The 115343-nt window shown below is 57.8% G+C and carries 98 protein-coding genes, 1 other RNA gene and 1 pseudogene (1 of these 100 running past the window's edge); 36 read left to right on the plus strand and 64 right to left on the minus strand.

Annotation, left to right across the window (positions count from 1 at the left end; genetic code table 11):
• Positions 1 to 20 precede the first annotated feature (20 nt).
• Positions 21 to 149, plus strand: a non-coding RNA gene (locus tag IM294_RS17180) — RtT sRNA.
• A gap of 125 nt (positions 150 to 274) precedes the next feature.
• Positions 275 to 613, plus strand: coding sequence for a FlxA-like family protein (locus tag IM294_RS17185; protein ID WP_041908812.1), 339 nt, complete (start codon positions 275 to 277; stop codon positions 611 to 613).
• On the opposite strand, the gene IM294_RS17190 is transcribed toward IM294_RS17185, so the two are convergent.
• Positions 610 to 1545, minus strand: coding sequence for a LysR family transcriptional regulator (locus tag IM294_RS17190; protein WP_126818725.1), 936 nt, complete (start codon positions 1543 to 1545; stop codon positions 610 to 612). The genes IM294_RS17185 and IM294_RS17190 overlap by 4 nt on opposite strands.
• Before the next feature lie 89 nt (positions 1546 to 1634).
• Here IM294_RS17190 and IM294_RS17195 point away from each other — a divergent pair, with 89 nt between their 5' ends.
• Positions 1635 to 2630, plus strand: a complete 996-nt coding sequence (locus IM294_RS17195) for a bile acid:sodium symporter family protein (RefSeq protein ID WP_041908807.1) — start codon at positions 1635 to 1637, stop codon at positions 2628 to 2630.
• Here the strand turns inward: IM294_RS17195 and IM294_RS17200 are convergent.
• From IM294_RS17200 to zipA, 3 genes are all read right to left on the minus strand, one after another.
• Entirely contained in the window at positions 2627 to 2842 is a 216-nt protein-coding gene (locus IM294_RS17200; protein ID WP_048959525.1) for a DUF3820 family protein, read from the minus strand. The genes IM294_RS17195 and IM294_RS17200 overlap by 4 nt on opposite strands.
• A gap of 1 nt (position 2843) precedes the next feature.
• A complete protein-coding gene (gene ligA, locus IM294_RS17205) occupies positions 2844 to 4859 on the minus strand; it encodes an NAD-dependent DNA ligase LigA (protein WP_193360369.1) in 2016 nt (671 codons plus the stop codon).
• A gap of 69 nt (positions 4860 to 4928) precedes the next feature.
• Positions 4929 to 5891 carry a cell division protein ZipA gene (gene zipA, locus IM294_RS17210; RefSeq protein ID WP_126818723.1) on the minus strand — a complete coding sequence of 321 codons (963 nt, stop codon included), beginning with the start codon at positions 5889 to 5891 and terminating at the stop codon, positions 4929 to 4931.
• A 230-nt stretch (positions 5892 to 6121) separates the two neighbouring features.
• Between zipA and cysZ the strand changes: the two genes are divergently transcribed.
• The 5 genes from cysZ (at position 6122) to crr (ending at position 10915) form a co-directional block, all read left to right on the plus strand.
• Positions 6122 to 6883: a sulfate transporter CysZ gene (gene cysZ, locus IM294_RS17215; protein ID WP_028013995.1), complete on the plus strand. Its 762-nt coding sequence runs from the start codon at positions 6122 to 6124 to the stop codon at positions 6881 to 6883.
• A 163-nt stretch (positions 6884 to 7046) separates the two neighbouring features.
• Complete coding sequence (gene cysK / locus IM294_RS17220) at positions 7047 to 8018, plus strand: cysteine synthase A (RefSeq protein WP_028013996.1); 972 nt, start codon at positions 7047 to 7049, stop codon at positions 8016 to 8018.
• A 317-nt stretch (positions 8019 to 8335) separates the two neighbouring features.
• Entirely contained in the window at positions 8336 to 8593 is a 258-nt protein-coding gene (gene ptsH / locus IM294_RS17225; protein WP_000487600.1) for a phosphocarrier protein Hpr, read from the plus strand.
• Positions 8594 to 8637: 44 nt separating this feature from the next.
• A complete protein-coding gene (gene ptsI / locus IM294_RS17230; RefSeq protein WP_008501604.1) occupies positions 8638 to 10365 on the plus strand; it encodes a phosphoenolpyruvate-protein phosphotransferase PtsI in 1728 nt (575 codons plus the stop codon).
• A 40-nt stretch (positions 10366 to 10405) separates the two neighbouring features.
• Positions 10406 to 10915, plus strand: a complete 510-nt coding sequence (gene crr, locus IM294_RS17235) for a PTS glucose transporter subunit IIA (protein ID WP_003861316.1) — start codon at positions 10406 to 10408, stop codon at positions 10913 to 10915.
• Positions 10916 to 10959: 44 nt separating this feature from the next.
• On the opposite strand, the gene pdxK is transcribed toward crr, so the two are convergent.
• The 10 genes from pdxK to IM294_RS17285 form a co-directional block, all read right to left on the minus strand.
• On the minus strand, positions 10960 to 11796 hold the full coding sequence (gene pdxK, locus IM294_RS17240) for a pyridoxine/pyridoxal/pyridoxamine kinase (protein ID WP_028013997.1): 837 nt from the start codon (positions 11794 to 11796) through the stop codon (positions 10960 to 10962).
• A gap of 5 nt (positions 11797 to 11801) precedes the next feature.
• Positions 11802 to 12713, minus strand: coding sequence for a cysteine synthase CysM (cysM, locus tag IM294_RS17245; protein WP_028013998.1), 912 nt, complete (start codon positions 12711 to 12713; stop codon positions 11802 to 11804).
• Between the two features lie 67 nt (positions 12714 to 12780).
• A complete protein-coding gene (gene cysA, locus IM294_RS17250) occupies positions 12781 to 13875 on the minus strand; it encodes a sulfate/thiosulfate ABC transporter ATP-binding protein CysA (protein WP_008501607.1) in 1095 nt (364 codons plus the stop codon).
• Positions 13865 to 14740: a sulfate/thiosulfate ABC transporter permease CysW gene (gene cysW, locus IM294_RS17255; RefSeq protein ID WP_063155457.1), complete on the minus strand. Its 876-nt coding sequence runs from the start codon at positions 14738 to 14740 to the stop codon at positions 13865 to 13867. Before cysW ends, cysA begins: the two co-directional genes overlap by 11 nt.
• Positions 14740 to 15573 (minus strand): sulfate/thiosulfate ABC transporter permease CysT, encoded by an 834-nt coding sequence (gene cysT / locus IM294_RS17260; RefSeq protein ID WP_028014001.1) that lies wholly within the window; start codon positions 15571 to 15573, stop codon positions 14740 to 14742. Before cysT ends, cysW begins: the two co-directional genes overlap by 1 nt.
• Entirely contained in the window at positions 15573 to 16586 is a 1014-nt protein-coding gene (locus IM294_RS17265) for a sulfate ABC transporter substrate-binding protein (protein WP_047368059.1), read from the minus strand. The genes cysT and IM294_RS17265 overlap by 1 nt, the downstream gene beginning before the upstream one ends.
• 175 nt (positions 16587 to 16761) lie before the next feature.
• Positions 16762 to 17661: a Dyp-type peroxidase gene (locus IM294_RS17270; RefSeq protein WP_126818722.1), complete on the minus strand. Its 900-nt coding sequence runs from the start codon at positions 17659 to 17661 to the stop codon at positions 16762 to 16764.
• Positions 17662 to 17753: 92 nt separating this feature from the next.
• Positions 17754 to 18329 carry an RpoE-regulated lipoprotein gene (locus tag IM294_RS17275; RefSeq protein WP_048957147.1) on the minus strand — a complete coding sequence of 192 codons (576 nt, stop codon included), beginning with the start codon at positions 18327 to 18329 and terminating at the stop codon, positions 17754 to 17756.
• Between the two features lie 63 nt (positions 18330 to 18392).
• Positions 18393 to 18842: a DUF2919 domain-containing protein gene (locus tag IM294_RS17280; protein ID WP_041908792.1), complete on the minus strand. Its 450-nt coding sequence runs from the start codon at positions 18840 to 18842 to the stop codon at positions 18393 to 18395.
• Positions 18829 to 19254, minus strand: coding sequence for a GNAT family acetyltransferase (locus IM294_RS17285; protein ID WP_003861292.1), 426 nt, complete (start codon positions 19252 to 19254; stop codon positions 18829 to 18831). The genes IM294_RS17280 and IM294_RS17285 overlap by 14 nt, the downstream gene beginning before the upstream one ends.
• 212 nt (positions 19255 to 19466) lie before the next feature.
• Here IM294_RS17285 and amiA point away from each other — a divergent pair, with 212 nt between their 5' ends.
• The gene (gene amiA, locus IM294_RS17290) at positions 19467 to 20342 is read left to right on the plus strand and encodes an N-acetylmuramoyl-L-alanine amidase AmiA (RefSeq protein ID WP_028014006.1); all 876 of its coding nucleotides are present in this window, start codon (positions 19467 to 19469) and stop codon (positions 20340 to 20342) included.
• On the plus strand, positions 20342 to 21241 hold the full coding sequence (gene hemF, locus IM294_RS17295) for an oxygen-dependent coproporphyrinogen oxidase (protein ID WP_063155455.1): 900 nt from the start codon (positions 20342 to 20344) through the stop codon (positions 21239 to 21241). The genes amiA and hemF overlap by 1 nt, the downstream gene beginning before the upstream one ends.
• Before the next feature lie 64 nt (positions 21242 to 21305).
• On the opposite strand, the gene maeB is transcribed toward hemF, so the two are convergent.
• A complete protein-coding gene (gene maeB, locus IM294_RS17300; RefSeq protein ID WP_028014008.1) occupies positions 21306 to 23585 on the minus strand; it encodes an NADP-dependent oxaloacetate-decarboxylating malate dehydrogenase in 2280 nt (759 codons plus the stop codon).
• A gap of 246 nt (positions 23586 to 23831) precedes the next feature.
• Here maeB and tal point away from each other — a divergent pair, with 246 nt between their 5' ends.
• Positions 23832 to 24782, plus strand: coding sequence for a transaldolase (gene tal / locus IM294_RS17305; protein ID WP_028014009.1), 951 nt, complete (start codon positions 23832 to 23834; stop codon positions 24780 to 24782).
• 19 nt (positions 24783 to 24801) lie between these two features.
• Complete coding sequence (tkt, locus tag IM294_RS17310) at positions 24802 to 26790, plus strand: transketolase (RefSeq protein WP_028014010.1); 1989 nt, start codon at positions 24802 to 24804, stop codon at positions 26788 to 26790.
• A 23-nt stretch (positions 26791 to 26813) separates the two neighbouring features.
• Here the strand turns inward: tkt and IM294_RS17315 are convergent, their stop codons facing one another.
• Positions 26814 to 27857 carry a DUF1176 domain-containing protein gene (locus IM294_RS17315; protein ID WP_045631021.1) on the minus strand — a complete coding sequence of 348 codons (1044 nt, stop codon included), beginning with the start codon at positions 27855 to 27857 and terminating at the stop codon, positions 26814 to 26816.
• Positions 27858 to 27966: 109 nt separating this feature from the next.
• Positions 27967 to 28557, minus strand: coding sequence for a GDP-mannose pyrophosphatase NudK (gene nudK, locus IM294_RS17320; protein ID WP_126818720.1), 591 nt, complete (start codon positions 28555 to 28557; stop codon positions 27967 to 27969).
• Between the two features lie 236 nt (positions 28558 to 28793).
• On the opposite strand from nudK, the gene narQ reads away from it, so the two are divergent.
• Both narQ and acrD read left to right on the plus strand, forming a co-directional pair.
• Positions 28794 to 30488 carry a nitrate/nitrite two-component system sensor histidine kinase NarQ gene (gene narQ / locus IM294_RS17325; protein WP_126818719.1) on the plus strand — a complete coding sequence of 565 codons (1695 nt, stop codon included), beginning with the start codon at positions 28794 to 28796 and terminating at the stop codon, positions 30486 to 30488.
• A gap of 142 nt (positions 30489 to 30630) precedes the next feature.
• The gene (acrD, locus tag IM294_RS17330; protein ID WP_126818718.1) at positions 30631 to 33744 is read left to right on the plus strand and encodes a multidrug efflux RND transporter permease AcrD; all 3114 of its coding nucleotides are present in this window, start codon (positions 30631 to 30633) and stop codon (positions 33742 to 33744) included.
• Between the two features lie 108 nt (positions 33745 to 33852).
• On the opposite strand, the gene ypfM is transcribed toward acrD, so the two are convergent.
• Complete coding sequence (gene ypfM, locus IM294_RS17335) at positions 33853 to 33912, minus strand: protein YpfM (RefSeq protein WP_015572204.1); 60 nt, start codon at positions 33910 to 33912, stop codon at positions 33853 to 33855.
• Positions 33913 to 34299: 387 nt separating this feature from the next.
• Between ypfM and IM294_RS17340 the strand changes: the two genes are divergently transcribed.
• From IM294_RS17340 to IM294_RS17350, 3 genes are read left to right on the plus strand one after another with little or no spacing between them, the layout of a single operon-like run.
• Complete coding sequence (locus tag IM294_RS17340) at positions 34300 to 34656, plus strand: ArsC family reductase (RefSeq protein WP_045261161.1); 357 nt, start codon at positions 34300 to 34302, stop codon at positions 34654 to 34656.
• Between the two features lie 3 nt (positions 34657 to 34659).
• Positions 34660 to 35787 carry a succinyl-diaminopimelate desuccinylase gene (gene dapE / locus IM294_RS17345; RefSeq protein WP_028014016.1) on the plus strand — a complete coding sequence of 376 codons (1128 nt, stop codon included), beginning with the start codon at positions 34660 to 34662 and terminating at the stop codon, positions 35785 to 35787.
• A gap of 24 nt (positions 35788 to 35811) precedes the next feature.
• Positions 35812 to 36009, plus strand: a complete 198-nt coding sequence (locus tag IM294_RS17350) for a YpfN family protein (RefSeq protein ID WP_013098222.1) — start codon at positions 35812 to 35814, stop codon at positions 36007 to 36009.
• Positions 36010 to 36047: 38 nt separating this feature from the next.
• Here the strand turns inward: IM294_RS17350 and ypfH are convergent, their stop codons facing one another.
• The 6 genes from ypfH to dapA form a co-directional block, all read right to left on the minus strand.
• Positions 36048 to 36743, minus strand: coding sequence for an esterase (gene ypfH, locus IM294_RS17355; RefSeq protein ID WP_028014017.1), 696 nt, complete (start codon positions 36741 to 36743; stop codon positions 36048 to 36050).
• 73 nt (positions 36744 to 36816) lie between these two features.
• A complete protein-coding gene (locus IM294_RS17360; RefSeq protein ID WP_126818727.1) occupies positions 36817 to 38763 on the minus strand; it encodes a tRNA(Met) cytidine acetyltransferase TmcA in 1947 nt (648 codons plus the stop codon).
• Positions 38763 to 39629, minus strand: coding sequence for a neutral zinc metallopeptidase (locus tag IM294_RS17365; RefSeq protein WP_028014019.1), 867 nt, complete (start codon positions 39627 to 39629; stop codon positions 38763 to 38765). Before IM294_RS17365 ends, IM294_RS17360 begins: the two co-directional genes overlap by 1 nt.
• A 120-nt stretch (positions 39630 to 39749) precedes the next feature.
• Complete coding sequence (gene purC / locus IM294_RS17370; RefSeq protein WP_023332985.1) at positions 39750 to 40463, minus strand: phosphoribosylaminoimidazolesuccinocarboxamide synthase; 714 nt, start codon at positions 40461 to 40463, stop codon at positions 39750 to 39752.
• Positions 40464 to 40572: 109 nt separating this feature from the next.
• Positions 40573 to 41607 carry an outer membrane protein assembly factor BamC gene (gene bamC, locus IM294_RS17375; protein ID WP_028014020.1) on the minus strand — a complete coding sequence of 345 codons (1035 nt, stop codon included), beginning with the start codon at positions 41605 to 41607 and terminating at the stop codon, positions 40573 to 40575.
• 16 nt (positions 41608 to 41623) lie between these two features.
• Positions 41624 to 42502, minus strand: coding sequence for a 4-hydroxy-tetrahydrodipicolinate synthase (gene dapA, locus IM294_RS17380; RefSeq protein WP_028014021.1), 879 nt, complete (start codon positions 42500 to 42502; stop codon positions 41624 to 41626).
• Positions 42503 to 42647: 145 nt separating this feature from the next.
• Here dapA and IM294_RS17385 point away from each other — a divergent pair, with 145 nt between their 5' ends.
• Together IM294_RS17385 and bcp are read left to right on the plus strand one after the other, a co-directional pair.
• A complete protein-coding gene (locus IM294_RS17385; RefSeq protein WP_126818717.1) occupies positions 42648 to 43217 on the plus strand; it encodes a glycine cleavage system transcriptional repressor in 570 nt (189 codons plus the stop codon).
• A complete protein-coding gene (bcp, locus tag IM294_RS17390; protein WP_014171119.1) occupies positions 43217 to 43687 on the plus strand; it encodes a thioredoxin-dependent thiol peroxidase in 471 nt (156 codons plus the stop codon). Before IM294_RS17385 ends, bcp begins: the two co-directional genes overlap by 1 nt.
• Before the next feature lie 96 nt (positions 43688 to 43783).
• Here bcp and IM294_RS17395 read toward each other — a convergent pair whose 3' ends face one another.
• On the minus strand, positions 43784 to 44848 hold the full coding sequence (locus IM294_RS17395; RefSeq protein ID WP_028014023.1) for an AI-2E family transporter: 1065 nt from the start codon (positions 44846 to 44848) through the stop codon (positions 43784 to 43786).
• A 221-nt stretch (positions 44849 to 45069) separates the two neighbouring features.
• Here IM294_RS17395 and bepA point away from each other — a divergent pair, with 221 nt between their 5' ends.
• Together bepA and arsC are read left to right on the plus strand one after the other, a co-directional pair.
• Positions 45070 to 46533: a beta-barrel assembly-enhancing protease gene (gene bepA / locus IM294_RS17400; RefSeq protein WP_193360370.1), complete on the plus strand. Its 1464-nt coding sequence runs from the start codon at positions 45070 to 45072 to the stop codon at positions 46531 to 46533.
• A 13-nt stretch (positions 46534 to 46546) separates the two neighbouring features.
• Entirely contained in the window at positions 46547 to 46903 is a 357-nt protein-coding gene (arsC, locus tag IM294_RS17405) for an arsenate reductase (glutaredoxin) (RefSeq protein ID WP_126818715.1), read from the plus strand.
• Here arsC and IM294_RS17410 read toward each other — a convergent pair.
• Positions 46900 to 47724 carry an XRE family transcriptional regulator gene (locus IM294_RS17410; RefSeq protein ID WP_126818714.1) on the minus strand — a complete coding sequence of 275 codons (825 nt, stop codon included), beginning with the start codon at positions 47722 to 47724 and terminating at the stop codon, positions 46900 to 46902. The genes arsC and IM294_RS17410 overlap by 4 nt on opposite strands.
• Positions 47725 to 47871: 147 nt before the next feature.
• On the opposite strand from IM294_RS17410, the gene celB reads away from it, so the two are divergent.
• The 3 genes from celB to IM294_RS17425 are packed head-to-tail and all read left to right on the plus strand — an operon-like array spanning position 47872 to position 51569.
• Positions 47872 to 49191, plus strand: a complete 1320-nt coding sequence (gene celB / locus IM294_RS17415; protein ID WP_047368073.1) for a PTS cellobiose transporter subunit IIC — start codon at positions 47872 to 47874, stop codon at positions 49189 to 49191.
• Between the two features lie 3 nt (positions 49192 to 49194).
• Complete coding sequence (locus tag IM294_RS17420) at positions 49195 to 50151, plus strand: N(4)-(beta-N-acetylglucosaminyl)-L-asparaginase (protein WP_126818712.1); 957 nt, start codon at positions 49195 to 49197, stop codon at positions 50149 to 50151.
• A complete protein-coding gene (locus IM294_RS17425; RefSeq protein ID WP_126818726.1) occupies positions 50151 to 51569 on the plus strand; it encodes a M17 family metallopeptidase in 1419 nt (472 codons plus the stop codon). The genes IM294_RS17420 and IM294_RS17425 overlap by 1 nt, the downstream gene beginning before the upstream one ends.
• A gap of 86 nt (positions 51570 to 51655) precedes the next feature.
• On the opposite strand, the gene IM294_RS17430 is transcribed toward IM294_RS17425, so the two are convergent.
• The 4 genes from IM294_RS17430 to IM294_RS17445 form a co-directional block, all read right to left on the minus strand.
• Complete coding sequence (locus IM294_RS17430) at positions 51656 to 52357, minus strand: DnaA inactivator Hda (RefSeq protein ID WP_211438414.1); 702 nt, start codon at positions 52355 to 52357, stop codon at positions 51656 to 51658.
• 96 nt (positions 52358 to 52453) lie between these two features.
• Entirely contained in the window at positions 52454 to 53743 is a 1290-nt protein-coding gene (gene uraA / locus IM294_RS17435) for a uracil permease (protein ID WP_126818710.1), read from the minus strand.
• Positions 53744 to 53825: 82 nt separating this feature from the next.
• Positions 53826 to 54452: a uracil phosphoribosyltransferase gene (upp, locus tag IM294_RS17440; protein ID WP_008501641.1), complete on the minus strand. Its 627-nt coding sequence runs from the start codon at positions 54450 to 54452 to the stop codon at positions 53826 to 53828.
• 217 nt (positions 54453 to 54669) lie between these two features.
• Positions 54670 to 56100: a 6-phospho-beta-glucosidase gene (locus tag IM294_RS17445; protein WP_041908761.1), complete on the minus strand. Its 1431-nt coding sequence runs from the start codon at positions 56098 to 56100 to the stop codon at positions 54670 to 54672.
• Positions 56101 to 56366: 266 nt separating this feature from the next.
• Between IM294_RS17445 and purM the strand changes: the two genes are divergently transcribed.
• The 4 genes from purM (at position 56367) to ppx (ending at position 61828) form a co-directional block, all read left to right on the plus strand.
• The gene (gene purM, locus IM294_RS17450) at positions 56367 to 57404 is read left to right on the plus strand and encodes a phosphoribosylformylglycinamidine cyclo-ligase (protein ID WP_008501643.1); all 1038 of its coding nucleotides are present in this window, start codon (positions 56367 to 56369) and stop codon (positions 57402 to 57404) included.
• Positions 57401 to 58042, plus strand: coding sequence for a phosphoribosylglycinamide formyltransferase (gene purN / locus IM294_RS17455; RefSeq protein ID WP_028014032.1), 642 nt, complete (start codon positions 57401 to 57403; stop codon positions 58040 to 58042). The genes purM and purN overlap by 4 nt, the downstream gene beginning before the upstream one ends.
• A gap of 183 nt (positions 58043 to 58225) precedes the next feature.
• Positions 58226 to 60286, plus strand: coding sequence for a polyphosphate kinase 1 (gene ppk1 / locus IM294_RS17460; protein ID WP_028014033.1), 2061 nt, complete (start codon positions 58226 to 58228; stop codon positions 60284 to 60286).
• A gap of 3 nt (positions 60287 to 60289) precedes the next feature.
• Positions 60290 to 61828, plus strand: coding sequence for an exopolyphosphatase (gene ppx / locus IM294_RS17465; protein ID WP_126818709.1), 1539 nt, complete (start codon positions 60290 to 60292; stop codon positions 61826 to 61828).
• A gap of 4 nt (positions 61829 to 61832) precedes the next feature.
• On the opposite strand, the pseudogene IM294_RS17470 reads toward ppx, so the two are convergent.
• Positions 61833 to 64073 (minus strand): annotated as a pseudogene (locus IM294_RS17470) (EAL domain-containing protein).
• A 371-nt stretch (positions 64074 to 64444) separates the two neighbouring features.
• Between IM294_RS17470 and IM294_RS17475 the strand changes: the two are divergent.
• Positions 64445 to 64615, plus strand: coding sequence for a YfgG family protein (locus IM294_RS17475; protein WP_023337595.1), 171 nt, complete (start codon positions 64445 to 64447; stop codon positions 64613 to 64615).
• Here the strand turns inward: IM294_RS17475 and IM294_RS17480 are convergent.
• Entirely contained in the window at positions 64612 to 65502 is an 891-nt protein-coding gene (locus tag IM294_RS17480) for a LysR family transcriptional regulator (protein ID WP_126818707.1), read from the minus strand. The two genes, IM294_RS17475 and IM294_RS17480, sit on opposite strands and share 4 nt — an antisense overlap.
• 97 nt (positions 65503 to 65599) lie before the next feature.
• Here IM294_RS17480 and IM294_RS17485 point away from each other — a divergent pair, with 97 nt between their 5' ends.
• Genes IM294_RS17485 through IM294_RS17495 form a run of 3 tightly spaced genes read left to right on the plus strand, consistent with a single transcriptional unit; the run spans position 65600 to position 68101 of the window.
• On the plus strand, positions 65600 to 66829 hold the full coding sequence (locus IM294_RS17485; protein WP_126818706.1) for an MFS transporter: 1230 nt from the start codon (positions 65600 to 65602) through the stop codon (positions 66827 to 66829).
• A 49-nt stretch (positions 66830 to 66878) separates the two neighbouring features.
• A complete protein-coding gene (locus tag IM294_RS17490; RefSeq protein ID WP_048999681.1) occupies positions 66879 to 67346 on the plus strand; it encodes a DUF6130 family protein in 468 nt (155 codons plus the stop codon).
• Positions 67347 to 67357: 11 nt separating this feature from the next.
• Positions 67358 to 68101, plus strand: coding sequence for an alpha/beta fold hydrolase (locus tag IM294_RS17495; protein WP_126818704.1), 744 nt, complete (start codon positions 67358 to 67360; stop codon positions 68099 to 68101).
• An 89-nt stretch (positions 68102 to 68190) separates the two neighbouring features.
• On the opposite strand, the gene iolB is transcribed toward IM294_RS17495, so the two are convergent.
• The 10 genes from iolB to IM294_RS17545 form a co-directional block, all read right to left on the minus strand.
• A complete protein-coding gene (iolB, locus tag IM294_RS17500) occupies positions 68191 to 69015 on the minus strand; it encodes a 5-deoxy-glucuronate isomerase (protein WP_126818702.1) in 825 nt (274 codons plus the stop codon).
• Between the two features lie 9 nt (positions 69016 to 69024).
• The gene (gene iolE / locus IM294_RS17505; RefSeq protein ID WP_028014042.1) at positions 69025 to 69915 is read right to left on the minus strand and encodes a myo-inosose-2 dehydratase; all 891 of its coding nucleotides are present in this window, start codon (positions 69913 to 69915) and stop codon (positions 69025 to 69027) included.
• 11 nt (positions 69916 to 69926) lie between these two features.
• Complete coding sequence (gene iolC, locus IM294_RS17510; RefSeq protein WP_126818700.1) at positions 69927 to 71831, minus strand: 5-dehydro-2-deoxygluconokinase; 1905 nt, start codon at positions 71829 to 71831, stop codon at positions 69927 to 69929.
• A gap of 12 nt (positions 71832 to 71843) precedes the next feature.
• Positions 71844 to 72977 (minus strand): Gfo/Idh/MocA family protein, encoded by a 1134-nt coding sequence (locus IM294_RS17515; protein ID WP_126818699.1) that lies wholly within the window; start codon positions 72975 to 72977, stop codon positions 71844 to 71846.
• A gap of 8 nt (positions 72978 to 72985) precedes the next feature.
• On the minus strand, positions 72986 to 74014 hold the full coding sequence (locus IM294_RS17520) for an ABC transporter permease (RefSeq protein WP_028014045.1): 1029 nt from the start codon (positions 74012 to 74014) through the stop codon (positions 72986 to 72988).
• Between the two features lie 11 nt (positions 74015 to 74025).
• Positions 74026 to 75573, minus strand: coding sequence for a sugar ABC transporter ATP-binding protein (locus IM294_RS17525; protein ID WP_126818698.1), 1548 nt, complete (start codon positions 75571 to 75573; stop codon positions 74026 to 74028).
• Between the two features lie 48 nt (positions 75574 to 75621).
• Positions 75622 to 76551, minus strand: a complete 930-nt coding sequence (locus tag IM294_RS17530) for a sugar ABC transporter substrate-binding protein (RefSeq protein WP_041908742.1) — start codon at positions 76549 to 76551, stop codon at positions 75622 to 75624.
• Positions 76552 to 76582: 31 nt separating this feature from the next.
• Positions 76583 to 77569, minus strand: coding sequence for an inositol 2-dehydrogenase (gene iolG, locus IM294_RS17535; RefSeq protein ID WP_041908740.1), 987 nt, complete (start codon positions 77567 to 77569; stop codon positions 76583 to 76585).
• Positions 77570 to 77874: 305 nt separating this feature from the next.
• Complete coding sequence (gene iolD / locus IM294_RS17540; protein WP_126818696.1) at positions 77875 to 79800, minus strand: 3D-(3,5/4)-trihydroxycyclohexane-1,2-dione acylhydrolase (decyclizing); 1926 nt, start codon at positions 79798 to 79800, stop codon at positions 77875 to 77877.
• Between the two features lie 11 nt (positions 79801 to 79811).
• Entirely contained in the window at positions 79812 to 81317 is a 1506-nt protein-coding gene (locus IM294_RS17545) for a CoA-acylating methylmalonate-semialdehyde dehydrogenase (RefSeq protein ID WP_193360371.1), read from the minus strand.
• A 292-nt stretch (positions 81318 to 81609) separates the two neighbouring features.
• Here IM294_RS17545 and IM294_RS17550 point away from each other — a divergent pair, with 292 nt between their 5' ends.
• A complete protein-coding gene (locus IM294_RS17550; protein ID WP_008502123.1) occupies positions 81610 to 82440 on the plus strand; it encodes a MurR/RpiR family transcriptional regulator in 831 nt (276 codons plus the stop codon).
• Positions 82441 to 82496: 56 nt separating this feature from the next.
• Here IM294_RS17550 and guaA read toward each other — a convergent pair whose 3' ends face one another.
• Positions 82497 to 84074, minus strand: coding sequence for a glutamine-hydrolyzing GMP synthase (gene guaA / locus IM294_RS17555; protein WP_003860599.1), 1578 nt, complete (start codon positions 84072 to 84074; stop codon positions 82497 to 82499).
• Between the two features lie 66 nt (positions 84075 to 84140).
• Positions 84141 to 85607 (minus strand): IMP dehydrogenase, encoded by a 1467-nt coding sequence (gene guaB, locus IM294_RS17560; RefSeq protein ID WP_014884799.1) that lies wholly within the window; start codon positions 85605 to 85607, stop codon positions 84141 to 84143.
• 158 nt (positions 85608 to 85765) lie between these two features.
• On the opposite strand from guaB, the gene xseA reads away from it, so the two are divergent.
• From xseA to IM294_RS17575, 3 genes are read left to right on the plus strand one after another with little or no spacing between them, the layout of a single operon-like run.
• Positions 85766 to 87139: an exodeoxyribonuclease VII large subunit gene (xseA, locus tag IM294_RS17565; RefSeq protein ID WP_047368089.1), complete on the plus strand. Its 1374-nt coding sequence runs from the start codon at positions 85766 to 85768 to the stop codon at positions 87137 to 87139.
• A 58-nt stretch (positions 87140 to 87197) separates the two neighbouring features.
• Complete coding sequence (locus tag IM294_RS17570; protein ID WP_063437004.1) at positions 87198 to 88217, plus strand: M4 family metallopeptidase; 1020 nt, start codon at positions 87198 to 87200, stop codon at positions 88215 to 88217.
• Positions 88218 to 88568 carry a protealysin inhibitor emfourin gene (locus IM294_RS17575; protein WP_028014053.1) on the plus strand — a complete coding sequence of 117 codons (351 nt, stop codon included), beginning with the start codon at positions 88218 to 88220 and terminating at the stop codon, positions 88566 to 88568.
• On the opposite strand, the gene IM294_RS17580 is transcribed toward IM294_RS17575, so the two are convergent.
• The 20 genes from IM294_RS17580 to IM294_RS17675 all read right to left on the minus strand — a co-directional run.
• Positions 88565 to 88786, minus strand: a complete 222-nt coding sequence (locus IM294_RS17580; RefSeq protein ID WP_126818695.1) for a zinc ribbon domain-containing protein — start codon at positions 88784 to 88786, stop codon at positions 88565 to 88567. The genes IM294_RS17575 and IM294_RS17580 overlap by 4 nt on opposite strands.
• Positions 88787 to 88833: 47 nt before the next feature.
• Positions 88834 to 89868: an oxidoreductase gene (locus tag IM294_RS17585; RefSeq protein ID WP_126818694.1), complete on the minus strand. Its 1035-nt coding sequence runs from the start codon at positions 89866 to 89868 to the stop codon at positions 88834 to 88836.
• Between the two features lie 58 nt (positions 89869 to 89926).
• Positions 89927 to 91471: a peptide MFS transporter gene (locus IM294_RS17590; RefSeq protein WP_045630992.1), complete on the minus strand. Its 1545-nt coding sequence runs from the start codon at positions 91469 to 91471 to the stop codon at positions 89927 to 89929.
• A gap of 681 nt (positions 91472 to 92152) precedes the next feature.
• Positions 92153 to 92413, minus strand: coding sequence for a bacteriocin immunity protein (locus tag IM294_RS17595; protein ID WP_126818693.1), 261 nt, complete (start codon positions 92411 to 92413; stop codon positions 92153 to 92155).
• Positions 92414 to 92421: 8 nt separating this feature from the next.
• Positions 92422 to 94104, minus strand: coding sequence for an S-type pyocin domain-containing protein (locus tag IM294_RS17600; RefSeq protein ID WP_193360372.1), 1683 nt, complete (start codon positions 94102 to 94104; stop codon positions 92422 to 92424).
• 3 nt (positions 94105 to 94107) lie between these two features.
• Entirely contained in the window at positions 94108 to 94515 is a 408-nt protein-coding gene (locus IM294_RS17605; RefSeq protein WP_126818747.1) for a hypothetical protein, read from the minus strand.
• Positions 94516 to 94861: 346 nt separating this feature from the next.
• Complete coding sequence (gene der / locus IM294_RS17610; protein WP_028014057.1) at positions 94862 to 96337, minus strand: ribosome biogenesis GTPase Der; 1476 nt, start codon at positions 96335 to 96337, stop codon at positions 94862 to 94864.
• 112 nt (positions 96338 to 96449) lie between these two features.
• Complete coding sequence (bamB, locus tag IM294_RS17615; RefSeq protein WP_028014058.1) at positions 96450 to 97628, minus strand: outer membrane protein assembly factor BamB; 1179 nt, start codon at positions 97626 to 97628, stop codon at positions 96450 to 96452.
• A gap of 10 nt (positions 97629 to 97638) precedes the next feature.
• A complete protein-coding gene (locus IM294_RS17620; RefSeq protein WP_028014059.1) occupies positions 97639 to 98259 on the minus strand; it encodes a YfgM family protein in 621 nt (206 codons plus the stop codon).
• 13 nt (positions 98260 to 98272) lie between these two features.
• Positions 98273 to 99547, minus strand: a complete 1275-nt coding sequence (gene hisS / locus IM294_RS17625; protein WP_028014060.1) for a histidine--tRNA ligase — start codon at positions 99545 to 99547, stop codon at positions 98273 to 98275.
• A gap of 80 nt (positions 99548 to 99627) precedes the next feature.
• Positions 99628 to 100746, minus strand: a complete 1119-nt coding sequence (ispG, locus tag IM294_RS17630) for a flavodoxin-dependent (E)-4-hydroxy-3-methylbut-2-enyl-diphosphate synthase (RefSeq protein WP_025757688.1) — start codon at positions 100744 to 100746, stop codon at positions 99628 to 99630.
• Between the two features lie 26 nt (positions 100747 to 100772).
• Positions 100773 to 101780 carry a cytoskeleton protein RodZ gene (rodZ, locus tag IM294_RS17635; protein ID WP_126818746.1) on the minus strand — a complete coding sequence of 336 codons (1008 nt, stop codon included), beginning with the start codon at positions 101778 to 101780 and terminating at the stop codon, positions 100773 to 100775.
• 291 nt (positions 101781 to 102071) lie between these two features.
• Positions 102072 to 103238, minus strand: a complete 1167-nt coding sequence (locus IM294_RS17640; RefSeq protein ID WP_028014062.1) for a bifunctional tRNA (adenosine(37)-C2)-methyltransferase TrmG/ribosomal RNA large subunit methyltransferase RlmN — start codon at positions 103236 to 103238, stop codon at positions 102072 to 102074.
• A gap of 147 nt (positions 103239 to 103385) precedes the next feature.
• A complete protein-coding gene (gene ndk, locus IM294_RS17645) occupies positions 103386 to 103817 on the minus strand; it encodes a nucleoside-diphosphate kinase (protein ID WP_003860625.1) in 432 nt (143 codons plus the stop codon).
• 123 nt (positions 103818 to 103940) lie between these two features.
• Positions 103941 to 104816: a 4Fe-4S binding protein gene (locus IM294_RS17650; RefSeq protein ID WP_126818745.1), complete on the minus strand. Its 876-nt coding sequence runs from the start codon at positions 104814 to 104816 to the stop codon at positions 103941 to 103943.
• The gene (locus tag IM294_RS17655; protein ID WP_126818744.1) at positions 104816 to 105604 is read right to left on the minus strand and encodes a DmsC/YnfH family molybdoenzyme membrane anchor subunit; all 789 of its coding nucleotides are present in this window, start codon (positions 105602 to 105604) and stop codon (positions 104816 to 104818) included. The genes IM294_RS17650 and IM294_RS17655 overlap by 1 nt, the downstream gene beginning before the upstream one ends.
• The gene (locus IM294_RS17660) at positions 105597 to 106226 is read right to left on the minus strand and encodes a DMSO/selenate family reductase complex B subunit (RefSeq protein ID WP_003860631.1); all 630 of its coding nucleotides are present in this window, start codon (positions 106224 to 106226) and stop codon (positions 105597 to 105599) included. The genes IM294_RS17655 and IM294_RS17660 overlap by 8 nt, the downstream gene beginning before the upstream one ends.
• Positions 106223 to 108601 carry a DMSO/selenate family reductase complex A subunit gene (locus tag IM294_RS17665; protein WP_305038453.1) on the minus strand — a complete coding sequence of 793 codons (2379 nt, stop codon included), beginning with the start codon at positions 108599 to 108601 and terminating at the stop codon, positions 106223 to 106225. The genes IM294_RS17660 and IM294_RS17665 overlap by 4 nt, the downstream gene beginning before the upstream one ends.
• An 88-nt stretch (positions 108602 to 108689) precedes the next feature.
• Entirely contained in the window at positions 108690 to 111017 is a 2328-nt protein-coding gene (gene pbpC / locus IM294_RS17670; protein WP_126818742.1) for a peptidoglycan glycosyltransferase PbpC, read from the minus strand.
• Position 111018: 1 nt separating this feature from the next.
• Positions 111019 to 115343, minus strand: partial view of an alpha-2-macroglobulin gene (locus tag IM294_RS17675; RefSeq protein ID WP_126818741.1) — the 3' portion only. The gene runs 628 nt beyond the window's last position; only the last 4325 of its 4953 coding nucleotides appear in the window; its start codon lies beyond the right edge, outside the window; the stop codon is at positions 111019 to 111021.

Consider the following 115343-nt stretch of genomic DNA (forward strand, 5'->3'; position numbering starts at 1 on the left):
AAAAGCGCCCTAAAGGCGCTTTTTTGCTATCTGCGATCTGGATGATTCGAACCTGCAGCAGGTTCGAGCCGAACGCAGTGAGGCACCGGAGCCGTTTACGGCGACGGCCCGAAGGGCGAGCGAAGCGAGTCATCCTGCACGACCCACCAATGTAAAAAAGCGCCCTAAAGGCGCTTTTTTGCTATCTGCGATATAAAAATGTGAACCTGCCGCATTTTCCTCAAGCTAATCCCGTCGGTGCCGATACCTCTGTTTTATAACGCGAGGAAAAAGTATGACGACCATTCAGGCTTCAACCCAACAGATTCAAACCAGCGGCGCGAGTGGCACTTCGAGCAGTAACGATATCTCTGCGCAAATCACCCGCATTCTCGACAAGATCAAAAAGCTGACCCAGCAGTTAAAAGAGCTGGCAAACAGCCCCGGCAGTGCAGATGAGAAGAAGAAGCAGCAGGAACTGATTCAGACCCAGATCAAAGTGCTGCAGGCGCAGCTCGCTGCGCTGCAGCGCCAGCAGGCCGAAGAAGCTCAGAAGAAGCAGGATCAAAAACTGGGCAAAGTAGAAGGCGTGAATAGCCCGTCAGACACTAATCAGATTGATATCTACATCTAATCGTCTGATGCGTTAAACAGTGGATCGCGTATGCGGGCCTCGGTTAATCGTTGTGCCTGGATACGCACCACTTCCCAGATGGCCTGCGCCGCACCCGAGAGCGAACGATTTTTTCGCCGCACCAGCATCAGCATTCGTTCGACAACGGGCGTCAGCCGCTTCACCGCCAGTTGGCTTCCCTGCGGCAGGGGAAGCGCCAGAGCGGGCAACACGCTGATGCCAATTCCGGCTTCCACCATCGGAAACAGCGTGGCCGGATGACCAATCTCCTGCACGATCGTTGCCCTAACGCCCTGATTCACCAGCGCGGAATCAATCAGCGGGCGGCTGCCTGAGGCATAATCCTGTAAAACCAGGTTCGCCCCCTGCAGGGACTGCCAGCTGACCTCGTGCAACGCTGCCAGCGGGTCGTCGTCACGGCAGAGCAGCAAAAAAGGCTCAGAAAGAACGCTTTCGCATTCCAGATCGCTCACCTGGCCAGGATCGATCACAATACCAAAATCCACATCGCCCTGGCGGATGCTCTCCAGCACCCACTGCTGCGGTCTGTCATGCAGGACAAAATCAATATCAGGATAGCGATGGTTTCCCTCGGCAATACATTGCGGGATAAGGTGCGCGGATATCGTCTGGCTGGCGGCAACCCGCACGGTGCCCGACAGCTGCTGCCCCAGCCTCCCCACGTCTCTGAGCGTGCTGTTCAGCTCATCAAGCAGCCGTTCAAGACGCAGGGCCAGCTGCTGCCCCGCTTCGGTCAGGACCACTTCGCGCGTGGTGCGGTCAAGCAACCTAACGCCGGTCTGGTTTTCCAGCTCTTTCACGCTGTGGCTGACCGCCGACTGGCTCAGGCCGATCATTTCACCTGCCCGGCTAAAGCTGCGGGCGTGGGCGACGGTGACGAAAATGCGAAGCTGGCGTAGGGAATAATTCATCTGTTTAATTCATGAATGGATGCAATAAATCAATTTTATTTCTCAAATGGAAAAAAGCACAATAGCGACATCTGTTTTCAGGAGTCATTATGAAACTATTTCGTATTCTTGATCCGTTTACGCTCACCCTGGTCGCCACCGTTTTACTGGCCTCGTTCTTCCCTGCTCGCGGCGGTTTCGTCCCTTTTTTTGAGGGACTGACGACGGCCGCTATCGCACTGCTGTTCTTTATGCACGGCGCAAAGCTCTCCCGCGAAGCGATTATCGCTGGCGGTAGCCACTGGCGACTGCACCTATGGGTGATGTGCAGCACGTTTATTCTGTTCCCGATCCTCGGGGTGCTGTTTGCCTGGTGGGCACCGGTTAACGTCGATCCGGCGCTCTACACCGGTTTCCTGTATCTCTGTATTCTCCCGGCCACCGTGCAGTCTGCCATTGCCTTTACCTCTCTTGCCGGAGGGAACGTTGCAGCCGCGGTCTGCTCCGCTTCGGCATCCAGCCTGTTAGGGATATTCGTCTCCCCGCTGCTGGTGGGCCTGCTGATGAACATGCACGGCGCGGAAGGTAACCTTGAGCAGGTCGGGAAAATCTGCCTGCAGCTGCTGCTGCCGTTTGTCCTGGGCCATCTCTCGCGTCCGTGGACCGGGGCGTTCGTGGCGAAGCATAAGAAATGGATCTCCAAAACCGACCAGTCGTCGATTCTGCTGGTGGTCTATTCCGCCTTCAGCGAAGCGGTAGTGAACGGGATCTGGCATAAGGTGGGCGCAGGCTCGCTGCTGTTTATCGTGGTGGTCAGCCTCGTTCTGCTGGCAATTGTCATTGCGGTGAACGTTTTTGTGGCGCGCAAGTGCGGCTTCAGCAAAGCCGATGAGATCACCATCGTCTTCTGCGGCTCCAAAAAGAGCCTGGCGAACGGCATCCCGATGGCGAACATTCTGTTCCCCACCTCGGTGATCGGGATGATGGTGCTGCCGCTGATGATTTTCCATCAGATCCAGCTGATGGTCTGCGCGGTGCTGGCGCGTCGCTACAAGCGCCAGACGGAAAAGCTGGCGCAGGAAGAGACCCGCGCCGCGAAGGCTTAAGGACGCTTCAGGGGCTGCACCAGCTGGGTCAGCCCCTCGGTTTTGATCAGTAACGTGACAGCCATCAGCTCGCCCAGGCGCCCGGCGGGGAATTCGTCCTTGCGGGCGAACCACAGCAGGTACTCCTCCGGCAAATCGATCAGCCTGCGGCCCTTATATTTACCGAACGGCATTTCCGTATTGGCGATCTCAACGAGCTGCTCTTTCTCCACGTTACTCTCCTAACAGGCGCATCATTTCCGCTTCGTCGATAATCTCAATGCCGAGCTCCTGGGCTTTCGCCAGCTTCGAACCCGCAGCTTCGCCGGCAATCACCAGGTCGGTTTTCTTCGACACGCTGCCCGCCACTTTGGCCCCCAGCGCCACCAGACGCGCTTTTGCATCGTCGCGTGAAAGCTGGCTAAGGCTACCGGTTAGCACCACGGTTTTACCGGCAAATGGGCTATCAATTTCTTCGGCGTTGACCACCACCGGCGCGGGCCATTTAATGCCCTCTTCCAGCAGCTTGCCGATGACCTCGCGGTTGCTCTCTTCGGCAAAGAAGTTAAAGACGTGCGTGGCGACGACGATGCCGACGTCCGGCACTTTCTGCAGCTCGTCGATGCTTGCCTTTTCCAGCGCCTCCAGCGTACCAAAGTACGCGGCTAAACCTGCCGCCGTCGCTTCGCCGACTTCACGAATGCCCAGCGCGTACAGGAAGCGGGCGAAGGTCGTCTCTTTCGCTGCTTCCAGCGCGTTAACCACGTTCTGGGCTGACTTCGGCCCCATGCGATCCAGACCGGTCAGTTTGCCCGCCGTGAGCCTGAACAGATCCGCTGGCGTATGGACATACTCTTTCTCAACCAGCTGATCGATAATCTTGTCGCCCATGCCGTCAACGTCCATTGCGCGACGGGAAACAAAGTGCTTAAGCGACTCTTTACGCTGCGCGCCGCAGATCAGGCCGCCCGTACAGCGGGCCACCGCTTCGCCTTCCACACGCTCTACGTCAGAGCCGCATACCGGGCAGTGGGTCGGGAAAACGACCTCGCGCGTATCATCAGGACGTTCTGACTCAACAACGTTCACCACCTGCGGGATAACATCGCCCGCGCGGCGAATCACCACTTTGTCACCAATGCGCAGGCCGAGGCGTTCGATTTCATCGGCGTTGTGCAGCGTAGCGTTACTCACCAGCACGCCTGCGACCTGCACCGGCTCCAGTCGAGCGACCGGAGTAATAGCGCCCGTACGGCCCACCTGAAATTCCACGTCGCGAACGAAGGTCATCTGCTCCTGGGCAGGGAATTTAAACGCCACCGCCCAGCGCGGTGCACGCGCCACAAAGCCCAGCTGCTCCTGCAGCGCCAGTGAGTTGACCTTGATGACAACGCCATCGATATCAAAGCCGAGCGTCGGACGGTCCTCTTCCACTTTGTGGTAGAACGCCAGCACCGCTTCCGGCGAATCGCAGAGCTGAACGCGGTTGCTCACCGGCAGGCCCCAGGCTTTAAACTGCAGCAGACGCCCGAGGTGCGTGTCCGGTAACTCACCACCTTCCAGAATACCGACGCCGTAGCAGAAGAAAGTAAGCGGTCGCTTCGCGGTGATGCGCGGGTCAAGCTGGCGCAGAGAGCCTGCCGCCGCGTTACGCGGGTTAGCAAACACTTTCCCGCCGGTGCGACGCGCCTCTTCGTTAATTTTCTCGAATCCCGCCTGCGGCAGGAACACCTCGCCGCGCACTTCCAGACGCGCGGGAATGTTGTCTCCCTGCAGCTTCAGCGGGATCGCGCGGATGGTTCGCACGTTAGTGGTGATGTCTTCACCCGTCGTACCGTCGCCACGCGTGGCGGCGCGCACCAGCACGCCGTTTTCATAGAGAAGGCTGACCGCCAGGCCGTCGAGCTTCAGCTCGCAGCACCAGGTGAGGGAATCGCTGCTTTTCAGACGGTCCTGCACGCGCTTGTTAAACGCGAGGAAGCTCTCTTCATCAAAGACGTTGTCCAGCGACAGCATCGGCACTTCGTGACGCACCTGGCTGAAAGCCCCCAGCGGCTCGGCGCCGACGCGCTGGGTCGGAGAATCTGGCGTAATCAGTTCCGGGTGCTGCGCCTCCAGCTCGCGCAGCTCGCGCATCAGCCGGTCATACTCCGCATCAGGCACTTCCGGTGCGTCCATAACATGATAGAGATATTCATGATGGCGAAGCGTGGTTCGCAGTTCAGTGAGTTGTTGTTCGATTGAGTCCATATCGCACCATCAATGAGAAAAAACCCCCGACAGGCGGGGGTTGAGGAGGAGTTGAAGTAAACGCGACAATTACGCGTTGGCTTCCTTCACTTCGCGGATGCGGTCCTGATACTCGCGCAGCTTCTGCGGGGTCATCATTCGACGCTGATCGTCGAGCACCACACCACCCACTTCATCAGCGATGTGCTGAGCGGACTGCAGCATCAGCTTGAAGTTTTGCAGCTCGTCGCCGTAGGACGGCACCTGCATAAAGATAGTGACACCCGGCGTCACGAAATCACCGGTCATTTCCGGGTCAAAGGTGCCTGGGTTGACCATATTGGCCAGGCTAAACAGCGCCGGACCACTACCGTCAGGGCTCAGGTGGCGATGGAAAATATTCATATCGCCAAACTTGAAGCCTGCCTGTTGAATACTGTTGAGCAACACGTCACCGTTGAGATGGCTGCCGTGATGCGCGGCCACGTTCATGATGATCACCGCTTCTTTACGCTGCGGCTTTTCAACAACCGGTTCAGGCTCGGCGACCGGCTCTGGCTCAACGTGTGGAGCCGGAGCGGGCTGCGGCGCAGGCTGTACATGAACAGGCTGCTGCGGCTGTTGCACGGGCTGCTGCACAGGTTGCTGTTGAACCGGCTGTGGCGCAGCGGGCTGCTGCTGTTGTACAGGCGGTTGCGGCGGCTGACGTACAGGTTCTTCCACTGGCTGCGGCGCTGGCTGGCGCGGCTGGGCAGAGGCATACGGCGGTTGATACTGGTGCTGCGGAGCGCGGGGGGCTTCATGCTCCCCATGAGCCGCGCCGGGCGCAGTATTGACCCGATGAACACGAACTTCACCCACGCCGTCGTCGTCGCTACCGGTGATGTCATCTTCAGTGTCATCATCATCACGACTGGACTTCATGCGCTTCAGTGGGCGATCGCGAAACATCGAAGAACGCTCTTTACGGCTGGTCCAGAAACCATGTACCAGTAAAGCGATTATGGCGATCGCGCCAACAATGATTAATATCAGACGCAAATCCTGCATCATTATATTCTCTGTTGTTCTAACACCTTGCCACCACGGCAAACATTTACTCACTAAGAGTATTTGCCGTTTACGTCAAGTGCAAGTGTGTGCAGAGCATTCGCAGCATAAAGATGAAGTAAATCGTGCTTTTTGCTGGTTTTTCGAACATTTCCGAACTGGTCATTGGTCCGCAAGTGGATAATATAGGCGGGCAATTCCACTGGTTGTGAAAAAAGGAGTACAGCCTGGTTATGGTTTCAACATCGTCTTCTCCCCCGCGCAGCGGCGTCTGGTATTTTTCTCAGGGCTGGAAGCTGGTCTCACTGCCAGGTATCCGTCGCTTCGTCATTCTGCCGCTGCTGATCAACATTATTCTGATGGGCGGCGCGTTCTGGTGGCTGTTCACAAAGCTCGAAAGCTGGATCCCGTCGCTGATGAGCTACGTGCCGGACTGGCTGCAGTGGCTTAACTACCTGCTCTGGCCGGTGGCGGTCATCTCCGTGCTGCTGGTATTCGGCTATTTATTCTCAACGATTGCGAACTGGATAGCCGCGCCGTTTAACGGCCTGCTGGCGGAACAGCTGGAGGCGCGGCTTACCGGCGCGACGCCACCGGACACGGGCGTGCTGGGGATCGTGAAAGATATCCCGCGCATTATGAAGCGCGAGTGGCAGAAGTTTGCCTGGTACCTCCCCCGCGCGGTTGTACTCCTTGCCCTCTACTTTGTCCCCGGCATTGGCCAGACGGTTGCGCCGGTGCTGTGGTTTCTGTTCAGCGCCTGGATGCTGGCCATCCAGTACTGCGACTATCCGTTCGATAACCACAAGGTGCCGTTTAAAGCGATGCGCACCGCCCTGCGCACCCGGAAGGTCGCCAATATGCAGTTCGGCGCGCTGACCAGCCTGTTCACCATGATTCCCTTCCTTAATTTGTTCATCATGCCGGTTGCGGTTTGCGGCGCGACGGCGATGTGGGTGGACTGTTATCGTGCTAAGCACGCGTTATGGAAATAATGCAAAAATGTGTAAAGCAGGGGTGGCTTATGCCGCCCCTTATTCCATACTGATCCCCATTATTTCCTTGCAGTATATAGATATGCGAATTCCTTACTTCCCCCTACCTGCTTAGCAGGTATGCTGGGTCGGTATCCCAATTTCATACAGTTAAGGACAGGCCATGAGTAAGATTTATGAAGACAACTCGCTGACTATCGGTCATACGCCCCTGGTTCGACTGAACCGTATCGGTAATGGACGCATTCTGGCGAAGGTCGAATCACGCAACCCGAGCTTCAGCGTAAAATGCCGCATCGGTGCAAACATGATTTGGGATGCTGAAAAACGCGGCGTGCTGAAGCCAGGCGTTGAACTGGTGGAACCGACCAGCGGTAACACCGGTATCGCTCTGGCCTATGTTGCTGCCGCACGCGGCTACAAGCTGACCCTGACCATGCCGGAAACCATGAGCATCGAACGTCGCAAACTGCTCAAAGCGCTGGGGGCGAACCTGGTCCTGACCGAAGGCGCGAAGGGCATGAAAGGTGCCATTCAGAAAGCGGAAGAGATCGTGGCCAGCGATCCGGCGAAATATCTTCTGCTGCAGCAGTTCAGCAACCCGGCTAACCCTGAAATTCACGAGAAGACCACCGGCCCGGAAATCTGGGAAGATACTGACGGCCAGGTTGACGTATTTATCTCCGGCGTCGGCACCGGCGGCACGCTGACCGGCGTGTCTCGCTATATTAAAGGCACAAAAGGTAAAAAAGAGCTGATTACCGTTGCCGTTGAACCGACCGACTCCCCGGTTATCGCTCAGGCGCTGGCGGGTGAAGAGCTTAAGCCTGGCCCGCATAAAATTCAGGGCATCGGCGCGGGCTTCATTCCGGGTAACCTGGATCTGAAGCTGATCGATAAAGTCGTTGCCATCACGAACGAAGAAGCCATCTCTACCGCGCGTCGTCTGATGGATGAAGAAGGCATTCTGGCGGGTATCTCTTCCGGTGCGGCCGTTGCGGCAGCGCTCAAACTTCAGGAAGATGAAGCCTTTACCAATAAGAATATTGTGGTTATCCTTCCTTCTTCGGGTGAGCGTTACCTGAGCACCGCACTGTTTGCCGATCTGTTCACGGAAAAAGAGCTGCAACAGTAGTGCCAGTATGTTAATAACGCGTAAAAAAGCACCTTTTCGGGTGCTTTTTTGTGGCCTGCTTCAAACTTTTGACCCTCCTGGCATTGCTTCACCCCGATGTGTCTGGTATTTAAACCAGCAATTATTTTGAAGCGTGAAATTAATCAGTGAACGAAATACCCTTGCTGAATCGATTTTATGATTTGGTTCAAGTCTTCCTTTCGCTGCATAATGTTTAATGACGATTGAAACGTCAGCGCTAACAATACAGGCTAAAGTTAAGCCGCCAGGCTAGACTTTAGTTCCACAACACTAAACCTATAAGTTGGGGAAATACAATGTTCCAGCAAGAAGTTACCATTACCGCTCCGAACGGTCTGCACACCCGCCCTGCTGCTCAGTTTGTTAAAGAAGCGAAAGGCTTCACTTCTGAAATCACTGTAACTTCCAACGGCAAAAGCGCTAGCGCAAAAAGCCTGTTCAAACTGCAGACTCTGGGCCTGACTCAGGGCACCGTTGTTACCATCTCTGCTGAAGGTGAAGACGAGCAGAAAGCAGTTGAGCATCTGGTTAAACTGATGGCTGAGCTCGAGTAAGTTTCCGGGTTCTTTTAAATATCAGTCACAAGTAAGGTAGGGTTATGATTTCAGGCATTTTAGCATCCCCGGGTATCGCTTTCGGCAAAGCACTGCTGCTGAAAGAAGACGAGATCGTCATCGACCGGAAAAAAATTTCTGCCGACAAGGTTGATCAGGAAGTTGAACGTTTTCTGAGCGGTCGTGCCAAGGCATCTGCGCAACTGGAAGCGATCAAAACTAAAGCTGGCGAAACTTTCGGTGAAGAAAAAGAAGCCATCTTCGAAGGGCATATCATGCTGCTCGAAGATGAGGAGCTGGAGCAGGAAATCATAGCCCTGATTAAAGATAAAGGCATGACGGCCGACGCGGCTGCGCATGAAGTTATCGAAGGTCAGGCAACTGCCCTGGAAGAGCTGGATGATGAATACCTGAAAGAGCGTGCGGCTGACGTACGTGACATCGGTAAGCGCCTGCTGCGCAACATCCTGGGCCTGGCCATTATCGACCTGAGCGCGATTCAGGATGAAGTGATCCTGGTTGCCGCTGACCTCACCCCGTCTGAAACCGCACAGCTGAACCTGAAAAAGGTCCTTGGTTTCATCACCGACGCGGGTGGCCGTACCTCCCACACCTCAATCATGGCGCGTTCTCTGGAACTGCCTGCGATCGTGGGCACCGGTAGCGTTACCTCTCAGGTGAAAAACGGTGACTATCTGATTCTGGATGCCGTAAACAATCTGGTTTACGTCAACCCAACTAACGAAGAGATCGAAAAACTGCGCGCGGTTCAGGAGCAGGTTGCGACTGAAAAAGCGGAACTCGCTAAGCTGAAAGACCTGCCAGCCATCACCCTGGACGGCCATCAGGTAGAAGTGTGCGCAAACATCGGTACCGTACGCGACGTTGATGGCGCTGAGCGCAACGGTGCGGAAGGTGTTGGTCTCTATCGTACAGAATTCCTGTTCATGGACCGCGACGCGCTGCCTACGGAAGAAGAGCAGTTTGCTGCGTATAAAGCCGTCGCAGAAGCGTGTGGCTCACAGGCGGTTATCGTCCGTACCATGGACATCGGTGGCGACAAAGAGCTGCCGTACATGAACTTCCCGAAAGAAGAGAACCCGTTCCTGGGCTGGCGTGCCGTGCGTATCGCGATGGATCGTAAAGAGATCCTGCGTGACCAGGTTCGCGCTATCCTGCGTGCCTCCGCTTTCGGTAAGCTGCGCATCATGTTCCCGATGATCATCTCTGTTGAAGAAGTGCGTGCACTGAAGAAAGAGATCGAAATCTACAAACAGGAACTGCGCGACGAAGGTAAAGCATTTGACGAGTCAATTGAGATCGGCGTGATGGTGGAAACACCAGCAGCGGCGACCATTGCGCGTCATTTAGCCAAAGAAGTTGATTTCTTTAGTATCGGTACCAATGATTTAACGCAGTACACCCTGGCAGTTGACCGTGGTAATGATATGATTTCACATCTCTACCAGCCAATGTCACCGTCCGTACTGAACTTGATCAAGCAAGTTATTGATGCTTCTCATGCAGAAGGTAAATGGACTGGCATGTGTGGTGAGCTTGCAGGCGACGAACGTGCTACACTTCTGTTGCTGGGTATGGGTCTGGACGAATTCTCTATGAGCGCCATTTCCATCCCGCGCATTAAGAAGATTATCCGTAACACGAACTTCGAAGATGCGAAGGTGTTAGCAGAGCAGGCTCTTGCTCAACCGACAACGGACGAGTTAATGACGCTGGTTAACAAGTTCATTGAAGAAAAAACAATCTGCTAATCCACGAGATGCGGCCCAAATTACTGCTTAGGAGAAGATCATGGGTTTGTTCGATAAACTGAAATCTCTGGTTTCTGATGATAAGAAAGACTCCGGAACTATTGAGATTGTTGCTCCGCTCTCCGGCGAGATCGTCAACATCGAAGACGTGCCGGATGTAGTGTTTGCTGAGAAAATCGTTGGTGATGGCATTGCTATCAAACCAACTGGCAACAAAATGGTTGCTCCAGTTGACGGCACCATCGGTAAAATTTTTGAAACCAACCATGCGTTCTCTATCGAATCTGATAGCGGTATCGAACTGTTCGTTCACTTCGGTATCGACACCGTTGAACTGAAAGGCGAAGGCTTCAAGCGTATCGCGGAAGAAGGCCAGCGTGTTAAAGTTGGCGACCCGGTGATTGAATTCGATCTGCCACTGCTGGAAGAAAAAGCCAAGTCTACCCTGACGCCGGTTGTTATCTCCAACATGGACGAAATCAAAGAACTGATCAAACTGTCTGGCAGCGTCACCGTGGGCGAAACCCCGGTTATCCGCATCAAGAAGTAATTCTTGCCGCACAGAAAAATGGCGCCTTCGGGCGCCATTTTTGTTTATGCAGGGAGGATAAGCTCGTCGTAGCCTTTCGACTGGGTATAAAGCATCACATCAGTCACCCGATCCCCGGCCATGCGAATGGCATCAGCAACGGTTTTCCCCTCAACAATTCCGCTCACCAGTTCTGAACAGAACAGATCCCCCGTCCCTTTCAGATCGGTTTCTACGCGGGGATGAGCGCTGACGGTCACGCCCTCACGCGTCACCAGCACCACGTGGATGTTTTGCGGGTCGTCGGCCACCGGCGCGCTGGTGATCGCCACCCATTTCAGAGTGTCAGAAAGCAACCCCTGCGCGGCGGCAATAGCGCTTTCCGGCGTCCGGCACGGCTTACCGCTTAACACTTCCAGCTCATAGACGTTTGGCGTAATCCCCTGCGCCAGCGGCAGCAGGTGTTCCCGGTAGGCTTCCGGGATATCCGGCTTCACGTACATTCCGCTGTCGATATCGCCGATAACCGGGTCGACCAGCACCAGCAGGTCAGGATGCTGCGCTTTGACCGCCCTCAGCCACTGCGCCAGCAGTGCGATCTGGCTGGCGCTGCCCATATAGCCGGTAGTGACCGCTTTAAGCTCGCGCAGGATCTCGCGCTCTTCCAGCGCCTTCAGGTAGCCGCTGAACCACTCGTCGGGGATCACCCCGCCGTAGAAGGTGTCGTAGTGCGGCGTGTTGCTAAACAGCACCGTCGGCACGGCGGTAACGTTCAGCCTGTGGGTACGAATGTTCGGCACAGCAATGCTGTTCCCCACGCTGCCGTAAACCACCTGCGACTGCACCGCGACAATGTCGGTTTGCTGCGCCCGGGTGTTATCCCGGAATAGAATCATCTCCATGACGCTTAAATCCCCGCCCCCTGCGAATAACTCTCTTCACCAAAGACGCCGGTAGACAAATAGCGATCGCCGCGGTCGCAAATTATCGCCACCACGACCGCACCGGGATTTGCCTGCGCCACGCGCAACGCCCCCGCTACCGCGCCCCCCGAGCTGACCCCGCAGAAGATGCCTTCACGCACGGCCAGTTCACGCATGGTATTCTCCGCCTCGCGCTGATGAATATCCAGCACCCGATCCACCAGCTGTGCATTAAAGATGCCTGGCATATACTCCGCAGGCCAGCGGCGAATGCCCGGAATACTGCTCCCCTCTTCCGGCTGCAGACCAACAATGGTGACCGGTTTCTCCTGCTCGCGCAAAAAACGCGACACGCCGGTAATGGTGCCGGTGGTGCCCATGCTGGAGACAAAATGGGTGATGCGCCCGCCGGTTTGCTGCCAGATTTCCGGCCCGGTGGTGGTGTAGTGCGCGTACGGGTTGTCCGGGTTATTGAACTGATCGAGCAGTTTACCTTCGCCGCGCTCGGCCATCGCTAACGCTAAGTCTCGCGCCCCTTCCATCCCCTGCTCTTTGGTTACCAGAATCAGCTCGGCCCCGTAGGCACGCATCGCGGCGCGGCGCTCCTGGCTCATGTTGTCCGGCATCAGCAGCTTCATGCGGTAGCCTTTCAGCGCCGCAATCATTGCCAGCGCGATACCGGTGTTGCCGCTGGTGGCTTCAATCAGCACATCGCCTGGCTTAATTTCACCGCGTTTCTCGGCCTGGACAATCATCGACAGCGCCGCGCGGTCTTTCACCGACCCTGCCGGGTTATTGCCTTCGAGTTTGACCCAGATTTCGCTGCCGTTGGCACATCCCATGCGCTGAAGCTTGACCAGAGGGGTGTTGCCGATGGTGTGTTCGAGTGTATTCACGATTTTTACTCAATAAAAAGCCCGGTAAGCATCACGCCACCGGGCGAAAAACATACTCAATAACCTATCAGGCTGACTCCGCCAGAGCAATATCCTCGCGCGTCTCAATCCGCTCCTTACCGTGATAGATGCGCGCATGCTGCAGCCCGACAAACAGGCGCTCACCCCGGTGCGGCGGGACGTCGTCGCGCATGACCACGGTCAGCGGCTCGGTATACCAGCCCAGCGGCTGTACCACCAATTGGGTGTAGTGTCCTTTAGGGCTAGCTTCCAGCACCTGCACCGGCAGCGGGGAATCCAGGCTGGTGCGGCGGCTAACGTCCACTTCCCACGGGCGCAGGAACAGATCGACCGGCCCCTGATGCGCGGAGGTGTAGCCCAGCGGCCAGCGGTGCGCGCCGACGTGGAACTGACCGCCGCGAATGGTGCCCTGCAGTCGGTTCACCTCGCCCATAAACTCCAGCACGAAGCGGGTCGCCGGTTCGCGCCAGAGCTGTTCCGGCTCGTCAACCTGCTCGATGTTGCCCTGGCTCATGACCACCACGCGGTCCGCGACTTCCATCGCCTCTTCCTGATCGTGGGTCACGAAGACGCTGGTGAATTTCAGCTCTTCATGCAGCTGGCGCAGCCAGCGACGCAGCTCTTTGCGCACCTGCGCATCCAGCGCGCCGAAGGGTTCATCCAGCAGCAGTATTTGCGGCTCAACGGCCAGCGCGCGCGCCAGCGCTACGCGCTGCTTCTGCCCGCCGGAAAGCTGCGCCGGGAAACGGTCCGCCAGATGCGCCAGCTGCACCATCTCCAGCAGTTTGGTTACTTTCGCCTTAATAGTTGCTGCATCCGGGCGTTCACGACGCGGCAGCACCGTCAGGCCAAAGGCGATATTGTCGAAGACGGTCATGTGGCGGAACAGCGCATAATGCTGGAAGACAAAACCCACTTTACGATCGCGGGCGTGCAGGCGGCTCACGTCGGTGCCGTGGAAGCGGATGTGCCCGCTGGTCTGATGCTCAAGCCCGGCGATGATCCGCAGCAGCGTCGTTTTACCCGAGCCAGACGGCCCCAGCAGCGCCACCATTTGCCCGGAAGGGATATCCAGTGAGATATCATTCAGCACCTGGGTGCGACCAAAAGACTTCTTAATATTGGCAATCTCAATGCTCATGATTTCCCTCCTGATGCTGACGTTTTTCCTGATTCTCTAAACGCCACTGCACCACACTCTTCAAAAACAGGGTCAAAATCGCCATCAGCGTCAGCAACGCTGCGGCAGTAAACGAGCCGATGGTGTTGTAGTCCTGCTGCAGGAGTTCAATCTGCAGCGGCAGCGACAGCGTTTCACCGCGAATCGAGCCGGAAACCACCGACACCGCACCAAACTCACCGATGGCGCGGGCGTTGGTCAGCACCACGCCGTAAAGCAGCGCCCAGCGAATGTTCGGCAACGTCACGCGGCGGAACATCTGCCAGCCGGATGCGCCAAGCAGCACCGCCGCTTCGTCTTCGTTGCTGCCCTGGCTTAACATCACCGGCACCAGCTCACGCACCACGAACGGACAGGTCACGAAGATCGTCACCAGCACCATGCCCGGCCAGGCGAACATGATCTGCAGGTTATGTTCATCCAGCCAGCCGCCCAGCGGGCCGTTGGAGCCGTAAAAGAGCAGGTAAACCAGACCGGCAACAACAGGCGACACGGCAAACGGAATATCCAGCAGAGTCAGCAGCAGCTGACGTCCCGGGAAGTTAAAGCGCGTCACCAGCCAGGCCAGCAGCGTACCGAAGACCAGGTTCACCGGCACGGTGATCAGCGCAATCAGCACCGTCAGCCAGATGGCGTGCAGCATGTCCGGGTTCGCCAGGTTCTCCAGCGCGGGCATCAGCCCCTTGCTGAACGCCTGGACGAAGATATAAATCGTCGGCACGACGAGAATGAGGGCGGACACCAGCACGCCCACGCCAATCAGAAACCATTTACCCCAGTTGATGCGGGGCGCATCGTATCGCTTCAATTGCGTAACTTCCGCCATCAGTGACCTACCACACGTCGACCAAAGCGACTTTGCAGAGTGTTAATCGAGTACAACAGCAGCAGCGAGGCCGCGAGGATCACCGAAGCAATCGCGCTTGCCGCCGGATAATCAAACTCCTGCAGGCGGATGAAAATCATCAGCGAGGTGACTTCCGTTTTCCAGGCGATGTTCCCGGCGATAAATATCACCGCGCCGAACTCACCCAGGCTGCGGGTAAACGACAGCGCGACGCCCGCCATCAGCGCCGGAGAGAGCTCCGGCAGAACCACTTTACGGAAGCTCTGCCAGCGCGTGGCGCCCAGCGTTTCCGCCGCTTCTTCGTATTCCGGACCCAGCTCTTCCAGTACCGGCTGCACGGTACGCACCACAAACGGGATGCTGGTAAAGGCCATCGCCACCGCGATCCCGAGCCAGGTATAGGTCACCTTGATGTCAAATTTCGCCAGCCACTCGCCGTACAGCCCGTTCACGGAGAAGAGCGACGCGAGGGTTAAGCCCGCAACCGCCGTCGGCAGCGCAAACGGCAGATCCATCAGGGCATCAAGCAGCGTGCGGCCCGGGAAACGATAGCGGGTTAAGATCCACGCCATCAGCAGGCCAAACACGCCGTTAAAAATGGAGGCAACAAACGCCGACAGCAGCGTCACCTTATAGGCCGCCACCACCTGCGGGTTGGTGACCACGTCCCAGTACTGCGCCCAGCTCATCTCAGAGAGCTGCATCACCAGCGCGCTGAGCGGCAACAGCAGGATCAGGCAGACGAACAGCAGGCTGGTCCCGAGGCTTAAGGTAAAGCCCGGCAGCACGCGTTTAGTCGAGACTGCAAACATTACTTACGCCCCGCCGCCAGCAGTTTGTCTAACTCACCGCCGCTGGCAAAGTGCGTTTTCATCACCTCAGGCCAGGAGCCGAAATGATCTTCCACGCGGAACAGTGCGGTCTGCGGGAATTTGTCCTTCAGTTTGTTCATTACGTCGGGGTTGTTCACGCGGTAGTAGTAATCGGTGATGATGGCCTGCGCCTGCGGGCTGTACAGGTAGTTGAGATAGGCTTTTGCCGCTTTCTCGGTACCGTTCGCCTGCACGTTTTTATCCACCCACGCCACCGGGAACTCGGCCAGGATGTTGGTTTTCGGAATAACCACCTCGAAGCCCTGCGCTTCGTACTGCTTGCGAATGTTGTTCACTTCGGATTCAAAGCTGATCAGCACGTCGCCCAGACCACGCTCGGCGAAGGTCGTGGTCGCGCCGCGGCCGCCGGTATCAAACACTTCGACGTTTTTCAGGAACTGGGTCATGAACTGCTCGGTCTTCGCTTTATCCTTACCGTCAGCCTTGTCTGCCGCGCCCCACGCGGCTAAATAGGTGTAGCGCGCGTTACCTGAAGTTTTTGGGTTCGGGAAAATCAGCTTCACGTCGGAACGCACCAGGTCGCTCCAGTCGTGGATGTTCTTCGGGTTGCCCTTACGCACCAGGAAGCCCATGGTGGAGTAGAACGGCGAGCTATTGTTTGGCAAGCGGCTCTGCCAGTCAGCCGGGAGCAGTTTGCCCTTGTCGTGCAGGATCTGCACGTCAGTCACCTGGTTGTAGGTCACGACATCTGCTTTCAGCCCCTGCAAAATCGCCAGCGCCTGCTTGGATGAACCGGCGTGGGACTGCTTGATGGTCAGCTTATCGCCATTGTTTTCTTTCGCCCACTGCTGCTCGAACGGTGGGTTAAGGGCGGCAAACAGCTCGCGGGAGACATCATACGAGCTGTTCAGCAGCTCGGTCGCCTGCGCCTGGGCCACCAGCAGTAAACCTGCCAGCGCCAGAGTTCCTTTTTTCAGTACAGTAACGGCCATTGCGCACCCTTATAAATGTGATGACTATCTTATAGTCATAATATTTATAACGGGGATGAAAGGAGTAACGGTTTTATATACCGTTTGGTGATTTACAAGCAGAAAAGGGAATAAGGGTGCGGGGAAAATTGCCGGGTGGCGCTAACGCTTACCCGGCCTACGTATGGGGAGCGTTTTACAGCGCCAGCAGGCGGTCAACGGACGGCGCAAAATAGTAGCCGCCGGTGACCGGGCGGGTGAAGCGCAGCATGGCGTCGCGCTTGCCGTCAGTGTCACCGAACATGCTCAGCAGCTGTTGCTCAATATTGTGCAGCCGCGCGCAGTAGGCGCAGAAGTAGAGGCCGTGCGTGCCGCTTGCCGTGCCGTACGGCAGGCTCTGACGAACAATTTTGAGCCCCTTGCCGTCTTCCTTAAGGTCAACGCGGGACAGGTGCGAGGTCACTGGGCGCGCATCGCCGTCGATCTCTTCGTTGGCTTCTTTGGTGCGGCCAATCATCATCTCCTGGTCGTGCACGCTCATGCGGTTAAGCTGCTTGAGGTTGTGCTCCCAGCGCTGGACGAACACGTAGCTGCCGCCCGCGTCCACGCCGTCTTTGATGACCGCCACATCGCGACGAACCTCTTCACCCGCCGGGTTTTCGGTGCCGTCAACGAAGCCGCTCAGATCGCGCTCTTCCACCCAGCGGAAGCCGTGAACCTCTTCCTGCACGTCGATGCTGTCGCCAAACGCTTCAACCGCCGCCTGAGCAACGGAGAAGTTCACGTCGTGGCGCAGAGAGAGGATGTGGATCAGCACGTCGTATTGGGTGGCTGGCGCCAGGCCTTTGCCGTAAGGGATAAAGTCCTTCAGCTCTTCCGCGCCTTCGCCGCCGCTCAGCTGACGCCAGACGTTATTGCCGAAAGCGACAACGGCACCCAGATGGGCGTCCGGGAATTTGGCCTGGAAGGTGGCCAGTTTATCAACGAAAACTTTGCTGGCCGCGCGCAGGGCATCCACGTCCCCTTTAACATTGGCTTCAATCCAAATCGCCGCGCGGCAATGTTCTGGCAAAATGCCACTCTGAACCTGAGACATCGCTCCTCCTGAAATAAAGATGCCACGTCAGCGTGGCATTGATGGCGGCTATTATACCCGGATTTCAGCGAGGCGGTTTGTTCAGGCGCAAATTACTGCTTCCAGAGTATTTTGCTCACTTTCCAGCTCTTCAGCGTGTCGTCAGAGGGCATCAATCCTTCCGGACCGCTCCAGGTTCCGGTGAAGACATAGCTGATGTGCTGGCTGCCTTCTGCCTTACATTCCACCGCCACGCCATCGTCTGAAGGGGCGCTGCTGCAGTTGCCAAAGGCCTGTTTATAAAGATCGCTAAACGGAGTGCCCACCTTTACGCCGCTGGCGGTCGGAATATCTTCGTCCAGCACGGCAATGCGGTTCACCGTCCCTTTATCACCGTTAATCACCAGCGCCAGCTTGTCGCCCTTCAACGCTTCAAAGTAACGTACAATGTTGCCATTCTCGGTTTTCATCCCGCTACGCAGGCGATAGTCACTGCTCAGGGCATCCTGAATGGCGTCCTGATCGAGCGCCGTTGACGCGGTAATTTTTCCTACGCCCTGCTCGGTCACTTCGGTGGAAGAGCCAAACCAGTTCCACGGATACGCGGCGGACCAGTTAATGGAGGAGAGCGTCGAACAGCCGGTTAACGCCAGCGGGAGAGCGCATAAAAGTAAACGCAGCGATTTCATTGAAACGTCCTTTCTAATTAAATCAACGCTTGTTGGAGTGCGGTATCGGCAAAAAGTGCCGCGCTAATCTGACTCTTGCGTAAAACAGGCGCGTAAGCGGGGATTCGTCAGCAGCCACATCAGCGCCACAATATCCGCCACCACCAGCGCGATGCCGATACCGGAAAGCGGTTCACCCAGCCACCAGAGCACGGGTTGCCAGAACAGCAGCGCAATCTGGGCGAGGATCAGCAGCCAGCGAAGCGCACGCCACAGACGCGGGATTACATGCCGTCGACCGCTGCACAAAAAAGCCACCACCGCTGGTACGCCCGGCAGTAAGCCGAGCCAGAAGGCATCGTGGTCGGGATAAAAGAGGTTCAGCAGCGTATCGCCCTGCCCGCGCGACGCACCGGCCATCACAAACAGTACCCAGGTACGGGCCTGGAGGAGCAAAACGCACCAGAATAAAAACGGCAGCCTGACGCGGCCCTGCGCGTCATAGTCAGCCGGGTGGATCTCAGTACTCTTCATCTTCGATCAGGCGCTTACCCAGCGTCAGCACGTCGGCGTGCTCGTAGCCCAGACGCTCATACATACCCAGCACCACGTCGTTATCTTCCCGCACCATGATCTGGATTTTCGGGCAGCCGCGGGCGATGAGTTTCTTTTCCAGACGATTGAGCAGCGCGTTGGCGATGCCGCGCGCCCGGTATTCCGGATGGACGCCCAGATAATAGGCCGAGCCGCGGTGGCCGTCATACCCGCCCATTACCGTCCCAACCACCTCGCCGTTCACTTCCGCGACCAGAAACAGGCTAACGTCGTGATTCACCTTACGTTCGATATCCATTTCCGGATCGTTCCACGGACGCAGCAGATCGCAGCGCTCCCAAAGGGTGATCACCTCTTCGAAATCTTCCTGGCGAAAAACGCGTATCTCCATGGTATTAACCGCCTTTTCGGGTTTAAAAACAGTGATTATGGCGTGAACGGGGCGTTTAGCCAATAACCGGGGAAAATCTCGCCAAAATTTGGCATAATGTCACTTTGTCACGTATTGAAATGAAAAGTAAAACAATTCTCAATAAGGACTGTCGTAACGGGAAACACGATACGATATAACACCAGGACCCCATTTTTCAGTATTCAGGCCGCATGAGCACATTCAAACCATTAAAAGCACTCACATCGCGTCGTCAGGTTCTCAAAGCGGGGCTGGCGGCCTTAACGTTAACGGGCATCGCTAAGCAGGCTCAGGCAAAAGACGAGAGCACGCTCAAAACCAGTAACGGACACAGCAAACCGAAAACCAAAAAGCCGGGCGCAAAGCGTCTGGTGATGCTCGATCCGGGTCACGGCGGTATTGATACCGGCGCCATCGGCAGAAACGGTTCGAAAGAGAAACACGTCGTGCTGGCAATTGCAAAAAATGTGCGATCGATTTTACGCAGCAACGGCATTGACGCCCGCCTGACGCGCACGGGCGACACGTTCATTCCGCTGTATGACCGCGTCGAGATCGCCCACAAGCACGGCGCGGATCTGTTTATGTCGATCCACGCGGATGGCTTCACAAACCCTTCCGCCGCGGGCGCGTCGGTGTTTGCCCTCTCCAACCGCGGCGCCAGTAGCGCTATGGCGAAATACCTTTCCGATCGCGAAAACCGGGCGGATGAAGTAGCCGGGAAGAAGGCCACGGATAAAGATCATCTGTTGCAGCAGGTGCTGTTCGATCTCGTGCAAACGGACACCATCAAAAACAGCCTGACGCTCGGCTCGCATATTCTCAAGCGGATTAAGCCGGTGCACCGTCTGCACAGTAAAAGCACCGAACAGGCGGCGTTTGTGGTGCTGAAGTCACCGTCCATCCCGTCCGTGCTGGTGGAAACGTCCTTTATTACCAACCCGGAAGAAGAGCGCCTGCTCGGCACCACGGCGTTTCGCCAGAAGATCGCCAACGCCATCGCCTCCGGCATTATCAGTTACTTCAACTGGTTCGATAACCAGAAAGCGCACTCCAGGAAACGCTGATGAAACCTAATGCACAGCTGGTCAAAACGTTCCTGCTGCAGCTGCAGGATGAGATTTGCCAGAAACTGGCCGCCGCAGACGGCGGTGAATTCCAGGAAGATAGCTGGCAGCGCGAAGCGGGCGGCGGCGGGCGCAGCCGCGTGCTGCGTAACGGCGGCATCTTCGAACAGGCGGGCGTGAATTTTTCCCACGTTCACGGCGACGCCATGCCCGCGTCCGCTACCGCGCACCGCCCTGAGCTGGCGGGCCGCAGCTTCGAAGCGATGGGCGTCTCGCTGGTGATCCATCCGCATAACCCGTTTGTTCCGACCAGCCACGCCAACGTGCGCTTTTTCATCGCGGAGAAGCCAGGAGCCGATCCGGTCTGGTGGTTTGGCGGCGGTTTCGACATGACGCCCTACTACGGCTTCGAAGAGGATGCCGTGCACTGGCACACCACCGCGCGGGACCTTTGCCTGCCGTTTGGCGAAGACGTTTACCCGAAATATAAAAAGTGGTGCGACGACTACTTTTACCTGAAGCACCGCGACGAGCAGCGCGGCATCGGCGGGCTGTTCTTTGACGATCTCAACACGCCGGATTTTGATACGGCATTTAGCTTTATGCGCGCGGTGGGCGAAGGGTTCACCGACGCGTACCTGCCGATTGTCGAACGCCGTAAAAACACCGACTACGGCGTGCGCGAGCGTGAGTTCCAGCTTTATCGTCGCGGGCGGTACGTGGAGTTCAACCTGGTGTGGGATCGCGGGACGCTGTTCGGCCTGCAGACCGGCGGACGCACGGAGTCGATTCTGATGTCTATGCCGCCGCTGGTGCGCTGGGAGTACAGCTACGAGCCAAAAGAAGGCAGCCCGGAGGCTGCCTTGAGTGAGTTCCTTAAAGTACGCGACTGGATTTAACTGCCGGATGGCGCTGCGCTTATCCGGCCTACTCCATCCTCAGGTCGGGTAAGCACACGCGCCCTTACAGCGGCTGCGTCTGCGCCTCAACCACCGCCAGCGCCACCATGTTCACGATACGACGCACGGAGGCAATCGGCGTTAACACGTGCACCGGTTTTGCCACGCCCATCAGCACCGGTCCTACGGTCACCCCTTCAGAGCTGGAGACGCGCAGCAGGTTGTAGCTGATACGCGCCGCTTCCACGTTCGGCATAATCAGGATGTTCGCCGATCCCTTCAGCGGGCTGTCCGGCATACGTTCGTTGCGGATGCTCTCCACCAGCGCGGCATCACCGTGCATTTCCCCGTCAATCATCAACTCCGGCGCACGCTCGCGCACCAGTTCCAGAGTCTGGCGCATTTTGCACGCCGCCGCGGATTTAGACGAACCAAAGTTTGAGTGCGACAGCAGCGCCACCTTCGGCTCAATACCAAAGCGACGCACGGTCTCGGCGGCCATCACGGTGATCTCCGCCAGTTCGTCCGGGGTTGGATCGTCGTTCACGTAGGTATCGGCAATAAAGGTGTTGCCGCTCGGCAGCAGCAGCGCGTTCATCGCCCCGGCGGTGTGCACGCCGTCGCGATAGCCGAAGATCTCCTGCACCACGCTAAAGTGCTCGTGGTAATCGCCGATGGTGCCGCAGATCAGCGCATCCGCTTCGCCGCGATGGACCATGATCGCGCCGATGACCGTAGTATTGCTGATCACCGCCCGCTGCGCCTGCTCCTGGGTGATCCCGCGACGCTTCATGATCGCGTAATATTCGTTCCAGTACTCCTTGAAGCGCGGATCGGATTCGTTGTTAACGATCTCGAAGTCGACGCCCGGCTTAATCTGCAGGCCCAGCTTCTGAATGCGCATCTCGATCACGCTCGGACGACCAATCAGGATCGGCTTCGCCAGCCCTAAGGTGATCAGCTCCTGCGTGGCGTGCAGCACGCGCGCCTCTTCCCCTTCCGCCAGCACCACACGCTTCGCGTCTGCGCGAGCCTGAGAGAAGATCGGTTTCATAAACAGGTTAGTTTTGTAGACAAACTCGGTGAGTTTATCGACGTACGCGTCAAAATCCTGAATCGGACGCGTCGCCACGCCGGAGTCCATCGCCGCTTTGGCAACGGCTGGCGCAATTTTGACAATCAGGCGCGGATCGAACGGTTTTGGAATGATGTAGTCCGGGCCAAAGCTCAGATCCTGATCCCCGTACGCGGAGGCGACCACTTCGCTCTGCTCAGCGTGCGCCAGCTCGGCGATGGCGTGAACGGCGGCAAGCTTCATCTCTTCGTTGATCGCCGTCGCGCCAACGTCCAGCGCCCCGCGGAAGATGAACGGGAAGCAGAGCACGTTGTTCACCTGGTTCGGGTAGTCCGAACGGCCGGTACAGATAATGGCGTCTTCGCGCACCGCTTTCGCCAGCGGCGGCAGGATTTCCGGTTCCGGGTTCGCCAGCGCCAGGATCATCGGCGCGCGCGCCATTTTCTGCACCATTTCCTGGGTCAGCACTTTCGGGCCTGAACAGCCGAGGAAGATATCCGCGCCGTCAATCACGTCCTCAAGCGTGCGCTTGCCGTCGTCTTCAACCGCGTAGGCCGCTTTGGTTTCCGCCATGTTCGGCTCGCGGTCTTTGTAGATAACGCCCTTAGAGTCGCAGACCACGATATTGTGTTTCTGCATGCCCAACGCCACCAGCAGGTTCATACAGGCGATGGCCGCCGCGCCCGCACCGGAGACCACCATGCGAACGTCGGAGAGATTTTTCTCCACCACGCGCAGGCCGTTGAGAATGGCAGCGGTACTGATAATCGCCGTGCCGTGCTGGTCGTCATGGAACACGGGAATGTTCATACGCTCGCGCAACTTCTGCTCGATATAGAAACATTCCGGCGCTTTGATGTCTTCCAGGTTGATCCCGCCGAAGGTCGGCTCCAGCGCGGCCACCACGTTGATGAACTTATCGGGATCGAGTTCGTCCACTTCGATATCGAACACGTCGATACCGGCGAATTTCTTGAACAGTACGCCCTTCCCTTCCATCACCGGTTTACCGGCCAGGGCACCAATATTGCCCAGGCCCAGCACCGCCGTACCGTTAGAGATAACAGCGACAAGGTTACCGCGCGCGGTGTATTTGTAGGCCGCCAGCGGATCTTTTTCGATCTCCAGACACGGCGCAGCCACGCCCGGCGAGTAGGCCAGCGCCAGATCGCGCTGGGTCGCCAGCGGCTTGGTTGGGGAGACCTGAATTTTACCGGGGACAGGGAACTCGTGAAAATCGAGGGCACTCTGTTTTAACTGATCGTCCATCTTGTTATTCCTTTTACGTATCGGTCAGATAGTATCGCCGCTGAGCAGCGCATAAACTTTGAAGGCTGCCAAACTCTCACCATCACACATTAAAAATTGTTATCAATTTATAACAGCCATGTTACCCGTCTCAAAAGCAATGCCTGCCCCGTCTGCTATGCTTTTTTGTTAAGTCCATCATGATTTTCTCAGAAGTGTGAACTAACGCACTCATCTAACTCTTTTATTTCCAAGGAGTAATTATTTATGAACCAGCTAGACGGCATCAAACAATTCACCACCGTGGTTGCAGACAGCGGCGATATCGAGTCGATTCGCCACTATCAGCCAGAGGACGCGACCACCAACCCTTCGCTGCTTCTGAAAGCGGCGGGGCTTGCCCATTTTAGCCATCTGATTGACGACGCGATTGCCTACGGTAAACAGCGCGGGAAAACGCAGGAGCAGCAGGTTGCTGAAGCCAGCGACAAGCTGGCGGTTAATTTTGGTGCGGAAATTCTGAAAAGCATTCCGGGGCGCGTGTCGACCGAAGTAGATGCCCGCCTCTCATTCGATCAGGAAAAGAGTATTAACAAAGCGCGCCGCCTGGTGGAGCTCTACCAGGAACAGGGGATCGATAAGTCACGCATTCTGATCAAGCTCGCGTCCACATGGGAAGGCATCCGCGCGGCAGAGGTTCTGGAAAAAGAGGGGATCCACTGCAACCTGACGCTGCTGTTCTCCTTTGCCCAGGCGCGCGCCTGTGCCGAAGCGGGCGTGTTCCTGATCTCGCCGTTTGTCGGGCGCATCTACGACTGGTATCAGGCGAAACAGCCGATGGACCCGTACGTGGTAGAGGAAGACCCTGGCGTGAAGTCGGTGCGTAATATCTACGATTATTACAAGCAGCATCGCTACGAAACCATTGTGATGGGGGCCAGCTTCCGCCGCACCGAGCAGATCCTGGCGCTCGCAGGGTGCGACCGTCTGACCATCTCCCCTGACCTGCTGAAAAAGCTGCAGGAGAGCGACGAAACGGTGATCCGCAAGCTGGTGCCGACCTCTACCGTCCTGCCAAAACCGAAAGCCATGACCGAAGCGGAGTTCCGCTGGGAGCATAATCAGGACCCTATGGCCGTGGAAAAACTGGCGGACGGCATCCGCCAGTTCGCCGTCGACCAGCGAAAACTCGAAGATCTTCTCGCCGCCAAACTTTAACCTTGCCACGGAGTGAACTATGTCCCGTAAAGAGCTCGCTAACGCCATTCGCGCCCTCAGCATGGATGCCGTACAAAAAGCCAATTCCGGCCACCCTGGCGCCCCGATGGGGATGGCCGATATTGCCGAAGTGCTGTGGAACGACTTCCTGAAGCACAACCCCACTGACCCAACCTGGTACGACCGCGACCGTTTTATTCTCTCCAACGGCCACGCCTCGATGCTGCTCTACAGCCTGCTGCACCTTTCTGGCTACGATCTGCCGCTTGAGGAGTTAAAAAACTTCCGCCAGCTGCACTCCAAAACGCCGGGCCACCCGGAGATCGGCTATACACCGGGCGTGGAAACGACCACCGGCCCGCTGGGCCAGGGGCTGGCGAATGCCGTCGGCCTGGCAATTGCCGAGCGTACGCTGGCCGCGCAGTTCAACCAGCCCGACCACGAGATTGTCGATCACTACACCTATGTCTTTATGGGCGACGGCTGCCTGATGGAGGGGATCTCCCACGAGGTCTGCTCGCTGGCGGGCACGCTGGGGCTCGGCAAGCTGATTGGCTTCTATGACCACAACGGCATCTCCATCGACGGGGAAACCGAGGGCTGGTTTACCGATGACACGGCAAAACGCTTTGAGGCCTATCACTGGCATGTGGTGCACGAGATTGACGGCCACGATCCTGAAGCGGTGAAAAAAGCGATTCAGGAAGCGCAGAGCGTGAAGGACAAACCGTCCCTGATTATCTGCCGTACCACCATTGGCTTCGGCTCGCCGAACAAAGCGGGCAAAGAAGAGGCGCACGGCGCGGCGCTGGGCGAAGAGGAAGTGGCGTTAACCCGCCAGAAACTGGGCTGGAAATATCCGCCGTTTGAGATCCCGAAAGAGATCTACAGAGCATGGGATGCGCGCGAAGCGGGTGAAAAAGCGCAGCAGGCCTGGAACGAAAAATTTGCCGCCTACAAAAAAGCGCACCCGGAGCTGGCCGCCGAGTTTTCCCGCCGCATGAGCGGCGGCCTGCCGGAAGACTGGGACGATAAAACCCAGGCGCTGATAGAAAATCTGCAGTCCAACCCGGCGAAAATCGCTACCCGTAAGGCGTCGCAAAATACCCTGAACGCGATTGGCCCTCTCCTGCCTGAGCTGCTCGGCGGCTCGGCGGATCTGGCGCCAAGCAACCTGACCATCTGGTCAGGCTCTAAATCCCTGAAGGAAGACATTGCCGGGAACTACATCCACTACGGCGTGCGCGAGTTCGGGATGACCGCGATTGCTAACGGCATCGCCCATCACGGCGGCTTCGTGCCTTACACCGCCACCTTCCTGATGTTCGTCGAGTACGCCCGAAACGCGGCGCGTATGGCGGCGCTGATGAAGGCCCGGCAGATCATGGTTTACACCCATGACTCCATCGGGCTGGGGGAAGATGGACCAACGCACCAGGCGGTAGAGCAGCTGGCAAGCCTGCGCTTAACGCCAAACTTCAGCACCTGGCGTCCGTGCGACCAGGTGGAAGCGGCGGTGGGCTGGAAGCTGGCCGTTGAGCGTCATAACGGGCCCACGGCGCTGATCCTGTCGCGCCAGAACCTGGCGCAGATCGAGCGCACGCCGGAGCAGGTAAAAAACATCGCCCGCGGCGGGTACATCCTGAAAGACAGCGGCGGCAAGCCGGACGTGATCCTGATTGCCACCGGTTCCGAGGTGGAAATCACGGTGAAAGCGGCGGAGAAGCTGACCGCCGAAGGTCACGCGGTGCGCGTGGTATCTCTGCCTTCTACGGATATTTTTGATGCGCAGGACGAGGCGTATCGGGAATCGGTGCTGCCTTCCAGCGTTGCGGCGCGCGTGGCGGTGGAAGCGGGTATTGCCGACTACTGGTATAAGTACGTGGGGCTGAAAGGGGCAATTGTGGGCATGCGGGGTTACGGTGAATCCGCTCCTGCCGACAAGCTGTTCCCGTATTTCGGCTTTACCGTTGAGAACGTGGTGGAGAAAGCGCTGAGCGTGTTGTAGTGCGACAGCGCCATCCGGCAAAACTAGCGAGTGATCCACAGCGTGGGCCAGGCGTCTGGCCCATTCCAGCTATCACAGCTTGGCTCTTCCGCGTAGCGCACCAGGCGGAAGCGCTGGCCATCAAAACGCCAGCGCGTCTGGATCCCGCAGTCTCCAATACCGCGTCCCAGCGCCAGCGTCGTCAACTCGCGCGTTTTCTCATCAAAGCGGGCGTTCATCAGCTCCATGTCGCTGCTCTGGCTGGAGGGGGTGAACGGCAGACGTAACCTGACGCTACGGGCGGCGAACGGTTTTTTACGTGAGACCTGCCACGCCAGATCGACCGTGTTATAGGCCCCCGCTTCACAGCTGACGATCAACAGCGCTTTGTCATCCGTTAATGCAGTGACGCGTACTTCACGACGGTTAGGATCCAGCGAGCACTGGCTGTTGTTCATCCGCCACGTCCCATAATCCAGCAGATCGTTCAGCTCGCTATGCGTCAGCGGCGTCGGCGTCGGGTTCACCACGGCCACCTTTTTTAATGCCGGTGCAGGAGGCACGCTCAGCGGCGGGCTATCTCCTTTTTTAATCCATGCCGTTTCGCTGCCAACGCGCTTCTGCTGGGCGTCGATAAACAGCAGCGCCGCCTTCAGACCGACCAGCGAGATCGTCTGCTTCCCCCCGCGCAGGGTCAGCGCCTGCCCTTCCTGAATGTTTTTCAGAAACGTGGTGATGGTACCCGCATCGTCAGTTTTGAGATGCCAGGGGGTTAACTGCCAGTGCTGCGAATTGAGCTTTAACGGAACGTTGTCGAGCAGCAGGCGCGGGGCAATGTCAGGCTCTTTAACCGGCGGGGCCGAAAGCCCGCCGAGATCGATGCGCAGGCTGGCGTCCGTTTTCGCGCCTGCGCTACGGCTCAGCGTCATGACCAGACCGCGATGCTCGCCGGTATTCCGGGCAACACAAAAATTCTGGTTATTGCAGGTAACCTGCCAGTCTGAAAAAGACTGCTGCGCGGGCGCAGCCCACACCAGAGGTGCGGGTAGCACGCAGAAAAAGAAGAAAAGCAAAACGCAGTAGCGCATGAATGGCACAGCCCCGGAAACGAAAAGGTCAATCTGGGGCGTATCTTCGTGCCCAGGGCGGGCGGGCTCAATCGGATTTATCGGATAGATTTATCTGAAATACACGTTATCACGACATCGGTTTAAGGTTCATTAAGCCGCTGGTTTGCAGATACTGTAACAGGATCACCGCTTTACCGTCGCGGATCTCGCCGCTTTTCACCATCTCAACGGCCTGGGTGAAAGGCATTTCCAGCACTTCGATGTCTTCATCCTCAACGCCGCCGCCGCGATGCGTGCGCTGGGCATCGGTGTATTCCGCAATGAAGAAATGGACCAGCTCTGTCACCCCGCCAGGGGACATGAAAAGCTCAAAGACTTTTTGCACCTCGCCCACTTCAAAACCGGTCTCCTCAACGGCCTCCTTGCGGATGCAGACTTCCGGCTCATCGTCATCAAGCAGGCCGGCGCAGGTTTCAATCAGGCGCCCGTCCGCATTGCCGTTGACCCAGGTCGCGACCCGAAACTGGCGAATCAGCACCACGCTTTGCTTTTCACGGTTATACAGCAGAATGGTTGCGCCATTGCCCCGGTCGTAGACTTCGCGTTTGTGGCGAATCACGTCACCGTTCTTACGGGTTAAATCGTAAGTGATGTTACGCAGGACAAAGTAATTTTCAGAAAGGATTTTGTCTTTGATAACGGTAATGTTCAGGGACATACGGGCTCCACGGCTAAATGAGTCTGTTTATACTACCCCGTGAAGCCCGCTTTGTCGTCCGTCGGCTCAGGCGGCGCGTTACTTCTCGCCAGATTTCAGGTTAATGCCCAAAGCGGCTTTTGGATCAATAACCTTATCTTTAGTATGAATAAGCTATTTGCTCGCCACCGCGTTATCAGGCAATGTACAACTGCCCATGACCTGTGGCTGAGCCATTTTATGCAGAGATCCGTTCCGTGACCGTTAAACGCCCCGTTTCCGGAAGCCTTGCCTGGGCTTTCTTTTCGATCATTGCCCTGTCCGTGCTGACCAGCACCGTCGCGCTGCTGACGCTTGCCAGCAGCCAGCGTGACGCCGAAGCTATCAACATTGCGGGCTCGCTGCGCATGCAGAGCTACCGCCTCGGCTACGAGATGCAGCGCAACAGCCCCTCCCTTATGGCGCATCGTGAGAACTGGCAGCGAACGTTAAGCGCGCCTTCCCTGGAGAAGCTGAACCGCTGGTACGTCCCGGACAACGTCAAGGCGCGCTATCAGCAGTTGCATGTGGCCTGGCTGGACATGGACAAGCGCATCGCCCGCGGCGACAGCGCATGGTATGACGCTCACATTGAGGATTTTGTCGGCCGTATTGATGCCTTTGTGCTCGCCCTCCAGCACTACACCGAAAATAAAATCCAGACGGTGACCCTCCTCTCTCTGGCTGGCGCGCTCGGGATCCTGCTGCTGACGCTGTTTACCCTGCGGCGCATCCGTCGCCAGGTGGTGTTGCCGCTGAACAATCTGGTGGCCGCCAGCGAACGCATTGAGCGAGGGGAATTTACCACCCCGGCGCCGGACACCGCGCTCCCCAACGAGCTGGGCCAGCTCTCCCGCGCCTTCAACCATATGTCGGGCGAGCTACATACTCTCTATCGGTCGCTCGAAGCCTCCGTCGCGGAAAAGACGCGGCATTTGCATGAAGCCCACCAGCAGCTGGACATGCTGTTCAAATGCTCCCAGGCGCTGAATACCGGGCAGATAGACAGCCTGTGCTTCCGGCATATTTTGCAGATTGTGCATGAATACACGCAGATGAATTACCTGGAGCTACGCACCAGCGACGACTGGCGGCTGTGTGAAGGAACAGAGGTGAGCGGCATTTCTCTGCAAACCCTGCCGGTGCTGATGCAGGATACCCTCTACGGCGAGCTGCGCTGGCAAAGCGAGACGGGCAGCGTTCCTCTTCCGCTGATGAGAAGCGTGGCGACTATGCTCGGACGTGGGCTGTACTTTAACCAGGCGCAGAAGCATTACCAGCAGCTGCTGCTGATGGAGGAGCGCGCCACCATCGCCCGCGAGCTGCATGATTCGCTGGCGCAGGTACTCTCCTATCTGCGGATCCAGCTCACGCTGCTTAAACACGCCGTGCCGGCGGAAAATGCCTCCGCGCAGACGATCATCACCGACTTCTCCCGCGAGCTGAACAACGCCTGGCAGCAACTGCGCGAGCTGCTGACCACCTTCCGCCTGACGCTAAACCATGCGAATTTACCCGCGGCGCTGCAGGAGTCTCTCGATGCCCTGCAGAGCCAGACGCAGGCGAAGCTGCACCTCGACTGCCGCCTCTCCACCCTGGCGCTTGACGCGCAGAAGCAGGTGCATTTGCTGCAGATCGTGCGGGAGGCCGTCCTGAATGCGATTAAGCACGCGCAGGCCAGCGAGATCACCGTCAGCTGCGTGACGGCCGTGGACGGCACGCACAGCGTCAGCATTCGCGACAACGGCATCGGGATTGGCGAGGCCAGCGAGCCGCCGGGACACTACGGGCTGAACATTATGCGAGAACGCGCGCAACGGCTCGGCGGAATGCTGCACTTCTCGCAGCCGCAAAACGGCGGCACGCAGGTCAGCGTGACGTTCCCCGCACCCGCGCCGTTAACAGGTAAATAACGGTAAAGGGGGAAGCGCCGGGAAAAGCGCATGATAATTTACATTATCTCCTTTATTTCTCCACGTTTGGCCTGGGCCTTACCGCTAAAGTGATGCGGGCAATAAACAATAATGACGTGCAGCAAAACGAGGTCACACTTTCATGGCGAATTTTTTCATCGATCGCCCCATTTTTGCCTGGGTGCTTGCCATCCTGTTGTGTCTGACAGGTGTCCTGGCGATTACTTCTCTTCCCGTTGAGCAATATCCCGATCTGGCACCGCCTAACGTGCGTGTCACAGCAAACTACCCCGGCGCGTCCGCACAAACGCTGGAAAATACCGTGACGCAGGTTATCGAGCAGAACATGACGGGTCTGGATAATCTGATGTACATGTCCTCCCAAAGCAGCGCCACGGGACAGGCGACTGTCACCCTGAGCTTTGAGGCGGGCACCGACCCGGACGAAGCGGTGCAGCAGGTACAAAACCAGCTGCAGTCGGCCATGCGTAAATTGCCCCAGGCCGTGCAGAACCAGGGCGTCACCGTGCGTAAAACCGGTGATACCAACATTCTGACCATCGCGTTTGTCTCCACCGATGGCTCAATGGATAAACAGGACATTGCGGACTACGTCGCCAGTAATATTCAGGACCCGCTCAGCCGTATTAACGGCGTGGGGGATATCGACGCCTATGGCTCACAGTACTCGATGCGTATCTGGCTGGATCCCAACAAGCTGAACAGCTATCAGATGACGGCAACCGACGTGACGGACGCCATCAAAGCCCAGAACGCCCAAATTGCCGTGGGGCAACTGGGAGGCACGCCTTCCGTCGATAAACAGGCCCTGAACGCCACCATTAATTCGCAATCTCTGCTTCAGACCCCGGACCAGTTCCGCAACATTACCCTGCGCGTGAATCAGGATGGCTCAGAAGTGCGTCTGGGCGACGTTGCTAAGGTGGAAATGGGTGCGGAGAAATACGATTACCTGAGCCGCTTTAACGGCAACCCGGCCTCTGGACTGGGAATTAAGCTGGCCTCCGGCGCAAACGAAATGGCGACGGCGAAGCTGGTATTGGACCGTCTGGATGAGCTGTCGCAGTATTTCCCGCACGGGCTGGAGTACAAAGTCGCCTATGAAACCACCTCCTTCGTTAAAGCCTCGATTGAGGACGTAGTCAAAACCCTGCTGGAAGCGATCGCCCTGGTGTTCCTGGTCATGTACCTGTTCCTGCAAAACTTCCGCGCCACGCTGATCCCCACCATTGCCGTCCCGGTGGTGCTGCTGGGCACCTTTGCGGTGCTTTACGCGTTCGGCTACAGCATCAACACCCTGACGATGTTTGCTATGGTGCTGGCGATTGGCCTGCTGGTGGACGATGCTATCGTGGTGGTCGAAAACGTCGAGCGCATCATGAGCGAAGAGGGGCTTTCCCCGCGTCAGGCGACGCGTAAATCGATGGGACAAATTCAGGGGGCGTTGGTTGGTATCGCGATGGTGCTGTCGGCGGTCTTTATCCCGATGGCCTTCTTTGGCGGTACAACCGGGGCGATATACCGTCAGTTCTCAATCACCATCGTCTCGGCGATGGTGCTCTCCGTGCTGGTGGCGCTGATCCTCACCCCTGCGCTCTGCGCCACCCTCCTTAAGCCGCTGCACAAAGGGGAACATCACGGCCAGAAAGGGTTCTTCGGCTGGTTTAACCGCATGTTCAACCGCAACGCCGAGCGGTATGAATCTGCCGTCGGTAAAGTGCTACACCGCAGCCTGCGCTGGATGATGATTTACGTTTTGCTGCTGGGCGGCATGGTGTGGCTGTTCCTGCATCTTCCCACCTCGTTCCTGCCGCAGGAAGACCGGGGGATGTTCATCACCTCGGTGCAGCTCCCGAGCGGATCCACCCAGCAGCAGACGCTAAAGGTGGTTCAGAACGTTGAGCAGTACTTCTTCACCAAAGAGAAAAATAACGTTGTTTCGGTCTTCTCTACCGTCGGCTCCGGCCCGGGCGGGAACGGGCAGAACGTCGCCCGCATGTTTGTCCGCCTGAAAGACTGGGACGAACGCGATGCCAGAACGGGAACCTCGTTCGCCATCATCGAACGCGCGACCAAAGCGTTTGCCCGCATTAAAGAGGCGCGCGTCTTTGCCAGCAGCCCGCCCGCGATCAGCGGCCTGGGCAGTTCCGCCGGGTTTGATATGGAGCTGCAGGATCACGCCGGCGCGGGCCACTCGGCCCTGATGGCCGCGCGCGATAAGCTGCTAGAACTAGCAGGGAAAGATCCCGGCCTGACCCGCGTTCGTCACAACGGTCTTGACGACAGCCCGCAGCTTCAGGTGGATATCGACCAGCGTAAGGCGCAGGCGCTGGGCGTGTCGATCGAGGATATCAACGACACCCTGCAAACCGCATGGGGCTCAAGCTACGTAAATGACTTTATGGATCGCGGCCGCGTGAAAAAAGTGTATGTCCAGGCAGCCGCGCCGTTCCGCATGTTGCCGGATGATATTAATCGCTGGTTTGTACGCAATAATTCTGGCGGAATGGTCCCCTTCTCCGCCTTTGCCACATCGCGCTGGGAGAGCGGTTCGCCGCGTCTGGAGCGCTATAACGGCTATTCCGCGGTTGAGATCGTCGGGGAAGCCGCGCCGGGCGTCAGCACCGGTACCGCCATGGACACCATGGAAAAACTGGTGCAGCAGTTGCCTGCCGGTTTTGGTCTGGAATGGACGGCCATGTCTTACCAGGAGCGTCTCTCCGGGGCGCAGGCCCCTGCCCTCTATGCGCTTTCTTTGCTGGTGGTCTTCCTCTGCCTTGCCGCGCTGTATGAGAGCTGGTCGGTTCCGTTCTCGGTCATGCTGGTGGTGCCGCTTGGGGTTATCGGTGCGCTGCTGGCGACCTGGATGCGCGGCCTGGAGAACGACGTTTACTTCCAGGTGGGGCTACTTACGGTGATCGGCTTGTCGGCGAAAAACGCCATTCTGATCGTTGAGTTTGCCAACGAGATGAATGCCAAAGGCCACGAGCTGATGGCCGCCACGCTGCACGCCTGCCGCCAGCGCCTACGTCCGATCCTGATGACCTCACTGGCGTTTATTTTTGGCGTACTGCCGATGGCAACCAGCACGGGTGCAGGCTCAAGCAGCCAGCATGCGGTGGGTACCGGCGTCATGGGTGGGATGATTTCGGCCACCATCCTGGCGATTTATTTTGTGCCGCTGTTCTTTGTGCTGGTGCGTCGTCGCTTCCCGCTCCGGGAGCGACAGGAATAACCCGCAGTCATAAAAAAGGCGGCTTAATCGGCCGCCTTTTTATTGTGTGATTAATTCACACTATGGTTATTTTACTTATTTTAGTGCTCTTGCAATTCTTACTGAATGTCATTTACGAAGCATGCCTTCGATAAAATCTTTCCAGTTCCCCAGTTCACGTTCAATCATAACAACCTCTCTTATTATTATGCGCATTCTACGAAAACGTATCATCATTGTGAAGACTGTTTAACCAATCGCTGTGATTGTACCCCGCCACCGTTGGGGATTTATGATAAATATGAACGGAGGAGTTTAAATTTTGTGTGACGGTCAGCAATATTTTGAAATAACCCTACGAACGGGTGAGTTTTATTTTACGCGCTGAGTTTATTCAGAATTTAAACACGGTGGACATCTATGCTTAAATGGTGAAAGTATATTCAGCGTACAAGTGTGAGTTGAATTAAGAAGAAGTGTAAATCCAGAGCATTCCTGAGTGTGTTATATTCCACCTAAAGATATATCTTCGAATTTACTGAACGTTTAATCGCCATAAGAGCAAAAGGATTCAACATGGTTGTGATGTACGGCATTAAAAATTGCGACACCATCAAAAAAGCACGCCGCTGGCTGGAAACTAATAACGTCGAGTACCGCTTCCACGATTATCGTGCCGACGGGCTTGATGCAGAATTTCTGCATACCGCCATTAACGAACTGGGATGGGAAGCGCTGCTGAACACCCGCGGCACCACCTGGCGTAAGCTGGACGAATCCGTGCGCGCCAGCATCGTTGACGCCGACAGCGCGGCAAAGTTGATGCTCGACATGCCGGCAATTATCAAACGCCCATTGCTCTGCAAGCCAGGTCAGCCTATGCTGCTGGGTTTCAGTGAAACCCTTTATTCTGACTTTTTCGTAGAGGTGTAGTGTATGTCATGCCCGGTCATTGAGCTGACTCAACAGCTTATTCGCCGTCCCTCCCTTAGCCCGGACGACGCAGGTTGTCAGGCATTAATGATTGAGCGCCTGCGCGCCATCGGTTTTACCGTTGAGCGCATGGATTTTGGCGACACCCAGAACTTCTGGGCGTGGCGTGGCCAGGGCGAAACGCTGGCCTTTGCCGGGCACACTGACGTCGTTCCCGCGGGTGACGCTGATCGCTGGATTAATCCGCCGTTTGAGCCGACCATCCGCGATGGCATGCTCTTCGGCCGCGGCGCGGCAGACATGAAAGGCTCGCTGGCGGCGATGGTTGTGGCGGCAGAGCGCTTTGTGGCTCAGCATCCGAACCACAAAAACCGTCTCGCGTTCTTGATCACCTCCGATGAAGAAGCCAGCGCCCATAACGGTACCGTGAAGGTCGTTGAGGCGCTGATGGCGCGCAATGAACGTCTTGACTACTGTCTGGTCGGCGAGCCATCCAGTACCGAAGTGGTGGGTGATGTCGTCAAAAACGGTCGCCGCGGCTCGCTGACCTGTAACCTGACCATACATGGGGTTCAGGGGCATGTGGCCTACCCGCATCTGGCCGATAACCCGGTCCACCGCGCCGCGCCAATGCTGAACGAACTGGTAGGCATCGAGTGGGATAAAGGCAACGAGTTCTTCCCGCCGACCAGCATGCAGATCGCCAACGTCAAGGCCGGAACCGGCAGTAACAACGTCATCCCGGGAGATTTCTTCGTCCAGTTCAACTTCCGCTTCAGTACCGAACTGACCGACGAGACGATCAAAGCGCGCGTTGTCGCTCTGCTGGAAAAATACAACCTGCGCTACACCGTTGACTGGTGGCTTTCCGGCCAGCCGTTCCTGACGCAGCGCGGCAAGCTGGTGGATGCGGTGGTGAACGCCATTGAGCACTATAATGAAATTAAGCCGCAGCTGCTGACGACGGGCGGCACCTCAGACGGACGCTTTATCGCCCGCATGGGTGCACAGGTTGTCGAACTGGGTCCGGTTAACGCGACGATTCACAAAATCAACGAGTGTGTGAACGCAGCCGATTTACAACTGCTGGCCCGCATGTATCAACGTATTATGGAGCAACTCGTCGCCTGACGAGCGCTCAGAGAGGAATAGCGAATGGATTGGCTTGCAAAGTACTGGTGGATTCTGGTGCTGGTGTTTCTGGTCGGCGTACTGCTGAACGTGATTAAAGACCTTAAGCGCGTTGACCACAAAAAGTTTCTCGCGAATAAGCCGGATCTCCCGCCGCACCGTGATTTTAACGACAAGTGGGACGATGACGACGACTGGCCGAAGAAAGACCAGAAGAAGTAATCGGTCTGTATCCCCTCTCCTGTGGAGAGGGGATAACCTCACATAAACTCAACAATATCATCATCATTCGGCTTACCGCCGCTGAGCGCTTCATCAAAGTAGTGCTTCGGCACGGTATAGCGCAGATGATCGAGCGCAAACTGCATGCTGCGGTCGTCGATCGCGTGGCCCAGATCGTCAACAATATCCAGCGTCACATCCCCGCCCTCACGCACCAGCGCTTCCTGGGCAGCTACCGCATGCGAAAGCTCAATCACCCGATCTTCACCACCGTGAATGAGATGAATGGTGGTCTGCGTGGTCGCGCTTGTCGGTAGCGTTGCATAACGCCCGTTAAAGGCGATGACGCGTGAAGCCAGACCGGGCTGCGCTTTTACGCTTTCCAGCGACATGATTGACCCCTGCGAGAAGCCAATCAGCGCCGTTGCGTCAGCGCCTACACCGCTCTGCTGCTGCCAGTAGCGCACGATGTCGATAAACGTGGGCATGATCGCATCAATGCGCGCCTGACGGTTCTCCTCCGTCACGCCCTGAACCGGGAACCACTGCCGTCCGTCTGGACCGCACGGCTCCACGCCGCCGATGCTGACGATCAATGCTTCCGGAAAAACGGGCGCAAACCAGCGGCCAATCTGTCCCATATTGACGGCATTATCGCCCACGCCATGAAACAGGAGCAGTAACTGTTTAGCCGGTTTGTCAGGGCTTTGAACAACAAAATGGTCGTGTTTCATGGCGGTCTCCTTAATTGATGAGCAGGATTTTACGCCTCTGCGGGGTAATGACCATGCCACTTTACTGAAGAAGTCATTGAAAAAATTGCCATTGCAAAATGTCGGCTTTCAGCTGCTGGCAGCGGGAATAATCAAGGCTCTCAAGCGCTTGCGCGGTTTCACTCCGCAGTTTAGCCAGCAGCGCTTTTCGCCCCTTCTCCTCCGTCTTACCCTCTATTTTCCCGCGCAGCGCCGGGAGCGGCATGTCTGTAGCTAACACCAGCCGCGTCAGGGCAGCAACCGAGGTTGAAAATGCCCGGTGCGCAAAGGCAAACCCCGCCAGCTCCAGCCAGTCGTCACTATTAAGGGTAGCTTCCCAGGCATCGGTCACCGGGATCTTTTCGCCGTTCCAGGCTGAAAGAACGCGCATATCACGACACAGGCGCTGGTGCTCCTGCGCGCACAGGCGGTGCCCGGCCTCGCTATGCGGCAGTAAGGCCATCGCCGTGTAGCACCCGCTGCTGGCTTCCCGATGGCTGCCCATTCGCACCAGCACAAAGCCGCACTGCCGCCAGAAACGCCACAACTCGTCGGTATAGCCAAAGCTTACCGAGAGATAATCTTCACCGCTGACGTTGCGAATAAGCCGCTGGCCGATGCCTTCTCTTTGACGGTGGGGATGCACCGCAATGCGGCTAATCCGCCGCCCCTTCAGCGTCGCCGCAAGAGGCGACCCGCCGTGCGCCGCCAGTGACTGCGCCACAAGGTTCCCACGAGGACGACGAAAGCCCGCCCACACCGCGCGGCTCAGATCGGGGGGCAATCCCCCCTCTTCCACCAGCCAGAGCGCGCCCGCCATATCCGCCCCCGCGTGTGCAACCGCAAAGTGCTGGCCGGGGGCGTCCATCATCCGGCGTAAATCGAGCGGGGACGTCCGGTAGTGTGCGGCACACAGCAGTTCATACACGCTTGCCACGCGCGCCGGGTCGCTCTCCCACATCTGCGGCTCTAGCGACCGTAAACGCACGTCACCTTCCGGTTTGCGGTCAATAAGCGCGTCGTCAAACAGCAGCGTATTCGCCACTATCCGCTCAAGCGGACACCCGAACGCCCAGCGAATGGGGGTGGATAAGGTATAGCGCCGCAGCCCGCTGAACCGGGCGCAGAACTTAAGCAGAAACCCCCTGCCCGTGCCTTCATAACCCTGGACCGTGGTAGTCAGCAACACGCGGGGAAAGCGCGACACCAGCTTGTCCAGCAGCGGGCCGGGGATGGCTGCGGCTTCATCAACAATCAGCCAGTCGGCTTCTGTCGTGGAGGCCAGCAGCGCATCCGGGGCCATAAAGTGAAAACGCCCGCCAGCGAAGCGCGCAATGACATCCGTTGCCCCTTTGGCCGGTGCAGTGACCACCGCACTCCCCTGAATGCTGTTGAGCAGCATCCCCGCGAGGGCTGACTTTCCGCGCCCCCGCGGTGCCGTCACGGCAGCGACGCCCGCAGGCATGGTCAGAAGCACGTCGAGGATCTCCGCCTGCTCGCGCTGCGGCTCGCCGCTGGCTGGCTGCCAGGCGGGCGAATCCGGCGCAGCGGGAAGAGAGAGAGGACGGTGCTGTTGCCAGACGATCGCATCCGCATCGGCGGCAAGCGTCCGGCAAAAATGGTGAACGAAGCGCGGGGTGGCGATGGGTTCCGCGCTGTCGCTCCAGCGCACGGAATCGCCGTCGGGCTTGTCGGCCCAGTCAGCGAGAGGCGGCACCAGCAGCACCAGCAGGCTTCCGGCGCGCAGCGTCCCGCTGAGTGCGGCAAAGGCTGAAACATCAAACCCGGCACGCGCGTCAAAAACGGCGTGCAGGTATTCTCGCCCCAGCATCCCGCTAACGGCTTTTGAGGGATTCTCCTCCAGCCACAGCCAGTCTCCCGGCAAGGCATCACGCAGGCCAGCCGCCTGGCTCAACGTCCATTGTTCATCGCCAGAGAGCACCACCAGACGGCGGTGCCCGGTACGCTCAAGCTCGCGCGTCAGATGTTCAAACGACACCATCACATGGCTTTGCCGAAGGTATTACACTGGGCCGGATCGCCGCTGTCAAAGCCGCGCTTGAACCAGCTGTAGCGCTGCTGTGACGTACCGTGAGTGAAGCTGTCCGGCACGACATGACCCTGGCTCTGCTGCTGCAAACGGTCGTCGCCGATGGCCTCAGCCGCGTTTAATGCCTCTTCAAGATCCCCGGATTCCAGCACGCCCTGCTGCTGCATGCTATGGCCCCAGACGCCCGCGAAGCAGTCCGCCTGCAGTTCCATTTTGACGGAAAGGCGGTTCACTTCGGCCTGAGACGCGTTCTGCTGCAGCTGGCGCACTTTGGGCTCAATCCCCAGCAGCTTTTGCACGTGATGGCCGACTTCATGCGCGATAACGTAGCCCTGAGCAAAATCACCGTCAGCGCCAAGCTTGCGTTTCATGTCATCGTAAAAAGAGAGATCGATATAGACGGTGCCGTCTGCCGGGCAGTAGAACGGCCCCATAACAGATTGCCCGGTACCGCATCCGGTGCGGGTTGCGCCCCGGTACATCACCAGCTTCGGCTGCTGGTAGGTGCGCCCCATCTTCTCGAACTGCTGACTCCAGGTGTCTTCAGTTGTGGCGAGAATAACGGAGGTAAATTTGGCCGCTTCATCTTCATTCGGGCTGATGGAGTGCTGAGACTGTTGCTGCTGCAGCGGTTGACCGGTCATCAGACCGGTGAGGTCGACGCCGTAATACCCTGCGACCAGCACCACAATCAGCAGGATGATACCGCCCTTGCCGCTGGGTAAGCGGAAGCCGGGCCCGCCCATTGAAGGACCGCCGCCACCATCACTGCGTCTGTCTTCTACATTGTCACTTTCACGACGCCCTTGCCAGCGCATAACCACCTCGAACTATTCCATTAATAATAGCTATGATCGTAGGCGGTTAACGGCAAGATTACCATAGGAAACAAAGGTAAGACGCCAAAGGATGCGAACATCCTTTGGCAACTGAGGGACTTAGTCGAGCTTAACGCCTAAACGGTGAGCTACCGCCTCGTAGGCTTCAATCAGGCCACCCAGGCTCTGACGGAAACGGTCTTTGTCCATTTTATCCAGGGTTTCTTTATCCCACAGGCGGCTGCCGTCCGGGGAGAACTCGTCGCCCAGCACCACTTCACCTTTGAACAGACCAAACTCCAGCTTGAAGTCGACGAGGATCAGGCCCGCGTCATCAAACAGCTTTTTCAGCACGTCGTTGGCTTTGTAGGTCAGTTCCTGCATGCGCGCCAGGTTCTCTTTGCTCACCCAGCCGAAGGTTTCGCAGTAGGATTCGTTGACCATTGGGTCGTGCATGGCATCGTTTTTCAGGAACAGGTCGAACAGCGGTGGATTCAGCTCGATACCTTCTTCAATGCCCAGACGCTTCACCAGGGAGCCTGCCGCACGGTTACGAATCACGCACTCAACCGGAACCATATCCAGTTTTTTCACCAGACATTCCGTATCGGACAGCAACGCTTCCATCTGGGTCGGGATACCCGCTTCGGCCAGTTTGGTCATAATGAAGTGGTTGAACTTGTTGTTCACCATGCCTTTACGATCGAACTGCTCAATGCGGGCGCCATCCCCTGCTGACGTATCATTGCGGAACTCGAGCACCAACAGATCCGGGTTCTCCGTGCTGTATACGGTCTTCGCTTTGCCACGATACAACTCAGCTTGCTTCTGCATCTTCATTACTCCTGGTGTGATAATTTGCGTTCAAAACGAGGTATATTATGCCACGCACACGTTTGCGTAGCACGAAAATAAAAAGGGCGGGATTAACCCGCCCTCGTATTTATTTGCTGAATGCTGCCTGGAAGACAGCGACCAGCGCATCGTTCTGCGCCTGGGTCAGCGTGTGACCTTTTGGATCGATAAACTGCAGGCTGCTGCGGTTATCGAGATCACCTACCTGAATCTTGTAATCACCGGAGGCAAGCTGAGGATCTTTGGCGCCCAGCTCCTGCCACGCGCTGTCGGACAGCGGCTTATAGGTCGCCGTCATGCTGCCGGTTGAACGGGTGCTGTCGGTCACTTTCATGCCCACTTTTTCCAGCGTCGCTGGCAGGCGCTGCCAGGTCTGGTTAAACGGTGCACGCACCACCAGCATTGGCAGGCCGGTGTCATCCGCGCCGCTCTGAACGTCGTAAGTGACGCCGTTACGGTTCTGCGCGGCGTTGGCGGCATCGGTAGCAGTCTTATCCAGACCTGCGGCGATCACGTTCAGCATTTCAGTGCTGTAACGCTGCATAGAGGCGGCATCCGCAACCGGTTTACCCGCCTGCTCCAGGTTCAACAGCTTAACGTTAACTGCCTGCTGGTAACCCTGTGGTTTCACGGAGACCTGATAGCGTCCACGGTACTGCTGATCTTCATCAAGACGGTTCCACTCGATCCAGTCGGTGGTTAACGTCTGGCTGGCGTCATCGCGCTTATCAATGGTGTAATTCTTCGCCTGAATAACGCTGACGACCTGTGGCCACAGATTGCTTCCGCGCGCGCTTTCAACCAGCAGAGACGCCGTATCACCGGTGAACTGGGTACGCGCCCCGCTTACCAGCGCCAGAGGCTGTGCTGGCGGACGAATATCAAGCGCTTTACCAACCAGGCCGCTGCCGTTGGTCACGGGAATATTATAATCGCCGTTTTGGATCGGCAGGATCATACCAGCCGGTGCATGAAGTTCAGCAAGCGGGGTCGCATCCAGATAGGATTCATCACCGCTCACCTGGCGCTTGTAGCGCGAGTCTGAACTACAGGCAGCGAGCAGCATAACAAGCGAAACACTCGCAACCTTCGCCAGGCGCGACTTCTGTACTGAATAAGCCATCAAATCTCCCTAAACTTTACAGCAAACCGGCATGCTTCAGCGCTGCCCTGACGATGTCGCGACCGTGGTCGGTAATCGGTGTCATTGGCAAACGCAGCGTATCGGATGCTACAAGCCCCAACTCCTTACACGCCCATTTCACTGGGATCGGATTGGGTTCGACAAATAATTTATTGTGCAACGGCATCAGACGCTGATTAATGACACGCGCTTCATTATAATGACCGGCTGCGGCCAGTTTGCACATTTCAGCCATATCGCGCGCCGCAACGTTCGCCGTTACGGAGATCACGCCATGACCACCAAGCTGCATAAAGTCCAGCGAGGTCGCATCATCACCACTCAACAGGATAAAGTCGTCTGAAACCAGCTCTTTGATCTGATGAACGCGGCTTAAGTTCCCTGTCGCCTCTTTAATACCGATAATATTTTTTACTTCCGAGAGACGACCAACGGTTTCCGGCAGCATATCGCAGCCGGTACGGGACGGCACATTATACAGAATTTGTGGCAAGTCAGTATGTTCAGCGATGGCTTTGAAGTGCTGGAACAAACCTTCCTGAGTAGGACGGTTGTAGTAAGGGGTGACCGTCAGACAGCCCACGATGCCGCTGTCGTTAAAACGTTTGGTCAGGCTGATCGCTTCTGCGGTCGCATTAGCACCTGTCCCCGCAATGACCGGAATACGTCCGTCAGCCAGTTCCAGGGTCAGCATAACCACATCGCCGTGCTCTTCGTGGCTCAGCGTTGCAGATTCACCGGTAGTCCCTACCGAAACGATCGCCGAGGTTCCATTGGCGACATGGTAATCAATCAGCTTTTTCATGCTGGACCGGCAGACATTACCTTTTTCATCCATCGGTGTAACAAGCGCGACAATACTTCCCGTGAACATGAGCCATCCTCTGTGCGAACAAGAGCCTCAATGGTACGTTTGGAACTGTAATAAAAGCAAGCGACCTGAGGCCCTCTGGCGGTTGTATGCACGTTTTTTTTATGCTTTCCTTAGGAAGACTTAACCATGCAAAGGAAGAACAGGTTTGACAACCTCATCACAACATTACCTGGTTATCACCGCGCTGGGTGCCGACAGGCCGGGTATCGTGAACACCATCACCCGTCACGTGAGCAGCTGCGGCTGTAACATCGAAGACAGCCGCCTGGCGATGCTCGGCGAAGAGTTCACGTTTATCATGCTGCTGTCCGGAACATGGAATGCCATTACCCTTATTGAATCCACCCTGCCGCTGAAAGGCGCGGAGCTGGATTTGCTGATCGTCATGAAGCGCACCACCGCGCGCCCGCGTCCGGCCATGCCCGCGACCGTCTGGGTGCAGGTTGAAGTCCCTGATTCTCCGCATCTGATTGAGCGCTTTACCGCGCTGTTCGACAGCCATCAGATGAACATTGCCGAACTCGTCTCCCGCACGCAGCCGGGCGACGAAAGCACCGTTCCCACGCTCTTTATTCAAATTACCGCACACAGCCCTGCCTCGCAGGATGCGTCAAATATCGAGCAAGCGTTCAAAGCCCTCTGTACAGGATTAAACGCGCAGGGCAGTATAAGCGTCGTCAATTATTCGCAGCACGAACAGGATGGAGTTGAGTAATGAATCCACTGAAAGCCGGTGACATCGCACCGAAATTTAGCTTACCGGATCAAGACGGTGAGCAAGTAAATTTGACCGACTTCCAGGGACAGCGTGTTCTGGTCTATTTCTACCCGAAAGCCATGACCCCCGGCTGCACCGTACAGGCCTGCGGCTTACGCGACAACATGGACGAGTTGAAGAAAGTCGGCGTGGAAGTGCTGGGAATCAGCACGGATAAACCAGAAAAGCTGTCACGATTTGCGGAAAAAGAGCTGCTGAACTTCACGCTGCTTTCCGACGAAGACCACCAGGTCTGCGAGCAGTTCGGCGTCTGGGGTGAAAAGACCTTTATGGGTAAAACCTACGACGGCATTCACCGCATCAGCTTCCTGATTGACGCTGACGGTAAAGTTGAACATGTGTTTGACGACTTCAAAACCAGCAACCACCACGACGTGGTGTTGAACTGGCTGAAACAAAGCGCCTGATAAACAGCAAAACGGCAACCCAGGTTGCCGTTTTTAGTGTTTTCCCCCTCTCCCTGTGGAAGAGGCTCGGGGTGAGGGCATCAGGCCGCACAAAAACTACTTCTCCTCCACCGCAGGCACATCCGGCCACGCGTGCACCACCGCTTTAATCAACGTCGCCAGCGGAATGGCAAAGAACACGCCCCAGAACCCCCACAGCCCGCCGAAAATCACCACCGACAGGATAATCACCAGCGGATGCAGGTTCACGGCCTCGGAGAACAGCACCGGCACCAGCAGGTTACCGTCCAGCCCCTGAATAATCAGGTATACCGCAAAGCAGCTCCAGAACTCGGTACCCAGACCAAACTGGAACAGCGCAACGCCCACCACCGGAATGGTTACCACAAACGCGCCGATATACGGGATCAGAACCGAAAATCCGACCAGTACCGCCAGCAGCAGCGAGTAGTTCAGGCCGAAGATCAGGAAGCCAATCCAGGTCGCCACGCCCACCACGATCATCTCCAGCACCTTGCCGCGAATGTAGTTGGTGATCTGCTGGTTCATCTCCTGCCAGACCTGCCCGGCCAGCCCGCGATTGCGCGGCAGCACGCGGCGTACCGCGTTCAGCATCTGCTCTTTGTCCTTGACCAGGAAGAACACCATTAGCGGCACGAGCACAAGATAGACGGCCAGCGTCAGCAGCCCCACCAGCGAGGCCAGAGAGTATTTCACCACCGAATCGCCCATCGTCATGATGCGGGCGCGCATGTTTTCGGCCATCGCATCTATGATCCCCGCATCCATCAGCGCGGGGTAACGACGCGGCAGCGTGGCGGCGAAATCAGACAGCTTGTTCAACATGCCGGGCATATCGCGGATCAGGTAGATCCCCTGCTGCCAGGCAACCGGCATCACCACAAATGCCATCAGCAGCAGAATGCCGACAAACAGCACCAGCACGATGCTGGTCGCCCAGCGGCGCGAACAGCCGATATGTTCCAGGCGCGCCGTTGGCCACTCCAGCAGGTATGCGAGCACAATCGCCACCAGCAGAGGGGCGAGCAGGCCGCTGAAGAAGAACAGAATACCGAACCCGGCAACCAGAATAACCAGCAAAGCAATGGCTTCCGGGTCACTGAACCGACGCCGATACCACTGCATTAACATTTCGAGCATACAACCCTTCCCTGAATCGATTGGCGGGAGTGAGACGGTGAATTGTATCTAACTGTCACAAAAAAGACTTTCGCTTTTTGTATCCCTGTCACAATCCGCAAAAGCCTGATGAATGGGATTTTCTTCATGCGGTAACACGGCTACACTCGCAGGGCAGCAGAGATGAACGATATGCCGGTTCATCGGTCAAATTAGCACCTCCAACATACAGGACAGTGGTTATGTTCAGGCAGTTGAGAAAAACACTGGTTGCAACACTGATTGCCGCAGTGACGGTCGGTCAGGTGTTGCCCGCTTTCGCTGACTCGTCCGATTCATTGCCGGACATGGGCACCACGGCAGGAAGCACGCTCTCTATCGGGCAAGAGATGCAGATGGGTGATTACTATGTGCGCCAGCTGCGCGGTAGCGCCCCGCTGATCAACGACCCTTTGCTGGTGCAGTACATTAACGGGCTGGGGATGCGCCTGGTGGCGCACGCCGACTCGGTAAAAACGCCCTTCCACTTCTATTTGATTAATAACGACGAAATCAACGCCTTCGCCTTCTTCGGCGGAAACGTGGTGCTGCATTCGGCGTTATTCCGTTACTCAGACAACGAAAGCCAGCTGGCTTCGGTAATGGCGCACGAAATTTCGCACGTTACCCAGCGCCACCTCGCGCGTGCAATGGAAGACCAGAAGCGTAACGCCCCGCTCACCTGGGTGGGCGCACTGGGCTCTATTCTGCTGGCGATGGCCAGCCCGCAGGCCGGGATGGCGGCCCTGACCGGTACGCTTGCAGGAACGCGTCAGGGGATGATCAGCTTCACCCAGCAAAACGAGCAGGAAGCTGACCGCATCGGCATTCAGGTTTTACAGCGCTCCGGCTTTGACCCGCAGGCCATGCCGAGCTTCCTGGAAAAACTGCTCGACCAGGCACGGTATTCTTCCCGTCCGCCGGAAATTTTGCTCACCCACCCGCTGCCGGAAAGCCGTCTCTCGGACGCACGCAACCGTGCCAACCAGATGCGCCCGGTGGTCGTGCAGTCTTCGCAGGACTTCTACATGGCGAAAGTAAGAACGCTCGGCATGTACAACTCCGGACGTAACCAGCTCACCAGCGATCTGCTGGATACCCTGGCGAAAGGCAACGTGCGGGAAAAAAATGCCGCGCAGTATGGTCAGGCGCTACAGGCGATGGAAGCCAGTAAATACGACGAGGCGCGTAAAGCGCTGCAGCCGCTGCTGGCAGCCGACCCGAACAATCCGTGGTATCTCGATCTCTCGACGGATATCGATCTGGGGCAGAAAAAAGCCACTGATGCGATTAACCGCCTGAAAGGGGCGAAAGACATACGGACCAACCCGGTGCTGCAGCTTAACCTGGCGAACGCTTACTTGCAGGGCGGTCAGCCTGCGCAGGCCGTAACCATTCTGAACCGCTACACGTTTAACAATAAAGACGACCAGAACGGCTGGGAGCTGCTCGCTCAGACACAGGGGCAACTGGGTAACCGCGATCAGGAACTGGCGGCGCGTGCTGAAGGGCTGGCGCTGGCGGGCCGTCTCGATCAGGCTATTTCCCTGCTCAGCAGCGCCAGCTCGCAGGTGAAGCTCGGCAGCCTGCAGCAGGCCCGCTACGACGCGCGTATCGACCAGCTGCGCGGCCTGCAACAACGCTTTAAGCCGTACGAGAAGATGTAATAAAGGAGAAGTCATGACAGACGCGGTACAAATTTACCATAACCCTCGCTGCTCCAAGAGCCGCGACACCCTCAGCCTGCTGAAATCTAACGGCATCGACCCGGAAGTGGTGCTGTATCTGGAGACGCCGCCGGACGCGCAGACGATCCGCGAGCTGCTGCACATGCTGGGGATGGGCAGCGCGCGCGAACTGATGCGTCAGAAAGAGGATCTGTATAAATCGCTTAATCTGGATGACAACCGCCTCACCGAGGCTGAGCTGGTACAGGCGATGGTCGACAATCCAAAGCTGATTGAGCGCCCGATTGTGGTGGCGAACGGCAAGGCGCGCATTGGCCGTCCGCCGGAAGATGTGCTCGACATCCTCTAGTCCTTACGCCGCAGCGCTTCCAGAAACGCCTGCGGCGTACTCTCTCCCAGCTTTTTCTGCGTTTTGCCCCGGTTATAAAACTCGCACAGCGCGATCAACACCTCTCCCGCCGGTTCATCATTCACGCGAGGAATAACATCGCCTAATGGCACCGCTACCTGAAGCGCGTTGTGTTTTTGGGGATGCGTTTTGACAGCCACATCTTTTGCAGCCTCCGTCAGCTCAAAACCAAAAGTCTCAATAGATTGTATATTAGCCGGACAGTCATCAAGCAGCGCCCGCGTCCAGGTATTGAGCAACTGGGGCGACAGTCCCGAATAGAGCCGGGCATAACACCAGCCGCTCACCGGTTCGCGCGCCCAGAGCAGGTGTTGTTCACCCCCATCGTCCATGTGCAGGGATAGAGGCAGATGATGGAGCATCAGCGTATGCGGCCGCATGCCAGCCTTCAGCGCTTTTATTCCCTGCAATGGCCCCCCTTTTAGCTTCGCGGAGGCCGGTTTGAGATAGCGATTCAGCGTTGCCCTTGAAACGCGGATCCCCAGCACGTCGTTAACCATCTGCAGCAGTTCATCTAACGGCGCCCCTGAGATGTCGCGCAGCGCATTCACCAGCGCCACCTGCTCCTGTCTCAACGCTTTGTGTATCACTTTTGGCGTGGTGTGGTTATCCGAAACCTGGTCGCGGTTGCGCCAGCGCCTGACGGTCGTGACCGAGATCCCCAGCTCAATGGCAAGCTCTCTGTCGCTTTTATCTGACTGTTGCAGATAGCGGCGGATGCGCGGCGTGGTGGTCGCATTGGCGTGAAGTTTAATTTCCATCGCAACAATTCCGTTAACTAATCATATGAGATTTATATAACACAGGCGATTGCTTTGTGACCGGTTTCACCTTTCGCTCGCCGCGCTTCACTGATAATCCACAGACATAACATAAACAACACCCCTCAATCTTGTACGGAGTTCACAATGAACAATGTTCTGGGATTTCTTGAAGCAAAACTGATGCCCCTGGCGGCGAAAACGGCCCAGCAGCGTCATCTCGGGGCCATTCGCGGTGCCTACGTGTCATTCATGCCGTTTATTATCGTCGGCTCCATTCTGCTGGTTATCTCCTCCTTCCCTAACCAGGCCTATCAGCAGTTTATGTCTCAGGCCTTTGGCGAGAGCTGGAGCGCGATTATTGAAATTCCATTCAACGCGGTGTTCTCCACCATGTCGCTGTTCATCAGCTTTCTGGTCGCCTTCCGCCTGGCGGAACACTACGGCGAGGACCGCATCTCCTGCGGCATTCTGGCGCTGGTCGCGTTTCTGATCCTGACGCCGTTTATTAAGGTGGCGGAAAACGGCGGTATTACCGTGATGCCGGTGGAGTGGATTGGCAGCAAAGGATTGTTCGTGGCGATGATCGGCTCGCTGCTCTGGACGGAGCTGTTCTGCTGGCTGAAGCGCAAAAATCTGGTCATTAAAATGCCGGACGGCGTGCCTCCTGCGGTGCAGGAGTCGTTCGCGGCGCTAATCCCCGCCCTGCTGGTGATGATTCTGGTGCTGGGTATCCGCATCGTCTTCGAAAACACTCACTACAACACCATCCACCAGTTTATTTATGAAGTGGTTGCTACCCCGGTGCGCCACTACGGCACCTCCTATTTTGGTGCGCTGATGACCGTCTTCAGCATCACCATTCTCTGGTCAGTGGGCATTAACTCCGGCTCGATGATTAACGGCATCATTCGTCCGCTGTGGATGGAAAACCAGACCGACAACATCGCCGCGATCCAGGCGGGGACGACGCCGCCGCACATTATCACGGAACAGTTTTTTGACATGATCTGGATGGGCGGCGCGGGTGCCACGCTGTCGCTGGTGATTGCGATGCTGATTTTCGCCCGCAGTAAAAACATGCGCGAAGTGGCACGCCTCGGCGCCGGGGCGTCAGTATTTAACATCAACGAGCCGATTCTGTTTGGCCTGCCGGTGATCATGAACCCGATCATGCTTATTCCGTTCAACCTGGTGCCGCTGGTGCTGGTCACCGTGCAGTATGCGGCGATGAAGGTTGGCGCGGTCGCCGTCACCACCGGGGTGTTTATCCCCTGGACGCTGCCGCCGGTGATCAGCGGTTTTATCGTCACCGGACACCTGAGCGGCAGCGTGATGCAGCTGATCAACCTGCTGATTGGCGCCATGCTGTACCTGCCTTTCATGCGTATCGTGGACAAACAGTACCGCGCGGCGGAAATTGCCACCGTTACGCAAACCGACACCACCCTTGCAAAACAGGAGTAAAGCATGTGGGGAATTATCGCAACCTGGCGAATGGCGCTTGAAGGGGTAACGGAATCTGCGTCTGCCCTGGCGGCGGGAAAACCGGTCGCTACGGCGGTGGTTGATGCCGTCACCGCCGTCGAAGACTTTCCGTTTTATAAATCCGTCGGCTACGGCGGGCTACCGACCGAAAACGGCGAAGTCGAGCTGGATGCGGCATTCATGGACGGCGACACGCTGGCGTTCGGTGCCGTGGGGAACCTGGTGGATATCGCCAACCCGGTGCGCGTGGCGCACGCGCTCAGCCGCCAGCGCTACAACAGCCTGCTGGTCGGCCAGGGCGCGCGTGAATGGGCACTAAGTCAGGGCTTTGCCGACAAAAGCATGCTCACCGAACGGGCTATGCAGCACTACCGCAAACGCTGCCGCGAGACGCTGGATAAAGGCTTAAGCCCGTACGACGGACACGACACCGTCGGCATTATCGGCCTCGATAAGCAGGGGTCGATGAGCGTTGCCACCTCCACCAGCGGCCTGTTTATGAAAAAACGCGGCCGCATTGGGGATTCGCCGATTATCGGCTCCGGCTTTTACTGCGACAGCGAAACCGGCGCGGCCACCGCTACGGGCGTCGGTGAAGATCTGATGAAAGGCTGCACGAGCTACGAAATTGTTCGTCGCATGGCGCAGGGTATGACGCCGCAGCAGGCGGCAGACTCCGTGGTGTTCGAGCTGGAAGACAAGCTGATGTCGCGCTTCGGTCGCGTGGGCGATCTCTCCGTGGTGTGCATGAACAACAGGGGCGAATTTGGCGCCGCCACTAACATCAAAACCTTCTCGTTTGTGGTGGCGACGGCCCGTCAGCCCCTCACCGTTTTTCGTACCGAGCGCCAGCGGGAGAAAACGCACTATCACGCCGTGGACGAAGAGTGGATGCAGGCCTACGCCGCGCGGATCCGCGCACCGATTGAGGAGTCATGATGATCGCGTATCAGTTTATCACCGCGCTTTCTGACGCGAAGCCACGAAGCCATTTAATCGCCCGCGTCTCCTGTGCGCAGTTGCCGCAAACCGCGCTTGTTGCGGAAATGCGTGACTCTGACGGCATCGCGGACACCCGCTTTGGCTGCGCGCCCTTTGCGCGCATCACCCTGCTGCCGGATGCGCTCTGGCATGACGCGCTCACTGAAGGCCTGCTTACCGCCCTGCGACCGCTGATTGCCTCTCCCGTCAGCGCAGATATCGTGCTGGACGTGACGGATATCGACGAGGTGGTGCTGGCGCAGGTGCTGCGTTTTCTCTTTAATCAGGCGCACAGGCTGAGCGATTTACAGCTGAAAAAAACCAGTGAGTGCGTTCGTATTAAGCACATCACCGCCCTCTGCCTGCCGGAACAGCAGGCGAAGCTGGAAACTATTTTCCGCCAGCAGCAGGCCATCGCTCACGGCATGGTCGCAGCGCGTCGCCTGGCGGATATACCGTCCGATCGCTGTACGCCGCAGTTTATGGTCGAAGAGGCGCAAAAACTGTGTGCCGCCTACCCTGCCCTGCGCTGCGAGGTGCTGAACGAAAAGGCTATTGTTGAGCAGGGTCTTGGGCTGCTGAACGCCGTCGGCAAAGGGGCGACCTGCCCGCCACGTCTGCTGGCTATTCATTACGACGGCATTTCTGACGGCCCGGTGCGCTGCTACGTAGGTAAAGGCATTACCTTCGATACCGGCGGCCTGTGGCTGAAGGAAGGCGCAGGCATGTACACCATGAAATACGACATGTGCGGTGCGGCCAACGTGCTGGGGCTGATGCTGACCGTAGCAGAGCTGGCGCTGCCCGTACGCATCATGGGCGTGCTGGCGCTGGCGGAAAACGCCATCGGACCGGACGCCATGCAGCCCGGCTCGGTAGCAACGGCCTGCAACGGCATGACGGTTGAAATCAACAACACCGACGCCGAAGGCCGACTGGTGCTGGCGGATGCCATCGCCTGGGCCAGCCAGCGCCATCCGCAGGCGCGCTATATCATTGATATGGCGACCTTAACCGGTGCGGTGGTGAAAGCGCTGGGGTATGAGCTGAGCGGGCTGATGACGCAGGATGAACCGCTGCGCGCCGCGTTGACGCAGGCGGGAAAACGGAGCGGTGACGAGGTGTGGTCCCTGCCGCTGGATGCGCGGCTGAAAAAGCAGACCGACAGCGCGATTGCCGATCTGTGCAACACCCCGACAAACAACGCGGCAATCAGCGCCTCTGCGGCGTGGCTGCTTCACCATTTTTGCCCGCAGACGATCCCGTGGGCGCATCTGGACATCAGCGGCACGGCGCTGTGGCGCGAGAACGGCAGGAGCGTGGCGTCAGGAAGGCCGATTCCGCTGCTGGTGGAGCACTTGGTGGGGGATCTTTAGCCGGGTGACGGCTGCGCCTTACCCGGCCTACAAGGGGAGCGGTTTTCGTAGGCCCGGTAAGGCGTAGCCGCCACCGGGCAAAAAACTCAAAGCTTAAGAATATCTTTCACAAACGGAATGGTCAGCTTGCGCTGGGCGGTAATGGAGGCGCGATCGAGCTGATCGAGTGTATCAAACAGGGTACGCATCTCACGGTCCAGACGCTTGAGCAGGAAACGGCCCACGTCTTCCGGCAGCTCAAAGCCGCGCTGCTTTGCTCGCAGCTGTAACGCCTGCAGCTTATCTTCATCTGATAGCGGCTGGAGCTTGTAGATTTGTCCCCAGTCCAGACGAGACGCCAGATCCGGCAGCCCAAGATTAAGCTGGCGCGGCGGACGATCGCCGGTGATCAGCAGCCGGGTTTTGCCCGACTCCAGAATGCGGTTGTAGAGGTTAAAGATCGCCATTTCCCACGGCTCGTCCCCCGCCACGCATTCGATATTATCGATGCAGACCAGCGAGAGATGTTCCATGCCCTCAAGCACTTCAGGCACAAACCAGGTACGTTTATCCAGCGGCACATAGCCGACCGCATCGCCGCGCGCCGAAAGCTCGGCACAGGCGGCATGCAGCAGGTGGCTGCGCCCCGCGCCTTCGCGTGACCAGATATAGATGTATCCGCTGTGATCCTGACGCAGCACGTTTTGCAGTGCAGCCAGTAAAGAGGGGTTATCACCCGGCCAGAAACTCGCAAAAGTTTCGTCGTCAGGGAGATAGAGTGGCAGAGAGAGCTGTGCCGGTCCGTTCAGAAATACCTCAACCAGAGATCTTACATAAAATCGGCGATGAGTTTAACACGGAACCCGCCAGGAGAGAACCGGGCGATCCTTCGCCCAGTTAATGGATCAGTGTGGGGTTTTTTCGCTTTCGTCAGCGTCCAGGACCACCTCTTCCGGACGGATCACCGAGATCAGCTTGAAAATCAGGCTCAGGCCCACGCCCACGATGGTCGCCAGCGCCATGCCCTTCAGCTCGGCCGCACCGATGTGCACCTTCGCGCCGCTCACGCCGATGATCAGGATAACGGAGGTCAGGATCAGGTTTTGCGCCTTGCTGTAATCCACTTTGGATTCAATCAGCACGCGAATACCGGAGGCACCGATCACCCCGTACAGCAGCAGGGAAACGCCGCCCATCACCGGCACAGGAATGATCTGAATCGCTGCCGCCAGCTTGCCCACGCAGGAGAGCAGAATGGCGATGATCGCCGCGCCGCCGATAACCCAGGTACTGTAGACGCGGGTAATCGCCATCACGCCGATGTTTTCACCGTAGGTGGTGTTTGGCGTGGAACCGAAGAAACCGGAGATGATGGTGGAGAAACCGTTGGCAAACATGGAGCGGTGCAGACCGGGGTCGCGGATCAGGTCGCGCTTCACGATGTTCGCCGTCACCACCAGGTGGCCAACGTGCTCCGCAATTACCACCAGCGCGGCAGGCAGAATGGTGAAAATGGCGAACCATTCAAAGCGTGGGGTGTAGAAAGTTGGCAGCGCGAACCAGTGCGCCTCGGCAATCGGGGTGGTATCCACAACGCCCATGACGAAGGAGAGCGCGTAGCCCGCCAGCACGCCGATCAGGATCGGGATAATCGCCATAAAACCGCGGAACAGCACGGAGCCAAATACCGTCACGCCCAGCGTCACCAGCGAGATGATAATGGTTTTGGAGTCCGGTGACTGGCCGTCCGCAGGCAGCAGGCCGGCCATATTCGCCGCCACGCCCGCCAGCTCCAGGCCGATAACGGCAACGATGGCGCCCATCGCCGCAGGCGGGAACATCACGTCCAGCCAGCCGGTACCGGCTTTCTTCACGATGAAGGAGACCAGGCAGAACAGCACGCCGCACATGATAAAGCCGCCCAGCGCCACTTCATACCCAAGGGGCAGCAGCAGCAGCACCGGCGAGATAAAAGCAAAGCTCGACCCCAGATACGCCGGGATTTTGCCTTTACAGATAAAGAGGTACAGCAGCGTACCGATGCCGTTGAACAGCAGCACGGTAGCCGGGTTAATGTGAAACAGGATTGGCACCAGCACGGTTGCGCCAAACATAGCGAACAGGTGCTGCAAACTAAGCGGGATAGTCTGTAAAAGCGGCGGTCTTTCACTCACCCCGATAGCACGGCGCGTCATAGTGTTTTCCTCTGTGTAGTATTGTTGGTTTTTATTCAAAAAAAAGCCGACTATCAAAGTCGGCTTATTTATCGTTATTCGATTATTTCGTACCAAAGATCTTATCGCCGGCATCGCCGAGCCCCGGGATGATGTACCCGTGCTCGTTCAGCCCCTGGTCGATAGAGGCGGTGTACAGCTCAACGTCCGGGTGCGCTTTTTCCAGCGCCGCGATCCCTTCCGGAGCAGCAACCAGAACCAGCACCTTAATGCTGCTGCAGCCCGCTTTTTTCAGCAGATCGATGGTGGCGATCATTGAACCGCCGGTCGCCAGCATTGGGTCAACCACCAGCGCCATGCGCTCGTCGATGTTAGAGACCAGCTTCTGGAAGTAAGGTACCGGCTCCAGCGTCTCTTCGTTACGGTAGATACCGACCACGCTAATCCGCGCGCTCGGTACGTGCTCCAGCACGCCTTCCATCATGCCAAGACCGGCACGCAGGATAGGCACTACGGTAATTTTCTTACCTTTGATCTGCTCAACCTGCACCGGACCGTTCCAGCCTTCGATGGTCACTTTTTCTGTTTCCAGATCGGAGGTTGCTTCGTAGGTCAGCAGGCTGCCCACTTCAGAAGCCAGTTCGCGAAAACGCTTCGTGCTGATGTCATGCTCACGCATCAGGCCCAACTTGTGTTTAACGAGTGGGTGTTTCACTTCCACAATCTTCATTCTCTTTCTCCTCTGAGGTGGCATCCGCAAAAAAATCGCGGGATTATACCGCTTTTTTCGGATTGCGCCATACCCAACTTGCTTGACGTATATCAATCAAAAACAAAAAAACCGGAGGCTGGGCTCCGGCTTGGGTGCGGGGTCTTGCCCGGTGGCGCTGCGCTTACGCGGGCCTACGTGTATTGTAGGTCGGGTAAGCGTTAGCGCCACCCGACAATTAGAGGTTATCGCCGTTGCTCGCAATCACCTGCTTATACCAGTCGAACGATTTCTTCTTGCTGCGGTTCAGGGTGCCGTTACCTTCGTTATCTTTATCGACAAAGATAAAACCGTAGCGTTTTTTCATTTCGCCCGTTCCGGCAGACACCAGGTCGATACAGCCCCACGGGGTATAGCCCATCAGATCCACGCCGTCTTCCACCACTGCTTTTTTCATCTCGCGGATGTGTGCGGAAAGGTAATCGATGCGGTACTGGTCGTTCACCGTGCCGTCGCTCTCCTGCACGTCGATCGCGCCAAAGCCGTTCTCAACGATAAACAGCGGCAGCTGGTAGTGATCCCAGAACCAGTTCAGGGAGTAGCGCAGCCCGACCGGATCAATCTGCCAGCCCCAGTCGGATTTCTGCACGTACGGGTTGGAGACCAGGCTCTTGCTCTCGTCGTAGTCCAGCGCCGGGTTATCTGCCGTCGCTTTGGTGGCGAAAGACATGTAGTAGCTGAACCCGATGTAATCCACGCAGCCCTGCTTCAGCGCGGCTTTATCTTCTTCGGTGATATCCAGCGCGAAGCCGCGACGCTCGAAGTAGTTGAGCAGATGCTGCGGATATTTGCCGCGCACGTGAACGTCGGTAAACCAGTAGCGACGGTGCATGGCGTTCATCGCCATCATCATGTCGTCCGGCGCACAGGTCAGCGGGTAGATGGGGCACATGGCAATCATGCAGCCGATCTGCAGCGACGGGTTAATCTCGCGGCCCGCCTTCACCGCCAGGGCGCTGGCCACCAGTTCGTAGTGCGCCGCCTGGAACATCACCGGCTCGCGGTCTTCACCAGGCGCGTACTTCAGCCCGGAGTTGGTAAATGGCGCAAAGTCTTCGTGGAAGTTAGCCTGGTTGTTGATCTCGTTAAAGGTCATCCAGTACTTCACCTTGTGCTGGTAACGCTCAAAAACGACCTTTGCAAAACGCACGAAGAAGTCGATCAGCTTACGGTTGCGCCAGCCGCCGTATTCCGTCACCAGGTGGAACGGCATCTCAAAGTGGGAAAGCGTGATAACCGGTTCAATGCCGTACTTCAGGCATTCGTCGAACAGATCGTCATAGAATTTCAGGCCCGCCTCGTTCGGCTCCAGCTCGTCGCCTTTCGGGAAGATACGCGTCCAGGCGATGGAGGTACGGAAGCATTTGAACCCCATCTCGGCAAAGAGTTTGATGTCTTCTTTATAACGGTGGTAGAAATCGATAGCCTCATGGTTAGGGTAGTTTTTCCCCTCCAGCACGCCGTTGGTGATTTCACGCGGCACGCCGTGCGCGCCCGCGGTCATGACGTCGGCAACGCTTACGCCCTTACCGCCCTCTTTCCAGCCGCCCTCAAGCTGGTGAGCTGCAACGGCCCCACCCCACAGAAAATCTGCTTTGAATCCTGACATTCGCTTTCCCTCATTCTGCGTTATTTTCTGCAAAAACAATTACAGAAACCGGTTTCAGTTCGATGATGTGCAAAGGGGATATTCGTTGCAAGCAGATCGCCGAAACCGGTTTCATTTTCGTGAACGGAGTCAAGTTTGGCTGCTTTTACGGGCTATACAGAAAAAAAGATCCCCACGTCCAGAATAGGCTCGCAAACGTTTGCCTGGACTGTTAGAATTGCGCCGATTTTTCTTACTAGCTATGCAATCGCGTGGGGATTTAAGCCGTGACCAACAAAACTTCTCTCAGCTACAAAGATGCCGGTGTTGATATTGACGCAGGTAATGCGCTGGTTGACCGAATCAAAGGTGTGGTGAAGAAAACCCGCCGCCCGGAAGTGATGGGTGGTCTGGGTGGATTCGGCGCACTGTGCGCGCTGCCGCAAAAATATCGTGAACCTGTTCTGGTCTCGGGTACTGACGGCGTAGGCACCAAGCTGCGCCTGGCGATGGATTTAAAACGTCACGACACGATCGGTATCGATCTGGTTGCGATGTGTGTGAACGACCTGGTGGTTCAGGGCGCAGAGCCGCTGTTCTTCCTCGATTACTACGCGACCGGCAAACTGGATGTGGATACCGCAGCCAGCGTCATTAACGGTATCGCCGAAGGCTGTCTGCAGTCCGGCTGTGCGCTGGTGGGCGGTGAAACCGCTGAAATGCCGGGCATGTACCACGGCGAAGATTATGACGTCGCGGGCTTCTGCGTCGGCGTAGTAGAAAAATCAGAAATTATCGACGGCAGCAAAGTGGCCGATGGCGATGTGCTGATCGCGCTGGCCTCCAGCGGCCCGCACTCTAACGGCTACTCTCTGGTGCGTAAAATCCTCGAAGTAAGCGGCTGCGATCCGCTGACCACCGAGCTGGACGGCAAACCGCTGGCTGACCACCTGCTGGCCCCAACCCGCATCTACGTGAAAAACGTGCTGGAGCTTATCGAGAACGTTGACGTTCACGCTATTGCTCACCTGACCGGCGGCGGCTTCTGGGAAAACATCCCGCGCGTGCTGCCTGACAACACCCAGGCGGTGATCGACGAATCCTCATGGCAGTGGCCAGCCGTCTTTAACTGGCTGCAGACTGCAGGCAACGTGAGCTCTCACGAAATGTACCGCACCTTTAACTGCGGCGTGGGCATGGTTATCGCCCTGCCGGCAAGCGAAGCGGATAAAGCGGTTAAGCTGCTGACCGAGAAAGGTGAAAACGCGTGGAAAATCGGTACGATTAAAGCCTCCGATTCCGAACAGCGTGTGGTCATTGAATGAAAAACATCGTGGTGCTCATTTCCGGCAACGGAAGCAATTTGCAGGCCATCATAGACGCCTGCAAACAGAAGAAAATCAATGGCACCATTCGGGCAGTTTTCAGCAACAAGGCCGACGCGTTCGGCCTTGAGCGCGCGCGGGAAGCGAACATTCCCGCTCACGCACTGGAAGCCAGCCAGTTCGCCGGACGTGAAGCCTTTGACCGCGAGCTGGTGCAGGAGATTGACGCCTACGCGCCCGACCTCGTGGTGCTGGCGGGCTATATGCGTATTCTGAGCCCGGCCTTCGTCGAACACTACGCCGGTCGACTGCTGAATATTCATCCTTCCCTGCTGCCAAAATATCCCGGCCTGCATACCCATCGTCAGGTGCTGGAAAACGGTGACGAGGAGCACGGTACCTCCGTCCATTTCGTGACCGACGAGCTGGACGGTGGCCCGGTGATCCTGCAGGCGAAAGTCCCGGTCTTTGACGGCGACAACGAAGACGACGTGACCGAACGCGTGCAGACGCAGGAGCACGCCATTTACCCGCTGGTGGTAAGCTGGTTTGTCGACGGGCGTCTGGAGATGCGCGACGGCGCAGCCTGGCTGGACGGCGTGAAGTTGCCCCCGCAGGGTTATGCGGCCGAAGAGTAGTTTGCTATGTCGGGTGGCGCTTCGCTTACCCGATATTCCCTCCCCCAACCCGCTAAATTCCTCAACAAAAAAAATAACTGTCATACTTTTCTGGCACTGTTGGACATATCGTGGAAATGCTCGCCATAATAAGGACGAGACGGATTTACCACGTCCTGTGATTGAACTGGAGTGTGAGCTGTAATGGGTCAGGAAAAGTTATATATCGAGAAAGAGCTAAGCTGGTTAGCATTTAACGAACGTGTACTCCAGGAAGCGGCAGACAAAAGTAACCCGCTGATCGAACGCATGCGTTTTTTAGGCATTTATTCCAACAACCTGGATGAGTTCTACAAGGTTCGCTTTGCCGAGCTGAAAAGACGCATCATCATCAGCGAAGAACAGGGCTTAAACTCGCACTCGCGGCATCTGCTGGGCAAAATCCAGTCCCGCGTGCTGAAAGCCGATCAGGAATTTGACGGCCTGTATAACGAACTGCTGCTGGAGATGGCGCGCAATCAAATCTTCCTGATTAACGAACGTCAGCTTTCCGTTAACCAACAAAACTGGCTGCGCCACTACTTTAAACAGTACCTGCGCCAGCACATTACCCCGATTCTCATCAACCGCGAAACCGATCTGGTGCAATTCCTGAAGGATGACTACACCTACCTGGCGGTGGAAATTATTCGCGGTGAATCCATCCGTTATGCCCTGCTGGAGATCCCGTCCGACAAGGTGCCGCGCTTCGTGAACCTGCCGCCGGAAACCCCGCGCAGACGCAAGCCGATGATCCTGCTGGATAACATCCTGCGCTACTGCCTGGACGACATCTTCAAAGGCTTCTTCGATTACGATGCGTTAAACGCCTACTCGATGAAGATGACCCGTGACGCCGAATATGACCTGGTGCACGAGATGGAAGCCAGCCTGATGGAGTTGATGTCCTCCAGCCTGAAACAGCGCCTGACGGCTGAGCCGGTGCGCTTTGTCTATCAGCGCGATATGCCGGACGCCATGGTGGAGATGCTGCGCGAGAAGCTGACCATTTCGCGCTATGACTCCATCGTGCCGGGTGGCCGTTACCACAACTTTAAAGACTTCATTGGCTTCCCGAACGTTGGCAAAGCCAATCTGGTGAACAAACCGCTGCCGCGCCTGCGTCATATCTGGTTCGATAAATTCCGCAACGGATTCGACGCTATCCGCGAGCGCGACGTGCTGCTCTACTACCCGTACCACACCTTTGAACACGTGCTGGAGCTGCTGCGTCAGGCCTCGTTCGACCCGAACGTGCTGGCGATCAAAATCAACATCTACCGCGTGGCAAAAGATTCCCGCATCATCGACGCGATGATCCACGCGGCACACAACGGCAAAAAAGTCACCGTGGTGGTTGAGCTGCAGGCGCGCTTCGACGAAGAGGCAAACATTCACTGGGCGCGCCGGTTGACGGAAGCGGGCGTGCACGTGATCTTTTCCGCGCCGGGTCTGAAAATTCACGCCAAACTGTTCCTGATCTCGCGTAAAGAGGGGGATGACGTGGTGCGCTATGCCCACATCGGCACCGGGAACTTTAACGAAAAAACCGCGCGGATTTATACCGACTACTCGCTCTTAACCGCTGACGCCCGCATTACCAACGAAGTGCGCCGGGTCTTTAACTTTATCGAAAACCCGTACCGCCCGGTCAGCTTCGACTATCTGCTGGTCTCACCGCAGAACTCGCGCCGCCTGCTGTACGATATGATCGATAAAGAGATCGCCAATGCGCAGAAAGGCTTGTCGTCCGGCATCACGCTGAAGCTTAACAACCTGGTCGATAAAGGGCTGGTGGACAGGCTGTATGCGGCGTCCAGCTCCGGCGTGCCGGTTAACCTGCTGATCCGCGGCATGTGCTCGCTTATTCCGGAACTGGAAGGCATCAGCGACAATATTCGCGTTATCAGTATCGTTGACCGCTACCTGGAGCACGATAGGGTCTATATTTTCGATAATGCGGGCGATAAACAGGTCTATCTCTCTTCGGCAGACTGGATGACGCGCAATATTGACTATCGAATTGAAGTCGCGACGCCGCTGCTGGATCCGCGTCTGAAACAGCGTATCCTCGATATTATCGAGATCCTGTTCAGCGATACGGTGAAGGCGCGCTATATCGACAAAGAACTCAGTAACCGCTACGTACCGCGCGGCAACCGCCGTAAAGTGCGGTCACAGCTGGCGATTTACGACTATATCAAATCACTCGAGCAACCCGATTAACCTATGCCGATAAATGATAAGACCCCACGCCCGCAGGAATACGCCGCGGTCGATCTTGGCTCTAACAGTTTTCACATGGTCATCGCCCGTGAGGTGGATGGCGCGCTGCAGATCATCGGTCGTCTGAAGCAGCGCGTACACCTGGCGGATGGGCTTGATGAGCGCAGCATGCTCAGCGAAGAGGCGATGGAGCGCGGTTTAAACTGCCTGTCGCTGTTTGCCGAACGCCTGCAGGGCTTCTCGCCCTCCAGCGTTTGCATCGTGGGCACCCACACGCTGCGCCAGGCGCTGAACGCGCCGGAGTTCCTCAAGCGGGCCGAAAAAGTGATCCCCTACCCGATTGAGATCATCTCCGGTAACGAGGAGGCGCGTCTGATTTTCATGGGCGTTGAACATACCCAGCCGGAAAAAGGGCGCAAGCTGGTGATTGACATCGGCGGTGGTTCTACGGAGCTGGTGATCGGCGAAGACTTTGAGCCGCGCCTGGTGGAGAGCCGTCGCATGGGCTGCGTCAGCTTCGCGCAGATGTACTTCCCCAGCGGCACCATTACCCGTGAAAACTTCCAGCGGGCGAAAATGGCTGCGATCCAGAAGCTGGAGAATCTGGCCTGGCAGTACCGCATTCAGGGCTGGAACGTGGCGCTGGGCGCGTCGGGCACCATCAAGGCGGCGCATGAAGTGCTGCTGGCGATGGGTGAAAAAGACGGTTTTATTACGCCTGAACGCCTGACCCTGCTGACCGAAGAGGTGCTGAAGCATAAAAGTTTTGACGCCCTAAGCCTGCCGGGGCTTTCCGACGAGCGTAAGGCAGTCTTCGTGCCGGGCCTGGCTATTCTCTGCGGCGTGTTTGACGCCCTGGCGATTAAAGAGCTGCGCCTTTCCGACGGCGCGCTGCGTGAGGGGGTGCTGTATGAGATGGAGGGCCGCTTCCGCCATCAGGACATTCGCAGCCGCACCGCGCAGAGCCTGGCCAACCAGTACAACATCGACCGCGAGCAGGCGAAGCGCGTGCTGGAAACCACGGTGCAGATGTACGAGCAGTGGCAGGAGCAGAACCCCAAGCTGGCGCACCCGCAGCTTGCCGCGCTGCTGAAATGGGCCGCGATGCTGCACGAGGTGGGGCTGAACATCAACCACAGCGGGATGCACCGCCATTCAGCGTATATTCTGCAAAACAGCGATCTGCCCGGCTTCAACCAGGAGCAGCAAACCATGATGGCGACCCTGGTGCGCTATCACCGTAAAGCCATCAAGCTCGACGATCTGCCGCGCTTCACGCTGTTTAAGAAAAAGCAGTTTCTGCCGCTTATTCAGCTGCTGCGCCTGGGCGTGCTGCTGAACAATCAGCGTCAGGCCACCACCACACCGCCGACGCTGAAGCTGAAAACCGACGATCACCACTGGACGCTGAGCTTCCCGCACGACTGGTTCAGCCAGAACGCGCTGGTCCTGCTGGACCTGGAAAAAGAGCAGCAGTACTGGGAAGCGGTCACCGGCTGGATGCTCAAAATCGAGGAAGATAGCGCCGACGTCGCCGCGTAACGGCTCAGGCGTCCGCCGTGGACGCCTCTGCTTCCAGCAGTGACTCAAGCGGTGCCGGTCTGCCAATCAGATAGCCCTGCACATAATCAATGCCTAGCGCGTGCACCGCGCTACGTATCTCTTCGGTCTCGACATATTCCGCCACCACCAGCATCTTCTTCATGCGCGCCAGATGACAGATAGAGGCCACAATCTGGTAATCCAGACTGTTGTTGACGATATTGCGGATGAAATCGCCGTCGATTTTGAGAATGTCCGCATCCACGCTTTTCAGCCGCGCATAGCTCGCATAGCCGGTACCAAAATCATCGATCGCAATGCGTACCCCCATTTTCTGCAGCTGCCGCAGAATATGGAGCCCCTGCTCCGCGTTGCAGAAGGTGCTGCACTCCGTCACTTCAAAGATCAGCTGCCACGGCTCAATGGCATATTTCGCCAGCAGGCGACTCACCTCAAGCGGGAACTGCACCCGACACACCGTTGAAGGGGCCAGATTAATGGCAAAGCGCTGGCCGGGTAGCCTTTCGCGATGCGCGGCGAGGAAGCGCAGCGTATGCTCCAGCACCCACAAATCTACCCGCGAAGAGAGGCCAAACTCCTGGGCTATCGGCAGGAATTGTTCAGGGGAGATCAACAGCCCGTTTGCATCAGTCATCCGCAGCAAGACTTCATGAAACCTATCGCCACGCAGGCCGCGTACGGGCTGAACGAGCAGCGTGAATGCGTTGTTATCCAGCGCACGCTGCAGGCGACTCATCACCGCGACTTTATCCTTCAGGCTACGCTGCAGATGGACGGCGCCGCGCTGCTGAAGATTTTCCGGATGGTTAGAGGAGAGCGACAGATCGGCCACCACCCCCAGCTCACCCAGCACCAGATAGAGGTGGTTAACCGGCGAACGCACATAGCAGTAGCTCACCCCCACCTGCGGCTGCAGCGGCATGCCGTCCCAGACAAAGCGGAACTGCTTGATGTGCTCGTCCAGGGTTTCAATCCGCTGCTGGTGCGATTCGGCATTAAGGCGAACCGCCATGTCACAGCCCGTCAGGTGATAGACCTGCTCATTGGGCTGGAGCGTGCCGTTAATCCATTGCGCGAGCTGCTGTTTGTACTGAATGCGCAGTAACACGCCATAGTTACGGCCCAGAATTTCAAGCTCAGGAACGCGGAGTAAACAGAGCGCCGACCACGGGTTTTTCGCCAGATCGCGCGAGAGCGCCCGCAGGTTTGGCATATGCAGAACCGGGTCGAGCAGCGCCAGCCTGCGGGAGCGTTTGTTCACCGCCCGCTGCCGGGTCGCCAGCATCGACATGTAAATCACCACAAACGAGAAGACCAGATAGCTGGAAGAGGTGATTGCCAGCTGAATGTCGTACCCCTGGTTCACGGGGGATATAGCGGTAAAAATAGTGAATAGACACCAGCAGTATCGGGATCCAGATAAGCGAAATCAGCTTATAGCCAAAGCGCATCGCCCCCCAGAGCATCACCGGCATCAGCAGCGACAGGGTGTAGTTAGTGGTGAAAATCGAACTGTTTTCATTCATCGGCAGCAGCAGGAGCGAAAGCAGCCCGGCAAGCGCAATGGCCCAAATCAGAAACTCAGCGCGCGTCACCTTTTTGTCTATCTGGGTACGGATCTGCGAGATGAGGCTTTTGAGATAGCGCGGATGACGAATCAGGCGGATCAGCAGATAACTTAACGGCACGCCCGTCAGACCGCTGACCAGCAAGGCCTGATAGTTGATCAGCGTGCGAATGTTGAGGGGTTAAGCCCTGCCAGGCTCTGGCGACTCTCATACACGCCCAAATACACCGCAAACTGGAACAACAGCAGAAACAGCGTCGCGGGGCAGAAGGCCTGCCAGAAGATGCGCTGCGCCATTAGCCGTACGTCGCCGTACGCCGTCATATTGCGTCTGGGCGCAAACACCCGGTAGCCGCCCCAGCTAAGCACTATAGGGACAATAAAATGGAGCACGCCGGCGACGGTTTCAAACATCCCGACCGACGGGTAATAGCGGATAAACAGCGACAACACGATCCCGGGAAGGGCTTCCAGACCAAAAAACATCATCAGCGAAAGCAAAAACGAGAGCGGTAAATAATAAAGTGCCGCTATCCCGTCGCCCAGGTGCGTGAACGTATTCGCCACGCTCAGTACGGGAAGTAAAACCACCGGTAAAATAAGCGGCAATACCCACCAGCGGTGTTGATTCTTTTTCAGGAAAGCAAAAATGTTCATAGATGCCCGGTTAAACCCCTTTTTCTCCAGAAGGAAAATAATGACAGGCATCCAACCTGACCTGGCGCCGCCCGGCGACGTGCGGGGCGAACGGTATGGAGGAGGGATTTTAAATATCAGGGCCGGGAATCCGTTGACATAAATCAAACTATTTTACGCAAATAAGCTTTGCACCGCTTTTTTTTGAAATAATTTTCTTCATATTATCAATATGGTAAATGCAAATATTAATTTCAATAACAATAATTAATGTAAACGTTGACGGTTATTTACACATGACGGAATTGACCCTCTCTTTCCGCTGTGCCTTAATATCCCCGTCGCCCAGAAGGGCATGCCCAGGAAAAAGAAGAGTGAGTCAGGCCACGCGTATGCGCAAACGACACCGTTTTAACACCCGGATGACCCGCATTATACTGCTCATCAGCTTTCTGTTTTTCTTTGGCCGCTTCGTTTACTCTTCCATCGGCGCCTGGTATCACCATCAGGACAAAATCCAGTCGCAGCAGTCCAGCCTGAACGTCGACGCCGCTGACCGCTAGCCCTGCGGAGGGTTTTGTACCAGCCGAATAATCCCCGCGATCCCTTTGCTGAGGATCTTGTCCTGCCGCATCACGATGGCGAGCTGGCGCTGCAGCACGGGCGTGAGCGACATGACGCAGAGCCCTTCACGGTCAGCATCATGCTCAACCGCCATTCGCGGAACGATACTGTAGCCGAGCCCCACCCGAACCATGCGCTTAATCGCCTCAATGCTGCCAAGCTGCATCACCGGCGCGATCGCTAACCCATTGGCCGCAAACCAGCCATCAATGAGGGCCCGGGTACCGCTGCCAGACTCAAAGGCGATCAGCGGCTGGGCATGGAGCGCCTCCGGGGTTAACTCCCTGAAAGCATCCTGCTGTTCCCGCGACGCGATAAAAACAAACTCCTCGTCCATCACCGGCATAACGTCCAGCGCTCTGCCGCTGACCGGCAGCGTCACCAGCCCCATATCGAGACGGTTCTCTACGATGGCCCTGACGATGTCGAGGGTGTTGCCCGTTGTTACGCCCACCCGCAGGAGCGGATAGTCGCGGCGCAGCTGCTCCAGCAGGGGCGGCAGAAGATGGATACAGGCCGTCGCCCCCGTGCCAAGAGTAATGGTCCCGCTGACATCGAGGCTGAACGCGCTCACGGACCGCAGGGTTTCGTCCACAACCTGCTGAATGCGCTCTCCGTGCACCAGCAGTGACTCTCCGGCAGCCGTGGCCTTAATGCCCCGTCCGGTACGCTCCACCAGCCGCGTTTGCAGAAACTGCTCCAGCTGACGTATTTGCAGACTAACGGCAGGCTGGGAAATGCCTAGCAGATCCGCCGCCGCCGAAAAGCTGCCGCGCTGGATCACCAGACGGAACGTCGCGAGATAGCCAAGGTTAAGCGTCGTCATTCAAAGTTTCTCTTATACAGCGCATAAGGTTGCAGGCCTGCCAGCACAATACCGCGCTCGCTATGCTCAGGACAACTGCATAACGGAATGAAAAACAATGGAAACACCTGCCCTGCCTCGTCGTCTTGCCCTTACTGCCGGATGTAATCAGCTTATCAACTGGGGGATCTCGTTTTATCTGCCCGGCACCTTTGCGCGGACCATTTCAGCCGACCGGGGATGGTCAGCGCCGCAGATTTACCTCGGCCTGACGCTGGCGATGCTGGTGATGGCCGCGGTCTCCCCTTTCGTCGCCCGTCTGCTGGCACGCTTTGGCGGACAGAAAGTGGTAATGGGCGGAACGCTGCTGATTGCCGCAAGCTGCGCCGGTATGGCGTATACCCGGACGCTGTCTGGCTGGTACGGCGCCTGGCTACTGTGCGGCATCGGGATGCGTCTGTCGCTGTACGATGCGCTGTTCGCCGCGCTGGTCAACCTCTACGGGCAGCAGGCGCGAAGAACGATCTCACGCGTCACGCTGGCGGGCGGGCTGGCCTCCGCCGTCTTCTGGCCGCTGGGCGATGGCCTGCTTCACATCATGAGCTGGCAGGACGCGTTACGCATTTATGCCCTGCTTGGTCTGCTGAGCGCAGTGCTGATCCGCACGCTTCCCCGGCAGCGGCTGATGGAAAACACAAAGGCCATCGCGCCGCCCCTGCGCAACGAGCGGCGTAACGCCTGGCTTTATGCGGCCTTCATCGCCCTTATCACCTTTGTCTCTAACGGCACCTCCACCCATCTGCCGGAGTTTATTGCCCACTTTGGCCTGCCGGTCGCCATCGGCATGCTGTGGGGGATCGGCCAGACGGGCGCGCGCTCGCTGGAGGTGCTGGCAGGTGGCCGCTTAACCCCCTTCAAACTCACGCTCTTCACCGCCCTCGCCATGCCGCTCTGCTTTATTCTGGGGATGAGCAGCCCCCTCTTTGCGTGGTGTGCGGCCGGGTTTGTGCTGGGCTACGGCGCCATCAACGGGCTGGTCACCATAGTAAAAGCCACGCTGCCACTGGAGCTGTTTAGCACGGAAAGCTATGCCCGCCGCACGGGTATGCTGCTTATCCCGGGCCAGCTGATGGCCGCAGCCGCACCGTTTGCCTATGCGTGGCTGAACAAAACGCTGGGGATCGCGGGTGCAATGGGAGTGTCGACGGGGTTAACGCTGGTGATTGCCGGGCTGGCGATAGCGATCGTGCGCCATCCCGGTAGGCAAACTGTATCGCACTGTATCCCGCGTGACGCGCTGACAAACGGGTACAAAACGCCCCCTCCGGCAAATATCTCCGATACATAAAAATGGTTTTCTTTCCCTGTCGTCATTCAGAACTGATGAGGAGAGAACCATGATTCGTCGTTACGCAATTTTACCCCTGCTCGTCCTGGCCTCTGTAACACATGCCCAGGCCACGCCGCTGGACAACCTGAGCGCCGCGGACGTTAACGGCCCTGCCGCCGTTGCGCCGCTGGAACACCCGCAGCCGCCCGCCAGGCTGATCGTCGATCCGCCGCTTGCCGGGCCGCTGAGCAAAGGCGCGGTGTTTATTCAGTACCGGGCCGAAAACCTGCGCATCGAGCCGGTATTCGGCCCCGAGGCGCTCAAGGTGACCCCGCGCATCGGGCACATTCACGTGGTGGTGGACGGTGCGCCGTGGCACTGGGCTGACGCCAGCGGCGAGCCGGTGATCCTGGTGGGGTTGCCCGCCGGCAAGCACAAGGTAACGATCATCCTGGCTGACCCGACGCACAAGCCGCTCGACCACAAAACCATTGAATTCACCGTCCCGCCCCACGCGGCGATCCACCATTTTTAAGGAGTCTGAACATGAAAGCACTGTCTGTACTGACGGCGGGCCTGCTGGCGCTTTCTGCCAGCGCCTTCGCGGAAAATAAAACCAGCGTCGTGCTGGTGCACGGCGCGTTTGCCGACGGGAGCAGCTGGAATAAGGTGATAACCCTTCTGCAGAAACAGCACGCAGAGGTCATTGCCGTCCAGCTCCCGCTCACCTCGCTTAATGATGATGTTGCCGCCACAAAACGGGCCATCGCCCGGGCGCACGGCGACGTGGTGCTGGTAGGCCACTCCTGGGGCGGCACCGTGATTAGCGAGGCGGGCAACGATGCACGGGTAAAATCGCTGGTGTATGTGGCGGCGTTCGCGCCGGATTCCGGCCAGTCGACGGCGGATCTGGCAGGTAGCTTCCCTCCGCCGCCGGGCAGCGCGGGCATCGCTAAAACGGCGGACGGCTATTTATACCTGCCGACGGAAGCCGTCAGGAAGGACTTCGCGCCTGACGTGAAGCCGGGTGAACAAAACGCTATCGCGGCCACGCAGGGGCCGATTAAAGCCGATGCGTTTGGTGAAAAGGTGACTCACGCGGCGTGGCATGATAAACCGAGCTGGTTTGTGGTCAGCAAGCATGACCGGATGATCAACCCCGACCTGGAACGTGCGATGGCGAAGGCGATACATGCGAAAACCACCGAGGTGGCCGCGAGCCACGTGGCGATGGTGAGTCAGCCGGAAGCCATCGCCCGGACGATTGAGCAGGCGAGGCGGACGCACTGAGGACAATTCGCCCGGCGGCGCTACGCTTGCACGAACCTACGTTTTCGTAGGCCGGGTAAGCGCAGCGCCACCCGACAAGAAAGGCCGTCTCAGCCCCCCCTCTCTGCGGGATAATCGCGATTAATCCACGCGTGGTCCTCTTCCCAGGTGAACATCCATTTGCGCACCGGACCGGCCATCACGTTGAGGTAGTAGCTGTCATACCCGGCCATCGTCGCCACCGGATGATACCCCTTCGGCACCATCACCACGTCACGGTTGTAGACCGCCATACACTCATCCAGCGTTCTGTCGTCGGTGTAGACGCGCTGCATGCAGAACCCCTGCTCCGGGTTGAGGCGATGGTAGTAGGTCTCCTCCAGGTAGGTCTCCTGCGGCGGGTTATCCGTGTCATGCTTGTGGCTCGGGTACGAGCTGGTACAGCCCTCGTTAGTCCAGACCTCCACCACCAGCAGGCTGTCGGCGGGCTTGTCTTCCGGCAGGATGTTGTGCACGTAGCGCTGGTTATGCCCCTTGCCGCGCGCTTCAGCGTCGATATCCTGCGGGGCAATCAGCCGCGTCGGGTACGAGCCCTTACCCGGCGCGGCGCAGACCGCCAGCTCCAGCGCCGTCAGCGCCTTCACCTGCACCGTCTCCTGCGGGGTGACGTATACCGCCCACGGTTTGATGCGCTCGAAGGGGCTCATCCGCTCGCCGATATCGTTAAACTGCGCGGAAGGCGTGGTGATAGAGGCGCGCCCGGCGACCAGCACCAGGCAGCGCTCTTCCCTGACGGCGGGCAGCGTCAGCGTCTGCCCCTCCTGCAGCTCATATGCCTCAAACCCGACGTACTCCCACCCTGCGCGTTCCGGGGTGACGGACTGAGTGCGCCCCTCCGCGTTCGGCTGCTGCCAGCGTGATAACAGACGTGACATGTCACCTCCTCAAATAAGCCCGGCGTCGCGCGCCAGGCGGCTCAGGTTGTTATACCCCAGACGAGCGTAGGTCAGCGGATGGGCAATCGCCGGATCCTGCTCGGCCTCCACCACCAGCCAGCCACGATAGTCCTGCGCCTTCAGCAGACTCATGATCGGCGGGTAATCGACGCAGCCGTCGCCCGGCACGGTAAACACGCCGCTCAGCACCGCATCGAGGAAGCTGGTTTTGCGGTTTTTCACGTCCGCCAGCACGTCGGCGCGCACGTCTTTGCAGTGAACGTGGTTGATGCGCGACGCCCAGCGCTGCGCCACCGCCAGCGGATCGGCCCCGGCAAAGGTCAGGTGACCGGTGTCCAGCAGCAGTCCCACCGCCTCTCCGGTGTGGGTCATCAGGTTGTCCACGTCGTCGGCGGACTCAATCACCGTGCCCATATGATGATGGTAAGCAATCTGGACTCCCTGCTGCTGCGTGTAGCGGGCAAATTCGGTGAGCTTCTCGCCGTACTCCTTCCAGCGCGCCTGAGGGAAGCGCGGACGCAGATGCACCGGGGTCTGCTGCTCGCCGTGAATGCAGCCGCTCACTTCCGCAAAGACCAGCACCTTCGCCCCCAGCTCGCGCAGTAGCGTCAGGTGCGGCTGCACGGCGGCGATCTCCGCCTCCACGCTGCGCTCCAGCAGGCGGCCGGAGTACCAGCCGGAGACCAGCTGCAGGTCGTGGCGCTGCAAAATCGGGCCAAGCAGGCGCGCTTCGCGCGGGAATTTGTTGCCCAGCTCGAAACCAGCAAAACCGGCCTCTTTCCCTTCGCTCAGGCAGGTCTCCAGCGAGGTTTCCGCGCCGAGGGAAGGCAGATCGTCGTTCGTCCACGTCAGCGGGTTAATGCCTAATTGCACACTCATTGTTATCTCCATTATGCGTGTCCGCGCTCGCGCCACCAGGCGATAAGCTGCAGGTAGTTGTCCCGGATGCGCGCCACCAGCTGCGCATCGTCAATATCGTGCTTCAGCCACGCACGGGAGGCGTCGCCAAACAGCGTGCGCCCCACGGCGAAGCCTTTAACCAGCGGCTGCCCCGCTGCGGCCTTGAAGCCCGCGCGCAGCTGTTCCGCCGGAGCGTCCAGACCGAGGATCACCACCCCGCGGCAGTGCGGGTCCCGGCGTTCGATAATCTCGCCGAGCGCCATCCAGCCGTCGGCGGAAAGCGGCGGCAGCTTCCACCAGTCCGGGTAAATGCCCAGGTTGTAGAAGCGGGAAATGGCGCGCAGGTAGAGCTCGTCGCTGCGCGGCATGCTGGCGGGCAGGATCACCTCCAGCAGCAGCTCGTGCCCGGACCGGCAGCAGGCGTGGTACACCTCAGCGATTTTCTGCTCCTGCTCCAGACGCAGGCCGTGGGCGTCTTCCGGGTGGAAGAAGACCAGGCACTTCACCACGTGCTCCTGCGGCCAGCTGATAAGCTGGGTGCCGATATTGCCGTGCTCCATCTCCAGCGGCCGGGAGCCCGGCAGCTCAATGGGGCGACCAATCCACCACCCTTCCCCGGTGATCGCGTTCAGCGCGTCCTGACCAAAGGTGCCGTCGCACAGCAGGCCGGCTTTGCCCTCAAGCCCGGCGCGGCTCGCCGCCTCGCGGCTGGCCTGCAGGATCAGCTGCTTCAGCGCCGGAATGCGCTTAAGCGACGCGCCGCACTGCATCGCCATATCCTCGAGCTGGCTGCGGTGATCGAAGGCCATCACGCACAGCTCCGGCCATTCGCGGCGGCGGGTGGTCACCCGGTGGAGATGGTTAAGACGCGGGTCAAGATCCGGGCGCGGCACAACCGCAGCGCGGGAGAGATAGTCATCCAGCTCGATTTTGCTCGGCATCGCCGGGGCGCAGCCGTGGCGCGAGACCACCAGCGCGCCGCAGGCGTTGGCGTAGCGGCACGCCTGCTCCCAGCCCTCGTCGTTCAGGTAGCCGCGCAGCAGGCCAGACATAAACGCGTCCCCCGCCCCGAGAACGTTCAGCACCTCCACGCGCACGCCGGTCACCGTCAGGCCGTCGTCCAGCCGGGGCGGAATGGCGTCGGTATAGACCGAGCAGCCGAGCGCGCCGCGCTTGCAGACCAGCGTTGCTTCACTGACGGTGCGCACTCGCCCCAGCGCCTGCAGGGTATCCGTGCTGCCGCCCGCAATGTGGAACTCCTCTTCGGTGCCGACAATGACGTCGAAAAGGTGCAGTACCTCCTGCAGCTCGCGGGTGACCTGGTCGGCGGCGATAAAGCGCGTTTCGCCGTCGCCTAAGGAGGTGAGCCCCCACAGCACCGGACGGTAGTCGATGTCCAGCACCGTGCGCACGCCGTGACGGCGGGCATAGCCCAGCGCCGTCAGCACCGCCTCGCGGGTCTGCGGATGAGAAAGATGGGTCCCGGTGATGGCAAGACAACGTGCGGAGGCAATGTAGCTTTCATCCACATCGCTGGCGGTAATCGCCATATCCGCGCAGTTATCGCGATAAAAAATCAGAGGAAAGGTGTCCCGGTCTTTAATGCCGAGTAGCACCAGCGCCGTGAGGCGCTCTTTATCGGTAATCAGATGGCTGGTATCGCAGCCTACCTGGTTGAGCTCTTCGCGCAGGAAGCGGCCCATATGTTCATCGCCGACGCGCGCCAGCATCGACGAGCGCAGGCCCTGGCGCGCGGTGCCGTATGCCACGTTACCGGAGGATCCGCCAAGGTATTTGGCGAAGCTCGACACGTCCTCCAGGCGGGCACCAATCTGCTGACTATAGAGGTCTACCGCCACGCGGCCCATGCATATCACATCAAACTGCTTTTCCACGTTGATACCTCATCAGACAATGTCGTTCACGTTCAGCCAGCGGCCTTCCCGGTGCGAAAGCGCAATCGCGTCCAGCACGCGCGACACCTTCCAGCCCTCTTCGAAGTCCGGCCACATCGGCGCGTCGGCGGCAATCCCGTCCACCAGGTCGCGCACCTCCACCGTTTTTTGATCGTTAAAGCCAATTCCGTGGCCTGCGCCCATGCAGAACGCGGCGTAGTCCGGGTGCGCCGGGCCGACGAGCAGCGTGCGGAACCCCTGACGGTTCACCGGATCGTCATGCAGATAGAGCTTTAGCTCCGCCATGCGCTCCTGGGTGAAGCTGATGGCGCCCTTCGTCCCGGTGATCACGTACGAGAGCCCCATCTTGCGGCCGCAGGCGACGCGGGAGGTTTCAATGACACCCTGCGCCCCGCCCGCGAAGCGCACCATCGCGTGGGCCTGATCCTCGTTTTCCACCGCAATCATCTCTGACGATCCGGCCTTCGCCGGGCGCGCCGGGACCACGATCTTCAGATCGCCGCAGACCTGCTCAATATCGCCCACCAGGTACTGAGCCATATTGACGATATGCGCCGCGAGGTCGCCCAGCGCGCCCAGCCCGGCGGTCTCTTTAAAGCAGTGCCAGTGGATGGGCGACAGCGGGTCGGCCATATAGTCTTCGTTGTGGGTGCCGTAGAAGTGGATCACATCGCCTATCTCGCCGCGGACGATAATCTCCTTCGCCAGCTGCGCCGTCGGGTTCTTCATGTAGTTGAACCCCACCAGCGTTTTCACCCCGGCCCGCTTCGCGGCGTCGACCATCTCGCGCGCATCGTGGGCGTTGAGCGCCAGAGGCTTCTCCGAGTAGACGTGCTTGCCGTGGCGGATCGCCTCCAGCGCCATCTCTTTATGCAGGTGGTTGGGTGAGCAAATATCCACCACGTCAATGGCCGGGTCGGCCACCAGCGCCCGCCAGTCTCCCGTTGAACGGTTAAAGCCAAACGCCCGGGCGCGCTCTGCCGCCAGCTCCGGCGTGACTTCCGCCACCATCTCGCGCACCAGCCTGCCGCGCAGGTTGAACACCGTCGGGGCCTGGGCATAGGCGATAGCGTGCGCCTTGCCGATATACCCGGTGCCAATCAATCCAATACGAACCTCTTTCATCACGATCCTCACAGTGCGCCGCGACGGCTCTTGGCGTAGGTATCAAACGCCACCGCCAGAACGATAATTAACCCGGTGATAATCTGCTGGTAGTAAGCCGAGACGTTCATCAGCACCAGGCCGTTAATCAGAATGCCCATAATGATGGAGCCGATAATGGTGCCGCCGATGCGCCCGTAGCCGCCCATCAGCGAGGTGCCGCCAATCACCACCGAGGCGATAACGCGCAGCTCAAAGGAGATCCCGGCCACCGCCTCGGCGCTCCCCAGACGCGCGCTCAGGATGAAGCCCGCCAGCCCGGCCAGACAGCCAATCAGCACGTAGACGCTGACGAGCACGCGCTTGACGTTCACCCCCGCCAGGCGCGCCGCCTCCGGGTTGCCGCCGATGGCGTAGACGAAGCGGCCCCAGCGGGTTTTATGCAGCGCCAGATAGCCGCCGACGGCGACGATGGCGAAGATCCAGATCGGAATGGAGATGCCGAGCAGCTCCCCGCGCCCCCACCAACGGTAGCCAGGGTCAAAACCGGCAATCGGCGCGCCGTCGTTGATCACCAGCGTCAGGCCGCGCCAGATGGTCATCCCGCCGAGGGTGACGATAAATGGCGGCAGACGCAGGCGGGTGACGCCCAGGCCGTGCAGGAAGCCAATCGCCGTGCCCATCGCCAGACAAATCCCCAGCCCGATCAGCCAGCTCATGCCGCCCCAGGCGTTCGGGTCGACGGTGGTGAAGTTATCGCCCTTAATGACGTACGCCGCGGTCATGGCGCACACCGCCAGAATGGAGCCCACGGAGAGGTCGATCCCGGCGGTCAGAATGACGAAGGTCATCCCCACGGCCATGATCCCGTAGATGGACACCTCGGTCAGGATGTTGAAAATGTTGCGTTCAGAGAAAAAGTTACTGTTCTGCGACTGGAAGAAGATCAGCAGCAGGATCATGAAAATCAACACCCCGAAGCGCTCGAAGAAGGCGATGGGATCGATGCGTCCGGCGCGTTTGACCGGGGCCTGCGTTTTAGAAATCATCTGCGTCATGAGAAACTCCGTTATGCCGCGTTCAGGGCGTTGTGGTTGATGGCCATCATCGTCATCAGCCGTTCTTCGTTAGCGTCGTCACCGTGGATCTCGCCGGTCACCCGGCCTTCGCTGAGGGTGATGATCCGGTCAGACACCGCCATCACTTCAGGCAGATCGGAGGAGATCACGATCACCGCCACGCCCTTTTTCGCCATGTCAAACAGCACCTGGTGCACTTCCGATTTGGTCCCCACGTCGATGCCGCGCGTCGGCTCATCGACGATCAGCACCCGCGGGTTGAGCGCCATGCAGCGCGCGAGGATCACCTTCTGCTGGTTACCGCCGGAGAGCTTGCGCACCTCCTGCGCGCTGTTGACCATTTTGATCTGCAGGGCCTGCCGGTAGGACTCAATCAGATCGTCCTCTTTGCGGGTGTTCACGAACCAGCGCCACTGCAGCAGCGAGGAGAGACACGAGAGCGACAGGTTGTCGCGAATCGACAGCCCGAGCACCGCCCCCTCTTTTTTACGGTCTTCGGGCACCAGCGCCACGCCCTGGTCGAGGGCATACAGCGGGTCGCGCGGCTGGTACGGCACACCATCCAGCTCAAAGCTCCCGGAGGTAAAGGCGTCTGCGCCAAACAGGCAGCGAGCCACCTCGGTGCGTCCCGCGCCCACCAGTCCGGCAATGCCCAGAACCTCCCCGGCATGGACGTGGAAGCTGATGTCGTGCAGGGCGATGCCGTGCGGATCCAGCGGCGGCTTTTCGCGGCTCAGCCCCTTCACCGTCAGGCGGACAGGTTTGTCTTGATGATGGGTTTCGCTGGCGGGGCGACGGTTAAAGGCCACGTCGCGCCCGACCATCAGGCGGATCAGCTGTTCGACGTTGGTCTCCGCCACCGCACCGGTACCGGTGAAGCGGCCGTCCTGAAATACGGTGAAGCGATCGCAGAGCTGGAAAACTTCGTGCAGGCGGTGGGTAACGTAAATAATGCTCACGCCGCGGTTTTTAAGCTCCCGCACCACGCGGTGCAGGCTTTCCACCTCGCTGTCGCTCAGCGCGGCGGAAGGTTCGTCCATGATGATCAGGCGAGCGTTGAGGGTCAGCGCCCGGGCGATCTCCACCATCTGCTGCTGGGCGACGCTCAGACGGGCGACCGGCGTGGTCGGCGCAACGTTTAGCTGCAGGTAATCGAGAATGACCTGCGCCTCCTGATTTACCGCCCTTTCGTCGACGATCAGGTTCCGTTTACGCGGCTCGCGCCCGAGAAACATGTTTTCCGCGACAGTCATGTTGGGCAGCAGGTTGAATTCCTGATAGATGGTGATAATGCCCTTGTTCTGCCGTTCCACCGGGGAGTCGTCCACCGGCAGCATTTCGCCGTTGAACCAGATATCCCCGCGGGTTTGCGGCTGCGCGCCCGCAAGCGCCTTCAGCAGCGTGGATTTTCCCGCTCCGTTTTCCCCCAGCAGGGCGTGGATCTCCCCCGCGCCGACGGTCAACTGGGCGCTGCTTAGCGCCCAGACGCCGGAAAAGCTTTTTGCCAGGTCGGTCACTTTCAGTAAGGGTTGCGACATCGGTCTGCTCCTCCTCATGTTGAGCCGCCAGAGGCGGCTCGGGACATATCAGTTACCAGCCTCACCGATACGCTCAGCCTGCTGCAGGTTCTCTTTGGTGATCAGCGTTGGCGGGTAGTCGGCCCCGGTGATGGCTTTCTTCTCGCGCACGTTGGCCACCAGCTGGCTCATCGCCGTCTGCACCGCAAAGCCCGGACGCTGATCCGCCGTTACCGCCAGCCAGCCATCGCGCACGCGGGCCAGCGCTTCCGGTACCGCATCAAAGCCGGTCACGAGGATTTCACCCGGCTTCACGCCCTGGCTCTGCAGGGCTTCAATCGCGCCCAGCGCCATATCGTCGTTGGCGGAGAGGATCACCTGCGGGCGTTTCGGTAGCGAAGGCAGAACGCTTTCGACGATGCGCATCCCTTCAGAACGCATCCAGTTGCCGGTCTGATCGGCGACGATCTTGTACTTATCCCCGCCCGCCTTCAGGCTGTCGCGGATCCCTTTGGTGCGTTCAATATTGGAGGAGGAGCCCGGCTGGCCGGTGAGCAGGATGATCTCTGCCCCGTCGGGGAATTTGGTTTTGACGAAGTCGCCAATCGCCTGGCCGCCTTTGTAGTTGTTGGCGCCAAAGTGAGGCACTTTCTTCTGGCTGTCGACGGAGCGGTCAAGGGTGACCACCGGCAGCTTTGCATCCTGAATTTCATCCACCGCGCTGGAGACCGCGTTCACGTCGTTCGGGGAGACGATAAAGCCCTGCGCCCCGCGGGTAATGGCGTTTTCCAGGTCAGCCACCTGCTTCGGTGAACTGCCCTGCCCGTCCAGTACCTGAAGCTTCACGCCCATCTCTTTCGCGGCTTTCACCGCCGTGCGCTGCATGTGAACCTCAAACGGCATGGCCAGGTTTGGCGTACTGAAAACAATCTGCTCGTTTTCGGCGAGGGCGGCCCCGGACGTCATGGCGATGAGGGCGGCTAAGATCAGTTTTTTCATTATTATGTCTCTATGTGTAGGGTTGTTGTGTTTAGAGGACGATCTCGCGCTGGCTACGCAGCGACTCCAGCGCTTTATCCGCGAGGTACAGCGCACGTTCACCATCATCGCCGCTGCAGTCAGGCACCGCTTCGCCGCGCAGGACCGCAACAAAGTGTTCCCATTCCGCGGCGTAAGCGGATTTGTAGCGCTGCAGGAAGAAGTGTTCCGGCAGCGCGCTGGTGCAGCCCTCTTTGCCGTAGTGCTGCACCTGGTTTTCAAGAATATTGCCGGCGCACAGCAGCCCTTCGGAGCCATGCAGCTCCAGGCGCTGGTCGTAGCCGTAAGAGGAGCGGCGGCTGTTGACGATGGTCGCCATCGCGCCGGAGGCATATTTCAGAACGATAAACGCGGTATCGATATCCCCCGCCTCGCCAATCGCCGGATCCACCAGGTTACTGCCCTGGGCATACACCGACACCGGCTCTTCGCCCATGATGAAACGGGCCATGTCGAAGTCGTGAATGGTCATATCGCGGAACATGCCGCCGGAGACGCGCACGTACTCCGCAGGCGGCGGAGACGGGTCGCGGGAGATGATCAGCAACGATTCCGGCTTGCCGATGCGCCCGGCCTGGGCATCGGTTTTCACGCGGCGGAACTGCGGGTCAAAGCGGCGGTTAAAGCCGATGAACAGCGGCACGTCGTACTCTTTAACCACTTTCAGGCAGTCGCGCACTCGGGCGAGGTCGAGGTGTACCGGCTTTTCGCAGAAGATAGCCTTGCCGTGGCGGGCGGCCATTTCAATCAGATCCGCGTGGGTGTCGGTGGCGGAGGCGATCAGCACGGCGTGAACGTTAGGGTCGGTCATCGCCTCATCCACGCTCTGCTGGCGGGCCTGATACTGTGCGGCGAGACGGGTGGCAAATTCCTGATTCGGGTCAACCACGGACCAGAGCGTGGTCGCGCCGTGGCTGGCGATGTTAGCTGCATGTACCTGACCAATTCGGCCAGCGCCCAGTAAAGCAATGTTAAACATAACGGCTCCCGGTGTTGGTGAATGCTGTGAACTAACGACCCTATAAATAAAACATTTATTTCATTTTTATAAATAGTGAAAATTATGTTTTTGAGTGCGGGTTAACACTTTTGAGATGTATGAGATAATTTTTGTTATCAATCTCACAACATGAAAGAAGGTACTGCTCACCCCTCACTCCGGCCCTCTCCCCAAAGGAGCGAGGGAGAAAAGAGTGCACCACCCCATCCCCTCTCCACTTTTGGGAGAGGGTTAGGGTGAGGGGGAAATGAAATGAAATGAAAATTTCGTTAAGACAGGAAAACTCAATACTGACGGGCTTTTTTCACCTGCGCCTGCGTTTGCTCCGCGGCCTCACGCACGGCAGACGACTCTGCCACCTGCGCGTCACCGGTTCGCCACCACGAGGCGTAGTCATGGGTCATGGTCTTCGGCAATACCTTGATGTCCAGCAGCGTCGGGCCCGGATGGGCGCGTGACGCCTCAAGCGCCGCCAGCAGGCTTTGCTCGTCGTTCACGCGCCACGCGCGGCAACCGTAGCTTTCCGCGTTTTGCGCAAAGTCGACCTTCACCAGCGGCCCGTCAAGCCGCCCGGTTTCCGGGCTGCGATGGCGGTTTTCCGTGCCGAAGCTGCCCATTCCGTGCCCCATCTGAAGGTTGTTAATGCAGCCGAAGCTGGCGTTATCAAACAGCAGAACGGTGACCTTAATGCCCTCCTGTACGGCGGTTTGCAGCTCGGAGTGCAGCATCATGTAGGAACCATCCCCCACCAGGGCGTAAACCGGCTGCCCGGGTCGGGCGAGCTTCGCGCCGATGGCCGCCGCAATCTCGTAGCCCATGCAGGAGTAGCCGTACTCCAGGTGATAGCTGTCCGGCGTTTTGACCTGCCAGAGGCGCTGTAAATCTCCCGGCAGCGAACCGGCCGCGCCCACCACGATGGCGTTATCTTCCACATGCTGATTGATCAGCCCCAGCACCCGCGTCTGGGTCAGGCGGGTGTTGAGCGTCTCGCCGTATTCCGCCAGCTGCGCGTCCAGATGCCCCGCCACTTCGGGCGCGTCGTCCGGATGCCACTGGCGATCCCACAGGCGGCGGCACTCATCGCGCCACGCGGATTTCGCCTGGGCGATCGCCTCTCCCCAGCCGCTGCGATACTCGCCGAGCGCGTGGGTTAAGGCCTGGAGCCCGGTTTGGGCATCGGCAATCAGCGCGGTGGCGTCCAGCTTCAGGGCGTCAAACTCAGCCACGTTAAGCAGCAGGAATTCGACGTCCGGATGGGAAAAGAGCGCCTTGGAGCCGGTGGTAAAGTCGGTCAGGCGCGTGCCGACACCAATCACTAAGTCAGCCTGTGGCGCGAGCTGGTTGGCGGCCATTCCCCCCGTCACCCCTACGCCGCCGAGGTTAAGTGGGTGGTCACTTACCAGCGCCCCCTTCCCGGCCTGCGTTTCGGCAAACGGCAGCTGCAGCGTCTCGACAAATTCGCGAAACGCCTCATGCGCGCCGGAGTAGCGCACGCCGCCGCCGCACACCACCAGCGGACGGCGCTTGCGGGCGATCAGCGCCCGCGCCTGCGCCAGTCGCTGCGGATCGGGCGGACGGCGTTCGATGTGGTGCACCCGACGCGCGAAGAAGCTTAGCGGGTAGTCCCACGCTTCCCCTTGCACGTCCTGCGGCAGACAGAGGGTCACCGCTCCGGTATCTGCGGGGTCAGTAAGCGTTCGCATCGCGCTTAGCATGGCGCTCATGAGCTGCTCGGGGCGGTTGATGCGGTCCCAGTAGCGGGAAACCGGACGGAAGCAGTCGTTGGTGCTGATGCTGAGATCGTGATACTGCTCGATCTGCTGCAGCACCGGGTCCGGCTGGCGGCTGGCGTAGATATCGCCCGGCAGCAGTAAAAGCGGGATGCGGTTCGCCGTGGCGGTGGCCGCTGCCGTGACCATATTGGCGGCGCCCGGCCCGACCGAGGAGGTGACGGCAAAAATGCGCTGGCGGCGGTGCTGTTTGGCGAATCCCGTCGCCATGTGGGCAATGCCCTGCTCGTTGCACCCCTGCATGATTTTCAGATGACCGGGATCCTGCTCCAGCGCCTGGCCAATACCCAGCACGTTGCCGTGCCCAAAGATCGTCGCCACGCCCTCCACGAAGGGCGTTTCGTTGCCGTCAACGCTGACGTACTGTTGATTCAGGAACCGGACCAGCGCCTGGGCCATGGTCATACGTTCGGTTTGCATAATGCCTCCTGTCAGCCCAGCGTCGGCATGGAGAACGCAGCGCCTGTCTCCTGCTGCATTTCCGGCCAGCGCGCGGTGATGGTTTTCATTCGGGTGTAGAAACGCACGCCGTCGTTGCCGTGTACGTTGAGCGCGCCAAAGATGGAACGCTTCCAGCCACCGAAACTGTGGAATGCCATCGGCACCGGGATCGGCACGTTGACCCCCACCATGCCCGCCTGCACCTCTTCGCAGAAGCGGCGCGCGCAGCCGCCGTCACGGGTGAAGATCGCCGAGCCATTACCATATTCATGGCGGTTAATGAGGTCCACCGCGCTGGCGTAATCTGCTACGCGCACCACAGAAAGCACCGGGCCAAAAATCTCTTCTTTATAGATGGTCATCTCCGGTGTGACGTTATCGAACAGCGTCGGCCCGACGAAGTAGCCCTGCTCGTGGCCCTTCACGCTGAAGCCGCGCCCGTCCACGCGCAATTTCGCCCCCTGCGCTTCCCCGCTGTCGATATAGCCCAGCACCTTGCTGCGGTGCGCGGAGGAGATAAGCGGCCCCATTTCGTTTTCCGGTGTCTGGTCCAGCCCCGGCCCGACGCGCAGCGCTTCAATCTGTTTTTCCAGCCTGGTGCAGAGGTCATCGGCGGTTTTATCCCCCACCGCCAGCACCACCGAGAGCGCCATGCAGCGTTCCCCCGCCGCGCCGTAGGCCGCACCCATGATGGCGTTGGTCGCCATCTCCATGTCAGCATCCGGCATTAAAATGCAGTGGTTTTTCGCGCCGCCCAGCGCCTGACAGCGCTTACCGTGGGCGGAGGCGGTCTGGTAAATGTATTCGGCAATCGGCGTGGAGCCGACAAAGCTCACCGCCTGCACGCGCGGGTCGGTCAGGAGCACGTCAACGGACTCTTTATCCCCCTGCACCACGTTGAAGACGCCGTCCGGCAGGCCTGCCTCTTTTAGCAGCTGCGCCAGCGCGAGCGCGAGAGAAGGGTCTTTTTCCGACGGCTTCAGCACGAAGGTATTCCCGGTCGCCAGCGCAATGGGGAACATCCACATCGGCACCATCGCCGGGAAGTTAAACGGCGTGATCCCGGCGCAGACGCCGAGCGGCTGCATCAGCGAGTGGCTGTCGACGCCGGTACCGACGTTCGCAGAGTGTTCACCCTTTTGCAGATGCGGGATACCGCAGGCAAATTCCACCACTTCCAGGCCGCGGGTCAGTTCGCCCACCGCGTCGGAGAAAACCTTGCCGTGCTCTTCGCTGATGATGCGGGCCAGGCGCGTCATGTTCTCTTCCAGCAGCGCCTTGAAGCGGAACATCACGCGCCCGCGCTTAAGCGGAGCCTGGCGCGCCCACGCGGGAAACGCCTGCTGCGCGGCGGCAATCGCCTGCTCCGTTTCCTGTGCCGTACTCATCACCACCTGGCGGATCTGCTCGCCGGTGGCCGGGTTGAAGATCGCCTGAACGCGCTGGCCTGAACCGGTGACACATTCGCCGTGAATAAAATTCGCTACCGTCTCCATCCTTAACCTCTCGCTGTTGATACGTGACTGTTACCTGAACGCTGTGTACTGGACACTATATATGAAACAAATATTCCATTTTAAGTTGAAATAAAATAAATGATGATTATTGTGATCAAGGATGGATTTTTATGTTAACAGCCAGCAACACTGACGCTGCGTGCGCTATTAAGGGATTTCGGGCGAGGAAATGACTGAAGCTTCTGTTTCATTTTTGCTGCCAGATGGATGGCCGACATTTAAAAGACGCGGTTTTGCGTTTAGAATCATCAGACTGTATTTGGGGGATAACATGACGACAGCAACCAGCCTGAACGAACTGCAGCAGCAAATCCGCGATCGCTACGATAGCCTGAGCAAGAGGCTGCAGCAGGTCTCCCGCTACGTGCTGGATAACACCAACAGCGTGGCCTTTGATACGGTTGCCGTCATTGCCGAGCGCGCCGACGTGCCGCCTTCGACGCTGATCCGCTTTGCCAACGCCTTTGACTTCACCGGCTTCAACGAAATGAAACAGCTGTTTCGCATGAACCTGGTGGAGGAGACGGCCAGCTACAGCGACCGCGCGCGGCTGTTCCGCGAAATGGAGAGCGAGGCCGTGCCGGAAACGCCGCTCGATATTCTGCAGGAGTTCGCCCGCTCGAACGCGCAGGCGCTACAGCAGCTGGCCGCCCGCGCCGAGCCGGAAATGCTGGAGCGCGCGGTACAGTTGCTGGCCGACGCCGACACTATCTACATCGCCGGACTGCGTCGCTCGTTTAGCGTCGCGGCCTACCTCACCTACGCCCTGAGCCATCTGGAGTGCCGCCCTATCCTGCTCGACGGCATGGGCGGGATGCTGCGCGAGCAGATCAGCCGCATTAAGGCGCGCGACATCGTGGTGTCGATCAGCTTCTCGCCGTACGCGGAAGAGACGGTGATGGTCAGCGAAACCGCCGCCAGCGTCGGCGCACGGCAGATCGTGATTACGGACAGCCAGATAAGCCCGCTGGCAACGTTCAGCGATCTCTGCTTTGTGGTGAAAGAGGCGCAGGTGGATGCGTTCCGGTCTCAGTCGGCAACGCTGTGCCTGGTGCAGTCGCTGGTGGTGGCGCTGGCGTATCGGTTGGGTGAAGGGAAATAAGGCAATAAAAAACCCCCTGCGCAGGCAGAGGGTTTGGGTGTTAATTCAGAGGGAAATCATTCCCACTCAATCGTAGCCGGTGGCTTACCACTGATGTCGTACACCACGCGGGAAATACCGTTCACTTCGTTGATGATGCGGTTAGACACGCGGCCCAGGAAGTCATACGGCAGGTGCGCCCAGTGCGCGGTCATGAAGTCGATGGTTTCCACCGCACGCAGGGAAACAACCCAGTCGTACTTACGGCCATCGCCCATGACGCCGACGGAGCGAACCGGCAGGAACACGGTGAACGCCTGGCTTACCTTGTTGTACAGGTCAGCTTTGTGCAGCTCCTCGATGAAGATCGCGTCCGCGCGACGCAGCAGGTCGCAGTACTCTTTCTTCACTTCGCCCAGCACGCGCACGCCCAGACCTGGACCCGGGAACGGGTGACGGTAGAGCATGTCGTACGGCAGACCCAGTTCCAGACCGATTTTACGCACTTCGTCTTTGAACAGCTCGCGCAGCGGTTCAACCAGACCCATCTTCATCTCTTTCGGCAGGCCGCCCACGTTGTGGTGAGATTTGATGACGTGCGCTTTGCCCGTGGCGGATGCCGCAGACTCGATCACGTCCGGATAGATGGTACCCTGCGCCAGCCACTTCACGTCTTCCAGCTTCAGCGCTTCTTCGTCGAACACTTCCACGAACACGCGGCCGATGATCTTACGTTTCGCTTCCGGATCGTTTTCGCCTTTCAGCGCGTCCAGGAAGCGCTGCTCGCCTTCCACGTGAACGATGTTCAGACCGAAGTGGTCGCCGAACATGTCCATGACCTGCTTCGCTTCGTTCAGACGTAGCAGACCGTTGTCCACGAAGACGCAGGTCAGGTTTTTGCCGATGGCGCGGTGCAGCAGCATCGCGGTGACGGAGGAGTCCACGCCGCCGGAGAGGCCGAGGATCACTTTGTCATCGCCAACCTGCTGGCGGATACGCTCAACGGCGTCGTCGATGATTTTTGCCGGGGTCCACAGGGCTTCACACTGGCAGATGTCACGCACGAAGCGCTCCAGCATGCGCATACCCTGACGGGTGTGGGTCACTTCCGGGTGGAACTGCACGCCGTAGAAGCGTTTTTCTTCGTTCGCCATGATGGCGAACGGGCAGCTTTCGGTGCTGGCAACGGTCACGAAGTCGGACGGGATGGCGGTGACTTTGTCGCCGTGGCTCATCCACACGTCCAGCAGCGGCTTGCCGTCTGCGGTCAGGGAGTCTTCGATACCGCGCACCAGCGCGCTGTCGGTGACGACTTCAACCTGCGCGTAGCCAAACTCACGCTCGTTAGAGCCTTCTACGTGACCGCCCAGCTGCATCGCCATGGTCTGCATGCCGTAGCAGACGCCGAATACCGGTACGCCCGCTTCGAACACGTACTGCGGCGCGCGCGGGCTGTTCTCTTCGGTGGTGCTTTCCGGACCGCCGGAGAGGATGATGCCGCTTGGATTGAATTCGCGAATCTGTGCTTCCGTGACATCCCACGCCCAGAGCTCACAGTAAACGCCCAGTTCACGTACGCGACGCGCCACCAGCTGAGTGTACTGAGAACCGAAGTCCAGGATGAGAATGCGATGTTTATGAATGTTTTCCGTCATTGACGCTAATTCCGAGGCAAGTGAAACAAAACAAAGCGCCCGGCAGAAGCCGGGCGCGGAAACTTATCAGGAGCCCAGACGGTAGTTCGGGGACTCTTTGGTGATCGTCACGTCGTGAACGTGGCTCTCCTGGATACCCGCACCGCTGATACGTACGAATTCCGCTTTGGTACGCAGCAGGTCAATGGTACCACAGCCGGTCAGACCCATACAGGAACGCAGGCCGCCCATCTGCTGGTGAATGATCTCTTTCAGACGGCCTTTATAGGCCACGCGGCCTTCGATACCTTCCGGTACCAGTTTGTCAGCAGCGTTATCGGTCTGGAAGTAACGGTCAGAGGAACCTTTGGACATCGCGCCCAGGGAGCCCATCCCACGGTAAGATTTGTAAGAACGGCCCTGGTAGAGTTCGATTTCGCCCGGGGATTCTTCGGTACCAGCGAGCATGGAGCCTACCATTACGGCAGCAGCGCCCGCGGCGATGGCTTTCGCGATATCGCCAGAGAAGCGGATACCGCCGTCAGCGATAACCGGAATACCGGTGCCTTCCAGCGCTTCAACCGCGTCAGAAACCGCGGTGATCTGTGGAACGCCCACGCCGGTCACGATACGGGTGGTACAGATGGAGCCAGGGCCGATACCCACTTTCACCGCGCTGCAGCCGGCGTCAGCCAGCGCGCGAGCGCCTGCGCCCGTCGCCACGTTGCCGCCAATGATCTGCAGGTCAGGGTATTTTGCACGGGTGTCGCGAATACGCTGCAGCACGCCTTCGGAGTGGCCGTGAGAGGAGTCAATCAGCAGGACGTCAACGCCCGCCGCCACCAGCGCGTCAACGCGCTCTTCGTTACCTGCACCCGCGCCTACGGCAGCGCCGACGCGCAGACGGCCATGCTCGTCTTTACAGGCGTTCGGTTTACGTTCTGCTTTCTGGAAATCTTTAACGGTGATCATGCCGCGCAGGTGGAAGTTCGCATCCACAACCAGCGCTTTCTCAACGCGTTTTTCGTGCATTTTCGCCAGCACCACGTCGCGAGTTTCGCCTTCGCGGACGGTCACCAGACGCTCTTTTGGCGTCATGTAGACACTGACAGGCTGGTTCAGGTCAGTCACGAAGCGCACGTCACGACCGGTGATGATGCCCACCAGTTCATTGTCTTCGGTCACTACCGGGTAGCCGGCAAAGCCGTTACGTTCGGTCAGGGCTTTCACTTCGTGCAGGGTAGTGGTTGGCAGAACGGTCTGAGGGTCGGACACGATGCCGGACTCATGCTTCTTCACGCGGCGAACTTCTTCCGCCTGACGCTCGATAGACATGTTTTTGTGGATAAAGCCAATGCCGCCTTCCTGTGCCAGGGCGATAGCCAGGCGCGCTTCAGTCACGGTGTCCATTGCCGCGGAGAGCATAGGAATGTTCAGACGAATGGTTTTCGTCAACTGCGTGCTGAGGTCGGCAGTATTCGGCAGAACGGTGGAATGAGCGGGAACGAGGAGGACGTCGTCAAACGTCAGTGCTTCTTTAGCGATACGTAGCATGGGCAATATCTCTGACCTGGGTGGTTAAATATTGCCGTGGCATTATACAGAGCGTAACCGATTGCATCTACACTTTTTTGAAAAAATGCTTGCGAATGCCTCTCAGCAGGTTACTATCGACTGAATAACTTGCTGATTTAGAATTTGATCCCGCTCACATGTTATCCTCTCAATCCCCCTCAATTTATACTGTCAGCCGCCTTAATCAGACGGTGCGTTTGCTGCTTGAGCAGGAAATGGGGCAGGTCTGGATCAGCGGTGAAATCTCAAACTTCACGCAGCCGTCTTCCGGACACTGGTACTTTACCTTAAAAGACGATACCGCCCAGGTGCGCTGCGCGATGTTCCGTAACAGCAACCGCCGCGTGACGTTCCGTCCGCAGCACGGCCAGCAGGTTCTGGTTCGCGCCAATATCACCCTGTATGAGCCGCGCGGCGATTATCAAATCATCGTTGAGAGCATGCAGCCCGCGGGCGAAGGCCTGCTGCAGCAAAAGTATGAACAGTTAAAGGCGAAGCTCTCCGAAGAGGGACTTTTCGACCAACAGTTCAAAAAGCCGCTGCCCTCGCCTGCCCACTGCGTGGGTGTCATCACCTCGAAAACCGGTGCCGCCCTGCACGACATTTTGCACGTACTGAAGCGTCGCGATCCTTCCCTGCCCGTCATTATCTACCCGACCGCCGTTCAGGGTGACGATGCGCCAGGTCAGATTGTACGCGCCATTGAACTGGCAAATGCGCGTAAGGAGTGTGACGTGTTGATCGTCGGGCGCGGCGGCGGCTCGCTGGAAGACCTGTGGAGCTTTAACGACGAGCGCGTGGCGCGGGCAATCTTTGCAAGCGAGATCCCCGTGGTGAGCGCCGTCGGGCATGAAACGGACGTGACAATTGCGGATTTTGTTGCGGATCTGCGTGCGCCTACGCCGTCCGCGGCGGCGGAAGTGGTGAGCCGTAACCAGCTGGAGCTGCTGCGTCAGCTTCAGAACGGCCAGCAGCGTCTTGAGATGGCGATGGACTACTTCCTTGCCAACCGTACCCGCCGCTTTACCCAGCTTCATCACCGTCTTCAGCAGCAGCACCCGCAGCTTCGTCTGGCGCGTCAGCAGACCGTGCTGGAACGCCTGCGTCAGCGCATGAACTTTGCGCTTGATAATCAGCTTAAGCGCGCGGTGACGCGCCAGCAGCGTGTGACCCAGCGCCTGAACCAGCAGAATCCGCAGCCGAAAATCTATCGTGCGCAAACGCGCATTCAGCAGCTGGAATATCGTCTGGCGGAGACTCTCCGGGCGCGCCTGAGCACCACACGTGAGCGTTTTGGCAACGCGGTGACCCATCTGGAAGCCGTCAGCCCCCTCTCCACGCTGGCGCGTGGCTATAGCGTAACGACAGCAGCGGACGGCAAAGTGCTGAAGCAAACCAAACAGGTGAACACCGGTGACGTTCTTACCACCCGCCTGTCTGACGGCTGGGTGGAAAGCGAAGTGAAATCAATTAAACCGGTGAAAAAGACGCGTCAGCGCAAAACCGGATAATTCTTCGCCGGTTACTTACTATACTGCTGCTATTCCCTTTTTTAATAAGGAGAGCAGCATGTCCCATCTTCGTAGCGTTATTCCCCCTTATATTCTTCGTCGTATTATCGAAAGCGGTTCCGAACCGCAGCAGCGCTATGCCCGTCAGACCTTAACCCACGTCCAGACGCTGATGGCGCATATGCCGGGCAAACCCGCCGCGCCGCACGTGAATAAAGCCGGTCAGCTTGAGCGCGATATCTACGATGCGAAACAGACCCAGGAGCTGCCGGGTACCCAGGTGCGTTACGAGGGCCAGCCGTCGAATGGCGATGTGGCCGTGGACGAGGCGTATGATTATTTGGGTATTACCCATGATTTCTTCTGGAAAGAATATCAGCGCGATTCGCTCGATAATAAGGGACTGATTTTGACCGGCACCGTGCATTACGGTCGGGAATATCAGAACGCCTTCTGGAACGGTCAGCAGATGGTGTTTGGCGACGGTGACGGGGAGATCTTTAACCGCTTTACGGTTGCCATCGACGTGGTGGCACACGAGCTGAGCCACGGCGTCACCGAGACCGAAGCCGGGCTAATCTATTTCGAACAGTCAGGCGCGCTGAATGAGTCCCTGTCAGACGTGTTTGGTTCGCTGGTGAAACAGTACCATCTCAAGCAAACCGCCGATAAAGCAGACTGGTTGATTGGTGAAGGGCTGCTGGCTGCGGGCATTAACGGCAAAGGGCTGCGCTCCATGTCTGAACCCGGCACCGCCTACGACGATCCCCTGCTCGGCAAAGACCCGCAGCCCGCGCACATGAAAGATTTCATCAAAACGCGCGAGGATAACGGCGGCGTCCATCTTAACTCCGGCATCCCCAACCGGGCGTTTTACCTGGCCGCGACGGCGATCGGCGGTTACGCCTGGGAAAAAGCCGGTTATGCCTGGTACGACACGGTTTGCGATCGCAATCTGGCGCAGGATGCGGATTTTGATGCCTTCGCAAAACTGACGATAGCGCACGGAGAGAAACGCTCCGGTAGCGACGTTGGGGCGGCGATAAAACAGGCCTGGGAACAGGTGGGAGTGCTGTAAATGCAGGTTCCGGAACTGACGGATGACGCCGTGGTTGAGCTGGCCCGGGAAGGCGGCGTCGCTTTTATTCCTAAGCTGAGCGGCCAGCGTACCATCGCGCTCTCCTCGCTTAATGAGGCCCAGCGCCAGCGCCTGGTGAGCATCCTGGAGCAGGCCTTTCCACGCGGTCAGCCGCCGGGTCAGACGTCGTCACCCGGCAGCGGTGACCAGCGCTATTTCCGCATCCAGATTATCTGGACCGGCCAAAATCAGGCGCACTACGCCGATATCATCGTGCTGGTACCTGAGCAGGAAGCGCCCGAGTCGCTGGTCGAGCTGTGGAAAAAAGGCGAAGACTGCGTGTGCGATTAATCTTCGGGCGGAACAAACTCCACGCGCTTTTTAGAAATTAAGCCGTGGCCGTTCTGGCAGAAATAGTCCACCGCCCCGCAGGCCTTTAAGACCTGGAGTGGCTGATGGCACTCCGGGCAGCGGGCTTCGAGCGCAATATCTTTATTACAGCTGTCGCAGTGCGCCGCCCCGTTCAGGGGTTCAAGCTGTGCCTGGCAATCCGGGCAGGTAATGGTCATGGTGTCTCCTTCAGGACGTTCAGGTCTGCGATAATTTTACCACGTCTTCAGTGCGGGCCACGCAACTGTTGCTGCAAGGTCAGCAGCAGCGCCACCTCATCGATCCTGCGGCGTGTTGTGCGGCTCACCTCCTGCGGATCACGCTCAAACAGACTGTTTGCGCCAAGAATATGGCCGGCAAGACAGCGTTCGTAGATCGTGCCGGGGATATACCAGCGCTGAATAGTCTTACCTTTAACTAGCTCCAGCACATCTTCCGCGCCGCGTCGGTCGTAGTTGATAATGCGGCCGTCGCGTAAATAGAGACGCAGGCCCTTTTGCCCGCCCGCGGGTCCCGCGTATTTATTAAGCCAGATATCCACCGGCACGCCGCTGATGGTTCCCTGCAAGTGCGCCTCGCCTTCCGCGGTGGTCAGGTCACCCTTTGCGATATCGTGGCCCAGGCGGTTTTTAGCCGTTACCACCTGCAGCGTCATATCGTCCTGACCGCCCAGATAGCGCAGCGTTTCACGCAGCATCGCCAGCACGTGCGTTCCGATATCCAGAATCACGCCGTCCGGGTGGTGAAGCGTTCTGGTATCCGGTTCTCCGGTCGCGAAATTGAGCGCGATGGGTTCCCCTGCGGCGTTATATCCGCTCGGCTCCTGCAAAAAACCTTCGATTCTGGCAATGTCAGATACATGGCCGACCAGCGACCGCTTCACCGTTTCGATGCGCGCCATCCAGTGGTCGAGCGCCAGCACGCGGGACGCCACGCCGGGCGTTGCCAGCAGCGTGTTAAGTTTTTCGATTTGAGGAAGCGTGGCGACAATCGGTTTTTCAATCACAATCCGCGGAACCGGCGAGGCAATCGCCAGCTCAAGCACCTCAAGGTGGTGCAGCGATGCGGTGGTAATAAAATGGGTATCCAGCGGGGTGGCTAAAAGCGCCGCAAGCGAGGCGCAGCGCGTAACGCCTTCAGGGTGCTTTGCGGGGAGAACATCAAAGCCGAAACAACGAACAGCGCCATCGAACAGATTACGTAGTGCGGGCAGATAGGCTGTTTCCACTACCGCACCAAGACCAACAAATCCTAACTGCATGGTTTCACCTCAGGAAGTACAGTGCCGGGGCATAACGCCTGCCCCGGCACACTGAGGTTTATGAGGCGCTAGCTGCCGGTTTAGTTTGCGCATTTTCCAGCATGCGGCGCACCGGAACAATGAGGACGATCAGCACTGCGGCACAAATCAGCAGCGCGATGGAGCAGCGCGCGAAGAGATCCGGCAGCATATCCAGCTGGTCGGCCTTCACGTGACCGCCAATCAGGCCCGCCGCCAGGTTACCCAGCGCGCTGGCGCAGAACCACAGCCCCATCATCTGGCCGCGCATTCTCTCCGGCGCCAGCAGGGTCATGGTCGCCAGACCGATCGGGCTCAGGCACAATTCACCCAGCGTCAGCATTAAGATACTGCCCACCAGCCAGAACGGCGACACGCCCGCCCCGCCGTTGCTCAGCACGTTCTGTGCCGCCAGCATCATCAGGCCAAAGCCCGCTGCCGCACACAGAATACCGATAACAAACTTGGTGATGCTGCTCGGGCGAATGTTCATGCTCGCGAGCTTTGGCCATGCCCAGCTGAACACCGGGGCCAGCAGGATGATGAACAGGGCGTTAATCGACTGGAACCACACCGCCGGAATTTCAAAATCACCGATCATGCGGTTAGTGTAGTCGTTGGCAAACAGGTTGAACGAGGTTGGCTTCTGCTCAAACGCGGACCAGAAGAACGCGGCGGAGACCAGCAGAATAAAGCAGACCAGCAGCCTGGCGCGCTCTTTGCGGTTCAGGCCCGCGAAGATGAACAGGTAGATAAAGTAGAGAGCAACGGACGCCGCAATTACGTAGACCAGCACGCTGGCTACCGCGACCGGGTTAATGACAATCACGCCCTGCGCGATCAGCGTCACGAGCGTTGCCACGCCTGCCGCCAGCGCCAGCAGCCAGACGCCCACGCCGTTGCGCTTCACCACCGGGCTGTTCCATGTGGAGTCCAGACCGACTTCGCTGTCGTAGCGCTTCATCGCCGGAACCGCAAACACGCGGAAGATAATCAGCGCCACCAGCATCCCGATGCCGCCAATACCAAAGCCCCAGTGCCAGCCGTGGGTTTTTATCAGCCAGCCGGAAATCAGCGGGGCGATGAACGAGCCCATATTAATGCCCATGTAGAACAGCGAGAAACCGCCGTCACGACGCGCATCGCCTTTTTTATACAGGGTGCCGACCATTACCGAGATACAGGTTTTGAACAGGCCAGAGCCGAGCACGATGAACATCAGGCCGATAAAGAACAGGTTGTTGCCCATGATGGCCGACAGCGCAATCGACAGGTGGCCGAGCGCGATCAGAATCGAACCGTACCAGACGGCTCTCTGCTGGCCGAGCCAGTTATCCGCCAGCCAGCCGCCCGGCAGCGCGGCCAGGTACATGGTGCCGGCAAAAATACCGACAATCGCCGAGGCGTTTTCGCGCGCCAGCCCCATCCCGCCGTCATAGACGGTGGCGGCCATAAAAAGGATCAGCAGCGGGCGAATGCCGTAGAACGAGAAACGCTCCCACATCTCGGTAAAGAACAGCGAACCGAGCGGATAAGGATGGCCGAAGAAGGTTCGGCTCTCTTTGTGATTAACAGAGGATTGCATAATTCTCCCGAAAGGTATGTGTCGTGCTTGTAAACACCAGCAGGTACGCCGGCCAGTTACGTATCTGACCGATTTTTTACATGCGGCGAAAAGTTAGTTAACCATTTGATAACCAGTCGCTAGTTTTGTCTAGTACCGGACCAGGGACTTTAAGATGAAAATTCGACGATTGTCTACTTTTCTGGATTTAAAGATGGTTGGGAGTGAATAGTGATTGACTTCACACAGTGTTAGTCATTGCTGTGAAAGCGCGAAAAAAACAGCGGCAGGCAAGGGTTTTAATGGGTTCAGCTAAGGATATTTGCTTTTGTAGTATGAATAGCAAACAAACCATTAATTTATTGTAATAAAAGAATTTTTCACACATGGAAATTTCTTTGTGTACACCCATGTGCCCACGCAAAACAAAAGTGCCTATCTCTTTTGTACACTCAACGAGCATTACCCAATCCTACGTATAACCGTAGTTCGTGCGGTCCGGATACATTCCCACCAGCAGTCTAAAATTCTCGAGGATACTTTCAAACGGTGAAAAGCATGTTCTGTTGGTTCTCTTCCCTCTCGTTCTTCCCTTTCCGTATACCTGACTTGACGTTTTCGCTTTACCAGAAACTTTGTAGCTTCAACCTCAAATGCACAAAATCAAACGCGCATAAAAAAGCCCCTTCTGGGGCTTGATGCTCAAGATTCTTTAAAGCCAGGTTTACCATTGGCTTTACGCCACTGCTTGACCTCTTTGACAATTCCTTCAGGACTATTATCCTGTCCATCCTGTGGGTAATAAATCAGATCAGAGCCATCAGGATGCTCGCTTACTTTTTCAAACTCCAAAAGATTATTAATATCATCTTCTTCGGTTTCTCCGTCAGCCATGCATATTTTGCGAACTAAATCTAAAAATTCTTGTTCTGTATAATCACAATAGCTTTTCTTCTCACTCATCTTTTTTCCTACTTTTCCAGATGCAGTTCTATATGACGCTTAGGTGTTGTGATGCTCATATTGTCGACATTATAAACCTCTCCACCCTGTGCTATGGGCCTTACATGATGTATTTCAAATTTACCTCGCCTCCCTACCCAACCACTCCTACAGGGCACTGGCGCTTTCCCTTTTTGTAAATTGGCTAAATTATGGGTATTAAATTGTCTGGACAATTCAGGATCTCTTGCCACCTCCTGCCAGAAAGCCTCTCTGAAGCGGTCAAAATTGGTAAATGACCTTCCACGCAGTCTGTCAGCTATCTGCTCTGGAATTGGAGAACCATCCCCCTTATCAGCATCAGACAGCCATACGCCACTTACTTTTTTCCCTTTGCCCGTGACTTGTCCGGGATTGTGCCTCAGATAAATATAAATCGGCGGCAGGTCAGGGAACGGCAGGATCAGAATGTAATCCGCGAAACGCTTTTCCTCTGGCGCCGGGCTGGTGGTCGCCGTTATGCTGGTGTTATCCGGCAGCGGGTCAACAACCACCGGGTTCGGCAGCACCGGCCGCGCCTGGTTGCCGGTATTCCAGGGTTTATTCTCGTCTGTCCGGTCAGGCGTCCACACAATGGTGATGTGCGGTTCTTCTTCCGTGGTGAAGGTGTACGCCTGCGCGCTGCTGTCATACTCCATTTTTCTGACGCGAACACTGTCCCGGCCGGGTGGCGTGTGCCAGCCACGCGGGACCGCGTTCCCGCTGCTGTCGTTCTCCCACGTATAGCGCACCCGGCTCGGGGCTTCACGCATCTGCTCCAGGCGCATACGGTCGATAAAATCCTGTTCGCCATCGTTCAGCCTTCCGGGCATCATTCCCACCAGCAGCCCGGCCACGGATGCACCCGCTCCGGCGGCGGCTGTCTCACCCAGCCCGGCGGCACCACGTACCGCCCAGGTGCCGTATGTCAGCGCCCTGCCGCTTATCAGCTCCAGCAGGCTTGCGCCTGCCGTGGCCGTCTGTGCACGTGAAGCTGCAGCTGCGGCAGCAACGGCGGCCTGATAATCTATCTCCTCATGGTTGCCGTTCCACCAGCGATACAGGGCGCTGCGCTTTTTCGGTTTGGGGATATCGTCTGGCTTTTTCTTTTTTGCGGTCCGGGCGTGCTGCGGGGTGTCTGAATCGGTTGCCGGGTCGCTGGCGGGCATGGCCTGAAAAAAAGCCATATCAGCAAAATTGGTATGTGGCTCGCGCTGGTCACCGGCATCATTGCAACCCTCACCGCGCAGGCAGGATTTTGCGAATACCCGGTTACGTTCCCTTTCCTCCGCCCTGCGTTTTTCTTCGGCTTGCTTTTCTGCTGCCAGCCTGGCAGCGTGTTCTTCCCTGGCAACCTCAACCGGGTCCCGTCCCCGTCCCAGCCACTGACCTGCCGGAGCAATCACCCGGTTCGAACCCGGAGGGCAATCACAGTGTACTTTTGAACCGTGAACGGCTGCGGGCACCCCGTGAAATGTCACGCGTTCTTCACCTGATACTATGACGCCCTGTTTCCCGCATTTGGGACAGGGTGTGGTTTTATCGCCTACCCGGAGTATTCTGCGCCCAAATTCGGTGCTGTCTGTAATGGACGCAATACACCTGGCGCCGGTGGTGGTTTTATCATTCTCAAGCGCCTGCCCACGCCCGTAATTATCGGTACGGTATCCCATGCGTTACGCTCCGGTAACTGTCAGAAAATCCGCCCCGGATGCGACCCCATTACGCGTTACCAGATAAGTGTGCCTTTGCAGAATACTGATAATTTCATCGCCGTTATTAAGCACGCTCCCATCCAGCGCAACGCCAGCCCCCTTGCACAAGCTGGCCTTTCCGGCACTGGTGGTTATGGCGGCTGTGCTGCCGTCAGGATAGGCTACGATTTCCCCGCGGCGGGTTATGCTCCCTTCCATTGCTATGCGCCAGATATCATTTGCGGGATGCTTCCGTACCAAAACCCTTCCCTCTGCAAGTATCGCGCGTGCTTCATCGTCCATTGCGACAATTTCTTCCGCTGTAAATAGCGACTTTTCCTGCTGGGCTTTTATTTCTGGCATTAATTCATTGGTGCATTGCTGATCCATATAAACGCCCTTAATTCCAGTTAATTAAAAAACCAAATAATTCTACTATGGATAAGGATTTATCATTTTCGATCAGCATTTTTGGTTCATATCGAATATTGAAATAAATCACTGAAAAAAATAATTACTGTGAATATTAATATGTAATTTCCAGCGGTGTCTGAATGACGCTTTACGCTATTAAGTATGATCTGGCAATCTTTGCGGTGTACCGCTGCCACAGCGCGCCTCCACCGCTTCTTTCGTTATGACCGAGCTAAAAATAGATCCTGTTTTAATTATGAAAAAAACCCGCATGGTTAGCGGGTTTTGATAATGCATCAAACTTTGTGAGGCTTGATGAAGGTTATTTGCTTTTCTTAATGTGCTTAATCAAACGCTTACGCTTACGCATCTGGTTCGGCGTCAGGGTGTTGCGCTTGTTGGCGAACGGGTTTTCCCCTTCCTTGAACTGGATACGAATAGGCGTGCCCATCACGTCCAGCGATTTACGGAAGTAGTTCATCAGGTAGCGCTTGTAGGAATCCGGCAGGTCTTTCACCTGGTTGCCGTGAATCACCACGATTGGCGGGTTATAGCCACCGGCATGGGCATATTTCAGCTTCACGCGACGACCGCGCACCAGCGGCGGCTGGTGATCTTCCGCTGCCATATTCATGATACGGGTCAGCATGGCGGTGCTCTGACGACGGGTGGAGCTGTCGTAGGCTTCACGCACGGATTCGAACAAGTTACCGACGCCGCTGCCGTGCAGCGCAGAGATAAAGTGCACGCGGGCAAAGTCGATAAAGCCCAGACGGAAGTCCAGGGTCTCTTTCACCTGCTCGCGCACTTCATTGCTCAGGCCATCCCACTTGTTGACGACGATGACCAGTGAGCGCCCACTATTGAGGATAAAGCCGAGCAGAGAGAGATCCTGATCGGAGATACCTTCGCGCGCGTCGATGACCAGCAGCACCACGTTGGCATCTTCAATCGCCTGCAGGGTTTTGATAACGGAGAATTTTTCCACCACGTCGGTGATTTTTCCGCGCTTACGTACACCGGCGGTGTCGATGAGGACATACTCACGTTCATCGCGCTGCATCGGGATGTAGATGCTGTCACGCGTAGTGCCCGGCATGTCGTAAACCACCACGCGCTCTTCACCCAGAATACGGTTAGTAAGCGTAGACTTACCTACGTTTGGACGACCGACGATAGCCAGCTTGATCGGCAGATCCTGCGGGTTGAAGTCATCCTCAGGCTCTTCTTCTTCGCCCTCTTCACCGTCTTCGAACTGTGCCCAGTATGCAGCGTCTTCGTCCACCTCTTCCGGCGGGTTCACTTCGTCCACCCACGGCAGCAGAACGGTTTCCAGCAGGCTGGTCACACCGCGGCCATGCGATGCCGCAATCGGGTGGATATCCCCCATGCCCAGAGACCAGAAGTCCGCGATAGCCTGATCGGCATCGATGCCGTCAGTTTTGTTCGCCACCAGGAAAGTTGGCTTTTCGCGAGAACGCAGGTGCTTAGCAATTGCGGAGTCCGCCGGCATCAGGCCAGCGCGCGCATCCACCATGAACAGCACAACATCCGCTTCTTCAATCGCCAGCAAGGACTGTTCCGCCATGCGGGTTTCAACGCCGTCTTCTGTGCCATCAATACCGCCGGTATCAATACAGATGAACTCGCGTCCTTCCACCTCTGCACGACCGTACTTACGGTCACGCGTCAGCCCCGGGAAATCCGCAACCAGCGCATCACGGGTGCGTGTTAAACGGTTAAAAAGAGTGGATTTTCCAACGTTAGGGCGCCCGACAAGCGCGACCACAGGTACCATGTTTGAAGCCTCATAAAATTCAAATAAACGTCGCATTCGCGGCGTTTTTAAAAATGTCAAAACGGCTCCTGAGTGAACAGGAGCCGTTTAGTATACTACAACCGCCGGGTAATTAACGCGTGATCGCGTACAGCGTGCCGTCTTTTGCCTGAATCAGCAGTTTGCCGTCAGCCACAACCGGGTCGGTCAGGAAGCCTGAACCGTCCACTTTCTGCTGCGCCACGAAGCGGCCATTCTCTGGATCAACCCAGTGCATATAGCCTTCGCTGTCGCCAACCACCAGGCTACCGTTGTACAGCACTGGCGCGGTCAGCAGACGGTGCAGCAGATCGCTTTGCGTCCACAGCGTCACGCCGCCTTCGGTGCTCAGCGCCAGCAGGCGATCGTTCTGGTCAACCATATAGATGCGGTTACCGTCAACGATGAAATCATTCACAGAGCCCAGCTCACGTTTCCACATGATCTGGCCACTGCGCAGGTCCAGCGCGGTCAGGTTGCCGTTATAGGCCAGGGCGTAAACCACACCGTCAACGATAACCGGAGTAGTGTCTACGTCGCTCAGGCGGTCGATTTCCGTTGAGCCAGTGGCCTGCGAGATACGCTGCTGCCAGATCATCTGGCCCTGCTGCATCAGCACGGCACTCACGCGACCGTTGTCACCGCCCACAATGGCAGCGCCAAATGCGGTTGCAGGTGCGGATTCACCGCGCAGAGACAGCGCAGGCATATCCAGGTTAACGGTCCATTTCACCAGACCGTCCGCTTCGTTCAGCGCCTGCAGCTGGCCGTTGCTGGTATGGATCAGCACCAGCCCGTCGCTCACGACCGGACGTGACAAGGATTCACCGGCTACGGCGGTCTGCCATGCAACAGAACCATCGCTGGCATTCAGCGCGTAAACCTGCGCTTTTTCGCTGCCCACGTAGACATGCCCACCGGAAACGGTCAGGCCGCCAGACAGCAGTGCAGGTTTACGGGAGAACCAGCCGTCTTTTTCCGCCAGGTTAACGGACCAGACCTCTTTCCCGTCATCGGCGTTCACCGCTTTCACGGTACCTTTGCGGTCAGCGGCATAGACAACGCTGTCTGCATACGCAGGATGAAGGTTGGAATAGAAATCACCAATCCCACTGCCCACGGAGACATCCCACGCGGTGGATGGGGTAAACTGGTTTTCAACCGTCGGCAGTGGGGACATTTTCACAACGTCTTCTTCGCCACTGAACAGTGAACAACCACTTAATAACGTAACAGAAAGCAATCCTGGCAGAAGTAATTTACGCAATTGCATCGGGTCCCTCTCAGACGGACAAATTATTTATTTTCATCTGCATCATTTCGCTCAGCGCAGGTGACGCTTTGCTCTCTACGCCAGCTTGCCACGCTTTACGCGCGCCCGCTTTGTCACCTTTGCTCAGCAGTGCTTCACCGCGCAGATCGGCAACGATGGCAGCAAAACCTTCGCCTTTGATGGTATCGAGCGTTTTCAGCGCGTCGTCAGCTTTTTTCTGCTGAACCTGAATACGTGCCAGGCGCAGATTGATCACCGCTTTCAGGTTTTCATCGCTGGCAGCAGCTAGGCCCTGAGACAGCTGAGCAGCGGCTTTATCCAGTTCGTTTTTATCAACGTACTGCTGAGCCACTTCCAGCGCTGCCAGTGCACCGTAGGTGTTTTTGTTGTCAGCGGCAAATTTCTCTGCCGCAGCCAGCGTTTGCGGCTGGTCGGCACGAATCGCGCTAACGGTATTTTCATAGGACAGGGACGCGCCGCGCGCGGAATCCGCCTGATGGTTGTTCCAGTAACGCCAGCCCACCAGCGCACCCACACCTAAAATAACCCCAACAACCAGCGCTTTGCCGTTTTCAGCAAAGAAGCGTTTAATCGCGTCGACCTGATCGTGTTCGTTCTCGTACATTTCCACGCCGTCTTTCTCCTTAGCCCAATAGAGTGCGCAAGTGCGCCGCAACGCCGTCCTGCGTTACCGTTGTCTGCTCACCAGAGCGCAGGTCTTTTACTACCACTTCGCCGTTAGCCACTTCGGACTCGCCCAGCACCAGTGCAATACTTGCGCCCCACTTATCGGCACGAGCAAACTGTTTTTTGAAGTTGCCGCCGCCATGGTTGGTCATAAGCTTAACGCCCGGTAGCGCATCGCGCACGCGTTCGGCAAGCTGCATCGCCGCAGACTGCGTTTCCGCGCCTGAAGCCACCAGGTATATATCGACAACGGAATCTGCTTTAAATTCCGGATTAACTGCCTGAACCAGCAAAACAAGTCGCTCAAGACCCATCGCGAAGCCAACCGCAGGCGCCGCACGGCCACCCAGTTGCTCAACCAGACCGTCATAACGGCCGCCGGCACACACGGTGCCCTGAGAACCGAGGCTGGTGGTTACCCACTCAAATACGGTGCGGTTGTAGTAGTCCAGACCGCGCACCAGACGCTGGTTCACGGTGTAGGCAATGCCCGCCGCTTCGAGAAGCTTGCACAGGCCGGTAAAGTGTTCGCGAGACTCGTCGTCCAGGTAGTCACCCAGCGCAGGGGCATCGTTCAGCAGCGCCTGAACATCAGGGTTTTTGGAATCCAGCACGCGCAGCGGGTTGCTGTACATGCGACGTTTGCAGTCTTCGTCCAGCTTCTCTTTATGCTGCTCCAGGAACGCCACCAGCGCATCGCGGTAGTTAGCGCGCGCTTCCAGAGAACCGATTGAGTTCAGTTCCAGCGAAACGTGCTCAGAGATACCGAGGGCGCGCCACCAGCGAGCGGTCAGCATAATCAGTTCGGCATCGATGTCCGGGCCCTGCAGGCCAAAGACTTCCACACCCAGCTGGTTAAACTGGCGATAACGACCTTTCTGCGGACGTTCGTGGCGGAACATCGGGCCGATATACCACAGGCGCTGCTCCTGATTGTACAGAAGACCATGTTCGATGCCGGCGCGTACGCAGCCCGCCGTACCTTCCGGTCGCAGGGTCAGGCTGTCGCCGTTGCGGTCCTCAAAGGTGTACATCTCTTTTTCAACCACGTCGGTCACTTCACCGATCGCGCGTTTGAATAACGGGGTCTGCTCTACAATCGGCAAACGGATTTCGCTGTAACCGTAGCTGCCGAGCACCTGCTTCAGCGTGCCTTCAATGCGCTGCCAGATGGCGGTTTCGCCAGGCAGGTAATCGTTCATGCCGCGGATGGCTTGAATGTTTTTTGCCACGTTTATTCTCTTTCTATATACAAAAAAAACCCAAAGAATGGGTTCAATCATACATGGGAAGCGGCACGCTTCCCATCACGTTATTTTTCAACCTGCTGAACGCTGATACGCTGTGTCTCGTCCATCATCGCGGCTTTGGCGCGGATGCGGGCTTCAAGCTGGTCAATCATGTCGCTATTATCCAGACGATCTTTACGAACGCCATCTTCATAGAGACCACTTTTCTTGTTACCGCCGGTTACGCCCAGGGTTGAGACCAGCGCTTCACCCGGACCGTTCACGACACAGCCGATGATGGAGACGTCCATCGGGGTGATGATGTCTTCCAGACGCTGCTCCAGGGCATTCACCGTGCCGATTACGTCAAATTCCTGACGCGAACAGGTTGGGCAGGCAATGAAGTTGATCCCACGCGAGCGGATACGCAGCGATTTCAGAATATCGAAACCGACCTTGATCTCTTCTACCGGATCCGCCGCCAGCGAGACGCGCAGGGTGTCGCCGATCCCTTCGGAGAGCAGCAGGCCCAGGCCGATCGCAGACTTCACCGAACCGCTACGCAGGCCGCCCGCTTCGGTGATCCCGAGATGCAGAGGCTGATCGATCTGTTTTGCCAGCAGGCGATACGATTCAACGGCCAGGAAAACGTCAGAGGCTTTTACGCTGACCTTGAACTGATCGAAGTTAAGACGATCCAGATGATCGACGTGACGCATGGCGGATTCGAGCAGCGCCTGCGGCGTTGGCTCGCCATACTTTTCCTGCAGATCTTTTTCCAGAGAGCCGGCGTTCACGCCGATACGGATTGGAATGTTTTTGTCGCGGGCGCAGTCAACCACCATGCGAATGCGTTCTTCATTGCCGATGTTACCCGGGTTAATTCGCAGGCAATCAACGCCGTATTCAGCAACTTTCAGCGCGATACGGTAGTCGAAGTGGATATCTGCAACCAGCGGCACGCTGACCTGCTGTTTGATCAGCTTGAACGCCTCAGCGGCATCCATCGTGGGCACTGAGACGCGAACAATGTCCGCGCCTACACGCTCTAATGCTTTGATTTGGTTGACCGTTGCTTCCACATCCGTGGTGCGCGTATTGGTCATCGACTGGACGGCGATAGGTGCCCCATCGCCGACTGGCACATTCCCAACGTAAATCCGTTTCGATTTTCTACGTTGAATCGGAGCCTGGTTATGCATGAAAAATCTCCCGCGTTGCCCGTCTGTTACTGTGCTGCTGATTGTTCGGCATTAACGGTAAGACGTGCAACCTGGTTAGTTCTGATAAAGCGGCTCAGGTCGACAGGTTTTCCTTGATACTGGATCTGTACCGCTGCCGGAGCGCCGATTTTAAGTTTGTAAGGTGCCTGACCCGTTAGGTTTAACGTGCCATCTTTCCGCTGCAGGCCGCTGAACAGTTTTTTACCTGTCGCGTCAGTCACTTCCAGCCAACAGTCAGCCGTGAAGTTCATCACCAGCGCGTTTGGATCGGCGGCTGGCGCGGCGGTTGCCGCCGGGTCGGTCGGCAGGGACGCTGCGGCGTTGTTCGCCGGCTGAGTCGCTGCAGGGACGTTCGCCGCAGTATCGACATTTGCCTGAGAAGGGGCGACGACCGCGTTTTGATCCTGAGCCTGAGGCGCAGCGGTGTTCGCCGTTGCGGCCGGAGCCTGTGCTGCATCGGTTGACGGAGCCGTTGTTTGCGGCTCGCTTGAGGCCGCCGCACCGTCGGTGTTCAGCGGAACGCTCTGGGCACCACCATTGCTCGCCTGATTGAGTTCAGCGGAGGACTGATCGGCCATCGTGGTGATCTCTTCCTGCTGCGCCTTGTGGTTTTGCCACCACCATGCGCCGGTCAGGCCGACAACAACAAACAGCACCAGCCAGGTAAAGCTCATCAGCCAGCCATCACGTTTTTTACGACGTTTCCCCAGGGAGAAAGTTTGCATCGGGGCAACTTTTGCTGCACGAACCGGTGCCTGCTTCTCCATCATTGGCAGTAATTCGTTTTCGGGGATGTGCACCAGTTTTGCGTAAGAGCGGATATAGCCGCGCAGAAATGTTGAAGCCAGATCGGCAGGCGCCTTATCTTCTTCAATATCGCGAACCGTGGAAACTTTCAGGCACAAGCGTTCTGCAACAGCTTGCTGGCTGAGTCCGAGTTGTTCACGGGCGTTGCGAAGACGAACGCCAGTGGAGAGTGCTTCATGTTGGTCGTGAGTGGCTTCAGTATTCATTCGCTACAACTACTGGTACGTGAAAAAAAGGGTTCAGGTGCCGGTGAGTCACAATGCCGCCCGCACCGCGAAACTTCAGGTCAGTTAACCTTGAACAGACAGTATAAGACTGTCAGCCGGTAGATGACAGTGCAGCTCTGCCCGCGTGGCTAAACTGTTGTTACGTCGTTACATACTGCCCGAAACTCATATGAAACGCACCGTAATTATTAATCAAACGTCACGAATCTGACTGATTATTCAGTCAGATTATGCATCACAGCGTAGATAATGCGCCGTGATGCATAATAATCAAACAGCTTTAACCGCAATGGTCTCGCCCTGCATGCGTTTACGCAGGGTACGTTTGGTACGGTCAATGACGTCACCGGCCAACTGTCCGCATGCAGCATCAATATCATCACCGCGGGTTTTACGCACGATGGTGGTGAAACCATACTCCATCAGCACCTTGGAGAAACGGTCGATACGGCTGTTCGAGCTACGGCCATACGGCGCGCCCGGGAACGGGTTCCATGGGATCAGGTTGATTTTGCATGGCGTATCCTTCAGCAGTTCAGCCAGCTGATGCGCGTGCTCAGTACCGTCGTTGACGTGGTCCAGCATCACGTACTCGATGGTGACGCGGCCCTGGTTTGCGTTGGATTTCTCCAGGTAGCGACGCACGGCAGCGAGGAAGGTTTCGATATTGTACTTTTTGTTAATCGGTACAATTTCGTCACGAATTTCATCGTTTGGCGCGTGCAGGGAGATAGCCAGCGCAACGTCAATCATGTCGCCGAGCTTATCCAGCGCAGGCACCACGCCTGAGGTAGACAGCGTCACGCGGCGCTTGGACAGGCCAAAACCGAAGTCATCCAGCATGATTTCCATCGCCGGCACCACGTTGGTCAGGTTCAGCAGCGGTTCGCCCATCCCCATCATTACCACGTTAGTGATTGGACGCGTGCCGGTCACTTTTGCTGCACCCACGATTTTCGCGGCGCGCCAGACCTGACCGATGATTTCAGACACGCGAAGGTTACGGTTAAATCCTTGCTGAGCCGTAGAGCAGAATTTGCACTCCAGCGCACAGCCCACCTGAGAAGAGACGCACAGCGTGGCACGATCGTCTTCCGGGATGTAGACGGTTTCAACGCGCTGATCGCCTACGGCAATCGCCCATTTGATGGTGCCGTCTGCCGAGCGCTGCTCTTCCACCACTTCCGGCGCGCGGATTTCAGCCACTTCTTTGAGCTTGTTGCGCAGCACTTTGTTGATGTCGGTCATCTCATCAAAGTTGTCGCTGCAGTAGTGGTACATCCATTTCATTACCTGATCGGCACGAAACGGCTTCTCACCCATATCTTTAAAGAACTCGCGCATCTGCTGACGGTTCAGGTCCAGCAGGTTAATTTTTCCATTTTTATTGGGAACCGCAGGAATGGCGACTTCGGAGGTATTCACTAGTTCAGACATAATTTTTTCCGGCCTCGTTGTTACACGTTGTGGCCCTTGGTGGGTTGAAAAGAAACGCCCCGGTAAGCAGTCTGCTCGTCCGGGGCGTTGCATTGTACAAAGTCTGGCGCAGGGATGCCACGTTTGCACGCGGCATTTACGAAATTATTAGCGAGTGCGCGGGCACACTTCGCCTTCAGCGAAGAAGAACGCGATTTCGCGCGCGGCAGACTCAACGGAGTCGGAACCGTGAGTGCCGTTCTCGGTGAAGCTGTCCGCGTAGTCAGCGCGCAGGGTACCTGCCAGCGCGTTGTCCGGGTTGGTTGCACCCAGCAGATCGCGGTGACGCTGTACCGCGTTTTCGCCTTCCAGCACGGAGACCACGATTGGACCGGAGGTCATGAACTCCACCAGGCCGTCAAAGAATGGACGACCTTCGTGCTCAGCGTAGAAACCGCGAGCCTGCTCAACGGTCAGGTGCAGCATTTTGGTGCCAACGATCTTAAACCCTGCTGATTCAAAGCGAGCGAAGATGCTGCCAATAACGTTTTTTGCCACCGCGTTTGGTTTGATGATGGAAAAAGTACGTTCAATAGCCATTGATAACCTCTGTAAAATGTTCTGTTGTTTTGCATACCTGAGTATGGTGTGGCGCGGATTATAAAGAGCAATAGCGCCATTGCCTATGGTTCTGCATAACATTTTTTTAAAATGAGACGAAGATTAGCAACAGGCCGGATTTCGCATACCGTGTTGATGGCGTAAACAGAGCGGGCACTGCTTTTCATCAGGCGTAAATGACCAGAACTGGCGCTGGCACGTCAGGCAAACTGCTTTATATGCGGGAGAGGCCACGTTTTTTGCCGGTCCATCTGTTTCTGCGACCTTTATGGCCTCGTGCTGACATACTGCCTCACAGCCACCGCAGCCGGTACAGCACCCGGTCTCCACCACCAGCGCGGCGTTCTCAAACCGAATCGCGTTTTCCGGGCAGCTTCGCCAGCACGCACCGCACAGCACGCACTTATTAATATCGAGTGCGATATCTGACTCGCTAAACGTCGAGAATGCCCTGCGCAGCTCCCGCGGCCCCGGGGAAACGCGACAGGCTTTTACATCCTCGCGGGGAACGTGCATGAGCGCACGACGAGCGATATTCACCTCGCCGATCGGTATGAGCTTAAACCCCCACTCCGCTTCACCACGGCGACGAAGCGCAAGATTAAGCCGGGCAAGCGCCAGCAGCCAGTCAGGGTATTGCTCTGCGTCGATACTGATAAAACGAACCTGGCGTTGCGCGTGCCACAGCAGCAGCTCATTCACCCCAGGTGCGCGTTCAGTAAAAGGCCCAACAAGGGTATCTCCACGCAGAAATCGCTTTCGCGGCGCGATGCCGGTAATGGCCCCGGAGGGGCAGACGAACAGGCAGTCACCGCATTCAATACAGCGATTTTCATCAACCGAGACGCCGGTTTCCGTAAAAGAAAAAGCCTGCGCTGGACAAACGTCCGCGCAGGCGCAGCAGGAAGCGTGGCGAAAACGGCGACGGACGCACGCATGCGTCACGTCCATCGCCGGGGCAAACGTCAATCTGCCCATCAGCCAATACTGAAGAAAACGAAGCGCAGCATCAGCTCACCCACAATCAGCAAGGCGCTGCCCAGCAGCAGCGTGCCGCGCGCCGCTTTCAGGCCGCCCGCAGCAAAGCAGAGCATACCTGCAACGGACACGCACCAGCTCAGCAGATGTACCGCGCGCAGCTGTTCGAGCATCCGTAGCGGAGTGTGAGGGAACGTCACCACGGTATTGTCCATGGCAGTGATGTCTGCCAGCCAGACGGGCTGCATCACCAGACGCACAAGCACCACCAGCGTGATAATGACAACCGCCGCACGCAAGGTGGTCTGGGAACGCATCCCAATTGCCATGCAGGCTGAACCGATGATACCCACCGAGCCGATAAACAGTACCAGCGTGTTAATGTGCTTCCAGGTCACTACGGACGCGTGCATGTAGATTTGTGCCATGCAGAACACGTCCACCAGCCCGACAAGACCCGCCACGGCCAAAAGCAGCTTCCAGCCTGGCTTATTGGAAAACATCAGCAGCACGGCGAGGCCAAGCGCCGCCAGGTAAAGGCTGGCGAAGATAATCTCGCGGCTCAGCCACGAACTGGAGACGTGGCGTAGCGCGTTCAGGGCGTTGAGCGGATAGCCCATATGCAGCGCTGAGGCGAGCAGCCCCAGGCTCGCCAGCACAAACGCCCCAGCGGCAGGCAGCAGCGCGCTACGCGGTGTAGTATGCGCTCCCCCGAACGCCAGCCAGAGCGTCACGCCAACCGATCCCTGCAGGAACAGCGTAAAAATCAGCAGCGGTAACTCATGCATGACGTTTCCCCTCTTTCTCTGCGCCCTGATGCGCTTTGATAACCAGGTTCGGTTTTGTAATCGAGGAATCAGGCAAGCCCTTCACATCGCATACCGCACCATATTTCGCCCGAAGTTCATCAATAGGCCCAAATTTGATCGCCTCAAGCGGACAGGTTGCCACGCAGACGGGCTGCTCGCCCTTCGCCTGCAGATCCACGCAAAAATCGCATTTGGACATCTGCCCGGTCTGCTCGTTGAGCTGTGGCGCGCCGTAAGGGCAAGACCACGCGCAGTAGCCGCAGCCAACGCACTTGTCCGTATCGACGCGCACGATGCCGTCGCCCGGACGCTTGTGCATTGCGGTGGTCGGGCAGTTTTTGGTGCAGATCGGGTCCGCACAGTGGTTACAGGAAATAGAGAGCGTGTAGGCAAAAACGTTGTTGCTAACGCCGCCCTGCCCGGTTGGGATGAAATTCCCGCCGTTGACTTCGTATACGCGACGGAAACGACGTCCGACCTCAAGGTTGTTTTTGTCTTTGCACGCCACCTGGCATGCCTTGCAGCCCGAGCAGCGGGAAGAGTCAATATAGAAACCCAGCTGTTTATCGCTCACCGGCGCGTAGTGTTTAAACTGACTCATGCTTTAGCTACCTCCACCAGCATGGTTTGATGGGAATTCCCTTTCGCAAGCGCGGTAATACGGGCAGAGCTGAGCACGTTCGCGCAGCCGCCTTTATCGACGCCCTGTTCGTCCGGCTGCCACCAGGCGCCTGCCTGCATGGCAACAACGCCCGGAATGATGCGCGGCGTGACTTCAGCCGGAATTTCACAAATGCCGCGCGCGTTATGAATGCGCACGGTATCCCCCTGGGAAATGCCGCGCTTTTGCGCGTCCTGCGGGTTGATCCACAGCTTTTGCTGCTGCGCCTCAATCAGCCACGGGTTGGCGTACTGGGTTGAGTTAGCACGGTTTTTGCCTTTCCAGGTGATCAGCTGCAGCGGGAAGGTTTTCGCCAGTTCGTCTTCCGGCCCTTCGTGGGCGGGCACGTAGTGCGACAGCGCCGGAATCTCCGGATGGTGCATGTCGTACAGACGCTTCGAGAAGATCTCAATTTTCCCGGACGGCGTCGGGAACGGATGATTTTGCGGATCGCGAATATTGTCTTCAAAAGCGACGAACGGCGCGCTTTTGAAAAGATGCTGGCGCGTCTTTTGTAGCGTCGCGAAGTCCGGCAGGTTTTCATCTGGCATGGAGAGCCGCGTCTGCTCCCAGATGTGCTCAATCCACGCTTTTTCGTCACGGCCCTCGCTGAATGCAGGTTCGACGCCAAGCTTAGCAGCAACTTCCCGCAGCCAGTCGTAGTCTGAACGGCGTTCGAATTCAGGTTCAATCAGCTTTTCCGACAGGATCAGATAGCTTGCCGTGCCCCAGGTTTCGCCGATATTCCAGCGTTCCATAAAGCTGGTTTCCGGCAGGAGAAGATCGGCGTATCGGGCGCTCGGCGTCATAAACAGATCGCTTGCGACGATAAACTCGATTTTCGACTCGTCTTCCAGCACACGCGTCGCCTGATGCAGATCCGGGTTCTGGTTAGCCAGATAATTTCCCGCCAGCGAAAACAGGATGCGGATATTACTGTCCAGCTTCTCTGCATCCTTCAGGCCGTCTTCCGCCGTTACCTTAGAAGCATCATCGGCGGCCTGCACCCAGTTCATCACCGATATTTTGGCTTTTACCGGGTTATCCGGCATCTCCGGCCCGGCAGCAAATTTACGATTAGCGCAGCCGCCATAGCCTGCCGCCCAGCCGCCCTTCACCCCAACGTTACCCGTCAGCGTTGCCAGTAACGTCGAGCCGCGCGCGGTGCGCTCGCCGCAGTTATGGCGCTGCGGCCCCCAGCCCTGGATCAGCGCGGCGGGTTTGGTGGTTGCGTAGTCGCGCGCCAGCTGACGAATGGTCTGCGCAGGCACGTGGGTGATTTTCTCTGCCCACTCAGGCGTTTTCGCCACGCCATCTTTTGCGCCGCTCAGATAAGCCATCAGGGATTCATTGGCCGGAACGCCTTCCGGCATGGATGCTTCGTCAAAGCCCAGGGTATAGCGCTGAATGAAGTCGCGATCGTGCAGGTTCTCCGTGACGATCGTGTACATCATGGCGTCCATCAGGGCGTTGTCTGTTGTGGGAAGCAGCGGGATCCACTGGTCAGCCAAGGAGGAAACCGTATCGGAATAGCGCGGATCGACAACGATAAAGCGCGTGCCGTTTTGCTTCATCTTCTGATAGAAGTAGTTGCTGTGACCAAAGATCGTCTCCGTCGGGTTATGTCCCCAGAGGATGACCAGTTTGGTATCCAGCAGCGTGTCCAGAGAGCTGCCGCTGGCGGCGGTGCCGTAGGTATACGGCGTGGCTGCCGCCGTGTTGCCCATACTGACCGAGTGATAGCTTTCAAGATAGCCGCCGGTTAAGTTGAGCAGACGACGAACCATTTTATCGCCGGAAAACGTTCCGCCGGATACCGCAGTGCCCACATGCACATAGCGTGAGGCAGCGCCGTATTTTTGTGTAATCGTTTTTAATTGATTCGCAATAAGCGTGGTGGCTTCATCCCAGGTAATACGCTCGAATTTTCCTTCGCCACGTTTACCCACGCGTTTCATTGGATATTTAAGCCGATCGGGATGATAAACAAATTTCCGATAAGCGCGGCCACGAACGCAGGCGCGCATAACCGGCATTTGAGGATCCAGTTCATTATCCGGACGCGTTGAAATTCGGGTAACAACGCCCTCACTAACGTGAGCACGAATATCACACTTCCCACCGCAGTCAAACGTGCTGCAGGTTTGCACCACTTTTTCTTCAGGCGTCGCGTGTGTTGCCGCTGCACTCTGTGCCTGTGCTTTACCTGTTGTCGCTACAAAAGGAAGGGCGGCGAGCGCCGACCCTGCCTGAATAAAATGACGCCGGGATAGCGCGGGAATAAGCCCCTCTCCCTGATTTTTATTTTTCTTCATTGCTCGTTCCTTAAAATAAAAACGCATTCTCGTTTTTTTTCAGGAACGAATATTGATAATTATCAAACTAACTCTTCGGGGGTAACACTTAACGGTCTAATTCAAAATTCACCGTCGCCGTTTGTCCTGAGTCATCCATTACAAGTAATTGATATTCGCCAGGCAAATATAATTTTAATGAATGAATATTATTGCGGCCTTCTAACGGTTCTCCATTTAAAAACCACCAGCGCCCACCTTCTCCTCCAGTCGTAATAACAGATAGCGTCACGTTCCCTTCACCAGGGAGTCGCTTAATAACAGCCCCCTCTCTGATACCCGAAATCATAAGCGGTGCTGCATTGTTATTATCCAGCGGCGGGCAGAGCGTCGATCTCGCAGGAAGACGCGCAGCCCTTTTTTCCGCTGCGGGCAGCCACGGCTCCAGCGGCAGCGGCCAGACGTCGAGAACTTTTTCTGTGGCATCAGGGCAATCTGCCGCCACACGCTTGCCCGTTTTATCCAGCCAGACCGGGAAACGAATGCCGCGAATGCCTTCCTGTTCCGGCAGCAGCAGCGTGGGTGGTTCACTCCCTTCGAGCAGCCAGGTCGAAAGACGACGCCGACAGTTTTCACTGCCTTCCGGCAGCGACTGGCCGCCCGGCCAGCAGATCACGCCCCGCCCAACGCTTTCCGGGCGCGGATCGCGCGGCAGGCGGGCCTCGTCTATTGTCGAGCGTGACTGAAGCAGGTTATTCACCTGGTTTAATAGCGGAACCGCGCTGGCAAAACCAAACTGCCCCGCTACCGGCGTGCCGTCAGGTCGCCCTGTCCAGATACCTATTACATACCGGGCATTGAGACCGATGGCCCAGGCATCGCGGTAGCCATAGCTGGTGCCCGTTTTCCACGCCAGCGGCGCAATTTGCGGCAGCGCACTGTCCGGCAGCGGCTGCGCTTCATTCGCCAGAATACGGCGAATAATCCACGCCGAACCTGGCGATAACAGCGGGCGTTCAGTTAGCGGGTCGCCCGGCTGTAAGCGCAGCCGGCCCGCCTTGCCATGCCTTGCAAAGGCGCTGTACGCGGCGGCGATATCTGCCAGCCTCGCGCCTGCGCCACCCAGGATCAGCGACAGATTCGGCTGCGCTCCGGCAGGCAGGATCAGCGGCAGGCCTGCGTTACTCAGCATCCCGGCAAACCGTTTGGGACCGTAGGCTTCCAGCACCTGGACGGCTGGCAGGTTGAGCGAGCGCACCAGCGCTTCACTCATGCTGACCGGCCCGTGGAACCCGCTGTCAAAATTTCCCGGGCGATAATCACCGGTTTTTCTGGGCACGTCCTGAAGCAGCGAGGCGGGATGGATCAGGCCATCATCCAGCGCCATACCGTAGATAAACGGTTTCAATACCGATCCCGGGGATCGGATCGCGTTAACCATATCCACATGGCTGAAACGCGTGTCATCGTTGATATCCACCGAGCCGACCCAGCCGCGCACCTTCATGTCGGTATGATCGACCACGATCATCGCCAGCGAACTGCGTGCCGGCAGGCGGGATTTCCAGTTCATCGCCAGCTCTTCCAGCTGCCGTTGCAGTCCGGCATCCAGCGTAGTGACAATCTTTGTGTCGCGGCTTTTGCCGAGCATCATGCGTGCAAAGAGCGGCGCCAGCTGCGGCATCTGCCGGGGAGCCAGCCATACCGGCTCTTCACGGGACTCCTTCACCTGCTTTGCTGACCAGACGCCCTGAATCATCATGCGATCGAGCACTTTGTTGCGTGCCGCTTCGGCCCGCTCGGGCCAGCGATCCGGGCGCAGACGGCTGGGTGCCTGCGGCAGTACCGCCAGCAACGCCGCGTCGGAGTAGCTCAGCTGCGACGGGGGTTTCCCAAGGTAGGTCCAGCTTGCTGCCCCCACGCCCTGCAGCGTGCCGCCAAACGGAGCACGATTGAGATAGAGCGTAAGAATGTCACGCTTAGAGAGGTGCCATTCCAGCTGCATCGCCCGCCAGAGCTGGCGAATTTTGCCGCCAAAGGTGCGCGGATGCGGATCCAGCAGGCGTGCCACCTGCATGGTAAGCGTGCTTCCTCCCGAAACCACTCTTCCGGAACTGAGATCCTGCCAGGCGGCGCGCAGGACAGAGAGCGGGTTTACGCCCGGATGCTCCCAGAACCAGCGATCTTCGTACTGGATCAGAGCCTCGAGATAACGGGGAGAAACCTCTTCAATGGTCACCGGGTAGCGCCAGATGCCTTCGCTGTCGGCAAAACGCCAGAGCGGCGCGCCCTTCTCGTCCACCACAACTCGTGCGGGGTTAACCTCTTTCAGAGGCAGCGGCCACAGGCGGTCGGCGGCGACAATCAGCCCCCCTAAAACGAGAAGCGCTCCCGCCAGCCAAAGCCAGCGGGAGCGTGTCAGACGCGCTATCAACATATTACGGAACAACAATCAGCGGGCCGCTGGCCGCACCCGTTGCCCGCCACTGCGGAAAGTACATAGACTCCACCATCGGAACCGGTACCTGGTAGGTGCCCGGCGTTACGGCACGGGCCAGATAAACCAGCGTAACCGGCTGACCTCTGTTTACCGGCACGGCGGCCACAAAACGGTCGTCGCGGAACTCCATGTGCTGAATGTCCGCCTGCTGCATCTGGCTGAGCAGGTTCTGCACTTCGCTGCCGCTGTCCTGCAGGCTTGCGCTGCTGCTCGCCAGGTTCTGGTTTTCCAGCTCCAGACCAGCAGGGAGGAGATCCACAACCAGCGCATCCGGAACGTTCTGGCTGGCTTTCACTTCAAGCCAGACCAGCACCAGCTCACCGCTCTTCAGCGAAGAGAGCGATTTGCTGCTGCCATCGGTTGCCAGGATATGACGTTCAACCTGCAGCACGTTGGAACTCGGCTGAGGCGCATATTCCGGATAGCCGGTGCTGTCCAGACGTACCCACAGCGGTGCCGTGCCGGTATTGGTTACCTGAAGCGCACCAAGCTGGTCGCCGCTTACGTTTTGTACCTGCGCCCTATCGCCGCCTGATGCGGTATCAGACAACGTGGTTTTCGCCTGCCATGCACCTGACAGGGTTTGCAGCGAACGTCCGGCCAGGAACAGCGCATTGCTCTCCTGGGTGGATAGCCAGCGCTGGCTGAATGCCTGTTCAGAAAGAGCATTCAGCAGCGTATTTTGCGCATCCGGCAGCAATTTATACTCCTCCAGAAGGGAGAGCATCAGCGCGTTATCGCGAAGCGGGCTGCCGTAATCGGCCATCCATGTTTTTCTGTCGTTACGCGGCGTTTTGAGCGCCAGATCCAGCGCCTGCTGGCTGCGCGGCGCATCGCCCATCAGTTTGAGCGCCATGCCCAGCTGCATCAGCGGCAGCCCGGAAGCCGCCTGCCCGTGGCGATCCCAGATTTCACGCAGCGCGCCCAGCGGGGCTTTTTGCTGACGCGCCAGCACCAGCGAGGCATACGCCTGCACGGCAAATTTGCTGGCCTTGGCGTCGTCGCTGTAGCGGATAGACATCATGCCCGGATCCTGCAGGTAGCGCAGCAGACGGTTGTTGGCGTTGTTCACCGCATCGGCAGGTACGCTATAACCCTGCTCGCCCGCGCGCACCAGGAAGTCAGTCACATAGGCGGTCAGCCAGTACTCTTCAGGGCCATTTTTATCCCACAAGGCAAAACCGCCATCATCACGCTGCATCTGCAGCAGACGGGAGATTCCAATATCAATGGCAGCACGGCGCTGGTCATCGGTATCTCCTTTTATACCAAGCGCGGTAAGCTGCGCGGCGTTGGTATAGAGTGACGGGAACAGGCCGCTGGTGGTCTGCTCCAGGCAGCCATACGGATACGCCTGCAGTTCACGAATATAGCGCGCCAGGTTGAGCGGTGGTTTGCCGCTCAGCAGTAGTTGCCCCTGCAGGGTGGCAGGAGAGAAACCGTTGCTGTGCTGCGCCGGTGCGGTCCAGGACTCGCCGGGGTTCAGCATGGCACCGGTATTGACCGTCTGCGCCGGGAATGCCGGACGTACGCCAATTTTCCAGTTCTTCTGCTGCGGGGCAAAGGTTTCGCCCGGAAGCTCCAGGCCGGTAACCTGCGCCGTCACCTCACCGTCGCCATAACCCTCCAGCGCACGCACCGGAATAAACAGGGTACTGCGCGCGCCCGGCGGCAACTGAACCGGCAGCGGCTGTGCACCTTCCAGCGACACTTTTCCTGTCGCGCTCAGGGCGACGTTCAGCGATTGCGGTTTGTCGGTCAGGTTAGTGAGATCCAGCGTCAGCCGTGAGGTATCTCCACTTGCCAGGAAGCGCGGAGTATTAAGCTCGGTAATAACCGGCGCGGCCACCACAACCTTGCTTTCGCTGCTGCCGAAATCATCTTCCGTCCACGCCTGCGCCATCAGACGCAGTTCGCCGTTGAAATCACCAATCGGCAGCGTAACGGTGCCTTCTCCGTTGGCATCCAGCGTAACCGGCTGAGCCTGTTGGGCAATAATGGTGACGTGGTTCACCGGCGGTTTACCGCCGCGCTTGAGTTCATCGCCGTCACCACCGAAGCGCAGCGCGGCCATGCGGCCCTGCCCTTCAATGACCTGGCCGTAGATATCATAGATATCGGCGCCGTAACGCTTCTGGCCGAAGAAGGCCTGCCATGGATCTGGCGTAACGTAATCGGTAATGTTCAGCACGCCGCTGTCCACCGCCGACACCAGCACGTTCACTTTCTGCGGAACCGCCCCCTCTTTTACGCTGGCTTTCACTTTCACAGAGAGCGTCTGGTTTGGACGCATTTTCTGCGGGTTATCCAGCGCTATGTTCAGGCGGCGATTTTCGTCGCCCATCGGCAGATGCAGCAGACCAACCGCGCGCTTCGGCGTGGCGGATTTGGATTTATCGCCAGGACGCACCACCAGCGTACTGAGATAGAGATCGTGACGTTTCCAGGCTTTATCCACCGGAATGGAAAGATCGAGCCCGTTTGCCGGTACGTCGATCTCTTTCCACCACAGCGGCCCTTCGCTGGACTCGATCATGGCATAGCCCTTGCCTGCGGCTGGCGCTGCAATGTGCAGCTGGATGGTATCGCCTGGCTGATAGGCCGGTTTATCCAGTTTCAGGGTCACGCGGTCAGGGCGCGCCGCACCCGTGCCGTCGCTGTTATCCTGCCAGCTGTAACCTGCCCAGAAGCGCACGCTGCTGACCACATCATCAGGCGCTTTCACTTCCAGACGGTATGAGCCCCACTCCACCGGGAAGGTGACTTTGCCGGTTTCATCGGCCTTAAGGCTAAGCTCCTGCTCGCCCTCAATCAGCTCTTTTTGATCAAACTGAGACTGCCAGCCTTCGCTCTCGGACCAGTTCCAGAAATAGTCACGGCGTTCACGGATCAGGCGTACCTGTAAGCCGGATACCGCTTTTTTCGCGCCGCTGGCATCGGCATAGACGATGTCAAAGCTGGCGTTGCCGTTCTCGTCGACGATCGGTTGGTTGACGGTGGTATCGGTACGGTAGTCGTAGACCGCCTTACTGGCGAACTGCGGACGGATACCCGGCAGTTGCGCCGCCGGCCAGATAGCCTGCTCCGCGCGGCGCGTCACCGGACGACCGCCTGATTCCAGCAGGCTCGCCTGCAGGATCAGCTGCAGAGGCGAGTGTACCTCTTTCCACTGGCTTTCGATGGTGACCTGCCCGTGCCCCTGCTCATCCAGCGTAAGCTGCACTTCATCCAGACTGCGGCTCAGATTTTCTTCCGCAATATCACCAAACTGGAAGCCGGGCAACGCAGCAACGGCCTCACGCAGCGGACGCAGGAAAAGCTGGCCCTGAAGAGAATTGCCGTTGGCCGGAGCGCCATACAGGTAATAGCCCACGATGTTGAAGTCCACCTCATCCTGTGGGGAAACCGGTGCTTTTTGTCCCGTCAGATTGAGCGCCATACGCTCGGGCATAAAATCTTCGACGTGGAAATCCCACAGGCGCTGCTGGTTATCACCGATATTCGCGCGAATATGCCACATGCCTGTCTGGGCACCGCTATCCAGCGCGTAATTGAAGCGGTAGAGGCCGTTCTCAGGCTGAACAACGATCGTGCGTGCCACCTGCCCGTCCGGGCGCAGCACGTCAAGCTTCACGGGCTGATCGGGAAGCGGTTTTCCGTCGCTGTCGCGCAGCAGGCCGTTAAGGATCACCGTTTCACCCGGACGATAGAGATCGCGTGGGCCAAACATAAAGAATTGCTTGCTGAAGCCGGGGCTACCGGCGATGTCGAACTCTGCCAGGTCGAGCGCTGGGAGCTTGAGATCGAGCAGCGTAGTCTGGCCGTCTTTGCTGGCGAGGATCAGCGCGGCTTCTTTGTCTGTTTCAAGCTTCGCATGGCCGTCGGCGTCGCTGCTGGCTTCGGCGAGCGTCTGACCTTTGTCATTCAGCAGCGTGACGGTGACGCCGGACTGCGACGCACCGTTTTCCAGGCTCTGGGTGAAAATGTCCAGCCGGTTATGATAGCGGTGAGCAGACAAACCGATATCGCTCAGGGTAAAGAGCGTTGCGGCATTGCTGTAGTTGTAGTGCCCTGCCTGGTTCATGACGGCGATATAAACGCCGGACTGCTGAAGCGGCTTGATATCTTTAAGCGGCAGGAGCAGTTTTTCACGCGTGTTGCGCGCCGGGTTGAGGTCAAAACGACCGGTATAGACCAGTTCCGCCATCTTCAACAGATTGTCAGATTCCCAGTTGGTCAGCGAGTTGCGGTACTCCCACTGGC

The organism is Enterobacter cloacae complex sp. P43RS (assembly GCF_014930585.1).
Lineage (GTDB): Bacteria > Pseudomonadota > Gammaproteobacteria > Enterobacterales > Enterobacteriaceae > Enterobacter > Enterobacter bugandensis.

Bases quoted from the DNA above. Each gene is read 5' to 3' on its own strand.
- guaB (WP_014884799.1), bottom strand. From the start codon at position 85,607: ATGCTACGTATCGCTAAAGAAGCACTGACGTTTGACGACGTCCTCCTC.
- bamB (WP_028014058.1), bottom strand. From the start codon at position 97,628: ATGCAATTGCGTAAATTACTTCTGCCAGGATTGCTTTCTGTTACGTTA.
- crr (WP_003861316.1), top strand. From the start codon at position 10,406: ATGGGTTTGTTCGATAAACTGAAATCTCTGGTTTCTGATGATAAGAAA.
- ispG (WP_025757688.1), bottom strand. From the start codon at position 100,746: ATGCATAACCAGGCTCCGATTCAACGTAGAAAATCGAAACGGATTTAC.
- zipA (WP_126818723.1), bottom strand. From the start codon at position 5,891: ATGATGCAGGATTTGCGTCTGATATTAATCATTGTTGGCGCGATCGCC.
- IM294_RS17495 (WP_126818704.1), top strand. From the start codon at position 67,358: ATGAAAGCACTGTCTGTACTGACGGCGGGCCTGCTGGCGCTTTCTGCC.
- IM294_RS17425 (WP_126818726.1), top strand. From the start codon at position 50,151: ATGATCGCGTATCAGTTTATCACCGCGCTTTCTGACGCGAAGCCACGA.
- ppk1 (WP_028014033.1), top strand. From the start codon at position 58,226: ATGGGTCAGGAAAAGTTATATATCGAGAAAGAGCTAAGCTGGTTAGCA.
- IM294_RS17410 (WP_126818714.1), bottom strand. From the start codon at position 47,724: ATGGAAATTAAACTTCACGCCAATGCGACCACCACGCCGCGCATCCGC.
- IM294_RS17365 (WP_028014019.1), bottom strand. From the start codon at position 39,629: ATGCGCTGGCAAGGGCGTCGTGAAAGTGACAATGTAGAAGACAGACGC.
- IM294_RS17665 (WP_305038453.1), bottom strand. From the start codon at position 108,601: ATGAAGAAAAATAAAAATCAGGGAGAGGGGCTTATTCCCGCGCTATCC.
- cysZ (WP_028013995.1), top strand. From the start codon at position 6,122: ATGGTTTCAACATCGTCTTCTCCCCCGCGCAGCGGCGTCTGGTATTTT.
- IM294_RS17525 (WP_126818698.1), bottom strand. From the start codon at position 75,573: ATGTCGCAACCCTTACTGAAAGTGACCGACCTGGCAAAAAGCTTTTCC.
- tal (WP_028014009.1), top strand. From the start codon at position 23,832: ATGAACCAGCTAGACGGCATCAAACAATTCACCACCGTGGTTGCAGAC.
- IM294_RS17340 (WP_045261161.1), top strand. From the start codon at position 34,300: ATGGTTGTGATGTACGGCATTAAAAATTGCGACACCATCAAAAAAGCA.
- iolE (WP_028014042.1), bottom strand. From the start codon at position 69,915: ATGAGTGTGCAATTAGGCATTAACCCGCTGACGTGGACGAACGACGAT.
- ptsI (WP_008501604.1), top strand. From the start codon at position 8,638: ATGATTTCAGGCATTTTAGCATCCCCGGGTATCGCTTTCGGCAAAGCA.
- acrD (WP_126818718.1), top strand. From the start codon at position 30,631: ATGGCGAATTTTTTCATCGATCGCCCCATTTTTGCCTGGGTGCTTGCC.
- cysW (WP_063155457.1), bottom strand. From the start codon at position 14,740: ATGGCGGAAGTTACGCAATTGAAGCGATACGATGCGCCCCGCATCAAC.
- amiA (WP_028014006.1), top strand. From the start codon at position 19,467: ATGAGCACATTCAAACCATTAAAAGCACTCACATCGCGTCGTCAGGTT.
- iolB (WP_126818702.1), bottom strand. From the start codon at position 69,015: ATGTCACGTCTGTTATCACGCTGGCAGCAGCCGAACGCGGAGGGGCGC.
- maeB (WP_028014008.1), bottom strand. From the start codon at position 23,585: ATGGACGATCAGTTAAAACAGAGTGCCCTCGATTTTCACGAGTTCCCT.
- IM294_RS17360 (WP_126818727.1), bottom strand. From the start codon at position 38,763: ATGGTGTCGTTTGAACATCTGACGCGCGAGCTTGAGCGTACCGGGCAC.
- tkt (WP_028014010.1), top strand. From the start codon at position 24,802: ATGTCCCGTAAAGAGCTCGCTAACGCCATTCGCGCCCTCAGCATGGAT.
- iolG (WP_041908740.1), bottom strand. From the start codon at position 77,569: ATGTTTAACATTGCTTTACTGGGCGCTGGCCGAATTGGTCAGGTACAT.
- IM294_RS17185 (WP_041908812.1), top strand. From the start codon at position 275: ATGACGACCATTCAGGCTTCAACCCAACAGATTCAAACCAGCGGCGCG.
- IM294_RS17550 (WP_008502123.1), top strand. From the start codon at position 81,610: ATGACGACAGCAACCAGCCTGAACGAACTGCAGCAGCAAATCCGCGAT.
- IM294_RS17350 (WP_013098222.1), top strand. From the start codon at position 35,812: ATGGATTGGCTTGCAAAGTACTGGTGGATTCTGGTGCTGGTGTTTCTG.
- IM294_RS17655 (WP_126818744.1), bottom strand. From the start codon at position 105,604: ATGCATGAGTTACCGCTGCTGATTTTTACGCTGTTCCTGCAGGGATCG.
- IM294_RS17275 (WP_048957147.1), bottom strand. From the start codon at position 18,329: ATGAAATCGCTGCGTTTACTTTTATGCGCTCTCCCGCTGGCGTTAACC.
- purC (WP_023332985.1), bottom strand. From the start codon at position 40,463: ATGCAGAAGCAAGCTGAGTTGTATCGTGGCAAAGCGAAGACCGTATAC.
- IM294_RS17600 (WP_193360372.1), bottom strand. From the start codon at position 94,104: ATGGGATACCGTACCGATAATTACGGGCGTGGGCAGGCGCTTGAGAAT.
- guaA (WP_003860599.1), bottom strand. From the start codon at position 84,074: ATGACGGAAAACATTCATAAACATCGCATTCTCATCCTGGACTTCGGT.
- IM294_RS17575 (WP_028014053.1), top strand. From the start codon at position 88,218: ATGCAGGTTCCGGAACTGACGGATGACGCCGTGGTTGAGCTGGCCCGG.
- IM294_RS17445 (WP_041908761.1), bottom strand. From the start codon at position 56,100: ATGTCAGGATTCAAAGCAGATTTTCTGTGGGGTGGGGCCGTTGCAGCT.
- IM294_RS17420 (WP_126818712.1), top strand. From the start codon at position 49,195: ATGTGGGGAATTATCGCAACCTGGCGAATGGCGCTTGAAGGGGTAACG.
- rodZ (WP_126818746.1), bottom strand. From the start codon at position 101,780: ATGAATACTGAAGCCACTCACGACCAACATGAAGCACTCTCCACTGGC.
- IM294_RS17660 (WP_003860631.1), bottom strand. From the start codon at position 106,226: ATGAGTCAGTTTAAACACTACGCGCCGGTGAGCGATAAACAGCTGGGT.
- dapE (WP_028014016.1), top strand. From the start codon at position 34,660: ATGTCATGCCCGGTCATTGAGCTGACTCAACAGCTTATTCGCCGTCCC.
- arsC (WP_126818715.1), top strand. From the start codon at position 46,547: ATGACAGACGCGGTACAAATTTACCATAACCCTCGCTGCTCCAAGAGC.
- IM294_RS17580 (WP_126818695.1), bottom strand. From the start codon at position 88,786: ATGACCATTACCTGCCCGGATTGCCAGGCACAGCTTGAACCCCTGAAC.
- purN (WP_028014032.1), top strand. From the start codon at position 57,401: ATGAAAAACATCGTGGTGCTCATTTCCGGCAACGGAAGCAATTTGCAG.
- bcp (WP_014171119.1), top strand. From the start codon at position 43,217: ATGAATCCACTGAAAGCCGGTGACATCGCACCGAAATTTAGCTTACCG.
- pdxK (WP_028013997.1), bottom strand. From the start codon at position 11,796: ATGGAGATGATTCTATTCCGGGATAACACCCGGGCGCAGCAAACCGAC.
- IM294_RS17490 (WP_048999681.1), top strand. From the start codon at position 66,879: ATGATTCGTCGTTACGCAATTTTACCCCTGCTCGTCCTGGCCTCTGTA.
- upp (WP_008501641.1), bottom strand. From the start codon at position 54,452: ATGAAGATTGTGGAAGTGAAACACCCACTCGTTAAACACAAGTTGGGC.
- cysA (WP_008501607.1), bottom strand. From the start codon at position 13,875: ATGAGCATTGAGATTGCCAATATTAAGAAGTCTTTTGGTCGCACCCAG.
- der (WP_028014057.1), bottom strand. From the start codon at position 96,337: ATGGTACCTGTGGTCGCGCTTGTCGGGCGCCCTAACGTTGGAAAATCC.
- dapA (WP_028014021.1), bottom strand. From the start codon at position 42,502: ATGTTCACGGGAAGTATTGTCGCGCTTGTTACACCGATGGATGAAAAA.
- ppx (WP_126818709.1), top strand. From the start codon at position 60,290: ATGCCGATAAATGATAAGACCCCACGCCCGCAGGAATACGCCGCGGTC.
- pbpC (WP_126818742.1), bottom strand. From the start codon at position 111,017: ATGTTGATAGCGCGTCTGACACGCTCCCGCTGGCTTTGGCTGGCGGGA.
- IM294_RS17475 (WP_023337595.1), top strand. From the start codon at position 64,445: ATGCGCAAACGACACCGTTTTAACACCCGGATGACCCGCATTATACTG.
- IM294_RS17270 (WP_126818722.1), bottom strand. From the start codon at position 17,661: ATGTCTCAGGTTCAGAGTGGCATTTTGCCAGAACATTGCCGCGCGGCG.
- IM294_RS17190 (WP_126818725.1), bottom strand. From the start codon at position 1,545: ATGAATTATTCCCTACGCCAGCTTCGCATTTTCGTCACCGTCGCCCAC.
- ligA (WP_193360369.1), bottom strand. From the start codon at position 4,859: ATGGACTCAATCGAACAACAACTCACTGAACTGCGAACCACGCTTCGC.
- IM294_RS17280 (WP_041908792.1), bottom strand. From the start codon at position 18,842: ATGAAGAGTACTGAGATCCACCCGGCTGACTATGACGCGCAGGGCCGC.
- iolD (WP_126818696.1), bottom strand. From the start codon at position 79,800: ATGCAAACCGAACGTATGACCATGGCCCAGGCGCTGGTCCGGTTCCTG.
- uraA (WP_126818710.1), bottom strand. From the start codon at position 53,743: ATGACGCGCCGTGCTATCGGGGTGAGTGAAAGACCGCCGCTTTTACAG.
- celB (WP_047368073.1), top strand. From the start codon at position 47,872: ATGAACAATGTTCTGGGATTTCTTGAAGCAAAACTGATGCCCCTGGCG.
- ptsH (WP_000487600.1), top strand. From the start codon at position 8,336: ATGTTCCAGCAAGAAGTTACCATTACCGCTCCGAACGGTCTGCACACC.
- IM294_RS17515 (WP_126818699.1), bottom strand. From the start codon at position 72,977: ATGAAAGAGGTTCGTATTGGATTGATTGGCACCGGGTATATCGGCAAG.
- IM294_RS17485 (WP_126818706.1), top strand. From the start codon at position 65,600: ATGGAAACACCTGCCCTGCCTCGTCGTCTTGCCCTTACTGCCGGATGT.
- IM294_RS17195 (WP_041908807.1), top strand. From the start codon at position 1,635: ATGAAACTATTTCGTATTCTTGATCCGTTTACGCTCACCCTGGTCGCC.
- IM294_RS17585 (WP_126818694.1), bottom strand. From the start codon at position 89,868: ATGCAGTTAGGATTTGTTGGTCTTGGTGCGGTAGTGGAAACAGCCTAT.
- IM294_RS17650 (WP_126818745.1), bottom strand. From the start codon at position 104,816: ATGGGCAGATTGACGTTTGCCCCGGCGATGGACGTGACGCATGCGTGC.
- IM294_RS17590 (WP_045630992.1), bottom strand. From the start codon at position 91,471: ATGCAATCCTCTGTTAATCACAAAGAGAGCCGAACCTTCTTCGGCCAT.
- IM294_RS17570 (WP_063437004.1), top strand. From the start codon at position 87,198: ATGTCCCATCTTCGTAGCGTTATTCCCCCTTATATTCTTCGTCGTATT.
- IM294_RS17595 (WP_126818693.1), bottom strand. From the start codon at position 92,413: ATGAGTGAGAAGAAAAGCTATTGTGATTATACAGAACAAGAATTTTTA.
- xseA (WP_047368089.1), top strand. From the start codon at position 85,766: ATGTTATCCTCTCAATCCCCCTCAATTTATACTGTCAGCCGCCTTAAT.
- bamC (WP_028014020.1), bottom strand. From the start codon at position 41,607: ATGGCTTATTCAGTACAGAAGTCGCGCCTGGCGAAGGTTGCGAGTGTT.
- IM294_RS17265 (WP_047368059.1), bottom strand. From the start codon at position 16,586: ATGGCCGTTACTGTACTGAAAAAAGGAACTCTGGCGCTGGCAGGTTTA.
- IM294_RS17520 (WP_028014045.1), bottom strand. From the start codon at position 74,014: ATGACGCAGATGATTTCTAAAACGCAGGCCCCGGTCAAACGCGCCGGA.
- nudK (WP_126818720.1), bottom strand. From the start codon at position 28,557: ATGTCCCTGAACATTACCGTTATCAAAGACAAAATCCTTTCTGAAAAT.
- cysK (WP_028013996.1), top strand. From the start codon at position 7,047: ATGAGTAAGATTTATGAAGACAACTCGCTGACTATCGGTCATACGCCC.
- IM294_RS17640 (WP_028014062.1), bottom strand. From the start codon at position 103,238: ATGTCTGAACTAGTGAATACCTCCGAAGTCGCCATTCCTGCGGTTCCC.
- IM294_RS17480 (WP_126818707.1), bottom strand. From the start codon at position 65,502: ATGACGACGCTTAACCTTGGCTATCTCGCGACGTTCCGTCTGGTGATC.
- ndk (WP_003860625.1), bottom strand. From the start codon at position 103,817: ATGGCTATTGAACGTACTTTTTCCATCATCAAACCAAACGCGGTGGCA.
- bepA (WP_193360370.1), top strand. From the start codon at position 45,070: ATGTTCAGGCAGTTGAGAAAAACACTGGTTGCAACACTGATTGCCGCA.
- cysT (WP_028014001.1), bottom strand. From the start codon at position 15,573: ATGTTTGCAGTCTCGACTAAACGCGTGCTGCCGGGCTTTACCTTAAGC.
- IM294_RS17395 (WP_028014023.1), bottom strand. From the start codon at position 44,848: ATGCTCGAAATGTTAATGCAGTGGTATCGGCGTCGGTTCAGTGACCCG.
- ypfH (WP_028014017.1), bottom strand. From the start codon at position 36,743: ATGAAACACGACCATTTTGTTGTTCAAAGCCCTGACAAACCGGCTAAA.
- IM294_RS17545 (WP_193360371.1), bottom strand. From the start codon at position 81,317: ATGGAGACGGTAGCGAATTTTATTCACGGCGAATGTGTCACCGGTTCA.
- IM294_RS17285 (WP_003861292.1), bottom strand. From the start codon at position 19,254: ATGGAGATACGCGTTTTTCGCCAGGAAGATTTCGAAGAGGTGATCACC.
- hemF (WP_063155455.1), top strand. From the start codon at position 20,342: ATGAAACCTAATGCACAGCTGGTCAAAACGTTCCTGCTGCAGCTGCAG.
- IM294_RS17315 (WP_045631021.1), bottom strand. From the start codon at position 27,857: ATGCGCTACTGCGTTTTGCTTTTCTTCTTTTTCTGCGTGCTACCCGCA.
- IM294_RS17530 (WP_041908742.1), bottom strand. From the start codon at position 76,551: ATGAAAAAACTGATCTTAGCCGCCCTCATCGCCATGACGTCCGGGGCC.
- IM294_RS17605 (WP_126818747.1), bottom strand. From the start codon at position 94,515: ATGGATCAGCAATGCACCAATGAATTAATGCCAGAAATAAAAGCCCAG.